The following is a 115343-nucleotide window of genomic DNA, read 5'->3' on the forward strand; positions in this document are numbered from 1 at the left end:
TTCAAGTAATAGAAGGGCACGACCGCCATTCGAAGGATCGTTCGGGATCGCTACGGTTGCGCCATCTTTTAGCTCATTGATATTTTTAATTTTCTTAGAGTACGCTCCGAATGGCTCTACATGAACACCGATTACGGGTACGAGATCCATTTTCTTTTCTCTGTTTTGTGACTCTAGGTATGGAGCATGCTGGAAGAAGTTCGCATCAAGCTGTTTCTCAAATAACTGGGTGTTCGGTAGTATATAGTCGGTAAATTCTTTGACTACTAAATCAACACCTTGCTCTTTGAGTATGGGCTTAATCATATTCAGAATTTCAGCATGAGGCACTGCAGTAGCGCCAATGGTGATTGTACCTTCCTTAGTTCCACCACAAGCGGTTGTAATCAGTAGCAGGGAGGCTACGAGTAGGGCGGATAATAGTTTTTTCATGAAAATCTCTCCTTAGATGTGATTTCTTATTTTTTGGTGAAACGAGTGACAAGCTTATCACCTGTCATTTGGAGCAGTTGTACAAGAATAATCAGGATGATGATGGTCACTACCATAACCGTAGTATCAAAACGCTGATAACCATAGCGTATTGCAAGATCACCTAATCCGCCGCCGCCAACAAATCCTGACATGGCTGTATAGGATACGAGGGTAACTGTCGTAATCGTTATTCCTGCCCATAAGCCTGGTCTAGCTTCGCGAAGCAGTACACGGAAAATGATCTGCATATTCGATGCGCCCATTGCTTGTGCTGCTTCGATAACACCTCGATCAACTTCTCGCAAAGCAGTTTCCACAAGTCTCGCAAAGAATGGTGTAGCTGCAAAGACAAGTGGAGGAATCGCGGCTTGCACCCCAATCGATGTTCCAACGAGTTGCCGAGTAATAGGGATAACCGCAATCATTAGAATAATGAATGGTACAGAGCGCAGAATATTAATAATAAAGGATACGATTCTGTATAAGACTCGTGACAAGCCTTGTTTACTGGATGTCCAGAATAGAAGGACGCCAATCGGTAAACCAATGATAAAAGTAAATAAGGAAGAGAAAATCAGCATGATTAGGGTATCGATAGTTGCTTGTCCAATATCTGTCCAGTTAATGGAGCTTAACAGATCTAAACTCATTTCATCACCTCCACATGCAGACCGCGATTCGTTAATTGTTCTATCGTCTGCTCAACGGCTTGCGTATCGCCCTGAAATGAAACGACTAACTGACCATATGGAACATCCTTCATCTTGGAAATCGTTCCTTGCATAATGGCAAAGGTAACTCCTGTTGCCTGTACAGTTTCAGAAAGAATAGGATAATAAGTATGCTCACCCAAGAATGTGATTTTCACAAGTTGGTGCGGATAATCTGATGAATATAAGAATGAATTCTGTTCTACAGAATCAGATAGCTCAAGAATAAACTGCTTCGTGACTTCATGGGTAGGATGTAGGAAAACTTCTGCTACATTACCTAGTTCAACGATCATCCCCTGATTAATGACTGCGACGCGATCACATATCGATCGTATGACTTGCATTTCATGTGTAATTAAGACAATGGTTATACCTAAATTACGATTAATATCAGAGAGCAATTGTAGAATCGAACTCGTTGTCTGCGGGTCAAGAGCTGATGTAGCTTCGTCGCATAGTAGAATGTCTGGATCTGCTGCTAAAGCTCTTGCAATTCCAACACGTTGCTTCTGTCCACCTGAAAGCTGAGAGGGGTATTTATTCCGATGTTCCTCAAGCCCTACAAGTTTAAGCAGTTCATCTACTTTATGGTTTATTACAGTAGTAGAACGTTTGGCTAACTTAAGTGGAAAAGCAATGTTATGCTCCACCGTAGAAGAGGAGAGCAGATTAAAGTGTTGAAAAATCATTCCGATCTTCCTACGTTTTTCTTGTAACTCTTTATGACTTAGAGAAGTTAATTCAATCTCATTGATACGTACTTTGCCTGAGGTCGGACGTTCGAGGAGATTGATCATTCGGAGGAGAGTACTTTTACCAGCTCCTGAATGTCCAATCATGCCGAAGATTTCACCTTGCTTAATTTGAAGATTAACATCTCGTAATGCATCCGTATGTTTATTGCCTGCTTTCACGTCTACATAGGTTTTATTAATACTTTCTAGCTGAATCATCATTGTTGTCACCTTCTTAGTTGTTATGTTTTCTACATGAAGAAACGATTATACCGTTCTCATAAACAGGTGCGTTTCTAAAATAAAAAAAACCCTATTGCGCAGAGCAAAAGGGTTGATCGTCATCATCCGCATCTCATCTGCCAGAATTCGATTGCTCAAATTCTGAAGGATTTAGCACCATGACATTATGAAAAATTAGCTTTAAGCTATAGCTACATCATAATCGGTTGCCGGGCTTCATCGGGCCTTTTCCCTCCGCCACTCTTGATAAGAAAGTTATTTTTAGTTGTATTTAACAGTATAGGCCGAGGTCAAAACAAATGTCAACCCTATTATTAATGACACCAAATAATTACAACTTATTTGGTAGGAATTATTCTTGATTCAAGCATTTATTCTAAGGTATAGTAAACTTTGTGAAAAAAAGTGAGAGTCACAAGGAGGAGTAATAATTACATCATGAAAGACAACAAACTTGGCTTGTGGCTATTAATTGCACTTGTTGTAGGCAATATGGTGGGTTCAGGCATATTTATGCTTCCAAGCACACTTGCAAAAGCAGCAAATCCAATGGGAGTCATACTAGCTTGGATTCTTACAGGATTTGGCGTTATGTTGATCGCCCTCGTTTTCGGTAATTTGTCAATTCGTAAACCTGAACTCAGCGGCGGACCGCAAATGTATGCCAAAGGCTTATTTAAAGAAAACTCAAAAGGAGCCCATGTTGCTGGCTTCTTATCTACTTGGGGATATTGGGTCGCAAATATAGCAGGTAACGTAGCCATAGTGACGACTTTTGCCAGTTACTTATCTGCTTTCTTTCCAATGATGACAAGTCAAATTGAACTGATTTCGATATTTGGTTTCTCATTTAAACTTGGGAATGCTATTACCTTTATAATCTGCTCCATGTTCTTGTGGGTTAATCATCTCATTATTATACGTGGAATTGAAGGAGCAGGTAAGCTCAATCTGATTGCTACCACTGCAAAAGTGCTTGGTTTTGCAATTTTCATTGTAATTGGCTTATGGGCGTTCGACAAAGCCAATATTACACCGATGATGCAGGATAAATTAGATATCGGTACTGGAGAACCTATTCCTTTTCTTAGACAATTTAGCTTAGCTTCGATGGCCACCTTATGGGCGTTTGTTGGAGTGGAGTCAGCTGTCGTCTTCTCATCACGAGCACGTAAGAAATCTGACATTAAGAAAGCTACCATTATCGGTCTAATCATAGCACTTTTTATTTACTTAAGTATCTCCGTACTTGCGATGGGTATATTAACACAAGACGAGCTAATGGCATCTAATAAACCGTTAGTTGATGCATTATCAGCCGTAATTGGTCCGTCAGGTAGCTATGTGATGGCAGGACTTGGTCTGATCTCCTTAATAGGAAGTGCACTTGGATGGATATTACTGAGTGCTGAAGTACCCTATCAAGCAGCAAAGCATGATATATTTATACCTATATTTAAAGCAACGAATAAGAATGGAGCACCTGTAAACTCGCTGTTGATTACAAACTTGATGACACAAGCACTTCTAATTTCAACATTATCGAGCTCGCTGGCAGGGGCTTTTGAATATGTCACGACTATTGCAGTACTGGCTGTTCTAATTCCGTATATTACTGCATCCATTTATCAGCTGAAAATAACTGCAAGTGGCGATACGTACTTGGGGCAATCTAAGCAGCGTAAGATAGATGGTTTTATCGCTTTGGCTGCTACAGCGTACTCACTTTGGATGATAATTGCAGGAACGGCTAATCTGGCAACATTCATCTCAGGGTTTGTGTTAGTTGCAGTAGGTATTGTATTTTATCCTCTCGCCAATAAAAAGTCTTGATTCCTTGGAATCGAGACTTTTTTGTTTGAGGAAAATATAAATTTATGCGCAGCGGTCATCTATCTATAAGCATCATTTTAATATAGTGATTTGGTGTTGAGTCACAATCATATCGGTAATTATGTTTATATTAATTGTATTTGCTAATGGCTACATTTACCCAAACTAAAACTCTGATATCGCATTTACTATATATATGATTCGGATTGATAGAGGAGGGATTAAATGTGAGATTGCAAGATTTACAAGGAACATATAACTCTGTGTTTAGCCTTGGTAGACGCTGTTTAACTGCGATTCATTTGGAGGAGAATAGACTACGAACATTTCCAGGAATCATAGATTGGATGGCAGCACCTGAGCTTTCTAGTATTAATTATTTGATTAAGCACCGGTTTGCAAGGTTTATGGAAATAGAGAATATGCAAGTAGTCGGAAAGTATAATCAGCAATTCATTGTATATGATGATTACTCGCATATTTACTCTTATCATGATTTTTTCATAGATGACAATACAGAACATCATTTACACACATATATGGAATTTAAACTCAAGTTAAACAAGCGCATAGAGCGGTTTCTAGCCTGTCTGGAGAATGATGAGAAGGTCTTATTCGTTAGAATTCAAGGGTTGTATCGAGATGTCGTTGAACTACAGAAGGTATTGGCGGAAACGGTCACAAATGACTTTCGTGTGCTAGTTGTCAATAATGGTACAAGAAATAAAGTCGTTGAACTAGATTGGAACATCGATAAGGTGTGCGTCATAGAAATCCCTAATACGGATGTTCATTCATTTAAGAATGCTCATCTGTGGAGTCATGCACTACAAGGGATTAAGGTGTAATGGACTTGAATATTTGCAGATTCACGTAACCGCTGTACGTCGAAGGAATATACTAGTAAAGACAAATACCTAAGGTATAAACGACAGACGACAGAGGGTGTTAGGATCATGCAGAAGCAGCCGGTTATTGGCATACTGACCTGGAGACAGGGATCAAGATTCAAAGAATCACGGTATTTACTTCAGCTCGTCAAAGAAGGGCAAGCATTAGGTGCCGTTGTGTATTTATTTTCAGCAAGTGATATTGATCAGAGCAGTCGCACTATCCGTGGCTATGTTCCTCATCAAGTGGGAGGGTTTCAAAGTAAAGTGTATCCTTGGCCGGATATTGTGATTGATCGCTGTCGGAATGGCAATCCACAGTACAAAAAAGTTCGAAATTCGAAGTTATTCACTTATGCTAACAACAAATATACCAATAAGTGGAATGCAACTCGGTTATTCATGGATACGAATGTGCTGCGTAAATGGATGCCGGAAACAGTTCAATATTCGAAAGATCAATTGCAAGAAATGTTAACTAAACATAAGATTCTTTATTTGAAGCCAGGGAACGGTACGGGTGGTAGAAGCATCATTAAATTAACTACATTAAATAACGCTAAGGGATATTCCATAATGGCCAGAACTCGTCAGCTTACGAAGAAATCAGCCATCTTCAATGATGAGAAATCTCTCATACGTTCATTAGATCAGTGGGTAGATCAAGAGAAAATACGGAATGGTATATTCATGATTCAGAAAGGGCTTGATTTAGAACTTGTTCCCGAGCATGTGGCGGATATGCGGCTTCTCATCCAAAAAGATAAACAAGGGGAATGGACAATTACAGGGTATGGTATCCGAATCGGCCCAAGAAACTCTTCAACTTCAAATTTGCATGGAGGCGGCAGAGCTGCTGTGTTTGAGGAAGTCATTTCCAAGAAATTTGGCAATTCCAAAATGGAGAAAATACGAGAGGAATGCTTCGAGCTAGCCTTTGAGGTGGTTCGAACGATTGAGACTCATTTTGGCAGTATGATGGAATTTGGCCTTGATATTGGTGTAGATACAGAAGGGAAGGTCTGGTTGATTGAGGTTAACCCTAAACCAGGAAGGGATATTTTCAAAGGGATCGGAAGAATGGATTTATATCGCAAATCATGCCGCCGGCCGCTTGAGTATGCCATATTTTTAGCCCATAAACGAAAGTCAGCTGCAAATTAAAGAGGCTGTGGGGAGATTTTCCCTTCAGCCTTTTACTTTGTTGTTATAATCAATTTCATAACTCATTGAAACCATTAAATTGAAACTATATATAGACAAATTAAACCGTTTTGATCTATATATAGCCTTGATTGAAGCAGCTAAAGGTATTATGAAATTGATTCGTTATACTAGTTATTACTTCATAAGAAAGAGTGAATATTTGATGATTTGCTTAACAGAAGGCCGAATCTTACCTATTTGCAGTGGAGAATTATCCTCTTTGGAAGGTTTGGAGTTCACCTCAATTAACCACACCATACCGCGTACATCAACAGCTAAATCGATACCTAGTTCAGCAAAATGAAATGGAATTTGCTCCTCGATTCCTTTGGCGATATCTAATGCGCACTTGCGTAACTTGGTTGAAATGGATGCATGATGCTGCTGCTGAAGATTAGACTTCTCAAGGGCTCCGCTAATAGTGCTCAGAGTTCCTCCCCGTGCTAGATTCGAGACGAATGTTTGATTCCCAGCTATTCTAGCTACGATGGAGGTAATACTCCAATTACCAGTTGATCCACGTTGTATAAGTGCACGGAAGTCCACGGGCCGACCGCTTACTGACATAATATGAATTCCTTGCTGGATTTGATAAGACTGTGATTTAACTTTGCCGCTTAGACTGCTCACAAGCTTCGTAAAATTAGAGTGAGTATGTCTTTGAAGTCCATTCAAGCTCGTATAGTCGGAGTGGTATGCGGTTTCATCGGCTCGGCGTATGCGAATGATTCTACGACCAAGCGATCCTTTGACAGGCTTCAAAAAAACGGTTGAATAACGAGTTAGCATCGTCCGAAGTATCTTAGAATTACGTAATAAATGAGATTCGGGTAAATAATGTTGTAATCTCTGATCACGATTAAGAGCGTCGAAAACTTCGTGTTTACTTAAATATTTTTCGTTAAAAATGTGAGTGCCGTGAAATGTTTTAATATCTTTCATGAATTGCTGTACTTTGCTACTGTCCTCAATGACACGAGAAGTAAGCCGATTATATAGAATATTCGGAATTGGAAATGACTTGTTAACCCAATTATTCTCGTTCGTTAAAGTCCAACCCGTTACTGTGTGATGATTACTTTGAATATCGTCCTGTGCGAAGAAGAACACTTTGGCTCCATAGCGCTTGCAGGCTTCTGACATTTCTGTACAAAAGGAAGATTGATTTCCAAATAATTGTTCAGGATTCTTCACATGTATCTTGCGTAGCATGACGCCGATCAATGGACCTATTGTAAGCGTATGTGTCCCTTCCTTGTAGATCATACAGATCGGTTCATCGTTATTTATATTTAAAGTCGACGCTAATTGGCTATTCATACGTAAATTCGATGTATTTGAGTTACGTTTGACAGGGAATGCCTTCACTTCTTTGTGAAGTGAACCATAACGAATTGTAACGGGATGCTCTATAGCTATTTTAAGCTTTTTGATGAGACCTTCATCGATCCAGATGTCCGAAGCACTATGGCTGCCAGATTGTAGCACTGTTATGTTTACTTTCGTTCTTGTCATTCAACAAATCCCTCCAGCAATGCCAAGTCACAATTTCTTTATCTTATGAAAAGAAGGTTTGCTTGGTGATGTAGAGAATCAACGTTTTTCCTGCTAACCTGATTTGACAGATGATATAGTTCATAATACATTAGTGGATGGTACAAACAGGGAAGACAACATGGGGGTGATTTTGTGCAAGCAAATAGACGTAATATTACACTAGCATTATTAGTAGCTACATTTCTCGCTGCAATTGAAGTTACAGTCGTCAGTACGGCGATGCCAACAATTGTAGGCGAACTCGGTGGATTGGAACTTATTTCGTGGGTATTTGCAATTTATTTGCTAACATCGGCTGTGACAACCCCTATTTTTGGGAAATTAGCTGATTTATATGGGCGTAAGAAAATTTTTATTATTGGATCAGTTGTATTTCTAATTGGCTCCATGCTATGTGGGCTAGCTGATTCGATGACATCTTTAATTTGGTATCGTGCCTTACAAGGTATAGGTGCTGGAGCAATGCTTCCGGTCACGTTCACCATTATCGGTGATGTGTATCCGTATGAGCAAAGAGGTAAAGTCCAAGGACTATTCTCCTCTATTTGGGGAATTGCAGGCTTAATTGGACCACTAGTCGGAGGATTCTTCGTTGATTCGTTGTCTTGGCGCTGGATTTTCTACATTAACTTACCATTCGGAATTATATCGATCATAATGATTGCTATATTCTTAAAAGAAAGTGTGGATAAGTCTAGTAAGAAGATTGATTATGCTGGTGCACTTACCTTTACAATCGCGATAACAGCTCTATTGTTTGCGGTTATTACAGGTGGCGGTGAATATGCGTGGACATCACCACTTATTGTTGGGTTATTCGTTACATTCATTGTGTTCTCAGTTGTATTCTATTACATTCAATTAAAAGCGGAAGACCCGATGATTCCTCTCAACCTGATGAAAGTCCGGTCGATTGCTGTCTCCAACATTGTAGGTTTCTTTATTAGTGCGATTAATATTGCACTATGTACCTATTTACCTATGTGGGTTCAAGGAGTTATGAGTAAAGGGGCAACATTCGCAGGTCTTACGTTAACGCCTATGTCAATTGGGTGGTTAATTGGATCCATAATTAGTGGCAAAATGTTAGTAACCAAAGGGACTAAGGTTTTCTCCGTTATCGGTGTTCTCCTTATTACAGTTTCATGTTTCTGGCTTCTAGCCGCAGAGATTGGGACAACCTACTGGCTGTTTATCGCGGTAATGTTTATTGTAGGAATTGGCTTCGGTTTATCTATGACTGTGTTTACCGTTATCGTCCAATCTGCTGTTGGTTGGAATTTACGCGGCGCATCAACTGCACTATCTACATTTACTAGAACCCTTGGTCAGACGATCGGTATTGCCGTATTTGGAACTTGGCTCAATAAAGAAATTGCCAGATTATCGACATCAGTGAATAACAGTTCGCAAGGACTAGACATTAATGAAGTGAATAAATTACTTGATCCGAAGAAAGCTGCTGATCTTCCGGTAGACCAGTTACATCAGATGCAAGATATTCTAGCTTCTGGACTTCATAGTGTATTTATTTTTATTTGTGGATGGGCGGTTGTTGGATTACTTGTTGTGTTGTGGATGCCAAAGTATTCAGGTGAGAAATCAACACAAGGCGATTCGTGATCATGCATATATTTAATAAAGTAGAAGTCTATTCTTACTGAGATCATTTAATGGTCTCAGTTTTTTTGTGATACAGAATGAATATGGTTTGGAATTCTTGTGTTGAACGATTGTTCGAGTGGCTAAAACATTTGTAACACGTATATAAATCGGATATACTTATTACTGAGTTGACCGATTGGTCGAATTATAAATATAGAAAGTTAGAGGAGTGAAGAGAGTGAAGGGAATCATACGATTTTCATTAAACAACAAGTTCGCTTTATGGATTATAACCCTTATTGTTATTGTATCGGGTTTATACGCGGGCTTGAACATGAAACAGGAAACAATGCCTAATCTGGAGATTCCAATTCTACAGATGACAACCATCTACCCAGGTGCAGCACCTGAAGAGGTTGTGGAGAAGGTTTCTAAGCCAATTGAACAAAGGATCAAAAATTTAAAGGGTGTCAAAACGGTTACTTCCAACTCTATGGAGAATGTTTCCGCCATCATTGTGGAATATGATTACAACAAGGATATGGATAAAGCAGCAAGTGAAGTTCGAGAGGCTGTAGCAGGAATGAGTTTTCCCCAAGGTGTGAAAACACCTACTGTTTCACGAATCAGCATGAATGCTTTTCCGGTCATCTCACTAAGTGCAACCGATGACAAGCTTTCACTTGAGGAGCTGACGAAGTTAGTCGAAACAGAAATCAAGCCAGCCATGGAAGGGCTTGAGGGCGTTGAAAGTGCTTCAATAGCAGGACAGTATTACAAAGAAGTCCAATTAACATTTAACCAAGAGAAAATGAAATTACTTGGACTAAGTGAAGATACGGTTAAAGGTATTGTACAAGGTTCATCGTTGAAAGTTCCTCTTGGTTTGTTTGAATTGAATAAATCAGCGAAAACGATCGTTGTCGATGGGAATATTGTGACACTAGATGACTTGAAGAATATCGCTATTCCGATCATACCTTCATCTTCAGCTCAAGGTCAAGGACCTGGTATGTCAGGAGCTGGTTCAATGGGTGGGCCAGGTGGACAAACAGCTGGATCAGCAACTACAGCTCCGCCTGCTGGTGGAATAAACATTCCACCTACGGGCATTCCAACTGTTCCATTGAAGGATATTGCAGACTTACAAATGATCGGAAAAGCAGAATCGATTTCTCGCACGAATGGTGCGGAATCTATCAGTATTTCAATCGTAAAGGGTGCTGATGCTAATACGGTTGAAGTTGTTAATTTAGTTAAGGATCAGATCGAATCGACTCAAAAGAAATATCCAGATATGAAATTAACAACTATGCTTGATCAAGGTAAGCCTATCGAGGATTCAGTTGAAACAATGCTTAGTAAAGCCTTGTTTGGAGCACTGTTTGCCATAATTGTCATTCTATTATTCTTACGAAATATTCGTACTACAATTATTTCCATTGTATCCATTCCATTATCGCTTCTGATCGGTGTGCTTTTACTGAAGCAAATGGATATCACACTCAATATGATGAGTCTTGGAGCGATGACAGTTGCGATTGGGCGTGTTGTCGATGACTCCATTGTAGTTATTGAGAATATTTACCGCCGTATGTCACTATCAACGGAAAAGCTCAAAGGCAAAGAGTTAATTCTAGAAGCAACTAAAGAGATGTTTACGCCAATTATGTCATCAACGATTGTTACACTTGCTGTATTCTTGCCACTCGGCTTAGTAAGTGGAATGGTTGGACAATTATTCTTACCTTTCGCGTTAACGATGGTATTTGCGCTACTTGCTTCCTTAGTCGTGGCCATTACAGTTGTTCCAATGCTTGCGCATATGATGTTCCGTAAAGGCGTTAAGAATCCCAATACACATGAAGATAAACCAGGTGCACTTGCTAATTTTTATAAACGTGTACTCAATTGGACGCTAAATCATAAGCTTGTTACATTTGGTGTTGCTGTATTAATGCTCGTGAGCAGTCTATTCCTAGTCAATGTCATTGGCGTTAGTTTCCTACCTGACCAAGAAGAGAAGTATGCAATGGTTACCTACAATCCTGCACCTGGACAGTTAATAGAAGATGTTAAGCTAACAACTAGTGAAGCTGAGAAATTGATCTTAGCTAGAGAAGGACTTATGAATATGCAATATTCGGTAGGCGGTAGTAGTCCGATGCCGATGATGTCTAGTTCGTCTAAATCAGCGCTTTTCTATGTTCAATATGAGAATAAGATGAAGGGCTTTGAGGAAGAAAAACAAAATTTAGTGAAGAGTCTAAACGAAATGAGCTCCAATCATGGCGAATGGAAGCTCATGGATATGTCTGGTGGTATTGGCGGTAGTAATTTATCCCTAACGGTATTTGGTGATTCGTTGGATCAAATTCAACCTGTTGTTGAACAAATCAAAGGCTTGATGGAGAAGGATAGTACTTTTGATAAAGTCGATACCAGCATCTCCGAGAGCTATGGTCAATACACCCTGGTCGCAGACCAACAGAAATTAAGTGGACTAGGTCTCACTGCTGGGCAAATTGCAATGGAATTAAGTCCAGTTCGTGAACGCCCTGTATTAACCAAAGTTCATGTAGATGGTAAGGAATATGAAGTTTATATTGAGGTAGATAAGAAACAATACAGTTCAATTACAGACATTGAGAATACGAAGCTGCATTCACCACTTGGTATGGAAGTAGCTTTGAAGGATGTTGTTAAAGTAGAAGAGGGTGTTTCTCCGAATACAATTTCCCGTAAGGATGACAGAATGTATGCAGATGTGACTGCTGAAATTACGGTGAGTGATGTAGCTTCTGCTTCCAAAGATTTAGAAAAGCAAATTGAAGAGCTTAATCTGCCATCCACAGTTGAGGTTCAATTCGGTGGTGTTACCGAGCAAATCAATGAAACATTTACACAGCTAGGTTTAGCAATGGCAGCTGCAATTGCGATCGTGTATCTAGTGCTGGTCATTACATTCCATGGTGCACTTGCTCCATTTGCCATTTTATTCTCCTTACCTTTTATGATTATAGGTGCTTTAGTTGGTCTGTTCATTGCCGGAGAAACTATAAGTGTATCCGCTATGATGGGAGCATTAATGCTGATCGGTATCGTAGTGACGAACGCTATTGTATTACTTGATCGAGTTATTCATAAAGAGAACGAAGGCTTATCAACTAGAGAAGCATTGTTAGAAGCTGCTGGTACACGTCTGCGCCCAATTCTAATGACTGCACTTGCAACAATTGGAGCATTGTTACCGCTTGCTCTTGGATTTGAAGGTGCTGGAATTATATCTAGAGGACTTGGTGTTACCGTTATTGGTGGTTTAACAAGCTCAACTTTGTTAACACTTGTTATTGTGCCGATTGTATATGAATTCTTAATGAAATTCCGTAAGAAAAATAGAGATGCGGATATCTAATGAAGACCAGCCATTCAAAGATAGTCAACCACTTAGAAGGATGTGACAGGAATGAACGAAAAGCGATTACAGATCATTGACGCTGCAGTCAAATGCTTTGCACAAAAGGGATTTCACGCCACTTCGATACAGGAGATCGCTGACGTTGCCGGTATCGCTAAAGGTTCACTTTATTTTTACTTCAAATCTAAGGAAGAGCTGTTGATGTCCGGTTTTCAGTATTATTTTGATAGTGGCAAGAGTAAGATAGTTTCAGTTGCTGAAGACGAAAGTCTCTCCCCAAAGGAAAGACTCTCTAAGCAAGTACTGATGCAGTTTATGTTAATATCCGATCATCGAGACTTCATCATGATGCTACTCAATGAACAGATGATCCAAATAAATGATCATATGAAGGAATTCTTCTTTACTATCCGTTCTTATACGCTTTATTGGTTCTATAGCCAAATTGTTGAGGTCTATGGGGAGGAAACGAAGCTCTATGCAATTGATGGTGCAACCTTCCTCAAAGCGATCATTAATGAATATATGACTTATATGATCATGGATCAGAAGCAATTCAATCTCAAGGAGTTGTCTGATTTCATTCTTACGCGTTTGGACGATGTTATGCACGGTATGATTACAAAAAAGCAGAAGCCTATTCTTACCACAGATAATATGCAGCATTTTATGGTCAAAGGAAAGGAAAGCTTTGACCAAACCACACGAACCTTAATTGATGAGTTAAAGAATATTCGAGTCTTAGTAGAAGAGGCGATGATTGATTCAAATATACGAGAAGAAGTCATTGCCTGCTTAGAAGCTTTAAAGGAAGAATTCACTAAAGATAAACCTAGATCCGTCATCCTCAAAAGTATTCTATCGTATATACGAAGCAAATCAATTATTGGCACCGAGGAGAATTTAGATGCAATAGAAGGGATGTTATTAAGTCAATTCTAGGTTTGCATCGTAACATCGTTATTCGGAGTCCTTACGCTTATCAATTGCTTCTGACATCGTTTTATCGGTTAAATGTGCATATATTTGCGTCGTATCAGGGGATGCATGGCCTAGCTGTTCTTGTGTTTTGTATAAGTCATTCTGCAAATAGTAGTCTGTTGCGAAGGAATGACGTAACTTATGAACACTTAAATATGGCTTGCCAAAGCGCTTCGCATACTTAATGACTAGCTCTTGAATGGCTCGTTTAGACATCATTTGGCCTTGTTTCTTACCGTTTGGAACGGTGAGGAACAGGGCTTTTTCCTTTTTAGATGCCATATAGCGTGTTTCCCGAATCGTTAAATACTCCAGTAAGTCCTCCATAGCCTCTTGTCGAAAAAATACACGAGTCTTAAATGTCCCGTCATTGTTCCCCTTACGAAATACGTACACCGTTTGTTTCTTTAGATCGATATCATCCATTGTTAAATTCACTACCTCAGACACACGCAGGCCAGAATGGAGAATTAAAGATATGATACAGGTATCTCGCACTTTATTCATTTCGTGCGCATAAATAGCTTGTTTTACATTAGCAACATCAACTGCGTAGCCTTCTCTAACATACTCAATAAATCCAATGATTTCATGTTCTTGCAGTAGCTTTCCTTCCAGTTTGGAAGCCATATCCTTGGCTTTGCTTGTTCGACGTATTTCTACCTTAGCCATCACATTACGCTTAAGTAAGGGATAAAAATTCTCATCCTCTGCAATTTGACTTAAGTAATGAAATAGGGAACGAAGAGACGACATTTTGCGAGTAACTGTTATGCGGGAATTCGGGCCATCTCGCTTCGTCATAAGAAAATTGCGAAAGCCATCTATACTGTCCATATGTAATTTTTCAAGATCTTCAATTGGAATATCACGTATTGTAGTAGCCCCACTTAGTCCTTCACTAATTAACCAGGACAAGAATGTGTCGTAATCTCGGACATATTCAAGTAAGGAAGAAGGAGAGAGGTCAGGCAATTTATGATGTATAAATTTATCCACATACCATGGCATGAGGACAAGTTGACGATCTAGCTCTGCTCGATCACGTTGTTTTTGGATATTCATGGAATTCCCCTTCTATGAGTTAAATAATAGACATAATTAGGCAGGTCTGTATGTTATTTATCATATCATTATTTAGAAGAAATAATTATAGTTTAATTGATAGACATCTATTTGTAACAAGCGGCAGGAAGATAATACCTATCCATTAATTCAAAATATCCACCATGTTGTTATAGTACAGGCGAAAATTCTGTTATGCTGTCGGGTAATTTTGCATATAACACAAAGGACTTTATGAATATGCTTAGAATATAACATATCAGAGTGTCTACGTTTTCATTTAATAATAGTTCCATCATGAAAGGAGTCGCCCTAATGGTATCCTTACCTAAAGTAAATGAACTAGGTTTTTTCGAAATTAGACTTGAATCCATTGGCGGACTCGGTGCTAATTTAGCAGGCAAAATGCTTGCAGAAGCAGGGGTCGTCGGTGTTGGTCTAAACGGTGTTAGTTTCTCTTCTTACGGTTCTGAGAAAAAAGGTTCTCCAGTCAAGGCTCATATTCGCTTCTGCGATATTGACACGAATATTAGAGATACTTCTCCTGTCGAACGTCCGCATGTTGTAGGTGTATTTCATGAAGCCTTGTCTAAAACTATTAATGTAACGAGCGGAATTAATAAGGATAGTATTGTTCTTGTTAACTCGCAAAAGTCACCAGAGCAATTGAAAGATTTGATGAAAATGGTAGCAGGAACAATTGCAGTTGTTGATGCTACTGGAATCGCACTTGAAGAGAAGAATCGGGCAAACATGGCTATGCTGGGTGGATTATTCCGTTTATGTGAGTTCCTAGATCCAGAAGCAATGAAAGTGGTTATCCGTAAATCTCTTGAGAAGAAGTATCCTGCATCTGTACAACCTGCATTAAATACATTCGAGCGTGGCTATAATGAAGTGAAGTTTCAAACCTTTGAATTACCTGCTGGTCAACAAATGCCTGAGTTTGTAAGAATGGATACACCTGTGCTGGGCTACGAAACACAGCCAATTGGCGGTATGATTATTAATCCGGGTAATAGTATGTTGAAAGATTTAAGTATTTCACGAGCTGGTATGATGCCGCATTTTCATGAAGATAAATGTATTCATTGTGCACAATGCGATAATGTGTGTCCGGATTTCTGCTTTGTGTGGGAAGAACAACCTGACAAAAAGGGTAAGCCACAGATGTTCCTACAAGGAATTGATTATCAATATTGCAAGGGTTGTTTGAAATGTATACAAGCTTGTCCAACGGATGCTCTATCAGGAGAACGCGAAGAAGATGGTTATGGAGTAGAGCATCGTACACCGCATCGTTTTGATCTAACAACTCATTCAATTTAATGACATGTAAAGGATGTGGGTTACTTTGGCAATCGATATTAAGAAAGAAGGGCTAGAGCTCGGTAAAGTTGAGCAACGCATGGTGTATGAGTCAGGCAATGAAATGGCTGCATATGCTGCCCATCAAATAAATTATCATGTAATGGGATATTTCCCAATTTCTCCATCCACGGAGGTTGCGCAATTTCTAGATATGATGAAAGTGAACGGACAACATGATATCGTGCTTATTCCTGCGGACGGCGAACATGGTTCTGCAGGTATTTGTTATGGTGCATCAACAGCTGGGGGCCGCGTATTTAATGCGACAAGTGCGAATGGCTATTTATACATGCTAGAACAAATGCCAGTTCAATCCGGTACTCGCTTCCCAATGGTTATGAACCTAGTATGTCGCTCTGTATCAGGTCCCCTTGATATTCATGGTGATCATTCTGATTTATATTATGCGCTGAATACGGGTTGGCCAATTCTAATGTGTCGTGATCCACAAGCTGTATACGACATGAACATCATGGCGCTTAAGCTTGCAGAAGATAAGGATGTACGTCTTCCAGTTATCGTAGCTTCTGACGGGTATTTTACTTCTCACCAGAAGCGCCGCGTGCAGACGTTCGCGCATCGTAAGGATGTGCATGCTTTTGTTGGCGAACAGCCGCCAGTAGGTTATCCGCATACGCTTGATCGTAATAATCCGATTACTGTGGGACCTTACATGAATGAGCCAGACTATATCAATAACTGTTATCAGCAGTCAGTTGCGATGTACAATGCAGAAGAGGTATACGATCGTATTCGCAAAGAGTATTTCGAATTAACCGGACGCGATTATCCAATTCTTGATTTGTATCGTATGGAGGATGCAGAGGTTGCTGTATTCCTAATGAATTCCTCATCGGAGATTATCAAAGATGTGGTCGATCAATTGCGAGCTAAAGGGATTAAAGCAGGCTCGATTGCACCAAATATCATTCGTCCATTCCCGCAGAAGCAAATTGCAGAAGCGCTTAAGAATGTGAAGGCAGTAACAGTTGGTGATCGTGCTGATTCGTATGGTGCGCATGGCGGTAATATGGTCTTAGAAATCAAAGCGGCGCTTTTCACTCATGGTAATAGTAATACAATGGTAATTAGTCGTATTTATGGCCTTGGCGGCAAAGACTTCTACGCTGAGGACGGTCATAATTTCTTCCAATTTGCGATTGATGCTGTTGAAGCCGGTAAAGTTGAAGTTCCATTCGATTATTACGGACACACACCTGGAGATCCAACTAAAGCGCCTAAGCGTGTGCTAAATCCGATGAAATATGAAGAATTAAATACAGGCTTAATTAAAGCAACGAAGGACGAGGCGACTGGCAAAGTGAATGTCAAAATGCCTCCGTTACGTGCTCTAACAGGTAAACCTAAGCGTCTTGCACCAGGACATGGTGCTTGCCCAGGCTGCGGTATTTTCTCTGGTCTTGAACTATTCTTCAAAGGAATTGAAGGCGATATCGTCGCTCTATTCCATACAGGCTGTGCAATGGTTGTTACAACAGGCTATCCATATTCAGCACATAAAGCGACTTACATTCATAACCTGTTCCAGAATGGTTCAGCTACGTTATCGGGTGTCGTTGAAATGTTCTGGGAGCGTAAGCGCAGAGGTGAGCTTGATGAATTGAATCTGAAGGACGACTTCACATTTGTCATGATCACAGGTGATGGTGGTATGGATATCGGTATGGGTCCATCAATCGGTGCCGCGCTTCGTAACCATAAAATGATCATTCTCGAGTATGATAATGAAGGCTATATGAATACAGGAGCTCAGCAGTCTTATTCAACACCACTTGGTCATCGCACCTCAACTTCGAACGTTGGTAAGACGAAGGGCGGTAAGGTGTTCCAGCACAAAGATACAGCACAGATCATGGCAGCAACCAATATTCCTTATGTATTTACTGGTAGTGAATCATTCCCGCAGGACTTAGTTAAGAAAGCTGCGAAAGCACAATGGTACGCACAGAACGAAGGAATGGTTTATGGTAAAATCTTAATCGCTTGTCCACTGAACTGGTTATCAGAGGATCAAGATGGTTCTAATATTGTCGGCGAAGCGGTTAATTCTTGTTTCTTCCCACTGTATGAAGTCGAACATGGTGTTACGACGATTACGTACAACCCAGAGGATAAGAATAAGAAAGTTCCACTCAGCGATTGGCTCAAAATGATGGGTAAAACTAGACATATGTTGAAGCCAGAATATGAAGAAGCTTTACAAGCGTTCGAACATGAAGTAGAACGCCGCTGGACAGTTCTTAAAGCGAAGAACGATAGCCCTTATTTGTAGATGATATAAGGTTGATTTAATTAGAACACGCCTCGAATTAGTAGAGGCGTGTTTTTATTTTGCAAGATGCACATATATATTACGACAAAAATCGACATTTTTTTATAGAGTGTACTATAATCAAGATATATCGATGAAAGGGGCGATCTTGTGTTATTTGGTAATAAATCACCGCAATTCATTCATTCCATTCAGCAAACAGATATTCAGGCGTCTGAACGATTGCAGCAAAGGCTTCATTTTCTACAAATCACTTCACAAGATGCACATAATGTTAAGAAACTGCAGGATCTCATAACTAAACATTTGGAAACGATTACAGAACGCCATAATGAAATACTTGGTCAAATGCCAGTTCTCGCGGAAATCATAAATAAGAATAGTACGTTAGAGCGATTAACCAAAACCTTCAAGGTGTATTTGTTATCGATACCTAATGTGCAATTTGATGAGGAATACATACAATCTCGTGTTCGGATCGGACAGGTTCACAGTCATATCAATCTATCACCTGAGTGGTTTATCGGTTCTTATGTACGTATTTACGAGTATTTAATGCCGCTTGTATTAGATACTTTCCATAATCGCAGTACAGCGAGTTCGATCTTACTATCGTTAAACCGAATACTCATGCTCGATGCACAGCTTGTACTTGAAGCGTATCAGGAAGTTCACGAGTTCCGATTTGTTCAAACAAATAGTGAGATTGTTGAAGAGTTAATACAGCTCGATAAAGTGAAACCTCTTCTTGTTGCTGTAAACAAAACAGTGAATGAATCGATGAGTGTGAGTGCTGGGACAGAACAATTGACAGCTTCAGTAGAGAAGGTTGCTGAGCATGCCATTCAAGTTGCTGAGAATACAGAGAGCTTAGTGAAACAGACTGAGCTTGGTCAAGAAGTTATACATAAATCATTAAATGGATTCTTATCAGTTGTAGATGAATTTACTGAAACTCGGGCTAAACTAGATGAGCTATTCCATTCCATTGAGAATGTTAGTGAGGTTGTACAGTTTATTCGTGAAGTTGCCAACCAAACGAATCTACTCTCTCTTAATGCAGCTATTGAGGCTGCTCGTGCTGGAGAGGAAGGAAAAGGCTTTGCTGTTGTTGCACAGGAGGTACGCAAATTATCTGATCAAACGAGGCGATCAGCAGAGACGATTACGGAGTTAATCGATAATGTACGTCTAAGTGCGAATCTGGTAGGAACTAAATCAGGTGAAATGTCTAAATCGATCCAGCAACGAGTAGAGGAAACTAAGGAAGCGATAACAAGTCTTGATCAGATCATGTACAAAGTCAGTGAAATTGGTGGCTTAACATCACATATTGCAGCAATTGTAGAAGAACAGTCAGCAGCAATAAATGATATATCTGTTCGTATCATCAATGTACTTGAGCAAACCGATAATATTAGTACGAATGCAACTGACACAGGTAGAAGTATTTATGAGGTAAGTGTCAAAGTAAATGAGCTTCGTAACCAATCATTAAACTACTTATCCCATATAAATGACGCGCAATTACTTCGAGTTGTGAAAACAGATCATTTATTATGGAAATGGAGGGTTTATAATAGCGTGCTTGGATTTGAACAACTGGATGTTAGTAAATTGGATGATCATGATCATTGTCGTTTAGGTGAATGGTACAATGCCAATAAGAAGCATCCTATAATTGGAGCTCTTGCTTCTTTTCAAGCGTTACAAGAGCCTCATGTACATATTCATCAGCTAACTAGGCATGCAACTGACTTATTGAGATTAGGTAAACATCAAAAAGCGATGGATAGCTTATCACAAATTGAAACAACTTCACATAATGTAATTAAGCATATTGATCAGCTTCATGAGGACTTACGTAAAGTAAAGTAAAGTAAAGTAAAGTAGATGCTACTTGTTGAAATCATATGAATCTTATGATATGTTGAATAAGTTATATTAAGCACATAAGAGGCTTAATAATGGAGGAGGTGAGGTAGGATGAATTACGAGAATGTGAACGACCGATTGAGCCAGCTGGAAGATACGATCAGCTGTGTTTGTCATGCAAATCGTGTAACGGGAGAAGTCTGTCCATTATTCCCTATACGATTCACAACTCGTGTAAATATTCCTGCCTTAACCTTAAGCGGATATGAAGGTACAGTATAGTCGTCATTCAGTGATACAGATGTAAGTATCGCATCTAGTGACGAAACTCTATATTGTTCATTCATCAAACAATTAAGTTCAAGAGCTGTGGGAATTTCCCGTGGCTCTTTTTGTTATATAAAAAAATATTTTAAGATCTGCTATCAACTTATTTATACCTATTGGAGGGTTTATTATGATTATCAATATGCAGCATGTACAGAAATACTTTGGAGCTACATTAGTGTTATCAGATTTAACTTTGGAAGTTAAACAAGGTGACCGAATCGGTCTAATTGGGAGGAACGGTACAGGCAAGACGACCGTTCTGCAGCTGATCGCTGGCGTCGAGAAACAAGATCAAGGGGAAATAGCGATTCGTAAGATGAGTAAAATCGGTTATCTTGCGCAAATTCCAGTAACGACAGAACAAACAACCGTCTATGATGTTCTATCTGAAGCATATGGAGAAGTGCGTGATATCCAGCGAAGAATGACTGCACTAGAAGTAGCAATGACGGATGAGCAAGTCTTAGCTGACGAAAGTAAGCTAACTCATATCCTAAATAAATATGCTGAACTACAAGAGCAATTTGAAAAAGCTGGTGGATATGAGATGGAAGCAAGAATAAACCAGGTTGCAGGTGGACTTAGTATTCCATCCTCACAATATAATCGCTTATTCTCATCATTATCAGGTGGAGAGAAGACAAAGGTAGGGCTAGCTTCGATATTGTTAGCCAAACCTACTATTTTGCTGTTAGACGAACCGACTAACCATCTAGATGTCTCGGCTGTCGAATGGCTCGAAGCCTACTTAAAGAATTACAATGGATGTTATATCGTAGTATCGCATGATCGCTACTTTCTAGATCAAGTAGTGAACAAAATCGTTGAGATTGAAGATGGTGAAGCTGCAGTCTTTCATACGAATTACACAGGTTATCAGAAGGAAAAGCAAGTCAGGCTACTCCAGCAATTTGCTGACTACAAGGATCAACAGAAACAGATCAAGCAGATGAGGGAAGCCATCAAACGATATCAGGAATGGGGTAGAATTGGAGGGAACGATAAGTTTTTTAGGCGAGCAGCGGCTATACAGAAAATTATTGATCGGATGGAGAAAATTAAGCGCCCTGTGCTGCAACGTAGAACAGCAGAATTTGATTTGAAAATGAATGATCGATCTGGAGAAGATGTTGTGACATGCCTTGAAGTGAACAAGTCTTACAGGGATCGTTTGCTACTCGAGAATGTATCAGAGCTACTTAGATACGGTGAACGAATAGCATTAATTGGTGATAACGGTGCGGGTAAGAGTACGCTGTTCAAGATGATCCTCGGCACTGAACAACCCGATGAAGGTGAAATTATGGTCGGTTCTCGTGTTCAGGTTGGTTATTTGGCACAAGACTCTAAACCAATCGTGAATAAAACTGTCCTTCAATACTTCCGTGAGGAAGCGTGTCTTGAAGAAGGTGAGGCTAGAGGGCGACTTGCGCAATATTTGTTCTATGGAGCGGATGTATTTAAGGGGATCACCAATTTATCAGGCGGTGAATGGACGAGATTGCGATTAGCACTCATCATGCACGAAAAGCCTAATTTTCTGATGCTAGACGAACCAACCAATCATCTTGATATTGAGTCGAGAGAAGCTCTTGAAGAAATGCTAGAAGATTTCTCCGGAACAGTTCTTGCTATATCACATGATCGTTATTTTATTAACAAAATTGCACAGCGGATCTGGCGTGTCCATGATCGCAAGTTATCAACCTATATCGGTAACTTTGATGATTATAGGGAACGTAGTTCTGCGAAACAATAAGTGATTAAGGAATGTACTTATCTAATAGCTGCTTGAATTCCTCATTCATCGCTTTGACATCAAATTGTTTGACCAACGCATCAGTCAATTGATACTTGTTCTTCAATCTCATAATACGATATACACTGTCATCGATTCTCTCTGAAGAAATTTCACCCGCCTCAGCGGCTTTCTTCAGGGCTTCGATGGCGGCTATTTGTTTATCGTAACTGTGGCATACAAGAACGATATCAGTCCCAGCCTTCACGGATTGAACAACGGCTTCTCCAATACCATAATTGGTTTCAATTGCTCCCATCGTCATGTCATCCGTTATGACTACGCCTTCAAAGCCTAATTTTTGTCTGAGAACATCATGAATGAGTACCTTCGACAATGAGGCAGGGTAAGTAGGATCTAATTCGGGAAGTAGTAGATGTGCAACCATGACGACTTCGGCACCTTGATTAACTGCTTTCGCAAATGGCTTTAATTCAAAATTTACTAATTGCGTTAAATTTCGATTAATAATAGGTAATCCGATATGGGAGTCCATCGATGTATCGCCATGGCCTGGAAAATGTTTCACAACTGGGATTATACCCTCCTTGGATATACCCTTCATCATATTAACCCCAAGGTTCGTTACGATGGATTGTTTGCTGCTAAATGATCTATCACCGATGATCGGATTATTAGGATTACTGTTAATATCGAGAACGGGGGCAAAGTCCATATTAAATCCAAGCATACGAATTTGCTTCGCAATTTGTTCACCGTATTGTGCTGCGAATGTCTCATTATTAATAGAGCCAATAACTTGATTAGTCGGTAGCTTTATAAATTCATTTGGCATTCGGCTAACTCTACCACCTTCTTCATCGACACTGAGAAACAAAGGTTGGTCATTTAAACTATCATTGATTTGTTTTAGATTATTCAGGAGCTCCACGGTTTGACTGGCACTTGAAATGTTGCGTTTAAAAAGAATAAATCCGCCAACCTGATAGCTATTAATTAACTCTTCGACCTTTGGATCTGTAGTTTCACCTTCTAGGCCAACGATAACCATTTGACCAATTTTCTGGTTTATCGTCATTTTCCTAATTTGCTCTTTGATCGGATCTAGCTTGGTATCAGGCGTTCCTTGTTGCTTTATTTGGTCATTAATTGAAGGTTGAATTGTAGCGTGTAAATTGGATGGAGTAGGTTGTATACTTGATGATGTTGGAGATATTGTATTAGCTGTTGATTGACCCAAACTTGTACGATTCTGTTCGATTGGACTAGCACATCCTGATAAGGATGGCGTAATTAACAGTAGGCCTATGAGGAGCGGAAACATTCTGCTTTTCATCTATTTATGCACCTTCAATTCGAGTGATTAAGGGTTGGCTTATATACATATAAGACGTATATTTAGACAAATGGTTCCAGAGAATAAGTTTAATTAATGAGTGTGCTAGACTGCTACCTGTGATAGTACTAGACCTGACTAGAATTGGATAAATTATTGTAGGAGGTGTTCATGCAATGACTGTTACTGAAAAGCGTATCAAACGAAAGCCTAATAAGCAAATTTCTACACTAATAATTATTTTAATTTTCGGCCTATTTATGACCTTAAGCTTGATCCAAGAATCATCACCGAAACCTGTCTTAGAAACAGCGCAATTAACAGAATTCTCAGCCGAAAGGGCAATGAAGCATGTGCGTGAAATTGCCAAAGAGCCACATCCAACTGGATCTGAAGCACACGAACGAGTTATAGCTTATATCATTTCTGAAATGCAGAAACTCGGTGTTGAGCCCGTTAAACAAGAATTAACGAGAGAGTTTATGGATAGGGATTTTCCGGTTGATTTAAGCGGCTCTAAAGCCTATAACATTATTGGTAAATTACCAGGAACGAATAGCTCGAAGGCGATTATGCTGACAGCTCATCATGACTCTGTTAAATTTGGACCCGGAGCAAACGATGATGCAGTAGGAGTTGCTGCTTTGTTAGAAACTCTAAGGGCTCTGAAGGCAAGTCCTCCTTTACAAAATGATGTTGTTTTCTTGATTACAGATGCTGAGGAAATCGATTTACTTGGCGCCCGTGCTTATTGGAATGACGTAAACAGTCCATATCGTAACGAGATTGGTATGCTTGCTAATTTTGAAACGAGAGGAACGAAAGGATCTTCCTTAATGTTCCAAACTAGTCGTGATAACGGCTGGCTTGTCAAAAATTTTGCGAAGACTGCTCAGAATCCTGTCTCAAGCTCACTAATGGGTGATGTGTATGCCATGCTTCCGAACGATACGGATATGACCATATCCAATTCTACTAATATTTCAGGTATTAACTTCGCATTTGGGGATGGATGGACCGGTTATCATACGACAAGGGACAATGTGGATAATGTAAGTCTATCAACCTTACAGCATCACGGTGTTAATGCACTTCAAGTAGCTAATCATTTTGGAAATATCGATATATCGGAGTCCAAAGAACCTGATCGCGTCTATTTTAATTTATTTGGCAAGCTAATTCATTATCCTAAATCATCTGTAATCCTACTATCTAGCCTTATTGCCATCATGTTCTTATATGCGCTTGTAATCGGTTTGCGTAAGAAAGTGATATCTGTGAACCATCTCTTGATCGGAATGGGTGGCGTGATTACAGCTATCATCTTATCGATTGGCATAAATTACGGTCTTTGGTATGTAGTTGATCATTTATGGGCTTATAAGCTCAAAGTTAGGCAAGGCGCGATCTTCTATAACAATTGGTTTGAGCTAAGCTTCTTGTTCATGACCTTTGGTATTTGCTATACCCTAGTGGGGTGGATCAGAAAGAAGATCTCGCTCGTCAACTTCTGGGTTGCTGGTCAATTCATTTGGGTAATACTCTTAATGGTCATAAGCATCTATCTTCCTGGTGGTAGTTATTTATTCATGTTCCCATTGTTCATTCAACTGATTATACTCATCATTGCCTTACGTTCACGGGTAGCTGACCGAGTCATTATGCATCCGGTTGGGTTATTGTTCATCGCATCCGTACCGATATTACTTTGGACATTTATTGTGCGAATGTTATTCGTATTCTTGCCAGTAGCGACGAATGTATATGTTATGGCTATCCCTGTATTACTTTTTGCCATATTGTATCCTCTAATTGATTCTCTTCGAGAGTCTAATAGAAGGTTCTGGTCTGTATTTGGTTTCGCTATGTCGTTCTTGATGCTGGCAGGAACTCTTGTTTTACTAGTTGTGGATCAAGGTTCAAGGTAGACAAAGTTACTTTAAGGTAAACATTCTAATAGTAAATCATCATAAAGAAGCGAACCCTCCTAAGTGCGGGGTTCGCTTCATTCGCTTCTTCTTTTATAATCTAATTACGCTTGAAATAAGTTTACATATTCGCCATATCCTTCTTCAGCTAGTTGTTCCTTCGGTATAAAACGTAGAGCGGCTGAATTGATACAGTACCGAAGACCTGTTGGATCAGGGCCGTCATTGAACACGTGACCAAGATGTGAGTCTCCCGAATGACTGCGTACTTCTGTACGAATCATAAAGTGAGTGAAATCTTGTTTTTCCTCTACATTATGTGATTGAAGTGGCTTAGTAAAGCTTGGCCAGCCGCAGCCTGAGTCGAATTTATCGAGTGAGCTGAACAGTGGTTCACCAGTCACGATGTCTACATATATACCTTCACCCTTGTGATCCCAGAACTCATTCTGAAATGGGGGTTCTGTTGCATTATTTTGCGTAACATCGTATTGGATAGGCGTCAAACGCTCTTTAAGCTGAGTGTGATCAATTGATCTTTTCCAGTTCTGCTCGATGAATGAATCACGGCCAGAGCCTTTGCGGTAATTCTTATAATGGGCTGTGCTTTTGCGATGAAACTGTTGATGATATTCCTCTGCTGCGTAGAATTCGGTCGCAGGAATGATTCGAGTTACGATCGGCTTATCGAATCTACCGCTTTGCTCAAGCTTATGCTTGGACGCTTCAGCCAATTCCTTCTGGCGCTCGTTATAATAGAAAATCGCTGTACGATAGGAAGAACCTCTGTCATGGAATTGTCCTCCAGCATCTGTTGGGTCAATTTGCTGCCAATACAGTTCAAGCAGCTTCTCGTAAGGGAAGATAGCAGAATCAAATGTAATTTGGACTGCTTCGTAATGACCTGTGGTGTCCGAACAAACCTCCTCGTAAGTTGGGTTCACTGTATGTCCACCAATATATCCGGATACTACTTTCATAATGCCAGGCAACTCTTCGAATGGGGACACCATACACCAGAAGCATCCACCTGCAAAAGTTGCTTGTTCAATTGTATTATGATCTGTCATTTAATAACCTCCTACTTTTCACACGTTATTTCATCTATTCTAATCGTTCGTTCATAAATTGGCAAAAATAAGGTGGAAAAAGTTTACTGATATTTTCCGGTTTTTGGGTTATTTGCTTTTGCACGTAATTCATGTAAAGATATAGGTTTAGACATAACAATTGGGGGCAGGATTTTTAGTGGAACAATATCCTTTTGCATACAATCCTTCAGAGTCATTCGTTCAACAAGTGAGTGACTTTGTTGCAGATGTATTCTATGAAGTTTTACCCGAAGTCGGATTTGAAGTTAGAGATGAACAAATCTATATGGCTTTTCAACTCGAAAGAGCTTTTGCTGATAAACAGACGATATTTGCAGAGGCAGGTGTGGGAACGGGTAAAACACTTGTTTATTTATTATATACAATTTGCTATGCGAGATATAAGGGGAAACCAGCGATAATTGCCTGTGCGGATGAATCCTTAATCGAACAGCTTGTTAAGCCAGAAGGGGATATTGCGAAGCTAGCGCAGCATTTGAATCTTAAGATTGATGCGCGGCTTGGTAAATCACCAGACCAGTATCTATGCTTGAATAAGCTTGATGAAGCAAGATTTGACGATACTGAGGAAGACCTCTATCAAGGTATTCATTTGGGGCTTCCTGCTTTCGTGCATGGTAGAGAAGCGATGCAATCGTTTCACCATTATGGCGACCGCAAAGAATACCCTGAGCTAAGTGATGAAGAGTGGCATAAGATAAGCTGGGATGTGTTTCAGGATTGTCTTGTATGTGATAAAAGGCATCGCTGTGGTCAGACATTGTCCAGAGATCACTACCGTAAATCTACAGATTTAATTATATGCTCCCATGATTTCTATATGGAACATGTATGGACGTATGAGGGACGTAAGCGTGAAGGGCAGCTACCACTATTACCAGAGCATAGCGCAGTTGTATTTGATGAAGGACATTTACTTGAGTCAGCTGCGCAGAAGGCGTTGACATACAAGCTTAAGCACTCCGTATTCGAAGAAATTGTCATTCGTTTGTTACAAGGAGAGGTTCGTGAAGATCTTGCTCTTGCAATAGAAGATGCCATAACTCATAGCGAAGTGTTATTTGATCTGTTGCATCAGAATAGCGTAGCTGTGAAGGGTTCAGATCGGAAGGAAATTACTTATACAGATGAGTTAATCTATGCGATTAACCGATTTAGAAGCGCTATTGCACAGATTGAGGAAGAATTGGTACTCGAGAGCGGCGTTTATTCATTGGATGAATATCAGCTTCGGATTGTGGAAGAACATCTGGAGATGATTGGACTTGCATTAAGCTTGTACAGCCGTAAAGATCAATTAATCTCTTGGGTGATGGAGGATACCAATGGGCTTACCCTCGTCATTATGCCCAAAATGGTTAAGGAAGTGTTAGAGGAACGGGTATTCTCTCAGAAAATGCCTGTTGTATTCTCGTCCGCAACACTTTCAATTGAGGATTCATTTCATTATGTAGCTGACAATCTGGGCGTTAAACAATACCTGTCGATGTCAGTACCATCTCCTTATAACTATGCGGAGAAGATGAAAGTATTTGCGCCACAACTCAGCCAAGAAGTGAGCTCTACTGATTTATTCTCAGCAAAAATGAAAGTTGCTATAGCATCTCTTGGGCAATCGGAAGGCAGGGCACTACTCCTCTTCACTTCCAAAGAAGAGTTGAAGCAGTTTAAGCAAGAGATTGGTCGGTATGAAGCATGTCAAGCTATGAAGTTCTGGTTCGAAGGGGATCAGGAAATTAGTCATCTGATATCTGCTTTTCAAAATGATGAGCATAGCGTTTTATGTGCTGTAACCCTGTGGGAAGGTCTCGATATACCAGGCCCGTCTTTGTCTAATGTGATTATTTGGTCATTACCATTTCCTCCGAACGATCCTGTATTCTCTGCCAAGCGTCAAGCTGCCGCTGAGCCATTCACAGAGGTTGATCTGCCATATATGCTGCTTCGCCTTAGACAAGGAATAGGGCGGTTGATCAGATCTAGTGACGATCACGGTGAAGTGACCATTTTGGGACAAGAGCTGCATCATAATGAGCTGGTAAAAGAGAAGATTAAAGAAATCATGCCAACTGGTGTTAGTATGAGTGTGAGTGTGTAACATATAGCCAAAGCTAGCTAAGCCTAGTCTAGATAAAGCCTCCTATGACAGAATATAGTCTGTAGGAGGCTTACTTACGTTATGTAATTGAACTGTATAATACTCCTTTGTCATGACTTTGTAAATCGTATTTTCAAAATAATTAGTGTTTTCATAATTAATTTCCGCCCATTATTGAAGATCCCTTTTAAAACTACGAAATCATGAGTAATAGCGAGCAAATGGTATGCATCTTGTGGATCAATCGTTATTTATGTTCGCAATTATGCTTATTTGGCTCTATCTTGATTGCAGATCGACTTTACAAGTTTTGCTAGCAGGAGTAATATTCAAAACGTGATTTGAATTGATTAAGTTTCGATTCGCTGATCGCTGAATTCCCGCCTATGGGAATCGGGGGAACCAATGGGTGTAGTCATTGTACGATGTGAGAGTCGTGCATGCTGCCTCTGGGGTGAATCTTGTATGTATCCGTGAATTGCGTCACGAAATTATACATACGAGTAGGGCGACTCTCACCGCCCGAATCCGTCAGCTAACCTCGTAAGCGTGGTAACTGGGCATAAGGACGATATTTTGAATTTCTTTGCGTCAATGCTCTATGAGAGAGGATGATGAAGCTTGTGATCGTATAGCCGACCACAGGGCTTAAGTCTCTGTGGTTTTTTAGTACAATTTTTTGAAAATATTGATTCATTTATGAAAATGAATAATGCAATTGTAGTTCTTTATCGCTGAATCTCCGGGTGCAACATTTGGAGAACGGGGGAACCAATCGGTAGCTGATATCCAGCACCATGGGGTGAATCTTCTATATATTAAGAAGCATGACTGAAGTCATGAGATCTTACATATGAAGTAGGGCGACTCTTACGCCCGAATCCGACAGCTAACCTCGTAAGCGTACCAAGAGAGGCAACAATTTCGTGCGAATTAGACACGGCTAATTTAGCTGTGCTCTTCAAAGAGCCACGGGAATCGTTCCTTTCCTGTGGCTCTTTGTCTATTTCACAGTGTTAATTGTTGCTTAAATCATGTCAGGAGGAAAGACAAGTGATTGAGCAGGAAGTAATTCTCGTATCCGCCCCCAATAAAACAGGCGAGAATTTTATGAAACAATTAAAACTTAAAGGGTTACCTTTTATAGCATTATCCAATAACAAAAATGATAGTGACCGAATTAGTAAATTAGGTGCTGAACAAGTTGTAATCGTAGACAGTGGAGGACATGAGACTTGGATAATTCCAGACCTACCGATCGGCAACGTGTATTTGTTTGAAAACAGTTTTAATCTGTGTTGTCGGTATATTCAGATGTGTCGCGGCTGGACTTCTAAACCAATCTACGTCATTACACATAGCTTCAATCCAAGATTAGTGTATCGGGGACTTGGTGCTGAGTATGTGATCTATACACACAACGATGACGTTTCGTTTCTGATTCAGGATGATAGAGGGAGGGAATCCAAATGAATGATCTATATATGGTTCTTCTGCTAGCAGGTACATTTCTCGTGTTTTATGCTTTCTTAGTTTGGTGTGATCGAATTGTTGATGAATCTGGAGGAGAGCGCAAATGATGATCATCGGTATAATTGCTATTTTTGTATTTGTTTATTTAGTTTACGCGCTAGTGAATCCAGAGAAGTTCTAAATATAGGAGGAAGTTAGATGGGCATCATACAAATTATTGCAGTGATTGTGCTGTTAATCCTAATCGTTAAACCTTTAGGTACGTATATCTATCATATTTTTTCAAATCAAGCTAACCGTACCGACAAAATATTTGGTCCAATTGAGAATGTCATATACCGATTGATCGGACTCAAGAATCGTGCTGAAATGTCATGGAAACGATATGCACTCACTTTAATTGCAGTCAATATAGCTTTAGTGGCAGTGAGTTATTTGATTCTACGGATCCAGCAGATTTTACCGCTCAATCCAAGTGGAATCTCCAATATGGAATCAACACTTTCATTCAATACAGTCATTAGCTTCATGACGAATACAAACCTGCAGCATTATAGTGGTGAAACAGGATTAACCTATTTCTCACAAATGGCCGTGATTATCATGATGATGTTCACTTCTGCCGCAACCGGTATTATTGTAGCTATTGCATTTATCCGGGGATTAACTAGTAAAGGCAAAACGCTCGGTAATTTTTTCGTAGACTTTGTCAAAGCACATATTCGCTTACTAATTCCACTCGCGATTATCGTGACTCTAGTTCTAGTAGCATTAAAAGTACCTCAAACCTTCAGTCCTAGCATTCAAGCAACAACAATTGAAGGGCAAACACAGCAAATACCTGTTGGACCTGTCGCTTCACTAGTTTCGATCAAGCATTTAGGTACGAATGGGGGTGGATTCTTCGGAGTCAATTCATCTCATCCATTTGAGAATCCGAGTCCACTAACGAATGTACTAGAAATTTTGTCGATGTGGTGTATACCAGCTGCACTGACCTTCACATTTGGTAAATTCGCTCGCAATAAGAAGCAAGGCTGGATTATTTTTGGCACGATGCTATTCTTGTTCGTCTCGTTCTTATCGCTTGCTTATTATTCGGAGAGTCAGGGAAATCCTGCAATTAACGCACTCGGTATAAATGCAACTCAGGGTAGTATGGAAGGTAAGGAAGTTCGATTCGGTATTCCGCAATCCGCCTTGTTTACAACCGTTACAACAGCAGCTACCACGGGGTCAGTTAACAATATGCACGATACATTGACGCCACTTGGCGGACTCGTCCCGCTAGGATTAATGATGTTAAATAGTGTTTTTGGCGGCGATGGTGTTGGACTTGTGAACATGCTCATGTATGCCATTCTAGCCGTATTCCTTTGTGGATTGATGGTTGGACGTACACCTGAGTTCTTGGGTCGCAAAATTGAAGCACGAGAGATGAAGCTTATAGCAATTGCCATATTAGTGCATCCGCTCATCATTCTAGGACCAACAGCTATTGCTTTGGTATCCGATTTAGGAACCGCAGCAATTACGAACACAGGGTTTCATGGTATATCCCAAGTTCTCTATGAATACACATCCTCTGCTGCAAACAACGGATCAGGATTTGAAGGACTAGGGGATAACACACCATTCTGGAATATTACAACAGGGCTCGTTATGTTGCTTGGACGATATATTTCGATCATCGCACTGCTAGGTGTTGCAGGATCACTAGTTAATAAACAATGGGTTCCAGAAACAATCGGTACTTTCCGTACAGACAATAAAATGTTTATGGGAATTCTGATTGCTACGGTATTGATTATTGGCGCTTTAACGTTCTTACCTGTTCTTGTATTGGGACCAATTGCTGAGTTTTTAACATTACGCTAGTCGATGAGGTGAAATAGAATGAGTTCAAACCGAAAGAATATGATATCAAGCGGCATGATTAATCATGCATTAAAAGATAGTTTTATTAAACTTAATCCAATCACAATGATGAAGAATCCTGTGATGTTCGTAGTTGAAATGGGTACAATTGTCGTTCTATTAATGACGATATGGCCTGGATATTTTGGAACACAGGATAGTGCCCGATTTAATTTCGTTGTGTTCTTAATCTTGCTTTTTACCGTTTTATTCGCGAATTTTGCAGAAGCACTTGCAGAAGGTCGGGGCAAAGCGCAGGCTGATTCGCTCAAAAAATCGAAAAAAGAAATTACAGCTAATAAGGTTATTGGCAGCGGAATTAAAGTAGTTCCTTCCACAGAACTGCGCAAGGGAGATATTGTTATCGTCTCGCAAGGTGAGATGATTCCTGGTGATGGGGATGTCATTGAAGGTCTTGCATCTGTTGATGAATCAGCGATTACAGGCGAATCAGCACCTGTCATGAAAGAAGCTGGCGGCGACTTCAGTTCGGTAACCGGTGGTACTCGTGTACTGAGTGACCAGATTAATGTTAGGATTACAAGCGATCCAGGTGAATCATTTATCGATCGAATGATTTCCTTAGTTGAAGGTGCGAAGCGTCAGAAAACACCTAATGAAATTGCATTGAACACTTTATTAACGACCTTAACACTTATTTTTCTCATTGTTGTCATCACTTTAGCACCAATTTCTAAGTATATCGGAATTAATCTTGAAATACCGATTCTGATCTCCTTGCTCGTATGTCTAATTCCGACGACCATTGGTGGTTTGATATCAGCAATCGGGATTGCAGGTATGGACCGAGTGACACAGTTTAATGTAATTGCGATGTCAGGTAAAGCAGTCGAAGCATCAGGCGATATCAATACGATGATTCTAGATAAAACGGGAACAATCACCTACGGGAACCGAATGGCAAGTGAATTCATACCGGTCGGTAATCATAATTTGTCCACATTAGCAGAATGGGCTGCAATTAGTTCTCTTAAGGATGAAACGCCTGAAGGCAGATCTGTTCTTGAGCTAATGAAGAAAGAGCAGCTTGGCTTTAATGTACAGCAAGCTGAAGGCGGTACTTTTGTAGAATTTAGAGCGGAAACACGCATGAGCGGAATTGATTTAACAGATGGACGTATCGTTCGTAAGGGTGCAGTTGATGCGGTGAAGAAATGGGTTGTAGCCCAAGGTGGAAGCATACCAAATGATCTAGATGTCAAAGGAAATGCAATTGCTACAGCGGGAGGAACACCACTTGCTGTTACTGTCGATAAAGAAATAATGGGTTTAATCTACCTGAAGGATACCGTTAAACCAGGTATGCGCGAACGCTTTGAAACACTTCGCCAAATGGGTATTAAGACGATCATGTGTACAGGTGATAATCCACTTACGGCCGCCACGATTGCTCGTGAAGCTGGTGTGGATGAATTTATCGCAGAAAGTAAACCAGAGGATAAAATTGCGTTAATCAAGCGCGAACAAGCTGAAGGTAAACTCGTTGCTATGACGGGGGATGGAACCAATGATGCACCTGCACTAGCACAAGCTGATGTAGGCCTTGCGATGAATAGTGGGACATCAGCTGCTAAAGAAGCAGCGAATATGGTCGATCTGGACTCAGATCCATCGAAAATTATTGAAGTAGTAGCGATAGGTAAACAGCTGCTTATGACACGTGGAGCACTGACCACGTTCAGTATTGCCAATGATATTGCCAAATACTTTGCTATTATTCCAGCCATGTTCATGCTTGCGATCCCTGAACTTAACGTTCTTAATATTATGGGACTTGGATCACCGCAATCAGCCATTTTGTCAGCACTGATCTTTAACGCCATTATTATTCCAATCCTGATTCCACTTGCTATGAAGGGCGTATCCTATAAGCCAATGAATGCTTCAAAGCTGCTCAGTCGTAACTTATTCATTTATGGTTTTGGCGGAATCGTCGCTCCATTTATCGGAATTAAACTCATTGATTTGATTGTTCACATATGGGTATAGAGTAGGTATAGAGACAATAGACCATACACCATTGACAATAGATTCTATGTAAGAAGAAACAAACGAAATTCAGGAAGGAATGAAGGAGTATGTATCAAACAATACAGACATCGACAACTGTACCATCTACCGAGTCCAAAGGATCCTTTATATTCATAGCCATTCGATTGAGTATCTTATTTATTGTATTATGTGGAATTATTTATCCGCTCGTAACAACAGGAATAGCGCAGCTAATCATGCCAGGAAACGCGAACGGAAGCGTGATTAAATCAAGCAACGGTCAAATTCTTGGTTCTGAGCTCATTGGTCAGAACTTTACCGATCCGAAGCTATTTCATGGAAGGGTATCCAGTATTGAATATAAAGCAGAATCGTCTGGCTCCAATAACTATGCACCATTGAATCCAGCATTATTAGAGCGTGTACAGACATCGATCAATGATTGGAAATTGAACAATCCAAGTGTACCAATTGATCAATTGCCAGTTGCACTCATTACGAACTCTGGTTCAGGCTTAGATCCACATATAACACCTGAATCCGCCCTTGTGCAGATTCCACGAATTAGCTCTTTAACTGGTTTGTCAGAAGCTCAGCTGAAACAGCTTGTATCTGATTATACAGAGGGCAGGGATTTAGGACTGTTTGGCGAAAAGAGAGTTAACGTTCTCAAAATGAATTTAGCTCTTCAAGATTTAGAGAAGAAATAAGCACTAAATCTGTTAGCCCTGCCTGAAGATTCGGGCAGGGTTACTGTGGTTACTGTGTATTGTTGTTACGGTGTTCTATGTGTACAAAGAACAGTCGAGGAGCGAATGTTATGGAGAGTTTCAAGCGCAAAACTCCCGAAGAAATTCTATTATCTATATCCAAGCTTCATCAAGGGAGGCTTAAAATATATATTGGTGCTTTTACTGGAACTGGTAAAACCTATCATATGCTTCGAGAAGGACAGTATTTGCAAGAACAGGGTATTGATGTTGTGATCTGTGCAGTATCTACGATGCGTAGACCTGAGACGGTAGAACAGCTTGGAGATTTGGAGCGGATTCCAAGTATTCAATGGACGAAGGATGATGTGCTCCACAAAGATTTAAATATGGATGTTCTACTCGAACGAAATCCAGAGGTTGTGCTTGTTGACGGACTTGCCCATCATAATCGGAAGGGTGCGAAGTTTCCTACCCGTTTAGAAGATATTAAATGTTTACTTTCGCATGGAATAAGTGTGATTACAACGATCAATGTCTATGAACTTGATGGTATTAAGGATATAGCTCACAAGCTGACAGGTATACATGTGCAGGAGACAGTCCCTTCAGATACCCTTGATTTAGCTGATGAGGTTAGACTAATTGATGTGACACCTGAGAAAATATTAGACCGTTTAGCAGAAGGAGTAATGAACAAGAACTACGAGCAATCTGTCTACAAACGGGGAAATATCGGTAAATTACGTGAGCTTGCACTACGATTAGTTGCTGAAGATGTGAATGATTCGCTTGAAAAATATCGTGAGGAGCAAGGCTTGATTGGTGCATCAAGAGCAACTGAGCGCATTCTCGTGTCTGCACAGTATCACTGGAATGGTTCCATCTACATTCTTCGAGGTCATCAGATTGCGAAGCGACTTGGCGGCGATCTATGTGTTGTAACACTTATTCATTCAAACAAACAGCTAACCAAAGAAGAAGCTTCTTTTAAACGATCCATAAGTAAATTAGTTAAGAAAATTGAAGCAAGCTTTGAAGAGATTCCAATGATAAATAAACGACTCATACCATCCATTTTGCTGCGTTATGCGACTGAACATCATGTATCTCGTATCGTACTTGGACACTCCAAGCAAAGCCTATTACAAGAGATGCTTCAAGGCTCTATCGTTAACAGCATATTGCGCAAAGTGAATAATGTGGATGTGTATGTAGTTGCAGATCGGACGGAGCAAGAGGGGGAACGTATTCTCCCAGCTAAGACAGTTTCAACTAACAAGCTTGCAGATTCCTATCGAAGATTGAGTAATAAACAGGTAGAAGAGAATATTGATAAAATTAAACGTGGTAAATTTAAAGTCTATATTGGTGCAGCCCCAGGCGTTGGTAAGACGTATACCATGCTGAGGGAAGGCAATGATCTGCTTAAAAAAGGAATCGATGTTGTAATTGGCTTACTTGAAACACATGGCCGCAAAGAAACAGCTCAACAAGTCTGTGGATTAGAACTTATACCCCGTGCTCATATTGATTATCGCGGAACGAAACTAGAAGATATGGATGTGCAGGGAATTATTGAGCGGAATCCTGAAGTGGTGCTCGTTGATGAATTAGCGCATACGAATGTGCCAGGGTCAATAAATCGCAAAAGATATGAGGATATTCTTGAGCTGATCAATTCAGGAATCTCAGTTATTTCAACGATGAATGTTCAGCATTTAGAAAGCTTGAATGATTCGGTTGAGCAAATAACGGGTGTTCGTGTGAGAGAAACGGTTCCAGATAGTTTTCTACACTTAGCGGATGAAGTAGAGTTGATTGATGTTGCCCCTAATTCACTACAACAGCGAATGAGAGAAGGCAAAATTTATGGAGTAGATAAAATCGATCAAGCACTAAATCATTTTTTTAAAACAGGTAATTTGATTGCTTTAAGGGAGCTTGCACTAAGGGAAATTGCAGATGATGTAGATGAAAGGCTTGAGGCATTGGAGCGCAAAGGTTCACTTCGCGGCCCGTGGCGCAGAAAAGAAACGATTTTCGTTGGGGTGAAAACTTGTGCCAATTCTGAACGGTTGATTAGACATGGATTCCGTATCGCTTATCGATTGAAAGCAGACTGGTATGTTACTTATGTCCATGAGGAAGTAATAATCTCAGATGAGAAGAGTAAGCGGATCGATGAACTAAAACAATTGACAGAACGTTTAGGTGGAAAGTTTGAGGTTATTCTAACCCATGGGAAAATGCCTGTCGCACGAATGCTGCTGGCTAAAGCTATTGAATATCAAAGTACTCAAATGATCATCGGACAATCAAATCGAACGTTCAAAGATAAATGGTTTCCAAATACCGTTGAACGCACGGTTCTTCGGTATGGACGGCATATGGATATCCTATTGATTTTTTAGGTTGCGATAAAGAACTTTACGAAGCTGTTTATCTTTGTCGTCACCTTGATCATCCTGATCCTCTTTATCTTCTTTCTCTTCATGAAATTCAATTGGCGTTTGACCCATGATATAGTCGAAGGGGGTATAGTTGCTATTTGGGATACGTTTGCCTTTTATCATTTTCGTTATGATAATGCCAAGTAGCAGTAAAATCGGAATGATCAGAGAAAGCATAAGGTACATTGAAAAATCCATCGTATCCATCCTTTATTGTTCATTTTCAAGTAGTGCTTTCTACGATTCAGGGACACAAAAGTTTCAATAGAAATATTGGTTTATCAACCAGTAAATATTCCTCTTGCCAAAACTAATGGTATTAGTTTATCATAAAACTAACGACATTAGTTTTGACGAATAGGAGATGATTTATTCATGCGATTGACTCATATGATGACCGTTTATCAATTAACTTTTATACCCAGGCTATTTCCTGTTAATTGTTATCTGATTGAAGAAGAAGATGATTTAACTTTAATTGACGCGGCTTTGCCATATAGCTCGAAAGGAATTATGCAAGCTGCCTGTAGAATTGGAAAGCCCATTACACGGATTGTACTTACACATGCACATGATGATCACTTAGGAGCACTAGACCTACTTAAACAAGAGCTTCCAGAAGTTCATGTCTATATTTCGAATCGTGATTCACGATTGCTTAGTGGAGATCGAACGTTAGATGAGCATGAACCGAACACACCAATAAAGGGAGGAGTACCTACTAAAGTTAAGACGAGAGCTGACGTTCTACTGCATGATGGTGATCGTATTGGATCGTTGATTGCGATTTCTGTCCCTGGGCATACACCAGGTTCAATGGCATTTATGGATACGCGCAACAATGCGTTGATCGCTGGAGACGCTTTTCAAACAAGAGGAGGTATTGCGGTTACAGGCACGATTAGACCGTTGTTTCCATTCCCTGCAATGGCTACTTGGAATAGGGATGTAGCACTAGAAAGTGCGATCAAATTGCAAAGATACGAGCCGTCATTACTTGCTGTGGGGCATGGACGAATGCTACTGCAACCAAAAGAAGCAATTGCGAGTGTGATTAAGCAAGCACAAATTTCATTAGGAATAAATAAATAACAGAGGAGCTTACGACTATGTCCCCAAGAATGGGTCTTGATTTACAAACCATCCTACAAGCAGCAACTGAAATTGCGGATACACAAGGATTAGGAGAAGTCACTCTAGCCTCTTTGGCCAAAAAACTCCAAGTACGTTCGCCTTCATTATATAACCATATCGATGGGTTACCAGGACTTCGCAAAATGCTTGCCATTCATGGTCTTAAACAGTTGAACGTAGGGCTAGCTCTTGCCGTAACTGGACGGTCAGGAGATGATGCGATATATGCCTTAAGTGATGCTTATATGAGCTTTGCAAGGCAACATCCTGGTTTATATGAAGCAACCGTACCCGCAGGTAGTCCAGAAGATGTAGACATTCATCAAATAGGTAGTGATATCGTAGCTATCTTCCTTCGCGTACTTCATGCATATGGGCTCGAAGATGAATTGGCCCTTCATGCTACTAGAGGCTTACGTAGTTTATTACATGGATTTGCTTCAATTGAGCATCAAGGGGGATTTGGTCTTTCACTTGATCTTGATTACAGCATCCGATTAGCTCTTGGTACATTTTTAGCTGGAATGCAGGCGAAGGGAGAATCAATTGAGTAAAAGATGTTCATTGATGAAGAGCTAACTCTAAGGGGTAGCTCTTTTTTAGTAAATAAGAAAGTATAAGTTTTGCACCTATACTTTCTAGTATTCTCCTTAAGAAACTTATGTATTGACAATTGAAAGCGGGTACAATAAAGTATGTAATCAGAATACTTTGTTAGTTATTTTAACTAACTAAGGATGGTGAGATGTTAGGGGTTTTTGAAAGTAATAATCAAGCTGGGATAGCAGGCGCTGTGCACAGTGTTCTGGAATCGTTTGTGAATAAAAATGCAAGAACTTAATAGCTTGTATAATGGGGAACAAGTATGAAGTTCGGATTAAGTAAAGTGAAAATTTTGTTAAACGCGGTGGTATAGTTTCCGTCGTGTGGTATTTCCAATGGCGCTATGTGGGATTCTTGCAGGAACTCTATTCGCTTTCGTGCAAGGAATTGGCGAGTTTGTCTCATCGTGTTAATTATTAACGTTCTATTCATTTCCAAAAAGTTAACAGGCGATAATGCAAGTTCAGCTGTGTAACCGCATGATCATCGCGTGGGGATCGCCTAGAAACCTTAACCACGTTTTGATATAAGAATGGAATAAGGGAGGAACGCAATGAGTCAAGCGAAACGGTTCACGAAAATGTTATCCATGGTTACATGTATGACGCTGGCGGGTAGTTTATTGTTATCGGTTACAGCGAAACCAGTTCAAGCTGATCGGGGGGTTGTCGATTTATGGAAGTCCATTAAGCCACTTACTACGATTGCAAGTGCAATGAACACGGGTGCTCACCCGGATGATGAGCATAGTGCGACACTGGCATATCTCTCGCTTGGCAAAGGAGTAAATACTTCAAGTGTTATTGCTAACCGTGGAGAAGGCGGACAGAATGAAATCGGTAGTGAGCTCGGTAATGCGTTAGGGATTATCCGTACTAGAGAACTACAGGAAGCTTCCAAAATAACGAATATTACATTAGCAAATTTAAGTGAACAATTGAATGACCCGATCTTTGACTTTGGTTTTTCCAAAAGCCCCGATGAAACACTGCAAAAGTGGGGAGACTCCGTCGTATATGAGAGACTTATTCGTAAAATTCGCGAATTGCGTCCCGATGTGGTCGTACCTGCATTCTTAAATGAAGAGTCCACCCATGGACATCATCGTGCGATTAATGTGATTACCGTTCGTGCGTATAAAGATGCAGCCGATCCGAATATATTCCCTGAGCATTTGAAGACGGGACTACAGCCTTGGCAAATTAAGAAATTATACTTACCTTCTGATAAACAAGCATACAGTGTCTCTGTACCTATTGGTAATTATGATGAAATTTATGGAGCTTCTTATGAACAGCTTGGAGAAGAATCTCGGTTCATGCATAAAAGCCAAGGTATGGGTCGGCATGTGGATGAAGGACCTAAAAACAGTTTTTATAAATTGGAATCATCTATAGTTAAAGGTCAAGATAAGGAAAAAGATCTTTTTGATGGCATCGCTTTTACATTCGAAGATTTAGCAAGTGAGCTCGAAAGCAAGGGAAAGGATAAGCAAATTGCAAAAGCATTGCGTGAGTTGCAGAAGGACGCTAACAATGTGATTGCCTCGTATCCGAAATTTGCTCAAGTCGCTCATGAAGTACAGGAAATGAAAATTGACGTGAAGAATGCTTTGGCCGATGTGGAGAAATCCAATCTGGATGAAGCAACCAAAACTGACCTTACGTATCGTCTTCAAGTGAAGGATGATCAATTGAATAAAGCGAGCATGGAAGCAACATCGTTTGTGGCAAAAGTGAAGCCAGAAACGGGTGAATTAGTTCCAGGTCAGACTACCAAGATGACAATGACCGCTTATAACGGTGGAAATGTTGACCTTAAGAACATCTCCTTGAAGCTGAACGTACCTGCTGGATGGACAGCAAAAGCAACAGGAGCGACAACATTTAAGAAGCTGGACAATAATCAAACTGTTTCGACTACGTTTGAAGTGTCCGTACCTGCAGATGCTGCTGGATTTAAGCCTTATGACAAACCGATCGTTAGCGGGGATGTGGAATTCGAGAGCTTTACTGTAACTAGTAAAATCCATGTAAATCCGGAAGTTGCGGTAGCTGTGCTTCCACCGTTTTCTTTATCATTAAATCCAAGTGCAGCCGTACTCAATACATTAAAGGCGGGTGAGCCGATTCCGGTAAAAGTAACAGCCCGCAACTTCAACCCAGGTGCATCGAAAGCGTCTTTATCGTTGCATGTACCAGATGGTTGGAAAGTGGAACCTGCTGTAGAGGAATTGAGCTTTGCTGCCAAAGGGGAAACCAAATCAGTCGCATTTTCGGTAATACCCGCTTCTGATGTGAACAATGGTAGTTACAGCATCAAGGCAATTGCCCAGAATGGCGGTGTTAAGAGCTCAGAGGGTGCACAAGTAATCCAGTATCCACATATTGGGAAAACCTATTATATTCAACCAGCAGAGTTGAAAATCCAAGCCTTTGATCTCATTGTACCTGACAAAATAAAAGTGGGCTATGTTTCAAGTGGGTTTGATAATATTGACGATTATTTGCGTCAAGTTGGTGTTGATGTAGTGAAACTTGATGAGAAGGATATTCAATTTGGCGATCTTTCTAAGTACGATTCCATCGTACTCGGTATTCGTGCTTACGCATTCCGTCCTGAATTGATTCCAAGTAATCAACGTCTGCTGAGTTATGTGGAAAACGGCGGCAACCTTGTCGTGCAGTATCATAAGCCTGAAGATAAATGGACACCTGATTTAGCTCCTTATCCAATTAAAATCGGTGCACCACTTATTAAATGGCGTGTAACCGATGAAACATCCAAAGTTACGATGTTAGCGCCGAAACATAAAATTTTTAATTATCCGAACAAAATTACAGATAAAGATTGGGACAATTGGATTCAAGATCGTTCCGCTTATAATCCTTCTGAATGGGGCAAAGAGTACGCACAGCTTATTTCTAACGGAGATCCAGGAGAAGCAGAATTTACAGGAACTTATCTGACAGCTTCCTATGGTAAAGGTACGTATTCATATAGTTCCTTGGTTTGGTACCGTGAAATTCCAAATCTAGTTCCAGGCTCCATTCGTATGTTTGTGAATATGATCAGCTTAAAGCAGTAAAATCCTTGAATAGAGAGGGCCTGTAACAAGGCTCTCTCCCAATTATCCAGTACAAAGTCATGAAAAACGGTTTGTAGATGAGAAAACATAAGTGAGATGGAGGATATGAACATCATGGGATATCGCGAAAAAATTATTGAAGCAGAAGGCAGTGTGTTTCCGGGGAAGACATATACAGAGGTTGTATTAGAACCCGCATTTAATGAAGCTAAAAAGCAGTTACTCGGCCCGATGATGGCTATAAATAAAGCGCATTTAATCATGTTGGAAGAACAAGGTATGATTACTTCGGCAGAAGCCGGAACGATTGCAAAAGCAATCCATGAACTGGATCTAGATGCTCTGCATAATTGCACTTATACAGGTGAGTATGAGGATTTATTTTTTCAAGTGGAAAAAGAACTACTGGATAAAGCAGGAGATATTGCCGGAAACCTTCACCTAGGTAGAAGCCGCAATGACATGGGTATTGCGATTTATCGTATGACTTTACGGGAGAAAATGCTGGTGACGATCAGCTCTGCCTTGTATCTAAAGGACAACCTTCTTGCGTTTGCAGAAGAACATGTGGATACGCTGATGATTGGCTATACACATACACAGCAGGCTCAGCCTACAACCATGGCGCATTATATAATGGCTGTAGTCGATTCTTTGAGCCGTGATATTCGTCGTTTAATAGCAGCTTATGTTAATTGCAACCGCAGCAGTATGGGAGCAGCAGCTTTGACTACTTCTGGGTTTCCGATCAGTAGAGAGAAGATGATGGATTTACTTGCTTTTGAGGGACTTGTTGAGAATTCGTATGATGCGATAAGTGGTGCAGATTATGTCGGTGAAATCGCGTCTGCTGTACAGCTTGCGGCAACTACGCTCGGGCGTGTGATACAGGACTTGCTGCTGTGGAGTACGCAAGAATTCGGTGTGTTGAAAGTATCTGCTCCTTATGTACAGATCAGTTCGATTATGCCGCAAAAAAGAAATCCGGTATCTTTAGAGCACATGCGTTCCTTACTTTCCAGCTGTGTAGGTAATGCTGGAACCGTACTTACGATGATACATAATACACCTTTCGGAGATATTGTAGACACCGAAGATGATATGCAGCCTTACGCATGGAAGTCTTTGGAAATAATCGAGAAGATGTATCGTTTATTAGCCTCTGTAATGGGTACGATGGATGTGAATAAAGACGTGCTACGCCAGCGTACAAAAGGAAGTTTCGCTACCGTAACTGAGCTTGCAGATACACTCGTTAGAACAGATTCACTCTCGTTTCGTAAATCGCACCATATTGTAAGCGGAGTCGTCAAAAAAGCACTGGATCTTGGACTTGCAGCAAATGAGATTACCTTAACATTAGTAAATGAAGTCGCGATGCAAGTAATTGGTCGCCAGCTCTTACTAGATGAAGAAATGTTAAAGAAGTCACTAGATCCTGTTTACTTTGTGAACATCCGATCACTACCTGGTGGTCCGAGTCCAATAGAAATGAACCGAATGATAGCAGAACGAAAAGAACAGCAGCATTCCCATCGTCAATGGCTCGATGAATCTCATGCAAAATGCGAGAATGCCCTTCAACATCTCGATCAAGTGATCGGATCATGGAGTCAAGCTTGACTACGACTCAAAGTAAGACCCAACTTCTTGGATTTTCTTGAAGCGGGTCTTTTTTGTTGCACACCAGAGGTACTTGTATCAGCTAATGAGAAAATTATATTGACACTTCAGTTGATTGTCGTTATTATTTTTATAATTGATAATGATTATCAGTATTATCCATCTACACATGAATAGGTAGTAGAAATGGAGTGATATATAAGTGATCAACATGGAACTGGTGAAAGATGAAGAAGAACTAGGTCATGAACAGATGCGTGATGAAGAAATTGAGCAGTTCATCCGTTGTTCGGGGTGCTATTATAGAATATGTAGTGGATCACATGATATGTCTTGGAGACAATTGGCACAGCAATCTATAGATCGAGTTGTAAATGCTTATTATAATCGGCCTAAGGAAGCAAGAACTCAAGCTTTTGTAATGGATCATGTCGAGCAGATTTGGACAGATGATGTAGATAAGTTTAATTCAGTTCATCACTATCGCCAGGTTAAACGAATTTCTACGAAGTATTTGATGCAATATTTAGAGAGCGGATTCGAGGATAATGCACTGGTAATGCGGTCAGAGCCACTCTCCGTATATGTAAAAGAATTAGATCTCGAGCTCTCGATGATGTTTCATTTGATTGAATGGACGGAATCTTCATTCCTCATACGTAAATTCTTTGTGACGGATGAGCCTGAAGTTATCAAAGCGTTCATCCATATGAGCATTGTGTTCTCCCATTTAGCATTTGGAAGACTTCCTGATCGGATTGAAGTGTTCTCATTGCTAAGTGGCAAATCCTATGATGTCATTCCAGATCCGAACCATGTACAGCAATCCTTAGACTACTTACGTCTACTTATTGGAACAATGCGTGAAGGAGCAGAGGCTCGTACGTTGAATCATTGATCTAAAAAAAGTTTGAGGTTAATTCAAGGGCTGTCCCCTAATCCATGACAATGGCATAGAGGGGATAGCCTCTGTTTATTAAAAAGTGGAATTGAAGGTTTTTATTAATCCATTATCATGTATAAAATTGGAGCTAACAACCTCAAAAATGACTTTTTGGGACTGCCCCTTAACGCTCGAACAAGCCTTTACGTTCACACAAATCCCGATAGAATTCTTGTAGACTACCTTGACCATCTGGCTTATATTGTGGCTGACCACGGTCGATCAGATGATCGGTCACGAGGTAGGTTCGCATGCCGATCTTACTAGCTACGATATCCTCTTGGGCATCATTTCCGACCATGAGACATGCTTCTGGCGGCAGATTTAATTTCGCAGCAATTTCCAAGTAATAATCACCATGTGGCTTGGTATAGTGCGACTCTTCATAGACCGTAATCCATTCAAAATCGTCCGGTTTCAACCCAGCCCATTCGATTCGATGGTGAATAGCACTCCTTGGAAAGAGTGGATTAGTTGCTACAGCAAGTCGGAAGCCTTGTTCTTTGGCTTCAGCTAACAAGTTATTTGTGAAATCGTGACTACCTGTAAGTCCTTGAAGTTTGGGGAATTCTGCTTCATAGAATTGGTCGATTAAGGGGATTAACTTCTCTGCACCGTTTAATTTGGGATAGAAGTGAGCATCGAAAACCTGTTGATTCGTCAGGAGACTATTCTTGCTGCGAATCATTTCTTCTGTTGATGCCATTAACTGTTTGGCGAATGCGTGTGGATCAACTAGATGAGCTACGTAAGCTGAGAGCTTTTTTACATAGGCTTTGACGAATTCATCTGTATTCATACGCAGCAGCGTTCCATCTAAATCGAATAAAATTGCTTGAATTGACATTACTTTTATTCTCCCTCTATTATTGAAATGATTATGACTATTAACATTGGCCCAAAAGCAAAACCAGTGCTTGAATATTGTAATGGTGCCGATAGATGACCGCTGCGTGGACGGATTATCCTTACGATCGCTGTTGCCCCCAGATTTCTTGATCGTATACCGCTTAGAGCGGTAGAAATCCGGTGGCAAAGGCGAACGCTTCGCTTCTTCAGGACAATTCCGTCCCCTCCGCTATAATCTGCATAGGGTTCTGTCTTTAGCAAGCACTGTTTATGATTCAGAGCCTTAATATTCTAATAAATTCATTCTAACAAATTATGAGAGGAAGGAAAAATGTAATAACCAATAAAGGGAAAAAGGAATTGTTGTCGTAAATGTCCATAGGGCGAAGTGGAATGTCTTTATATAATTCAGGATAATAAAGCGGGATTTGCGGATGAAAGGAATGGATATATTGAGTAGTGATCGAATTGCTTGCAAAACAGAAGGGTGTAAAGGAAGTATTCTTCCTTACACAGCTGAGAAAACAGGCGGCTATTGTATGCCTTGCGTTCAATTTGCACAAAAAAGTGAACAGGATGAGTTTGTACGAAATAATCGAGTAGATGTAAATCTATACGAGGGTGTCACCGACCCTGTCGAAATTCTTAAAATTATGCATAGCCCGCGTAAATATCACTATTTGGAAAACTATATACCCTATGAAAAAACTTCGGAAGAAATCTATACTTCACTTGCTAAGGAAGATATCCAAAGGCTTAAGACACACGTATGTGATCTGATGAATCAGAATGATATGGAAACAGCAAAGGAAATTTTATTGTCTATCGTATGTTTCACAAACGCTTCGATTGAAGAATGTCTACTAGTTCTTATGGGGAAAGAAAACTATTATCCAGACCTATTATTTAAGAATGCTTCAGTAGAAATAAGAGATAGATTAATCCAGCAAGTGGATGTGGATTCAGACAATCGGAATCATATTCTTCTCGCACTAGCATGGATTGGAGACCATAAGGTAGTTAACTTGTTTAATGAATGGCGTAGCCATCCACCTGAGTGGGCAGGGGAGCTAAATGTTGCTCCAGAACATTATGCTTCCGAAGCGGGTTGGGAGCTGACTGTACAAGGAACGCGCAGAGATCTATTTTATAAGAGTTGCTTTCCCTTTATACAAGATAAGTCCTCAGAACACGAAGCTGTATCGATCTTGCAAGATAGTGAGCAAGTATGTGAGTGGTGTAACAGCAATTTATCGATTTTGTTTGATCTAGATCTTACTCATCCTACACTTGAATTTCTGAAAATAGAGGGACACAGATTAAGAATTGCCACTTGCTATGGGTGCACCTGTTACGGTTATATTTATACGGATATAGATAGACAAGGGAATTTTAAATGGAGCAAGTGGAATAAGACACCTGATTATTTACCTGATACTCACTCAGGAGGTGCGAGTATAGAAATACTACATAAATTACGAATGTCCGAGCTGACTAGAGATTGTTATTCTGCGGCCTCATGGATGTTGGAAGCCAAATCTTCACAAGTAGGTGGACATCCAACATGGATTCAAGATGCGGAATATCCGAGTTGCCCAAGTTGTACGACTACTATGAAGTTTGTTGGTCAATTAGATTGGTCGGATATAGAAGAGTACGGTGAAGGAATCTGTTATGCATTCGTTTGCCAAGACTGCAATGTAGCTGCTACTCATTATCAGCAATCGTAGTAGGAAGTCCGTTCATGTGGAGTGCTCAATATTGATGGTACGAAAAGAATAGATGAGATGTGACAGGTTCGCTTATGATAGATGGATTGATGTACAAGGTATGCGGAGTGCATAATATTGATGGTGCTGAAAGAATAGGTGAGATGTGACTGTAATGCTTGTTGGAGACAATAACGAGATGCGGTTGCTTCGGCAGTCGCATTTTTAGTTGTTCTACTTATGAATCGGATATAAATGGTTTTTGGTTTTGGTACTGAACGTGTCAACCCATATAAAAATCTTACCTAAGCTGAATTGACAGTAGGAGTAGTCAATGTTATTGTAAACACATTAAATATTAGGAGGCACGTTATCTATGCTACACTCCATGTGTATAGTAGGCTGGCAATAAAAAGGCGTTTTTTTTCACACAACTGTGGGCCTTTTTTGAGCTGCTTATTTTTACGGATGTAGACATAGATCGTGATTTGGATAGCTTATTTGCTATGCCATATATCGATGTGTTCTCTATCGTGATAAATGCAGATCTAAGCCCGCATTATGGACTTGGATCTGTATTTTTTTATTGCCAAAAACAATTAGACAATTAAAAGTACAGGGAGAATGAACATGATACAACAAAATTGGAAGCGTAGTTTCTTTACAATATGGGCAGGTCAGGCGGTTTCGCTAATTAGTAGCGCTGTACTGCAAATGGCAATTATTTGGTATCTAACTGATACTACAGGATCTGCAATGGTGCTCTCAATGGCAACAATGGTAGGTTTTTTACCTCAAGCCATTTTGGGGACAATGATCGGCGTATGGGTAGATCGTTGGAATCGAAAATTGGTTATGATCGGTGCAGACCTTATTATTGCGGTCGCAGGTGTTGCCTTGGCAGTGGTTGCACTCACAATCGACCTACCAATATGGGTTGTGATGATCGTTTTATTTATCCGTAGTATCGGAACAGCATTTCATACACCTGCTTTGAGTGCAGTAACACCTTTGTTGGTGCCAGAGGATCAACTGACGAAGTGCGCAGGATACAGCCAATCGGTTCAGTCTGTAAGCTATATTCTTAGTCCTGCAATTGGGGCCTTTCTATATGCAACATGGGATCTAACTGCAATAATTGCCATGGATGTATTGGGTGCAATAATCGCATGTATCACCGTGGCGATGGTTACTATTCCAAAGCAAAAGACGCAAGGAGAAAGTGTTAAAAGCAACTTTTTCGAAGAAGCCAAAGAAGGCTATCGTACAATACAGGAATCGAAGGGATTATTTGCATTGCTCTGGATTGGTGCGTTATATATGTTTGTCTTTATGCCAATCAATGCCTTGTTCCCTTTAATGAGTATGAGCTATTTCGGAGGTACGGTGACACATGCCTCGATTGTTGAAATCGTCTTTGCGGCTGGAATGTTGGTTGGCGGCTTGTTGCTTGGTGTTTGGGGAGGCTTTAAAAACCGTGCACTGAGTATTATTTTTTCCATTGCTTTGATGGGGGTTGCTTTATTCATTTCTGGCTTGTTACCGATAAATGGCTTCCTTATCTTTGTTCTGTGCAGCGCTCTGATGGGTTTTTCAAGTCCATTTTATAGCGGTGTACAGCTAGCTCTCATTCAAGAGAAAATTCAACCTGAGTATTTAGGGCGGGTATTTGGCCTATTGGGCAGTATTACATCCTTCGCCATGCCGATTGGATTAATCGTGTCTGGCATTTTTGCAGATCGAATCGGAATTAATACGTGGTTTATGTTATCAGGGGTTTGCATCATAGGAATTGCACTCCTATGTGTGCTGCTTCCATCTATCCGAAATTTGGATAAATAAAAGGAGAAAGGAGCGAAGACTATGCGATATATGAATGGGTGCTACTTCATATAATCCTCACTTCTTAAATCGCAGGTTATCACACTGCGATTTCTGAAGGAGGATACTCATATGGAGTTATTAATAAAAGCAAAAGATATTCTTGTGGAATATATGGGCCGCGATGTCTTAGATATTGATGATTTGGAGCTTTATGATTATGATCGCATCGGTCTAGTAGGTGCTAACGGAGCAGGAAAGAGCACATTGTTAAAAGTGCTGCTGGGTGAAACTCCTTTGCCACATGGTAAAATTGTCCGCGAAGGTCATTTCACTTATATCCCACAGTTGGATGGGATAGTCGTACAAGAGGTAAAAGATTACGCTTTAATGGGCAAGCTGGGGATTGACGGTTATAAAGCGGAGCATATGAGCGGTGGTGAAGAAACACGGCTTTAAAATTGCACACGCTTTGTCAGGGGAGGTACATGGTATCTTTGCCGATGAACCGACGTGTCACCTGGACCGTGATGGCATAGACTTATTGATCAACCAGCTTAAATACTATTCTGGCGCTTTGCTCATCATAAGTCATGACCGCTATTTCCTTGATCAAGTTGTCGATAAGATTTGGGAGTTGAAAGAGGGGAAGATTACCGAGTATTGGGGAGGATGCTCGGATTACTTGTCCCAAAAAGAAGAAGAACGGCAAAGCCAGGCTGCACAATATAAGCAGTTTACCACTGAACGAGATCGTCTAGAGAAAGCAATCACTGAAACACAGAATCAGGCTCGGAAGATTGACCAAAAAGCGAAGGGAGCTTCGAGAAAAAACAGCTCTGATAGCGGCGGACGTCTTGGTCATCAAAAGACAACGGGCAGCAAACAGAAGAAGCTCCATAATGCCGCTAAAAATATGGAACGTAGAATCGAATCGCTCTGTGATGTGAAACCTCCCGAAGCGATTCGTTCCATCCAATTCCGACAGAGCAAAGCGTTGGAACTTCACAATTCATTTCCAATCACGGGGAAAGAGATCTCCAAAAGGTTTGGGGACAAGGTCATTTTTGAGGAAGCGTCTTTCCAATTTCCACTCAGTGCCAAGATTGCGGTAACTGGTGCAAATGGAACGGGTAAAACAACGCTTTTCAAAATGATACTAAATCGTGAAGAAGGCATTTCCATATCTCCTAAAGCGGAAATTGGCTACTTTGCTCAAAACGGTTACAAGTTTGATCGTAATCAGTGTGTTATGGAGTTCATGCTGGAAGACTGTGATTATCAGGTGCCGGAAATTCGCGCGGTACTGGCATCTATGGGATTTTCTCATAATGATGTACGCAAAGAGTTGTCTGTTTTAAGTGGTGGTGAAATCATTAAATTACAGCTTGCTAAAACGCTGCTGGGGCGATACAATATCTTGCTCATGGATGAACCAAGCAATTTTCTCGATCTTCCTGCAGTGGAGGCACTGGAAAACTTATTGAAAAACTACGCAGGTACAATAATTTTCATATCACACGATGTCCGTTTGTTGGAGAACGTAGCTGATATGGTATATGAAATTGTGGATAAAAAAATCATTCGGAAGGCTTAGCGAAGTTTGACCAGATTATTTGGAGGTAGCGTTTTCTGAACGAATGTAAAAACTAAACTGATATACAGGAGTTGAACAGAGATACTGCACTTTATGTAGTATCTCTGTTTTAGTTTTAGTACCCACAAAGACATGCAATTTTTTGATTAAGAGCATTCTCAGTGGCTGTCAGATCCAGACATTGTTGCTGAGTCATATATAAGTAAGCGTCAAATCGAGCCTCATCCAAAATTCGGGATAATGCACGTTTTGACGCTTACCTTGAAAGGCTCTGTTACAGTTCTTTGTTGATTTCTTACTAAGCAGGATATTTTAAAATCACTACGGTGAGCCGTACCACAAATAACGGCAAATTTTTTTGTTAGCCGATGGGCTCCGTTTCGCTTAGCAGATCCGCGCCAAGCGGATGATCTATGATATACAACCAGCTATCATCCGGCTGCTTTCTCACAATTTCTGAAGTATGGCCTTGGATTTGTATCGGACTTCCATCCGCATCCACTGTATTAAGGATAAAATGTGCACGCAGCAAAGCGATATTTTCAAAAGGGATGCAGTAAATGTTTTTGGATACCATGCTGCCTTGCAGTCGGAATAGGTCCTCAAGAGTCTTGCGAATAAGATCAATTCCTTGATCCTTGCAGCCATCCGGATTAATCAGAACGGCACCCGGTTCGTATAAAGCAAGCAGGTTGCCTATGTCGCAAGAGTTGTAGGCTTCGGCAAATGCAGCATTCATATCTTCCGGATTCAAGACTGGGCTTTTTTGACTGGGGGATTTCATTAAATCGCCTCTTTCTGTATGATGGTTATATGTGTTAGCTTAGCAGAATTCTCGCAATAATTTAATTACGCAGAAAATGATGACATAGTCATAAAAATCTAACCATTGTGGAGGTAATGATGCCTTATCAGGACGGTACTTTTGGTTGCCCTGTAGAAGTGGGACTTCAAATGATTAGCGGGAAGTGGAAACCTAGGATCATTTATGAACTGCTTCAGCAAACCCGGCGTTTTGGTGAAATCCAGCGACTCATCCCCGGCGTGTCCAGGCATGTTCTAACTACACAGCTACGTGAGCTAGAAGTAGGTGGTATCGTTAAACGTACCGCATTTTTAACGATACCGCCGAAGGTTGAGTACACATTAACCGATTTTGGAAAAAGCTTGGAACCTATTCTGGAACAAATGATAAAAGTGGGGGAGCATTACATTTCTTTGCATAAGAATGAAGCCAATGATATGGAAAGCTAAACTTGCCGTAATAGCCTGCGCGGAGATGCGTATCGCACATACTGGTACAGCGGAAAGTTGAGTTAAGAGTAGAAGCAACAATGTTAAAGTTACATATTGGTGTTTAAATTATGGGAGTCGACACATGTGGAGTGCTGTGTGTTGATAGTAAGCAAGAAGAGTTATCTCCTCTGGAGGATTACAATAGAAATAGAAAAAATCAACTCTTAAAAAGAGCATGGGAAAACATGATAACAATCAAAGAGCTTATTAAGAAGAGAATATGAATAACCTTGCGGAAGGAAGAACATTCTTGGGAAACCCTCTAGGTATCGTGGATTGGATAGAAAAAACTGAAATTATGGATAATTTATTAAATCAAGAACACACCTTAACTACTCATCCAATGGATCATGGATTTGAAGCTGAAGTCATGAAGATAAGTTCAGATAAAGAGAGCTTTGTATTGAAAGTATGGAATAAGAGTTCCAAACCTGATGTTAGTTTTCAATTTCATTTATTGAATGCCCTTTCTGAACGAGGATTATCAGTCTCTAAGCCAGTGGGCTGGGGGATAAATCCAAACGCAGATAAGGTGTTGCTAACAACCTTTGACGGAATGACTGTTCTTAAAGTGAATGAAAAGAAAATGACTGATATTGCGAACCTATTATCAAGCATACATCAAATCAACGTTGAAGAGATTGAAAATAATATACTTCTTCCAAAGTACGATTTCATGGATTATTTTTTTCCTGGGGTAAGGGAACACGATGACTTAAATAGTGCATTATTTTCTCTTGTTCAAATGACTCAAATTAAACAAGATCGAATTATTCATGGTGACTTCCACTTAGAAAACATTTTAGAGGAAAATGACCGATATACCGTAATAGATTGGACGAACGGACAATTAGGGGATTCCAGATATGATTTTGCGTGGTCTCTTACTCTACAAAAAATATACATTTCGGAGCGATATGCACATGTGTTTTGTTCCGCTTATCTATTGGAAAATGAAATTCAGCAAAAAGAACTTGAAGTTTTTGAAGCGTTGGCTTGTCTTAGGTGGATATTGCTTAATAGAAACGGTGGTGTACCCAAACGACCTAATACAAAAGAGAGGGTAAAAGGTTTAATAACAAATAATTCATTCTTAAAAGAGTTGGAGTTTAGTGATATTCCAATAAAAAAGAAAATATGGAACGGTGACGGAATGAACATAGAAGCAGTATTTGAGCAGTTTCCTATCTTAAAGTCAGATAATATCGTATTGAAGAAGATTGAAGATAATCATCTTGATGAAGTTTTTGAAATTTATAGCAATGACAAAGTTTTTGATTACTGCGGCATTATACCCAAACACAATAAAGATACGGTAAAAAACATGATAGGGCATTTTGAGAGAGACTATAATAAAAGATCAAGGGTCAAGTGGGGGATATTCGCCAATAATGAATGTGATAGATTGCTTGGTATTATTGAAGTTCTCGATTTCAATCAAAAGGTAAACATGGTGTCGATCGGCTACTTTTTGGCGGAATCGCATTGGGGAAGAGGAATTGCTACTGAAGCGGTAAAAATATTGCTCAATTTTTTGTTTATGGATGTCAACGTCAACAGAATTCAGGCTGAAGTAATGCCTCCCAATGAGACTTCAAAGAAAGTATTATTGAAGAATGGCTTCATCAAAGAAGGAACGCTAAGACAAGCAACACTGTGGTCAGGCAAAGGAATCGTCGATTTAGAAGTGTACAGTATTTTAAAAGAAGACTATGTAAAATGATTTAGAAAGTGAAAAGTGATTAAGTTGCTAAATTTACATTATATTTCTTAACGCCGATAGCGTAATGACTACTAGTGGTAGTCTACACTGTCGGTTTTTTAGTTATAAGAAATGATATCAATGACTTTTTTAATTGATAATGATAATTTTTCTCAATTGTATTGTAATGAACAAGCTCTTTGTGATATAAAGAAGATATTGGAATTGATATTGATAATCAGTCTCAATAGTAACTTTAGAATGGAGAGCAATTAAATGAGAATTAATTCTAGTAAAACGACTATGCTGCTTGGGTTGACTGCACTAGCTGTCACTGTAGGGTGCAGTAGCCAGTCATCATCTGCGCCTGCTGTTAGCGCTACTCCAGCAGTAGTCGCAAGCGCAACACCTGCGCCAACAAATACTCCAGAAGCAAGTAAAGCCCCGGCATTTGCAGTAGACGAAACGAAAGCATCTGAGTTACAAGCTCAGTTCGGCTCAGAGATGCCGGTGAAAGTAGTAAGCGCTTCAGTTGCTATGGCAGAAATACTTGATGCAATAGGTGTACTACCAGTTGGTGTCCCTACATCTACAATTGCGTTACCTGAGAATTTAAAAAACGTACAAAAAATAGGATCAGCTCTTAAGCCTGATGTTGAACAAATCACGAAGCTACAGCCAGATGTGATACTTGGACCTGTATCTATCAAAGATAGTTTAGAAAAGCAGTTTAAACCAGCTTCCCTAAAAACCGCTTACCTACCTTCAGATTCTTTGGAAGATTTGAAATTATCAATGGTTGTTCTCAGTCGTGTATTTAAACAAGAGCAGAAGGCGAATGATTTCTTTGCCAAGTTAGATAAACAAGAAGCGGAAGCATTGGAACTATCTAAAGGCAAGACAGCTCCAAAAGTGATGTTCTTATTCGGAACAGCCGATTCTTTTATGTTGATGAATGAAAATACATTTCCAGGAAGTATGGCTAAAAAGCTAGGTGCATCAAATGTCGTTACTGATGTGTTAAAGTCCAAGGAAACTTACATAGCACTTAATATGGAGAATGTAGTTACAGCGAACCCTGATGTTATTTTACTTGTGGCACATGGTGATCCGGACGCTGCTGTTAAGAAATTCGAAGAAGATGTTAAGAAGAATGGGGCTTGGGACAAGCTGAATGCCTTCAAGAATGGCAAGGTAAAAGCGCTTGATTATAACCTGTTCGGTGTCTCATCCGTTATCAAAGCACCTGAAGCATTCAAAGAAATGGCAGATAAATTATATCAATAACGTGGAGGAAGGCAAGTGCTAATGGTAAAGAAGACGAGAGGCGTAACAATTGTCATCACGTTCGTCCTCCTTGTAATAGCAATCATACTATCAATCGGACTTGGAAGCGTTCGGTTCTCACCAATTGAAATTGTGAATACGTTGTTTGGAAACGGCAAGGAAGTAACAAATACGATTATATGGGATATTCGAATTCCGAGAGTCAGCCTAGCTGTGATCATCGGCGCGAACCTAGCTATTTCTGGCGCATTGCTGCAAGCCGTTATGAATAATCCACTTGCGGATCCTGGATTAACGGGAGTATCGAGTGGTGCGGCCGTGTCTGTACTGTTCATTCTCCTCGTCGTCCCAAGCTACTCATCGTTTATCCCTTTAGCTGCGATTATCGGGGGAAGTATTGCTGCAACTATGGTGTACGCTCTGGCTTGGAAGAAGAGAGGGATTTCACCGATTAGAGTTATCTTATCTGGTGTAGCTATCAACTCCGTATTCGGTGGAATCATTGCTTTATTATCTATCCTATATAGCGATAAACTTCCTACTGCATTGCAGTGGTTGAACGGCAGTATGTCGGGTAAGGGGATAGGCGATGTGATGGTAATGTTGCCTTATTCTGTAGCTGGTTGGATTRCAGCGCTATTTTGTATTAGACAAGCGAACGTATTGCGATTAGGTGAACAAGTTGCTCTTAACTTGGGCGAGAATATAAATCGGATTCGAATTATTCTTTCATTCATCGCTGTATATTTAGCTGCTGTTTCGGTATCAACTGTTGGCATGGTAGGTTTCGTTGGTTTGGTTGTACCGCATATGGCCCGTATGCTTGTAGGTTCTGATTATCGCAAGATGCTTCCAATGAGTATTGGTTTAGGGGCGCTCGTTCTACTGGTCGCAGACACTGCGGGAAGAACGTTCTTTGCACCACTAGATATACCCGCTGGTATTGTCATGGCAGTAACTGGGGGACCATACTTTCTATATTTGATGAGAAAAGGTGATGTGTGACATGCTCGCAGCCGAAGATTTAACGATTAGCTATGATGGCAATAAGATCGTGAACAATTTTACTTTTCAAGTTAATGAGGGTGAAATTGTTTCGATAATCGGGCCTAACGGCTCCGGTAAATCTACGCTATTGAAGGGTATATCGAGAATGATACCTTGCGAAAGTGGGCGTGTATGCATCGCAGGTCAAGAGCTTAAGAAGATGCAGAACAAACAAATCTCACAAATCATGTGTATGTTATGCCAGTCTAATCACACTCCTGCTGACATGACAGTGGATGAGCTTGTTTCTTACGGGAGACTTCCTCACAAAAAATGGTACGAACGACTATCCACTGAGGATTATGAAATTGTGGATTGGGCTATTGAACAAACAGGATTAGGGCATCTGCGAAATAGACTCGTCATCTCTCTTTCTGGTGGCGAGGCTCAACGAGCTTGGATCGCAATGGCGCTGGCTCAGAGACCTAAGGTGCTGTTGCTTGACGAACCTACTACTTACTTGGATATTGCTCATCAGCTGGAAGTACTTGAACTGGTACGGACGTTAAACAAGGAGCTTGGCATCACAGTCGTAATGGTACTGCATGATCTGAATCAGGCAAGTGAGTATAGTGATAAAATTTATGTGATTCAAAAAGGTAACTTAGCCTTATCTGGTAAACCTCGTGATGTATTAACACCTGTCATGATTCGTGATATTTACGGTGTAGAAGCAGATGTTCAATTCACTGAGGACTCTGAATCGCCACGTATTCACCCACTCAAGAGAGCAAAACCAATAGTTTAATCTAACATTTGGAGGAATTTGCAATGAAGCAACTCGATATCGAATCAACGAAGAAGAAATACGCGGAGTTTGTAGAAAGCTGTAAGACAATCATGCTCAGTACAATAGATGAGAATGGCGTTCCTTTTATCAGCTATGCACCCTATGTGAAAGCAGATGGAAAGCTGTACATTTACATCAGCCGCATATCTGACCATTATCTATTTGTAGAAAACAATGACAAGATTCACGTGATGCTGATTGCGGATGAATCTGCATCCAATAATACGTTTGCTCGTGAACGCGCTAGATGGGTATGTACAACTCAGAATATTGGTAATGAAGGTCACGATGACGTGTTTGCACATTTCAATGTTAAGTTTGGCGAGAAGATGATGAATATGCTACGTGGACTTGATTTCTCATTATTTGAGCTTACTCCATTAGAAGGTCGCTATGTGGTTGGCTTTGGTCAAGCGTTTGATGTTGATCTGTCTGGTGATAGATTTGAGCATGTTGTAATCGACAAGAAGGAAAAGTAAGATTCATTTGAAAGGTGTGAATATTAATGTCTTTTGATGCTGTTAATCCGATATGGAGAACGGTTCGCGATCGGTTTCAGAAATCGATGCAAAGCTTGAAGGAAGAGGAATTACTCCTCAAACTCTCACACGATACGTCCTCCATTGGTTACACAATGCGTCATGGCGCTGAAGTTGAATATATGTTCGCTGATTGGTTCTTCAAGAAAAGTACGCCTGAGGTAGTTACATTTACAACAAATGGTCCTTCTAAGGATGATGGGTTGTATGCAAACTTACAGGAATTGCTTACATTCCTAGAAGCGTCTGACAAACACTTAACGGATGCGATGAGGGAACTGCCTGAGGAAGCTTGGGATGAAGTGGTAACTTCACCTATAGGGCCTTCCACGCCACGTGAGGCACTAGGTCGAGTAATATACCATACAGGACTTCATGCGGGTCAGATTGCGTTGATTCGTAAGTGTGCCCAGTCTTCTCAATAATTTAGCTATCATTTATAGGATACATAGGAAGCGCCTTTAAGGCGCTTTTACTATTTGAATCATTTAAGTATAAAGGAAAAAATGGTTTTTCTATAGTTATGCCCGTTTATCGCCTGTGAAATGGCTTAAACGGGCTTTTATTTATTAATATACAGAATTTCTTCAGAAAATCCTCCAATTTATCTGCAGAATTACAAAGTAACATAAGGATTGTGAAGGTTGAAGAGGGAGATGAAGAGATGTTGAGTATCAGTGAGCGGTTACAAGAAAGACTTGTTTTTTTTTCTACATTTTTGCGTTCACCCGGACAAATGGGGAGTGTTACGCCTAGCTCCAAGTTTTTAGCGATGAAAATGACACAAATGGTCCCGTGGCATCAGGTAAGAAGTGTGGCAGAACTCGGTGCTGGTACAGGAGCTATTACCAAATACATTCAAGCAGCTGCAAGTAATGACACAAAAGTATTGCTTTTTGAGAAAGACAACGATTTACGCAAGGAATTAAGTCATCAATATACACAATATCCAAGTTATATAGATGCCACTCAACTTCAATTTGCGATGCAACACGAACAGATTGAACAGCTTGACTGTATTATAAGTGGTTTACCCTTTTTTAATTTTCCTCAAGCGCTCAGAGATCAGCTTATAGGGCAAATTATTAGTTCACTTAAAGATGATGGATTGTTTATTGCTTTTCAATATTCTCAACAAATGAAGAAACAATTATCTAAATATTTTGATATTAAAACCGTTAAATTTGTTCCACTTAACCTTCCACCTGCATTTGTATATGTTTGTACGAAAAGGAGGCATAGCTAATGACCATTGATGTTCAGCACTTATTGCATATACCGTTTGGTGCATTATGAGGAGCGGGATCGCGAAGTATACGCCTCTATTATGGATACTGGCTATCCCAGTTTTAAATGTATTTTACGGCATCTTGAATCATGTAGATTCTAACACCATTAATTTAGTGACAGATCTTGATGGACAAATACCTTTTGTTCCTGGTTTTATTGTTCCTTACTTGCTGTGGTACCCTTTCATTTTTGGACTACTTATTATTTTTTGTATGCATAATCGTAAGGTCTATTATCGAACCTTGAGTGCTATATGTGCTGGATTGATTGTGTCTTATATCATCTATTATTTTTATCAGACTACAGTTACACGTCCACCCATAACAGATGAGGGGTTAATGTATTCATTAGTCCAGCTCGTTTATCAGACGGATCAACCTTATAATTGTTTTCCCAGTATTCATGTATTAACCAGCTACCTAGTGATGAAGGGCATATTAGATTGTACGAATCAGTCTAAGATTGTGCGATTCATGGTCGTTATCACCTCATGGTCGATTATATTTTCAACTTTATTTGTTAAACAGCATGTTGTATTAGATGTAATTGGGGCAATCCTACTCGGAAAACTCCTTTATTATATAATTGGAAAATGCATGCAGAGTCATTATTTACAAATGCTGCTGCGAGTTGATAAAAGACTGTTTTATTGGTGTAATCAGACGTTAAATCGGGCAATTCTGGATCGTTTTTTTGGAATTATCACTCATACCGGTGGGGCGATTTGTACGATATTTCTTTCGTTATCACTCGTTATATTTGCTTCAGGGTTATGGCAGACAGTCGGCTTTGAGAGTTTAGCGGCCTTGTCGATCAGTCATCTGGTTGTAGCTATTATAAAAAAGAAAATTCCAAGAACAAGACCCTTTCTCGCTCTATCACAAGTAAAAGTAGGTTCAAATCCTCTATTCGATTCCTCATTTCCTTCGGGTCATACAACAGCTATTTTCTCAGTTATTACACCAATCTTGTTTGTTACAGGTAGTGTTTCGATTGTACTTCTACTCCTTGCCATAATGGTTGGATTGTCACGTATTTACCTAGGGCTTCACTATCCGTCGGATATTCTCGCAGGGAGCTTACTTGGAATTGTAACTGGTTTTTTCATGGTCATATTAATTTAGTAATGTTGTGTCATCGAACAAGATGTATGGAGGTGCATATAAATGAACTACGATTTGCTAGTTACTTTGATTCATGATTTTGGTTATGTCGCTTTATTCTTCTCCCTGTGGCTTGGTATTGTAGGCATGCCTATTCCGGATGAAGTCATTGTGATGACAGGAGGAGCATTAACTGGAGATGGGACTTTGTTAGCTTTCCCCGCATTCATACTAACATATTTAGGGGTTATTTCAGGAATATCACTAGGTTATGTTCTGGGCCGATTTATGGGTGAGAAGGTGCTCGAACGATTACGAAGAAAGAATAAAATACAGAAATACTTGATCGTTTCAGAAAATTTGATTAATAAATATGGAAGTTTTGCGTTATGCATCAGCTATTTTCTTCCAATAGTAAGGCATGTCATGCCCTATGTAGTAGGTCTCAACCAAATGAGCTTCAAGCGTTATGCGTTGTATGCCTATACGACTGGTTTTGTTTGGACACTAATTTATTTTACAATGGGGAGTTTAATTGGAATTCATATACAAGAAATTGGAACTATGATTTATACTTATGGCATGATGATCTTGTGGTTTCTTATTGTAGGGAGTGCGGTGTTTATCATTATTCGATATGGTTTTCAATATAATAAGTCTCGGGAGGGTGGTCAAAGTTGATGCAAACGAAAATTCTGGTCGTTGACGATGATCGAGAAATTCGGGATATCCTTCACATCTACTTGCGTAATGAAGGGTATCATGTTCTACAAGCAGAGGATGGGGTACAGGCGCTAGCCCTTCTTCATCGTGAGAATATCGACTTAATCATATTAGATATCATGATGCCGAATATGGATGGCATTCATGCTTGTTTAACCATAAGGGAGACATCGGGTATACCGATCATTATGATTTCAGCCAAAGGAGAAGATCTTGATAAGATTACGGGTCTATCGACTGGAGCAGATGATTATATGACCAAACCATTTAACCCCCTCGAATTAATTGCAAGGGTTAAAGCGCAGTTAAGGAGAGTCAATTACAACTCTGTCAATACAACTTCTGATCTTTCCCTCATTTCTATTAATGACCTTGTTATCAACAAGGATCATCACACGATCACCGCTCGAGGTAAGGGAGTAGCTTTAACCCCGATTGAATTTTCGATACTTGAATTGTTAGCCACCCATCGAGGACAAGTATTTAACATTGATAAGATTTATCAGAATGTATGGAAGGACCAAACGGCCTTTTACTCCGAAAATACGGTTATGGTCCATATTCGGAATATTCGCGAAAAAATTGAAATAAACCCTAGAGAACCACAGTATATTAAAACGGTTTGGGGAGTGGGGTATAAGATTGAGAAGTAAAATATGGGAATTCATAAGTGGCAAAAAAAGCATTCGGATTCAAATTCTATGGGCTTTTTTATTCAGCTTCCTGCTTTCGTTTATGGCGGCGGCGGCATTGCAGAATCTCTATTATGATTCAGTTGAATTTGCTTTTATAGGTACATTCATTTTCTGTTTTATATTTTTTACTCGCCACATTATGAGGTACATAAAGGCACTTACAGATGGATTAAAGTCGATCGCAGACGGAAACTTGAGCTACCGACTCCCCATTCTAAGACAAGATGAGCTGGGGATTGTCGCGCAGAACATCAACCATATGGCAGAACAACTGAATGAACGGATGGAACGAGAACGCCAATTGGAGAAGTCCAAGATGGAGTTAATTACAGCTGTCTCGCATGATATTAGAACTCCTTTGACAAGTATTATTGGCTATCTAGATTTACTCAAATCTCGTACATTCCAAGATGAGAAGGAGCAAGAACGTTATATTGATAATGCGTTTAATAAAACACAACAGCTCAAAAAGCTGATTGATGATTTGTTTGAATATACTCGGCTATCCAATCGCGATGTTCGTTTAACGTATCAGGAAGTTGATTTTAATAGTTTGCTAGAGCAGATGATAATTGAACTTGAACCAGTCGCCAAAGAGCAAGGTGTCGAGATAGATAAAGATATGATTCCCGCTCGCTATATGATTCGTATCGATGTTGATAAAATGGTTAGGGCGATAGACAATTTATTCATGAATGCTTTGAAGTTCTCAGTTAAACCAGGTGATATTAAGGTAAGTATCTCACAACGGAATAATCGGATTTTATTGAGTATCGCGAATTATGGTAAGCCAATCACCAAGGAACAAGAAAAGCATATATTCGAACGGTTCTATCAAACGGAGTCATCCACATCTGACCAACGGGTGCCTACAGGGTACGGTCTAGGACTGTCGATTGCGAAGCAGATCGTTGAATTACATGGTGGGAGCATTTGGCTGGAGCATAATGAGGGGTATTATGAGTTTTGTATTACGTTGAAAATTATGTAAATTATGGTGCTGTTAAAAGATAAATGCGGAACAAAAGGAGTAAATATGTGCCATGAGCTTATATCATTATATCGCAGCTAATCATGAACTACCTACAGGTAGCTTTGGTATGAATAAAGAAATGGTCATTCACGAGAATGGTGAAATAGAATATGAATCATTAGAAGATTTAGCAGGGATCGGTGTACATGACTTAGGTGCTGAGTTTGAAGCAGTTAAGAAACATTTTCATAACCAATTCGTCTATCATATATTCGAAAACTGCGGTAATTTCCATATAAGTGAAGACCTTATGGAAAATTTCCCGGAGGATTTCCTATTAAACGGGAAATGTCTGATTGAATTGTTCAATTACATCGAATGCAACCTTACAGAGAATGGAATGATTGAAATCTATTCCTGCTGGATTGGCGAAGAGACAGAAAGCAAGGAACATAAGTTAACGACAGAAATTCATTTAAATCGTTTCTCATTAAGCAACAATTTCTCCTTAAAGGATCGGCAATATTTTAAAGTAACGAAATAATGAGCCTAATTTAATGAGAGGATTCATATGAGAACTTTTTTACGTTTCAGTCTGATTTGCATGGTTTATGCTTTCATATTGTTCATTGTTGCTGAAGGTATGGTAAATCGAGGACGAATTCAGGATATTACGGGATATAGCTTTGAGCAAATTGATAGGTTTATCTTGGTAGGAACACTTATTCTAGTTGGGTTGCTGACATGTTTATGTATATATCTGACCAAACTCTGGTTGACGGGTAGGGGAATAGCTTTATGGTCTGTGATCCTCTGGTTTCCATTTTGGCTTATTTTCATTCTAGGATTTGCTTATCTATTTCCTAATTATAACCAATATGATAATAACCCTGCTTCTGGATTAATCATAATCGGAATGATTCTATTTTATCCTTTATATGTAGGGATAACCGTTGCATTAGGTATTGCGTGGGGTAACAACAAGCAGGGGGATGAACTATGAATATAAATTTGAAGGTCGTGTCAATCATATGATGACTACAGCCGAAAAGCGTAATTTTTTAATCATCTTTATCCACATTTACTGAAATAGTGACTTTTTTTCTATAGCTGATCTAAATCATAATCAGTGCTTGTTAAAGACAGAACCATATGCAGAACGTAGCGGAGGGGACGGAATTGTTCTGGAGAAGCGAAGCGTTCGCCTTTGCCACCGGATTTCTACCGCTCTAAGCGGTATAGGATCAAGAAATCTGGGGGCAACAGCGATCGTAGGGACAATCCGTCCACGCAGCAGCGGTCATCTATCGGCACTATTAGAATTTTTCGAGCAGTCTTGAATGTTTATAAGATTAAGTTAAATAATATACAACACGATAATAATGATAGAAACAATCAGTCGCATTATATGATGTCGAAAATTAATTTTTCCGTACATATGATAACCATTCACTAATGCCAGCACTTGCATCAAGATAAGACTTGTTACTAATAAAATAAGCAATTTAGGATAACTAAAGATGAATAGCGAAGAAACGGTGATAATTGCACCTATAATTGTTATTGCTACTGCTGACCACACGGGAATTGATTTCTTGATGTATCCGATTAAACCAGCCATTAATGACATAGCTCCGTACATAAACGTAAGTATTATTGCTGCCAACGATACAATGATCAAATTAAGCCCTCCATTTGTTAGGATGAATATGTATCTATTACAATCTGTGGGGTTAACCCCATGTCAATAGAAATTATTGAGGATGTGAGAACATGCGAATTGGAGAATTTGTTGCCCTACTAAATACCACCAAGGATACAGTCAGACATTACGAGGAATTAAATTTAATAACACCAATCAGGAAAGGAAATAATAAGCATTATGGGGAGAAAGATATTCAGGATTTTGAAGTCATCATGGAATTAAAAGACTATGGAATTAGTTTGAAAGAAATTCAAATCATTTTCAATTTAAAACATGCATTCGGGTGTGGTGATAAACAACTAGTAGCTAAGCTTTATAATCAGTTAACAAACCATCTAGACGTACTTAGACAGGAAGAAGAGGAAATACATAGAAGAAGAATTAATTTGCATAATCAAATCGAAAGCATTAAGGGATTACTGTGAACTTCCTTATTAATAACTATAGAGCATCATCTTGAGCCGTCTGCTATTGCTTTGTTTACATGGAAACACGTAGAATAGACGAGAAGCAAAGAAAATCAATATATGGAGGCATCTATGCTCAGTTTTGAAGACAAATTAGCCATTCTGGATTCTTTTCCACAATTACAGCGTAAAGCTGTATCACTTGGACGTATGAACTATCACTATGAAGACAGCGCTTATGATAAAAAAATTGTTGCTTATCACATACATCCTAATGGGAACGGATTTGTATACGCGGGTCAATTGCAAGGTTATCAATTAGACGATAAAGGTTTTGTAAATATTCGCGAATTCACCGAGGAAGAGCTTCGTAACATCATACAGGCTTCCATCCAATCACTTACTGGTGAAAGTGTGGAGAAGAAAACGTTAAGTAAAGCAACAGAGGAACGCTGGATCGATCAGATTGATCAGATTCTAATTCTTACTTATCAAGATGACATGTGGTATGTGTATGACGGCAGTAATATAGAGTCCGTGTTTGAGACTTATTCTGAGGCTCAGCAGTATTTGAAAGAAGAAGGCTTTTTACCTTATAATTAAAAGGACAGCCGAATTGGTCAATAAACCTATGGAGGTATGATACTTATGGTGAACATACAAATTGCAACAAATTTACAAGATACAACGACACTACATAATGGTGTGCAAATGCCTTGGTTTGGTCTCGGAGTGTTCAAGGTTCAGAATGGTGATGAGGCCGTTACTTCTGTGAAGAATGCGATTAAGCATAACTACCGGAGTATCGATACAGCGGCTATTTATCAGAACGAAGAAGGTGTGGGTCAGGGTATTCGTGAAGGTTTAGAAGAAACCGGTCTTTCAAGAGAAGATTTATTCATCACTTCCAAAGTGTGGATTTCTGATTTTGGCTATGAAGAGACTTTGGCTGCCTTTGATACAAGCTTAACTAAATTAGGCTTAGAGTATCTGGATTTATATCTCATCCACTGGGCAATGGGTAATTATAAAGACACTTGGAGAGCAATGGAGACTCTGTATAAAGAGGGTAAAATCAAAGCAATCGGAGTAAGTAATTTTCATATTAGTCATTTAGAAGATTTACTGAAGGATGCAGAGATTGTTCCAATGGTAAACCAAGTCGAGTATCACCCACATCTGACTCAAAAAGAACTACAAGCATACTGTCAGGAACATAGAATTCAGCTTGAAGCATGGTCTCCGCTCAAACAAGGTAAACTACTGAACGACCCTACTCTAATGGAGGTTGCTCAGAAATACAACAAAACTGTTGCACAAATCATTCTGCGTTGGGATCTTCAAAATGGAGTTGTAACAATTCCAAAATCAATTAAAGAACAACGTATTATTGAAAATGCAGATCTATTTGACTTTGCACTATCACTTGAGGATATGGAACGTATCGATGCAATGAATAAGAATGAGCGGACTGGACCGAATCCAGACAATCCTAAATTTGATTAATAGGTAAGAAAATCAGGGAGTCAGTTGAGAGTGTATCAGCTGGCTCTTTGTGTTTTATTGTGAAAAAGAGGAGATTAAGAGGAAATAACAGTTCAATATGGAATTAAAAAAGATACTGAATTTAGAAAATGAGGTAATTTTCAAATGAAGAGCATTGCTTTTGATAAACAAATTACGACAGAACAAGAGCTTAGATCTCTATTAGGTTACCCTGGTGAATTAGTTAAACATAAATCAATCGATCATTTAGATGAACATTGTCGTAATTTTATAGCGCAATCGCCAATTGTATTCATTTCTACTTCAGATCGTACTGGAGCATGTGACGTTTCTCCCCGAGGAGATCGTGCTGGATTCATATTGGTTGTCGATGAGCAGCATTTGGTTATTCCTGAGCGGCCAGGCAATCGAAGATTCGATTCACTTCTAAATATACTAGCTAATCCTCACATTGGGATGATTTTTATGATTCCTGGACTCGAAGAGACACTGCGGATAAATGGAAAAGCATGTATTGTTCAAGACGATGATATATTAGAACAGATGAAGGCAAAAGATAAAAAACCTCTTCTTGGTATTGGTGTAGAAGTTGAAGAGTGTTATATGCACTGTGCTAAAGCGTTCAAGAGGTCTAAACTATGGGAGCCAAATGAATGGCCGGATCAAGCAGCCTTACCTGTAGTATCAAGGATTATTGCAGATCATGCCAATATTGAGGGTGTATCAGCTGAAGATGTTGCTAAATCTCTACAAGAAACCTATGAGAAGCGTCTGTACTAATCTTAAGTTTGTATGAGTTGGGGGTATCTAATTGGTAAAGCAAATCTTGAGTAAGATTCCGCTTATTTATAAGCTTCGAATAATTCAACTTCGTATAACAAGATCATTACATAATCTGTTTATAAAGTTCGCTACTGAGAGAAAAGGAAGTTCGTTGCCCTATATAATCAAGCGACATCAATCCTTACTCCGAAGAAGACTGGGTTCCTCAGATCCTCAGTTACAGGAAAACAAAATAACGAATCTGCGGCTTGCTATACAAGAACTAGACGGTATTACAATCCATCCAGGTGAAACCTTATCGTTCTGGAAACTCATAGGTAAGCCCACAGTAAGTAAGGGTTATATTGAAGGGTTGCTGTTATCTCAAGGGGAAGTGAAGACAGGTATTGGAGGAGGCTTATGTCAATTAGCTAATTTACTCTTTTGGCTAGCCATGCATAGTCCTTTAGAAATTAAAGAAAGACATCACCACAGCTTTGATCCCTTTCCTGATGAGCAAAGAGTCCTGCCGTTTGGGAGCGGGGCTAGTGTCTTTTATAATTATGTGGATCTACGATTATATAACGCAACCGATCATAAATTACAAATTCAGGTCTGGCTAACCGACTCGCATATAAAAGGATCTATTCATTGCGATGCGGAGTGGCCCTATTCCTATCATGTTGAAGAAAGAAACCATCAATTTCATCAGTCAGCAGGAAGAAATTATCGAGAGAATGAAATATGGCGCAAAGTGATTGATAAACGCACGGGTCTGATTATTTCTGAGGAACGATTGATTCATAATTATTCTGAGGTGAAATATGAGATACCATGCGAGCGTGATGAGATTACTTGCTAGTTTATAGGAAAATCTAGTGTAAAATTACAATTCGATAGAAAGGTGTTCGTGATTAAATTGCAATACGAAATATGTACCGAAAGATTAGTGCTTAGAGTTGTAAATGAATCAGCAACTGAGCAGGTGCTTGATTATGTGCTGCGCAATAAACAATTTTTAGAACAATGGGAAGTTGAGAGAACGGAAGATTATTACACGCTACAAGCTCAAAGGAAGTTGCTAATCGATGAGACGAGGAAGATTGAGAGTGGCGATGCGTTTAAGGTATGGATTTATAAAAAAGAACAACCTGATCGGATCATTGGCTCGATTGGTTTAAGTAATCTTGTAAGAGGCGCCTTTTTATCATGCCATCTTGGTTACCGTGTGGATAAAGATGAGTGTAATAAAGGCTATATGGCTGAAGCATTGAAAGAAGTCATTGCTTATGGATTTAATGTACTTGGCTTGCATCGAATTGAAGCGAACATTATGCCGAGAAACAAAGCTTCTATGAAGGTTATTGAGAATCTAGGGTTCTATCATGAAGGCTTAGCGCTAAAATACTTGAAAATTAACGGAATATGGGAAGATCATGTCCATATGGTTATCCGAAATATAGACCTAGAATCTGTTGAATGAATTGAGCAAATATTAATTCGTATTCTTCAATAAAAATGGACCCCACAGAAGAAAGGGGACAAGGATCTGATGTTCCGTTATTCATTCTACAATAATCGATGGATCAATATTGTCATTGTGGTCATGATGTTCATTTATGCTCTGATCATGATTAAGCTACTCTTTTGGAGAGGACATGATAATGACTACCATTATAATGTGATCCCATTCCAAACAATTAAACTGTATATCGTTAATCGTGCGTATTTTGATTTAGAGACGTGGATTAAGAATCTCTTTGGTAATATTGTTCTCTTTATTCCTCTGGGTGTGTTGATCCCACTATTGAATCGTAAGTTTATGAAATCGATGCTATTTATTGTGATGATCCTTGCTGTATTATTAAGTGTAGAGCTCCTGCAAATGGTAACTAAGGTGGGTAGCTTCGATGTAGATGATATTCTCCTAAATACGATTGGTGCCGTGATGGGGTTAGCTATTACTAAGCGATATATCAAAAGGTTGTAAAGCATCATACATATACAATTACTAGGAGGACAATGAAATGATGAATATGGACAAGATCTATTTAATAACGGATATTCCGGGCTACACACCTCATATTAGCCGATTTATATCAATGATGAATTATGCAAGACATACAACACTAGAAGCGGTCAAAGGATTAACTGCCCAGGAATTAGATTATTTGATGGATGAGAATAGTAATTCAATTGGTTCCTTGCTGCTACACTTTGCAGCTGTGGAAACTGCTTATCAAATCGCAACTTTCAAGGGTAGAGATTTAACAGATGAAGAGATAGCTAGCTTGGAACCTGCACTAAGCTTAGGTGATCGAGCTCGTGAGGAAATCAGAGGACACGAATTAGACTACTATTTGGACAAGCTTAATGAAGTTCGTAATCAGACGTATCAGTTGTTCCAAACCGTGAATGATGAGTGGTTACATACGGAAGAAGAATTCTGGTATGGTAAGCAAGGCAACTATTATTTCATGTGGTTCCACGTAATTGAAGATGAGATTAATCATCGTGGTCAAATTCGATTAATCAGAAAAAGAATACACGTTTAAACAATTAGATACAGGTGGTTAAGTGATGTGGTGCAGCTAGAATGTTTACAAATTTAGGTAAATACCAAGATTCAAAGCATTTCCATTGGCATGTAGTAAGTGGTAAGCAGATTAGATAAGACGAGCTATGAAGTTATGAGTAGTTAAATCCATTCTGGTGCTGTGAGGTGATTGTAATTGGGAGATTTACATCTGTCTAGGAAATTCTTCGCAGCACTGCTTGCTAATATACTAACCTGCATCTGGATTGCATATACGATTTATGCTCCAATTGCTAATCAACCAGATAAAGGCTTACATTGGTCATTTGGCACCATTTATTTCTTGTATTTAATTGCTTTGTTACCTTTCTTTCTAATTGGTGGGATGCCATTCTCAATTCTAGTTGATAACATTTGGGATAGAATGGATCGATTTCAGATCAAGTCGATTCTTCGTTTGGCAATAAACCTATTCGTCTATGGATTAGGTGGTATTCTTCTATTTCGTATCTGTATTCTTGTTATCCCTTCCCGAGATGATTTTAATGAATTACATGAATACCTTCCTTTCTATCAGTACTGTCTAATAGGTGGCATTCTATTCAATATAATGGATGAGCTATTGTCCAAAATACGTTTTATTCCACTTGGAAATTCGCATATTGATTCAGATAACACAGATCTTTTGCAATGATTAATTTGTAGAAAATGGATAATCCGTCCTCGAAGCCCAATCTAGCGTATAACCTTCTTCATCATTACTATTTTGCAAGGAGATTAATAAATGCAGATCCTATTTAAACTTCTAGATTCAGTTACTCAAGAAATTCCGTATGACTTATTATTACTAGCAGATCCATCTAAACAATTAATCGATGATTATATTCAAAGAGGAAAGTGTTACTTGGCCTATCATAACGATGTTCTAGTTGGAGAGTACGTTCTGATCCATACACATCCACAAACATTAGAACTCGTGAATGTTGCTGTTAAAGAAGAATATCAAGGTCAAGCAATTGGTAGAAGATTGATATCACATGCTATTGAAGAAGCTAAACGATTAGCAGCTAAATCACTTGAAATCGGAACGGGAAATTCAAGTATTCATCAATTAAAATTGTATCAGCAATGTGGATTTAGAATAACAGGCATAGATCATGATTTCTTTATTCGAAATTATAGTGAACCTATATTTGAAAATGGTATTCAGTGTCAGGATATGGTTAGACTTCGGATTGATTTGTAGATTAGTGAACACAGATAAACACCTTATTTTGTGAAATACTTGACTAGGCAAAGAGTTAACAAGACTGTAATGTTGCTTTATTATCATAAGTGACTGTGTTAACCTGTAACAAAGAATTGTCAGGGAGTGTTGTACAATTGAAACGGATTCTAATTACAGGATATAAAGCGACAGAGCTTGGAATCTTCTCACTTAAACACCCTGGAATCGCAATTATTAAGAAGGCTTTAAATAAACAAATCGTATCATTGATCGATGAAGGATTGGAATGGGTTATTGTCAGTGGACAGTGGGGGATCGAATTGTGGGCTGCGGAAGTTGTACTTGAACTCAAATCAACATACCCTGATCTTCAACTGGCAGTCATAACTCCATTCTTAGATCAAGAAGAAAAGTGGAGCGAAGAGAAGAAGGTCATTTATCAGAGCGTGACGCAGCAAGCAGACTATGTTAATAGTGTAAGTAAGAAGCAATATGATGGTGGATGGCAGTTTAGAGAGAAGAATAAGTTCCTTCTTCGTAATACGGATGGAATTTTACTTGTCTATGATGAAGAGAATGCGGGTTCTCCTAAATACATCAAAGAGCTGGCTGCTCAGCAAGGTGTACATCAAGACTATCCAATCATCTGTATCACCGCATACGATCTTCAGAGTATTGCGGATGAAGAACAATTTGAATATTAAGCAGCTTAAACATGGTTCTTTCATGCATAGGCTGTTTTTTTGATTTATGGTCATTATTACGAGAACAGAGAAATGTCGAAAAATGAGATCTGATCCCAATAACTGTAGTGATTTGCTGTTGGTCATCTTCTATGTTTACCGATCCATAGGATTGCATTTATCATATCTATATGGTTTAATTTAACCATTAACTTTACATACTAATTAGTATATAAAGTAATTAATAATTTGTTTTATAATGAAGTTATTTTAGTGAGAAAAGGTGAAACTGATGACGATGATCAACAGGGAAGAGCATAATGAAAATCAGTTAAATCCTTATTATAAGGTATTGCAAAAGCTGAGTATTCAGGATGTCATGTTATGTGAGCCCATTAAGAACCATACATATACAAAAATCGGGGGAAATGCGGATGTTATTATCATTCCGTCCAACTATGATGAACTTAGTAGAATCCTTCAAATAGCAAAAGAAGTTGATATTCCAGTTACCTTATTGGGGCATGGTTCCAATCTAATTGTTAAAGACGGAGGAGTTCGTGGAATTACCATTAGCTTAAAGAAAACGAATGAAATCCGATCGGAGAATCGGACGATATATGCTGGGGCTGGAGCATCTATCATTGATGTATCTCGATATGCCTTAGAACAGGAGTTAACGGGGCTTGAATTCGCTTGCGGTATCCCCGGAACGGTTGGCGGTGCATTGTTTATGAATGCAGGAGCCTATGGCGGACAAATATCAGATGTATTGGTGAAAGCTGTAGTTATGAACGAAGAGGGAGAGCTTCTTACCTTATCCAAGGAAGACCTGTTATTAGGGTATCGGAAGAGTATTTTTTCTACTAAAAAATACATCGTTCTGGAAGCTGAATTTAATCTACAACAATCTAGCTATGCAAGCATTAAAGAGACAATGGATGAGTTAACATGGGCGAGAGAAAGCAAACAGCCTTTAGAATATCCATCATGCGGCAGTGTGTTTAAACGTCCACCTGGCAATTTTGCCGGTAAGCTGATACAAGACAGCGGACTTCAAGGGATGAGAATTGGAGGAGCTGAAGTATCAACAAAACACGCTGGATTTATTGTGAATGTTAACAATGCTACAGCTAAGAATTACATCGACTTGATAGAATTTATTAAAGTTACAGTAAAAGAAAAGTTTGATGTTGATTTAGAGACTGAAGTCATTATTATTGGTGAAGATTAGCTCACCTAAGATTGTAGCGAAGAGGGATAACAATGGAAATAATTGAAGTTGCGTCAAAACCACCTCATGATTCTAAGCCACTTGTACTGGTTATCGGGAAATTTGATGGTATTCATAAAGGTCATCATGCGATTCTTCAAACCGCAAGAGAATCTATGGGGGATCAGGATAGTCTAGCCGTGTATAGTTTCTCTGATCATCCTCTGTGGATCTTGAAGCAAGATCCACAATACGAAAAAAAACTTACACCAGATACGGAAAAACTTGAGATTCTAAAGCGATACGGTGTTGAACGATATTATCGTGTTAATTTTACGAAAGCATACGCGGGAATAACGGCTAAAGAATTCATCTTGGAGCATATCTCTAGATTAAATGCGAAACGTATTGTCGTTGGAGAAGGATTCCATTTTGGGAAGGGTGGAGACTCCAGTACATCAGAGCTCAAAGAGTTATGTGCCCAAATTAATGTATCTGTTACCGTTGTACCTCTTATAAAAGAAGACGACAGAGAAATTAGCAGTAGTACGATTCGTTCACTAGTTCAAGACGGTAACATGGAAGCTGCACAAGCACGATTAGGTCGTCCTTATACAGTTACAGGGAATGTGATACATGGTGAGGCACTCGGGAGGGAACTTGGTTTTCCTACGATTAATTTAGGAGAAACTGATTCTTATGTCACTCCTAAGCCTGGGATATATTTAGGGACGGTAGAGATACACGATGCAGATGTTGACTCCAAATACTGGGACGTCCTCATTAGTGCAGGATATCGACCTACTGTGAATGGGAAAGGCTATTTGATCGAAGCACATATACTCGACTTCTCAGGGGATTTGTATGACAAAACCGTCTCTGTCTCATTCTTGCACTATATGCGTGATGAAATTAAATTCTCCGGCCTGGATCCGCTCATCAAGCAGATGGAAGCAGATAAGGCGGAAGCAAGACTGATGATAGAACGACGTACACAAGACGCAGAAGGTATAATCAGATCTATGAAGGAAATTAAACATTAGCTCAACCATTTTACACAAGCTAAGACACAAGAAGAACGCCATACAATGGCTTACGAATGCGCTGATTAATACTGATCTGCGCATTTTCTATGACTTGTTGCGGTTGTACATTCCCCTCACGTAGGCTGATAATTAGTAACCCATAAAGTTTGTGAATTGATCCATTTTATGGAATAATAAATGAGATTACATTGAACATATGGAGGTAAACAACTGTGAAAGCATTGGTATTTGACCGTTTTGGTGGTCCAGAGGTGTTAGGAATCCGAGAGATTCCGGATCCACTGCCAGCACCGGGTGTCGTTATCGTCAGGATGAAGGCAATTGGTCTTAACTTCGCGGACGTATATCGGCGTAAGGGCAACTATCATTTGGCAGGGCAGCCTCCTTACATACTCGGCTATGAAGGTGCGGGCGTTGTGGAACAAATTGGTCCTGGTGTGACGGTGCTGCAGGTTGGTGATCGTGTCGCATTCGCCGACGTCCCATTCGCTAACGCAGAGCTAGTTTCCGTGCCGCAGGATCGTATTATACCACTGCCTTCAGACATTTCGTTCGAGTTAGCTGCTTCGATACTACTACAAGGATTAACTGCGCATTATCTTGTTAACGATAGTTACCGTGTTCAAGCTGGTGACGAGGTGCTCGTTCATGCCGCTGCTGGCGGTGTTGGTCAGTTACTCGTGCAACTATGCAAGGCGAAGGGAGCTTATGTACTTGGTCTTACCTCATCGGCTGTCAAAAGGGAAAAAGCAATGCAAGCGGGCTGTGACGAGGTACTACTATACGATTCGATGTGGCAAGATGCGGTACATCGCTGGTCGAAGGATGGAGTAGGAGTACACGTCGCCTATGACTCTATTGGCTCTACACTGATGGATAGCTTCGCTTCTGTCCGGATCAAGGGTGCCGTTGTCTTCTACGGTATGGCAGGTGGTGATCCGCCTTTAGTGGATCCGCGGATGCTGATGGATACATCAAAGACGATTACGGGTGGTGATCTCTGGAATCACATCACTACACAGCAGGATAGAATCCGGCGCTCCTCAGCCCTGTTTGCTGAACTTCGTGCAGGGCGGCTACGTGTGGAACCTCCAACCACATTCTCACTTAGCGATGGTGCAAGTGCACACAGGCTCCTCGAAAGCCGAGCAAGTACAGGTAAAATTCTGCTGTTGCCCTAGTACATACAAGTACGGGTGAGAATGAGTGGTTTGATTTAAACATATATGCGTGTTATATTTAGCCTACTAACTATATTGTTCTGAGAATGGAGCAAGCCTGTGATTGATGATGAAATTCGGGAGCTTCTGGATAGAGTATCCTCTCAAATGCGCCGAAATTACTCGGAAATGCTGCGGGAACTAAATCTTCATGTAGGGCAAGATCAGTTGTTATGCCGATTGTGGAAAGAGGATGGGATTACTCAGATTCAGTTATGTGAACGATTGAACTGTGAGCCACCTACGATAACCAATATGGTCAAAACACTTGAAAGCTATGGATTAGTTTATCGTAAGCGAGATAATCCTGATGGCAGGGTCAGCAGAGTCTATCTAACGGATAAAGGACGAGAATTGCACGAACCAGTTGTGCAAATTTGGAAAAAGCAGCAAGAGAAATTACTTGAAGGAATTTTACCAGAAGAGCGTTTAATGTTAAGAAGACTTATGAAACAAATAGCTGAGAATATAATTTAAGCTCAGCTTTTTACTTAAATAGTTAGCAGGCTAATTAAATGACGAATGAGGGGAAGATAATGATGATTGAAAGCTTAACTCGAATTAATGAATTAGCAAGAAAACAACGTGAAGAAGGATTAACTACTGGTGAGAAGTTTGAACAACATATATTACGACAAGACTACCTAAGAGAAATTCGGGGACAGGTACTGAATACAATTACAGGTCTAACTGTAATTGACGAGCTTGGAAACGATGTTACACCTGATAAAGTTCGGATGATCAAAGATAATGGAATTGCTTTTAACAGAATGCAGTAAGGATTAGATGGCAATCAATTATGTAAAGAAAGAAGTTGGGATCTATGGCTACAGAAGAGCAAGGTAGGAAACAATTGAATCAAATTGCGTATTCCGTATTGGATTTAGCATCCATTGTAGAGGGTGGATCTCCGACTGAATCGTTTCAAAATACACTGCGTTTAGCACAACATGCTGAAGAATGGGGCTATAATCGGTATTGGCTCGCAGAGCATCACAGTATGCCAGGGATCGCTAGTTCAGCGACTTCAGTCGTGATCGGTTATGTGGCTGGTGGTACCCACAAAATCCGAGTTGGTTCCGGTGGAATTATGCTACCCAATCATGCACCACTCGTTATTGCCGAACAATTCGGCACACTAGAAGCTATGTATCCAGGTCGGATCGATCTAGGATTAGGACGAGCTCCTGGAAGTGATCAATATACAGCGGCGGCTCTTCGTCGTGATTCTGGCAGTAATGGAGAAGACTTTCCAGAACAAGTTGCTGAACTAATGAATTATCTGGATGCGGAATCTAAGCATAATCGAGTAAGAGCAATTCCAGGTGAGGGACAAGAAATTCCAATCTGGTTGCTTGGTTCTAGTGGTTTTAGTGCTGCTTTAGCTGGTAAATTAGGATTGCCGTTCTCTTTTGCGAGCCATTTCTCAGCAGATCATACATTGCCAGCTCTTGCTCTATACCGTAATAACTTCCAGCCTTCACAAGCATTAGAGAAGCCTTATGCAATGGTAGGCGTTAATGTCTATGCGGCAGAAACAACAGAGCAGGCGCAATATCATGCAACTTCACATCAACAGCAATTTTTGGGTTTAATTCGTAATACACCTGGACGACTAGCTCCACCTGTGGATTCTATGGATGGCATTTGGACGCCATACGAGAAATCACTTCTTATGGGCCAGATGAAATCTTCTATTATTGGTAATCCAGACGAAGTGAAAGCACAGCTTCAGGCATTCCTTGATTCGACTCAGGCAGATGAAATGATTATTAATTCTATGATATATGATCAAGCCGCACGTCTGCGTTCTTATGAGATTGTTGCTGAAGTAACAGGTATGAAAGTGAATATGTCATAATAGAAGAGCATTTCTCTGATCGACTATACATTCTTAGCACATAATAGATGAAATAAAAACAGATCACACTTTGGAATTTGAGGTCCTATGTGTGATCTGTTTTATGTTTTATGGCAGCTGTAATTGAACAGTCAGCCTGTAATCTATTCCTAATATTGTCTAGAGAATACACGCCTTGTTCCTTGGGCTAGTTCCTAGTAAGCTCTTTACGTACAATCGGTGCGACCTTAGTTCCTAAAAGTTCAATTGAACGCATGACTTCAAGATGTGGCATCGTGCCGACATTGACATGCAGGAAGAAACGATTAACACCTAAATTTTTGCGTAGTAGAATAATCTTCTCAGCGACAAACTCGGGATCTCCGACATAGAGGGCACCCCGAAGGCTGCGTGCAGCATCAAAAGCTGAACGATTATATTGTCCCCAACCACGTTCACGTCCAAGTACATTCATTTGGGCCTGTGTTGGAGGGAAGAATAAATCGGCAGCCTGCTCCGTCGTTTCTCCTACAAATCCGTGAGAATGAGTTGCGATCTGCAGTTTCGCAGGATCGTGTCCAGCCTGCGTCGCAGCCCTCTTATAGAGGTCGACTAACGGTGCAAAGCTCTCAGGCATTCCTCCAATAATAGCGAATGCAATCGGAAGTCCTAACATTCCAGCACGAATTGCTGATTCTGGGTTCCCGCCGCTGGCGATCCATACTGGTAGTGGGTCTTGAACAGATCGAGGATATACACTCAGGTTATTGATCGCAGGACGATGACCGCCACGCCAATTCACCTTTTCTGAGGATCTAATAGCAAGTAGCAGCTCTAACTTTTCTTCGAATAATTCATCATAATCTTCTAAGCTATATCCAAAGAGAGGAAAGGATTCAATGAACGAACCCCGGCCAGCCATAATTTCAGCCCGTCCGTTAGAAATACCATCAAGGGTAGAGAAAGCTTGATACACGCGAACCGGATCGTCTGATGACAACACAGTTACGGCACTCGTGAGCCTGATCCGCTTAGTCATGGCAGCTGCTGCTGCTAATACAACAGCGGGCGTGCTTCCCGCATAGTCAGCCCGATGATGTTCTCCTATTCCATAGACATCTAAGCCGACCTGATCGGCTAGTACGATCTCCTCAACCGCATTGCGAAGCCTCTCAGCATGACTCATCATTTTACCTGTTACCGGGTCCGGCGTTGTTTCCAAGAAAGTACTAATTCCAATTTCCATGTCGTTTGCCAGATTGGCCATGTTAATTCGCCTCCTTCATTATCTACACTTTACTCTATTTTATATAGTTTCTCAAATTTAGTAAGTGTTATGGAAATGGAATGGACTGGATTGATTATCGTATTAGCGCTAATATGCCGTTAACTAAACATTAACGGACCAATCGATATGGCTTGGCTTAGTAAATTTAAGGATTCGGATACAGACATAACAACTGGTGCAATGTCATAAATTACTTGCATATGTAACAAACCGCGTGAGAGGAGCATGTCAGATGGAGAATAGGCCATGGACACAAGCTATGAAAGTACCGCAGCCCATAAGGAATGATGGTGCAGGAGCGACGGATTTAGGTCCACGGGATGTTATGCGGGATATAGAGAATCCCAACATGCTGGTTCCTCCAGTTACAGATGCTGGGCTTGTTCCTAACTTGAAATTCTCTTTCTCCGATACTCATATGCAATTAAATCATGGGGGATGGTCCCGGGAGATCACTCAAAGGGAACTACCGATAGCGACGACACTTGCGGGAGTTAATATGAGCTTAACGCCTGGTGGTGTGCGAGAGCTTCACTGGCATCAGCAAGCAGAATGGTCCTATATGTTGTTAGGGCGAGCACGAATAACCTCTGTAGATCAAGAGGGGCGGAATTTCATTGCTGATGTAGGACCAGGTGATCTTTGGTACTTCCCACCAGGGATTCCACATTCCATTCAAGGGCTGGAAGAGGGTTGTGAATTTCTACTCGTCTTCGATGATGGTAAATTCTCAGATCTGAATACCTTATCTATTTCCGATTGGTTTGCACATACGCCCAAAGATGTGCTGGCAGCTAATTTCGGCGTACCTGTGAGTGCCTTTAGCGGCATTCCTACAGACCAAGTCTATATTTTTCAAGACAATGTACCAGGGTCACTGGAAAGTCAAAAGGTTACTTCCCCATATGGAACAATTCCGCTAAGCTTCAAGCATCAGTTACTAGCTCAACCTCCCATTAAAACGCCTGGTGGAAGTGTGCGAATCGTGGATTCTTCAAACTTTCCAATTTCCAAAACGATCGCTGCCGCACTTGTAGAGATTGAACCTGGTGGCATGAGAGAGCTGCATTGGCATCCGAACAACGATGAGTGGCAGTATTACCTTACTGGGCAGGGTCGCATGACGGTATTTGCAGGAAATGGTACAGCGCGTACGTTTGACTACAGAGCCGGTGATGTCGGTTATGTACCATTTGCTTTTGGACACTATATTCAAAATACCGGTAACCAAAGCTTGTGGTTTCTGGAGATGTTCAAGAGTGACCGATTTGTCGATATCTCTTTGAATCAATGGATGGCACTAACCCCTCGCGAACTAGTTCGCGACAATCTGCATGTCGGACCGGAATTGCTTGATGCGCTTCGCAAAGAGAAATGGCCAGTCGTTAAATATACTGGCGAAACAGAGTGATCATGGAAGCTGGATTCGCATATCCGCCTTTTGCATACAAGTAGACCAAAGAGGCTTTTAGCTTCTATTCGTTACATTGCTTGTACAGGGTTAGGTTGGGAACCAAGGATAGATGGGGAATTCGATGGCCTGAGCAGTCCTAAACTCTGCATCTCAATCAATAACTGGAAAAAATCATGTTAATTTCAGTATATTAGGGTGATTTAGAATTTTAACAGGATTTACTCCTGTTATTTAAAGGATTGTATCGGCTATTCAGCTAAAAGTACTGAAATACAGGGAGAATTTCCAGCTAATCTAATCTGCTGTAATGAGTGTATGTGATTAACGGGATAAATTCCTGTTAACACATATCCCATGAGCATCAAATTCCTGTTAACACATATTCCCATGAGTATCAAATCTCCTCAGTACAGGACAAACCTGTCATTTCACGCGTTGATTAACCAAAGTTACGCTAAACCAATAAATTGAACGAGTAGTTGGTTAAACCTGTCCCGTTCCTCCCAAAAGGCACCATGTCCGCTATATTGAAATGGAACTAGCTGTGAATTTTTGATGAGTTTATTAGTTTCATGTCCTCTCTTTAATGGAACCACTTTATCATGGATGCCGTGAATAATTAAGGTAGGCGCTACAATCTTAGGAAGATCATCGTATACGTTCTCATCCCTCAGTAATTTTATGATTGCAGCAGTTGAATAGCCAGTTGCTTCTAGTCCCATCTGAAAGAACCATTCTGAGAATGGCCCGGTTATATATTGGAAGAAAAATATATCTGTTACGCCTTGTAACATTTTAGGGCGATCATTAGCGGTTTGAGCAAGGAATTGAGCTACAGTTTCTGTTGTCACACCTATTGGAGATGCAGCATCTATTAGGACAAGTTTAGATACGCCATATCCTTGATGTCGCCCCATATAGCGAATTGATATTGCTCCCCCAGTGGAATGACCTGCTAGCGTGAAATTTTCCAAGCGAAGCGCATCAACTACAACACGAACATCATCTGAAAGTCTATCAAGCGTATAGCCATGAAATGGTTTATCCGAATTACCATAACCCCTCCAGTCAATCGCTATACAACGAAATCCCTGTGCTGGAAGCACATTAAACTGATACTCAAACTGCTTATGGTTCAAAGGCCAACCATGGATAAATAGGATCGTTTTCTTTCCCCTTGGGTTTATATCCTCTACATATATATTGACACCCGGCTCTACAGTAACATAATATCCCACGCTGATTCCTCTGATTAATTAAAATGTTCTTAACAATAGGATACTCACTTAGAACAACATGGGTGAGTATCCTATTGTTTTCCTGTTCGAAGTGGTGGAATAGAAGAAATATTATCGTATTGATTGCTGATTCTCAGTAGAGAACAAACCAATTTTAGTTAGATGTCATGTGAAAATTGTAATATTATTTCAAAACTGTATATACAATATGAAATAAAACTTATTTACCCTATAGCAAAAAGTTAAGACCAACAAATGAACTTACAAAGGATGATTTCCGTGATAAAAGGTGTCCTAGTAAGCATAGAGGCGGCCATGGGAAGCTTAAAGCCGATGGAGCGCAGGGTGGCGCAATTTATAATGGAGCATCCAGCAGAAGTAGTCACGTTTTCGGTACAGAAGCTAGCCAAGCAAGCTGGCGTAAGTGAGGCTACGATTATAAGACTTTCACGTTCCCTTCATTGTAAGGGGTTTCAGGAATTGAAGTTGCGAATCGCTGGTGATTTATCACAATCGTCGTTGCCTACAGAATCCTATCAGGAAATTCGTGCTGATGGATCCACTAGTCAACTCATTGAGTCGGTTTCACATAACAATATTGTCTCTATTCAAGATACCTTAACCGTACTCTCTCCAGAGAAAGTGGAGAAGGCGATAACGATGTTAAGCAGCGCAAGAAAAATTGGTATCTTCGGCATTGGAGCTTCAGCGGTTATTGCGGAAGATTTCAAACAAAAGCTGACGCGTATCAATCGTTGGTGCGAAATTGGTGCAGGGTTTCATGATCAAGCAACAATTGCAGCTAATCTGCTTCCGGGTGATGTTGTCTTTGGGATATCTTACACGGGGCAAACGGAAGATATGATCCGCTCACTAGTCATTGCAAAGGACAATGGTGCTTCTGTTATCTCACTTACTCGATTTGGCTCGAATCCGGTATCAGAATTAGCAGATACGCAGCTGTTTATCAGCACTCTGGAGAAAAGTATCCGAAGTGGAGCGATGGCTTCTCGTATTGCACAACTGAACGTGATTGATATTCTATACGTTGGTATCGCTAGCAGTCGTTACGAAGAAAGCTTCCAATCGCTAGAGAAAACGCGACAAGCGGTCAAGCAGGGTAAACGCTATAGTTAAGCAGATCTAACAGATCCGTGGCCACAGTTATCGCAATAACCATAATCAGTAAATTCGTACCTGCTTAGTTTGCCTGTAAATGGTTTAGTTCTCATGAAGACCATGAGGTTTAAACATAGAAAAAAATTAATAGGGAGGTTTTATCAATGAAACGTATATTTAGTGGAGCATTGTTAACTATTGTTGCTGCATCTTCCATGCTGGCTGCTTGCAGTAGTAATACCGCAAGTCCTAGTGCAACGCCAACGCCGGCAGGATCAGGTACAGCGCCGACGACAGCGCCAACAACTGTACCAACAGTTGCAACGACAGCAGCACCACAGGAGAAAGTAAAGCTGACAATAGGTAGTTGGCGCACGGAAGATACAGAAGCCTACTCCAAGATCATTGCTGCGTTCGTCAAAGATAATCCGAATGTTCAAATCGAATTCAAGCCAACCAAGAATACAGAATACAACACAGCTCTAAACACCTCGCTGCAAAGTGGCAATGGCCCTGATATTATTCATCTACGTCCTTATGCTGCAGGTGCTGCATTGGCTGATGCTGGTTACTTGGAGCCCCTCGGCGGCGTGAAAGGAATGGAAGTGTTCACTAAGGACACATTGCGTGCTGCTACAGGAACTGACGGCAAAGTATATGGTGTACCAACTGTATTCAGCTCTACTCAGGTGTTTTATAACAAGAAAATTTTCGAGCAAAACAAGCTTCAGGAGCCTAAAACATGGGATGAACTAGTGAAATCGGCTGAAACACTGAAGAAAAATAAAGTGATTCCGTTTGCTTTTGGTTCCAAAGAAGGCTGGCTCCTATCCTTGACGCATGGTACGCTAGCGCCTTCCGTATATGGGCCTGATTTTATTAATACCATTCTTACGGGGACTGCGAATTTCAAAAGTCCAGAATTTGTGAGTTCCCTTAAACTACTGAAGGATTTGACACCTTATTTCCCAGATAATTATGTTGGGATCGGCATGGACGACATGCGTAATATGTTTGTTACTGAGCAGGCAGCCATGATCATCATGGGGGATTGGGAGTATGCGGTTATGAAGAAGGCTAATCCAGACCTGCAGATGGATGTTTTCCCAGTTCCACCAATGAAAGCGGATGGTAAGTCTACGGTTACGACTTGGGTAGATGGTTCTTTTGCAGTAAATGCGAAATCCGCTCATAAAGCAGAAGCTCTTAAATTTATGGAGTTCTTGACCACCAAAGCATTCGGCGAGCTCGCAGTTAATGAACTACAGAAACCAAGCACCATTCCGGGTGTTGCAGCGAAAGATCCGCTTGTAGCCAAAATTGCCAAGAATGCAGATACAATCTCTACACCTTACGCAGCAGTCGTTTATTTCAATGCGGGTAACCCAACAACCAAAGCTACTTTGGAAAACTCGATTCAAGGGATGTATCTAGATAAATTGACGCCGGAGCAGGTTGCTGAAGAAGTACAGAAGAACGTGGATACATGGTTTAAGCCAAAAAAGTAAACAGGTAATAATGTTCAAGTAACAGTGAATAACAAGTAAGAATGTTGAGCAAGTAACGATGATAAATAAGTAATGATGAAAAATAAGTAACAATGTTGTCTTATTAAAATAATGAGAGGTGTGGGGGCATGAATAACTTGGCCAAATCGTCCGGGTGGAAAAAGGGTGCGATTCATCTGTTCCCAATTCCTGCCCTCGCAGTTTACATTCTGTTCGTGATTTATCCGATCGTAGCGGCGTTTGGATACAGCTTCTACGATTGGAAAGGTCTTGTACGAGGAGACTTTATAGGACTTGGCAATTTTGAAAGCTTGTTTACGAAGGAACCATTCAACTATTTATTCTGGAATGCATTCGGACATAATGTGTATTATTTCGTAATTGAGATGGCAGTGCAGAACGTGTTCGCATTTGTGCTTGCCTACCTAATTTATAGTAAGCTTAAGGGTTCGAGTTTTTTGAAAACGGCCTATTTTCTCCCCCGACTGCTTTCGGTTATCGTTGTAGGGTTTTTGTGGAAACTCATGCTCAATCCTAACAATGGTGTGGTCAATGTACTACTCAAAGAGATCGGTCTTGATACGTGGGCGAAGCCTTGGCTAGGGGACCCAGCTACGGCACTAACCTCGATTACAGTCGTGAACAGCTGGTTTGGCGTTGGTTTCTCCATGCTGATTTTTCTCGCTGGTCTACAGTCGATTTCTACGGAAATCATTGAAGCGGCGCGGCTAGACGGAGTTAAAGGATTTCGTTTGATCCGCTCCATCATTTTGCCGATGATGACCCAGTCATTGATTATAGTAACGGTATTTACATTTATTCATGCTTTCGAAGCGTTTGAACTTATCTATGCGATGGAAGGCTCGCAGGGTGAACCTTACAACTCAACCGACACGTTAGCCGTATTCTTCTATCGTATTGCGTTTGGCGGATCGTCAGGCGGCGATTCAGTTGCACTGGGTCTTGGCTCAGCACTAGCAGTTGTCCTGTTCTTCATCATTGCAACGATATCTGCCTTGTTCTTGTATTTCACTAGAAATCAAAACGCACAGAATTAAGAGAGGGGAGGCAGGCTATGAAATCAAATAAATTCGTTCGGGGGTTCCAATACTTATTCGCGTATTTAGGGGCTCTTGTAAGCTTATATCCGATCTTTCTCATGCTGACCTCTTCCTTAAAAACGAATATACAGATTATCAAAAGCCCGATGTCATTGCCAACATCCATGTCGTTCACCGCTTATAACAAACTACTTCAACAAATTCCGTTCGGTACATTTTTCTGGAATAGTTTAGTTGTCAGTATTGTTTCTGTTGTCGTGATTCTGCTGTTTGGTATTTTGGTTTCGTTCTATATCGCGAGGTATCCATTTCGGTGGAATGGCGCGTTATTCTTCTTTTTCCTAATCGGAATGATGATTCCAATTAAGCTTGGGATTGTTCCGTTATTTCTTTTGATGAAGCAGTTAGCTCTACTCAACAGCATTTGGTCACTGGTAAGTGTGTATACGGCGATCGGATTGCCGCTTGCGGTGCTGATCTTAACTGGTTTTTTTCGGACGCTACCGAAAGAATTGGAGGAGGCTGCGCGAATTGATGGATCTTCGGATTTTGGCGTTATGTGGCATGTTCTATTACCACTTATCCGCCCAGCAATTGGTACGGTGATGATCATGAACTTCATTATGGCATGGAATGATTTCTTCTTCCCGCTCATTTTTATTCAAGACGATGTTTACAAAACGATTCCAGTCGGCATGCTCTCGTTATTCGGGCAATATTCAACTGATTTAAGTATGCTATTCGCTGGGCTGACGCTGGCTTCAGTTCCGATGATTATCATATTCTTCCTTGCATCCAAACAGTTTATGGAAGGTATGACTGCTGGGGCAATTAAATAGGGTGGATGAAGTATCATTCACCTTCTTCTGAAGATGACTTGACTAGTTCTGACCTAATGCTCTTACTGATAAGAAATTGGGCCGTGTAGTAGGTGATCATAATGAGCTGACCCGAATAAATGATGTCCGAAACAAACATATTCCATGATAAAATAGAGTCTGATGTAATGAACAGCAGCCCACCAAGTATCGCCCATTTATTGCCTGTCATGATCGAGAACCATCCCATTAAGGAAATTACGACGATATAAAAAAGAACTGGTATCACAAGTCCATGCTGACCGTTATCTATGAGAGCTTGAACTAACTGGTATCCCATAATGCTAGCATACATAAGAATTGGAACAATCGTCATAAATCTTAACTTCGAGAACTTCCATCGTGTGATGAATGCCCCCGCATAGAATAGATGACCAACTAGAAAGGCAGACAGTCCGATTATAAACCATTGTAGAAGCCCATCACCAAGCATACAGAAGAACAATCCAATAAGAGTAAGTAAAGTGTATCGATCCTTAACACCTGGCTTCTGTAAATAAGCATAGATCAGAATTAACCACATCGGAATCAGTTTAAAAATAAGTGCAGAACTCCCCCAAATATAGAAACTCCCCATCACCAAAATAGCCATAGGTAACAATTGCAACAATCGTTTTATCATTTATAATCCTCCATAAAATTTAAAATTTCATTTTTTTTCTATAATCGCTCGGAGTTATACCCGTACTATTCTTAAATAAGCGATAAAAATACGAACTACTCGTAAATCCTGTTTTTTCAGAGATTTCAACAACGGTGTATTCAGATGTTTTCAGTAGTTCTTTGGCTTTATTCATCCGCATCTCGCTAATGATATCAGATAGTGCATTTGTGGTTAATTGCTTATATAACCGACTCAAATAAATTGGAGACATCGAGAACTCGTCTGCAATTGAATTCAAGCACAGGCCCGAATTGCTATAGTCTCGCTCAATAATTTCATGTACTTTTTTAATGAGATCTTCTTGTTTTGTGCTTCGTTTCTCTTCAAGTTTTTGACCTATTTCTTCAAATATTTTGAAATACGGCGTGTTGATTTCTTCCATGGTTTCTACATGATTTGGTAGTAAGAACGTTGTATCGAATTCGGGAATTGTTAAAATCGCATTGTTCTTTTTTAATGCCCGCAAGACGTTATTAACGGTAAGTGCTAAATGCGATATGACAAGTTGAATAACGGTAAAAGAATGTTCCGATATTTCTCCTACGATATCGATATAGATGCTCCGTGCTTTATCCACATTTCCTGACATCAAGGATTCAATGAACTGTTTTTCTTTGTGAACGGGAAACATATATTCTTTGGATTTTAAGTCCATAATGTCAAGGGAAAAGAGAATGCTGCCGTGTCCTTTGAATAATCGGTGGTAAGAAGCCTCTAGTACTTGATTGAAAACTGAAATGCATTGCTCGATTGATTCCTTCACAGGACTAAAGGTAATCGAGATGGATAATTTTAAATGTTTGGTGATTGACAATTGCATAAGCTCCGCCATTTCGATCAGCGAATCCCGTTCCATGTTATAAAGCGGATCATGGAAGTTGAGGATAAGTAAAAGACTATCATCCCCCATATCAATGGCTTCGATTTGAAAGATCGGAGAGGCAATTTCCGTACTAACGTTCATTATGGCGTATTTGATCAATTTAATATCATCTTTGTATTTCTCGAGGACTGCGGTGAACTGATCAATCCTAATCAACACAATCAGTGATTTACTATTCACCATAAGCCCTGAATTGAAGTAATGCAATTTTTGTTGCAAGATCTCAGTATTATTGGTTTCTCTACCTAAAATCGTACTTCTAAGAAAATCTTGCTTGAGAATATGTTGATGATTACGTCTTTCGGTTTCAAGGGTTTTGAACTTGCGTATGACTTTGTCAATCGGGCGATATACACCATGGGATAAAGTTAACGAAATCAACACTCCTAAGAGAAGAATGCCAATACAGATAATGAGTGTTCGATATCTCATTACACTAATTTCTTGAATAATATTGCTATAAGGGGTAATGCGAACATATCTCCAGCCTAATGAATCGGGTGAAGTATACGTTATTAAAGATTTAACTTCATCTACAGTGTCTACAAAATATGTAGATTCTGAAGTATCCTGAATAATTTTCTGTATATAGGTTTTATCAGAAATATCAGTTAGCATCGGATGCATGTCATTACTAGAGTACAATATTCCGTCCTGATTGATGATAAACGTATTTTCTTCATTTAGCTTTTTCTCCGATTGATCTATTCGTAGACCTAACCATGATGCCGAGATATTGACAACGACCGCTGTATTTAAATCGGTATTGTCATCAATGATGCTATAACACAAATAAGTGTAACTTGACACAACTGAATGTTCGATCGTCCCGATATTATATGTCCTGGGAATAGGGTGAAAAGGGCGATATTGTTTGAAATTTTTAAAAATCTCAAATATCCCTTTGTCATCCAGCTCGGATTTTGCTTGAAGGCCGTTTCGCATGTTGTTGGAACTTATATAAAATTGATTTGATTTCGCATTGTAGACATAAATTGATTCGATGAACGGCAGCGATGCTCGATAGTTATCAAGCTGCTGCTGTGCAAAAATAGCGTCATATATGCTGGGGTTTGCATAATGTAGCAATTTGGACACTGCAGAGTCATGATAGATTTGGGAAGAAAGAGAGGTTACGGTGTCCGTCATATTGGATAACTCGCTTTTGATTTGGTTCAGACTGTTAGAATCAGAATGATAAACTTGATTTAAAGCGATGTTCTCGAAGTTCATATACAGAATGGTTGAAGTAATCAAAAGTGTAATAATAACACATCCGATAGAGCCAAAGAGTATTCGGATATAAACTTTTTTATGCTCTCTAGACCACTGTTTTATCATTGTTGAAACCCCTTTCATCGCTAGTCTGAGTATAATTCATAAGTTTTGTGCTTTCAATTAAATTCGTAATTTAACAGCCAAAATTAGGTAAGATGTAGGAAATATTCACAAAAGTACATAAAGTTCACACTTCACAAGTACCGAGATTACAGGAATGTGTGTCATTGTACAGTATATTATCGATTTAGTTTCCTCTATGATTTGGATGTAATGATTTACGAGTGATTTTATTTAGGAGGAGGTCAGTCATGTATAAGAAGAAAGGCTTTTTTTACGAGCTCAATAAAAATAAAATATTGTTTTTAATGATAGCGCCGACATTAATTTTTTTCTTAATTAATTCGTATGCTCCAATGATTGGCATCTATTATGCCTTTACAAGCTATGATTTTGCTGGTGGGCTATTCGGCAGTCCTTTTGTCGGGTTGGACAATTTTAAGTTTTTAACGCAATCAGGAATTTTATGGAAGCTGACATTTAACACAATTAGTTACAACATCGTATTTATTGTATTAGGCAATGCGGTCTCGATCTTTGCAGCGATCCTGCTTAGCGAGATTAGCGGCAAGCTATTCAAAAAGCTTACTCAATCCATCATGTTTCTGCCGTATTTTGTATCCTTCGTACTGATCAGTGTACTGGCGTTCAATATGTTTAATTATGAATCAGGCTTCGTGAATCAAGTCCTGAAATCGTTCGGACTCGATTCCGTAGACATTTACAATACACCATGGCTCTGGCCAATTCTGATCACTTTGTTTTATATTTGGAAAAATTTAGGTTATTCCATGGTTATTTATCTGGCTACCATTACAGGAATCAGCGATGAGTATTACGAAGCCGCCAAAATTGACGGTGCGAATATTTTTCAACGGACCTGGCATATTACCATACCAATGCTGAAGCCAACGTTTATCATTCTGCTCTTATTTGCGCTCGGAAGCATTATGAAAGGACAATTCGATCTGTTCTATCAGCTTGTCGGGAACAACGGAACGCTCTTCAACGTGACGGATATTGTCGATACTTATGTTTATCGTTCTTTGAAAATTAATTTTGATATTGGCATGGCAACCGCAGCAGGATTGTATCAGTCTTTCTTGGGATTTGCATTGATTATGACTGTGAATTATATCATCAAAAAAATTAATGAGGATTATGCATTGTTTTAAGTTTAGGGAGGAGGGATTACATTGGTTGACAACATTCTGAGTACTAAAGTTTTCCGTACGATGGGTTATCTTGTTATTACATTTTTCGCACTGATCTGTCTATTTCCTTTCCTTCTGATTATTTCTGGCTCATTGACAGCTAACGAATCGATTATTCGCGACGGGTTTCACTTGATTCCGAAAGCATTCTCGCTGGAAGGTTACCAAATGGTATTTATGTTTCCAACTCAACTAATCAAGGCTTATGGCGTTACGATAATTGTGACCGTCGTTGGAACTCTGCTTGGTCTGTTTCTCATTACGATGGCAGGTTATGTGCTGCAGAGGAAAGATTTCAAGTACCGCAATAAATTATCCTTCTTCATTTATTTCACAACGCTGTTTGGAGGGGGACTCGTGCCCTGGTACATCATGCTGACCAAATACTTTCAGCTGACAGACACCTATGCTGTACTGATATTACCTGGTCTGATGACACCTTTTCTCATTATTTTAATGAAAAACTTTATCAAATCTGCGATTCCCGAAGAGTTGATCGAATCAGCCAAAATCGATGGCGCAAACGACTTTAGGATCTACTACAGTGTCGTGCTGAAGCTTGCTATGCCTGGAATAGCGACTGTCGGTCTGTTCCTTGCTCTGACGTACTGGAACGACTGGTTCATGTCTTCTTTGTTCATTAATGACGCTAGCATGTATCAGCTTCAATACTACTTGTACAACACGATCAATACGATGATGTTCGTTTCTCAAATGGCCACTGGAACTGGGGTAACCCTAGGGCGCGATATTCCGACAGAATCAACCAAGATGGCGATGGCGATCGTCGTTACAGGACCAATTGTTTTCTTATATCCGTTCGTGCAGCGATATTTTGTGAAGGGATTAACGATTGGTGCGGTGAAAGGTTAGTACCGAAAGCAAACGTAAGAAACTCGTGTGCGATCGGCTGACATATATAGCAATTAAAAAGGAGGATTTACATGAAAAAAGGGAAAAAGATCATCTCATCAGTCTTAGCCTTGTTATTTTTACTCACAATGGCCATGACTGGATGCAGTACTACTACGAAGGAAACGGGGGCAACACCACAAGCAAAAGAGACAAACAAGCCTGAAAGCACGTCAACTCCTGCACCGAAGGAGCCAGTTGGAATCGACACTTCCAAGAGAGTGGAGCTTCAGTTCTATATGCTGGGCGATGCCCCAAAGGATTTAAAGAAGATTGAGGAGGAAATTAACAAGCTGGCTATAGCAGATTTAAATGCCACCGTTAAATTCAACTTCACAACCTGGACAGACTACGATCAGAAGTACAAGCTCCTGTTGTCCTCAGGGCAGCCGGTTGACCTGATCTTTACGGCAGAATGGGTGAATTACCAGTCATATGCGAAGAAAGGGGCTTTCCTTCCGATAGATGATCTCTTACCGAAGGCTGCGCCTAAGCTGCAAGCATTTGTACCGAAGGATTTTTGGGAAGCAGTCAAGGTTGACAAGAAAATTTACACTGTTCCAGCTATCTGGAAGGAGTATGTAAATGATGGTATTGCCTATCGGGAAGATTTGCGCAAAAAGTATAATTTGCCAAAGCCGGAATCACTCGAAACCCTAGAGCAGTATTTGGAAGGCATACGCAAGAATGAACCGGATATGTTGCCTCTGGCGGATACTGAGGTCAGTCATAGAGATCCCGTCCGTCAAATGACATCCAAAACAGTGAATTCCAACGATATAGTTCCATATGGACTTAACATCATGTATGACAATCCAAGAGACGTAACCTCCTATTGGGGCTCTCCGCAGCATTTGGAAGATTTAAAAATGTTCAGAAGATGGCAAGAAAAAGGGTTCTTTATGAAGAATATGCTGAACATTAAAGATAGTGGTCATGATATATTTGCCGTTGGTAAAGCCGCAGCAATTTTAGGAAGTGAGAATCCAAACCGTTTTGGTGATTCTATTGTCAAAGTGAAATCACTGCACCCGGATTGGGAGCTAGGTTATGCCCCATATCCAAATATAAAAGGGTTCTCATCACCCGTTCACCCGATTCATAATGGCTTTGCAATCCCACGTAGCAGCAAGAATCCAGAAAGAGCGCTTGCTTTCTATGAGAAAATGGTCACGGATAAACGCTACAATTGGCTGACGCAATACGGTATCGAAGGCAAGAATTTTGAAGTTGAAGATGGGAAATATTACAAAATGCTTGGTGATGCCCAAACAAACGGCTTCCAAAGAGAAGGCATGAATGGATGGGCCTGGAGAAATCCGGACTTCATGTTGTTTGACAAGAGCTTTGATATTGTGCTTGACATGTTCGCTGAATTAGATAAGATAGCCAAGCCAAATATTTTCCAAGGCTTCGGAGAGGATTGGACGCCTTATCAAGCGGAGAAGGCAGCCGTTCTGCAAGTTGAAAAGCAATACTTATATCCTTTGACTGATGGTATTGTAGCTGATGTTGAGGGCGGCCTGAAACTATTTATGGAAAAAGCCAAGCAAGCAGGATTAGATAAGATTCAAGCCGAATACAAGAAGCAGTGGGTGCAGTATTTAGATGATTCAAACATTAAGTAAGCTAGTCTAGAGTTACTTTGAGAGAACAACAGAACTAACGTTCTGTTGTTCTCCTATTACAAGGGGGGGGACAATATTTATGAAGATTCTTTTTCATGGAACAGCTGCATTTGAAGGTATTCCATCGTTGTTCTGTCATTGCGAGACATGTAAACAAGCCAAAGTACGAGGTGGGAAAAATATCCGTACTCGCACTTCGGTCTTGATTGATGAAGTACTTAAGATCGATTTTCCGGCGGACACATTACATCATTCAATTCGTGATTCTGTAGATATGGATAAGGTTCGTGATTTATTGTTTACACATTCACATTCCGATCATTTGTATCCTGAAGATTTACTTATTCGTGCTTTTGGTTATGCCCAATTTATGGAGGAGGAAGAACTCCATCTGTATGGTCACGACTTGCCAATTAAGAACTGCAGTCAATTGCTTGCCACAGAATTCCATCGATTTCAATTCCACAACTTGAAGCCATTTGAAACGATACAAACGCAAACAGCTACAATTACCCCATTGCTTGCTAACCATGATCCTAAAGAAACTTGCTTATTGTATTATATAGAAAAGGATGGCAAAACCATTTTCTATGGTCACGACAGTGGCTGGTTTCCCGAACAGACTTGGGACTGGTTAAAAGGAAAGAAACTGGATCTTGCTATTCTAGAATGTACGACTGGGAATGCCCCACAATGCGACGTTCATATGAATGTCGAGGATACACTAAAAACACGGGAATGGTTAATCGAGAATCATGTTATGAAAGCAGAAGGACGAATCGTAGTCACTCATTTCTCTCATAATGCTCATCTGCTGCATGAAGATTTGGTTCAAATTTTTGAGCCGAATGGTATCACGGTAGCCTATGATGGGATGCAACTGGAAATATGAGTTAGCGCATAAGTGAAATGAGGATCTTTCGATGATTTCAATGGCAGTCTTATTAGTTCTATTTTCAGGTATCACACATGCGGTATGGAACCTATTTACCAAGAGAAGTCTGAATAAATACGTATTTCTCTGGTCGATTCATATTGTTGGTACACTTGCTCTATTACCATATTTTATAATCGAACTGCTCCAAGTTGAGCTGACAGCAGAGACAATTGGCTATATGGTGATATCTGCTTTTTTTCAAGGGATGTACTTTATATTCCTCTCCAAATCGTATTCCTATGGTGATTTATCACAGACCTATCCGATCATGCGAGGTACTGGCGTCATGTTAGTGACCTTGTTAAGTGTTGTGTTATTCGGGGATTCATTATCTCTAGTAGGCTGGATAGGCTTTTGTTGTATCATAGCAGGGCTCTTTATTATTAGTGGAATAGTTAATCGTCATGCAAATCAAGGGAAATCGGCTCATTCCATATCCATTCTGTATGCAATTGTAGTAGGGATATGTGTTGCGGGCTATACATTAATGGATAAACTGATTGTCCAGCAATTATCGCCACTATCTACACTTGAATTATCCAATATTAATTATGTTATCGTTGCTTTCTTCATGGTTATAAGAGCCGGACGCAACCAAATCATAAGGGAATGGCAACAAAACTGGAAAATGATCTTGATTGGTTCTATTTGCTCACCAGCATCTTATTTTATGTTTCTGATGGCGATGAAGCTTGCTCCACTAGCCTCAATTGCGCCAATACGTGAAATTGGAACTGTCGTAGGTACGATTCTTGGCATCCTTGTACTGAAAGAAAAGCAAGGGCTTCGAAGAATTATCATGTCGGCTGTGATTACCACTGGAATCATTTCCATTGCCTTATGGGGATAATACGGATCTATGAACATTACATACGATGAGGAACAGGAATTTTAATAAGATACTTTATGGATCGAAAAAAGCGTGACCGTTTATTTATCAATCATAAGATTGGTAATTAGACAGTCACGCTTATTCTCGTTAATCAGAAAGGGTAAGTTTTTGTTCATCCTACATGGTGATTGAAAGTTGTATCAATTTTTAGTTCACCATGAACATATTCGCTTGATAGTTCTTCCATTACAATGAAACTGTAGAATCAATATGTTAACTAAGCGGTAATAATTCGGTTGGTGTGTGTAGATAATATACAGATTATTCAAATAATATTCTTGAGAAGGAGATTGAGACATGACACAAACAGTCATAGGTGTTGTTGGAGCAGGCACAATGGGGAGCGGAATTGCTCAGCTTGCTGCACAAAAGGGTTATTGCGTTACTTTATTCGATATCAATGAGTCATTAGTTCAAAATGGTTATAAGAGAATTGAGTCGGCTTTAACTAAACTTATAGACAAAGGCAAGCTAACTGAATCGGACAAGGATGCTACGCTTTCGCGTATCCAAACTACCTGTGCTTTAAAAGATCTATCGAGTGTAAACGTTGTAATAGAAGCTGTTGTTGAGGATCTGAAGGTAAAGCAAGATATATTCCGTCAACTCGATGAGCTACTGAGTCCTGAAGTCATTCTGGCAACGAACACATCTTCACTCTCAATCACTTCCCTTGCTGAAGTTACCAAGCAGCCAGAGCGTATAGCAGGTATGCATTTTTTTAATCCGGCTCCGGTAATGAAGCTGATCGAGGTTGTTAGAGGATATAAATCGAGTGATGAAACAATAGCTACACTGATGCAATTGTCCCGTGATTTAGGTAAAGAACCCATTGAGGTAAAGAAGGACTCACCAGGTTTTATTGTTAATCGGCTTATGATTCCGCATTTAATTGAAGCTATTCGTTTACTTGAAGAGGGAGTTGCTTCTGCTGAAGATATTGATAAAGCAATAACACTAGGACTCAATTATCCAATGGGGCCATTTGCATTACAGGACTTTGCAGGTGTCGATATAGGCTTACATGTTATGGACTATTTCTACGAAGAGTTTAAGGATGATCGTTTCGCAGCACCAATTTCATTAAGACGATTAGTCCGTGCAGGACGTCTTGGCAAAAAGACGGGTGCCGGTTGGTATGACTACAATAAGTAATGAACGAATTTGATCAATAAGGAGAATAAAACTATGACCTATGAGACATTGGAATATTCCTTAAACGGAAAAGTAGCCTTGATCAGCTTGAATCGTCCATCAATGAATCCCTTAAATAAACAGTTATTTATCGAACTAATTCAAATAATGAATGAAATTGATCATAACGATGAGATTCGTGCTGTGATCATTACTGGAAAAGGAGTGCGCGCGTTTGCTGCAGGAGCTGATATGTCCGAAATGAAGGGCTTGGATGCGAATGAAATGAGTAAGTGGAATCAGATATCAAGTCGTGCATTTAATCGAGTGGCAAATATGGGAAAACCCGTTATTGCTGCAATTAATGGACTTGCGCTCGGCGGAGGATGTGAGTTAGCGCTTTGCTGTGATTTTCGTATTTGCTCTGACAACGCCAAAATCGCGCTACCTGAAATTAATTTAGGCATCATTCCTGGTGGTGGTGGTACTCAGCGATTACAACGACTCGTTGGTCAAGCTAAGGCGAAGGAGTTGCTCTATTTTGGAGATATGATTAACGCAGAAGACGCACTCTCGTGTGGATTAGTTAATAAAGTCGTTCCACTAGAAGAGTTGGTGGATGCAGCACAAGAATGGGCTAACAGATTGGCAGAAAAACCGGCTGTCGCACTTCGAATGATGAAGAAAGCGGTAGACACAGGAGCTGAATTGGACTTAAATCAGGCACTTGAGCTGGAGTCACTATGTTTTAGTAACACGTATACGACACAGGATCGGATAGAAGGAATGACAGCTTTCTTTGAAAAACGTAAACCTAATTATGTTGGCTATTAGGAGCTGATATTATGAAGGCAACAGATATTGTTTTGATTGAGGGAGCAAGAACACCTTTTACCCGCTTTAGTGGATCTTTTCGAGATATATCAGCAATTGATTTGGCTACTATTGCCTCTAAAGAGGCGATAACGAGAAGTAAGGTGGAACTGGAAGAGATCGATCATGTCGTATTTGGCAATGTTATTCAGTCAAGCCCGGATGCTGTGTTTTTTGCCCGTCACGTAGGGTTAAAGACAGGAATTCCCACTCATGTACCCGCTCTGACAGTTAATCGGCTATGTGGTTCCGGTTTAGAGTCAATTACATCGGCAGCAAGATTGATCATGTCGGGTGATAGCGAGGTCGTACTTGCTGGTGGTGCAGAGAATATGAGCCAGATTCCTTATGTCGTGCGAGGCGCTCGTACTGGGTTAAAGCTGGGTGCTGCTCCTATGCAAGACTATTTATCGGAAGCACTCTATGATTCCTACGGGGATTGCACAATGTCAGGTACAGGAGAAAACGTTGCAGCACGCTATAGTATTACGAGAGAGGAAGCAGATGAACATGCTTTCTATAGTCATCAGAAAGTGCTTCGTGCGATGGAATCAGGTAATCTTCAAGAAGAAATTGTTCCTGTGTCCGTTGTAGACAAGAAAACAACGCGATTGGTTGTTCGTGATGAGCATCCTAGAACAGATACGACTAGGGAAACTTTAGCTAAGTTACCAACTGCTTTTAAACAAGGTGGCGTGATTACGGCTGGAAATGCAAGTGGTATCAATGATGGAGGAGCGGCTGTCGTGATGACATCAGCTGAGTATGCTGCAAAGCGAAATTTGAAGCCAATAGCGCGATTAGTTTCTTGGAGCGCAGTTGGTGTAGAGCCGAAGTATATGGGAATCGGCCCCGTTGAGGCGATACGTCAAGCTTTGAAAAAAGCTGATATGACGTTAAATGAACTGGACTTGATTGAAATCAATGAGGCATTCTCAACGCAGTACTTGGCATGTCAGAAAGAACTAGGTTTCAACCCTGAAATAGGGAATGTGAACGGAGGGGCAGTCGCGCTTGGACATCCGTTAGGTGCTTCAGGAACTCGAATTGTTCTCGCTTTGCTGTATGAATTAAAACGTAGAAATAAGAAATTTGGTGCTACCTCTGTATGTATCGGCGGAGGTCAAGGTATTGCAGCAATATGGGAAAGACTCTAAGGAGGGGAAGGAAATGGGTGAAGGCAGATTTTCCTTGACCATCCCGCAGCTTCTGCAAAGAGCATACAAGGAAAGCCCAGATCATGAGGTCATATTCGATGGTAAACGAAGGATGTCTTATAGAGAACTTCAACAGGAGTCGGAACAACTTGCAAGTGCATTGTATGAACAAGGCTTGCGCAAAGGGGAACGGGTAGGAGTCAGTTTACCGAATTGGTACGAGAGTATTGTTATTTACTTCGCAGTAGCGTCCATTGGGGCTATTCTTGTTCCATTCAACCCGAGATATCGGCTTCATGAAGTGGAGTTTATCCTGGGTAATGCTGATCCTAAGTTTCTTTTTGTTAGTTCCGATTTTACGCATTGTCTCGATAGCAGTATGGTAACAGCCAGGACAATCATAGCGGTTCGCTTTGCTCATGAGGAGTATCAAGATTATGAAACGATGCTTGATAAAGGTAAAGTGGGCACTCTTCCAGAAGCCTTATTCCCGGATTTAAACGATCCGTTTGCAATTCTGTATACATCGGGGAGCACGGGAATACCCAAAGGCGTTATACTTAGTCATCAAAATATTAGCTATACGAGCATAATTACAGCAGAGGGCTTATCTTGTACTTCGAAGGATGTTTTCTTGGTACCTGTTCCATTATTTCATGTGTTTGGCATTGTGTCTTGTCTGGTTTGTACAATCGCGTGCCAAGGACGTATGGTTCTCATGCAAAGGTTTCAAGCGAAAGAAGCGTTATCCATAATCGAACATGAACGGGTTACGATTCATCATGCAGTACCCACTATGTTTATTATGGAATTAAACGAACCTGACTTCGATTCCTTTGATCTAAGTTCATTAAGGACAGGAATTATAGCAGCAGCACCTTGCCCAGTTGAGACCATACGACAAATACGTACTCGAATGGCTTGTGATATATGTGTCTCTTATGGTGCTACAGAAACATCAGCTGCCTTGACGATGACTGGCTTTACAGATGACGAGAATTTAAAATCGGAGACAGTAGGCAGAGTAGTCGAAGGGGCAGAGATCAAAATTGTCAATTCGTGTGGAGAACTTGCAGCTACCTGGGAGGTTGGCGAAATCCTATGTAAAAGTCCAGGGCTAATGATCGGATATTTCAATGGTACCAATGAGAACGAAACAATAGATTCGGAAGGTTGGTATCATTCGGGGGATCTTGGCACATTAGATGAAAGCGGCTTCTTGCGAATCGTTGGTCGACAGAAGGAAATGATTATACGTGGTGGATACAATATTTATCCAAGAGAGATCGAAGAGCTACTCTATGAACATCCTTACATACTGGAGGTAGCCGTAATAGGTATACCAGATCCTGTAATGGGTGAGAAATCCTGTGCGGTTATCAAACTGAAGGATACAAATGTGAATGAGGATGGAATTAAGGACTTTTTAAAGGGAAAACTAGCGAACTATAAAATTCCGGACAAGATTATGTTTACTGAGGAACTGCCAGTGACACCGAGTGGTAAAATCCAGAAGGTTGAGCTGAAGAAACGAATATTAATGGAGCTGCAATCGGATTAATAGATATATCGAGGAGGTAACCTTGTGAACTCACAGAAACAATTTCAGCGTACAGTAATGGTGATTGGTGCAGGTCCTGTCGGTATGACAGCGGCACTCGCACTACAAAGCTTTGGGATTCAGGCTACCATTGTGGAAGCAGATCCGCAAGAGAGAAGTCGTCCTGGCAGCCGTGCAATCTATATTCATAAAGAAACCCTAAAATTACTAGAGCAAATCAAATCAGGGCTAGGTTTCACACTTGCTAAACATGGAATCGTATGGCCAGTTAAACGCACAATGTTCAAAGGCAAAGATGTATATGTCAAAAAATATCCGGCACCTCATCCAAGTGAACTCCCAGCATTCACAAGCCTTGCTCAAGTTGAAATTGAAAAGTACTTATATCAAGCCTGCCTTGATATGGGTGTTGAATTCGTCTGGAACACGCCTATAAAGCATGTGAAGACGGATTCGAATGTCGTTACATTAATAACGGATTCAGGTGAGGAATGGACATCCAAATATGTGATTGCTGCGGACGGTTCACGTTCTGTTATTCGTAGTGAGCTTGGTATCAAGTTGGTCGGTCCACGTTCTAACGATTCATTCCTTGTTGTGGATGTGAAGGAGGATACAGATAATCCACTGCCAGTCGAGCGGACGTTCCATTATCAGCATCCTGAGATGGGCGGTCGAAATGTACTTTATGTACCATTCGCAGGTGGCTGGAGAATCGATTTACAACTTCTAGAAGGTGATAATCCGGAAGACTTTGGTGGCATTGATGGCGTAAAAAAATGGTTGCCTAAGGTAATGGATCCGAAGTATGCAGAACGTATTACTTGGGTTTCTACGTATCAATTTTACCAAGTAGTAGCGGATTCATTTACAGACGCAAATCGCAAAGTTCTGCTCGTAGGTGAGGCAGCCCATTTGTTCGCTCCGTTCGGTGCGCGAGGTTTGAATTCAGGAGTTCCAGATTCCTTATTGTCTGCTAGAGGAATTGCCGAGGCTCTGAAGGCAAATAGCAGAGATGAAGCCGATCAAGCCATACTATCAGTGGCGGAGGAACGTCAATTTGCAGCTGAGTATAACCGGGATTGTGCGGGTATTGCACTAGAGCACATTCAAGGGAGTTCTACCTACATGAATAACAAGCGGGAGCTTGCAGCATCCTTATCCTCCATCGTACCTAATCTTGGTAAATGGTTGGACGAAGGTCCGTACGGGCCGAGAACAAATCATGTGAAAATGACAACAAAATACTAATAAATTTACAAATCTATCTTGGGAGATGGTAGTATGACAGAATTTATGGCGGCCGCTAATAGATATGCCCCATATCCGCAAGATCAGCATGTTTCGACTTTGGCTCTGAGAATCCAAAATATCCGGTGGTATGTGGCATATGAACAACAATCCAAAATGCTTGTGGAAGGTTTTGTTGGAGGATTCAGACAGGCGATTGAAATACCTGAATTTTCAGTTAGATGGCTATCGTTAAATGAACTACAGCCTGTTTGTGACTACATTAATTTGTCAGAAAGTCCTCTATGGGATCAATTATCGCCGATTCCAGAGCGTTTACGACAAACTGCGGAATCTGCAGGGCTAACAGACCAGCTTCTTTTCATTTGCAATGAATTGCTAGAAAAAGTGTTTCATTCTGCTTTTGACGGAGCATTTATTGCTTTTGAAGCTAATGGAGATTTAACGGTGAAATACGCTGTTGGAACAGCTCTTTATATAAGTGGCCTTGCTCTGGGATGGGAGCTGCTTGCTGCTGCGGGACTATTGGGTCCCAATCCATTTATTCCTTTGATCGCAATCTTTGAATCTGGGCATTGGCCGATTGGTTTGTACGATAACGAATTTTATGTGCGATAAAAAGTAGATCCAAGACTACCAAGCAATAGTCTTCCAAAAGGAGAGAACTGAGTATGCGTTTGACCACTTTTAGCTATGAAGGTAATCAAAGAATAGGTGCTTTAATGGATGAATTGGTTATTGATTTGAACTATGCATGTGAAGAAATGCTGAGCGCGCAAGGACAGTTGCGGGCTAAACCGATTGCTGATGCTTATGTTCCAGCGAATATGGTGGATTTTTTACGAGGTGGGGAACAAAGCTTGGTCATGGCTAAGGCAGGAGTTGATTTCGTAATTCAGAGCGAAAAAACGTTTGAGCGCAAAGTCGTACATCCAATTATCAATGTGCGATTAGAAGCTCCTGTTCAAAATCCTGCCAAAATGATCTGTGTCGGTCATAATTACCGAGAGCATATCCTAGAAATGGGAAGAGAAATACCGAAATATCCTGTTATTTTCGCAAAGTTCGCGAATACCATCATTGGCCCTCAGGATGATATTCCGTTATATCCGATATCGGATCAACTGGATTACGAAGCAGAATTTGCTTTTGTAATTGGCAAACAGGCTCGTAACGTAAACCAACAAACTGCACTAGATTATGTTGCGGGGTACACCATTGTAAATGACGTTACTTATCGTGATCTACAGCGCAGAACGATTGAATGGCTTCAAGGGAAAACAGTGGAAGGAAGCGCGCCGATGGGCCCCTCGCTTATAACCAAAGACGAAATTATCAATCCAGAAGAGCTGGAAGTCGTATTGACTGTTAATGGAGAGGAACGCCAGCGATCGAATACCAAGAATCTAGTATTTACGGTTCCATATCTGGTGGAATTCCTTTCATCTATTATGACACTCGAACCCGGTGATGTTGTTCTAACAGGAACGCCAGGGGGTGTCGGTGTCGCACGTGACCCTCAAGTTTTTCTACGTGAAGGGGATGTTGTGCGTATCGAAATTGATCAATTAGGTGTACTTACGAATCAGGTTAAAAGAGCGGGACAGGAGGAAACAAGATGAGTAAGGCACAAGGAGCAATCGAGGATATTAATCGCCTGTCAGACTTAATAATGAATCAAGTGACTGGTTTAACAGAATCGCAGTTACACTGGAAACCTTCTGAAGAGATCTGGTCGATCATGGAATTATTATGTCATGTGGATGAGATTGTTCCTTACTGGTTGCATGAATTACAACGTGTCATCGAATCTCCAGGAATTGAATGGGGGCGTAACCACCTAGATGAAGGTAGATTGGCTGCTGTAGCTTGTTCCAAACAACGCAATTTAGATGACGTCCTGACTTGTATTCAACACAATAAGCAGGTTTCCAAAGATGTTCTTGCTTCTATTCGTGATGAGGAGCTGTTGTTAGAAGCTCCTAGTCGTAATCCGCGTTTTGGGACTAAACCAATGATGTTTATTGTTTCGCATTTATTGGTAGATCATTTGCAAACGCACTTGAATCAGATACAAAGGAATCTTGAGCGGTATGAAGCTGCAAATCACCATATTTAATAGGGGGCAGTCAAATGGAAAAGAATAATTTTTTTCAAAGTCAGCAGGTTCAGGATTTCAATAAGAGTATCGAACAATTTCATTTAGGTCCGCTGTGGCATGCAATTCCTGATCTCATGCATCATGAGCCTGAACCTCAAACTATTGCTTATCTGTGGAAGTGGGAAACTCTTTATGCCAAGCTCATGGAGGCTAAAGCCATTTTTACTCCCGAACGAGGCGGAGAAAGACGTGCGATATATCTTCAGAATCCTGGACTTAAGAACCGTGAGCCCTGGGGATGGGCGTCGACTACCCAAACTCTATATGCAGCTGTACAACTTATTCTTCCTGGTGAAACAGCTCCTTCTCATCGTCATACACAATCCGCACTCCGATTTATTACAGAAGGAGAAGGTGCATATTCGATTGTTCAAGGCGAACGGATATTCATGGAGGAGGGTGACTTCCTTACAACACCGCAAGGATTATGGCATGGTCATTCTCACACAGGAGAAGTACCAATGATTTGGATGGATTGCCTCGACATCCCATTTATTTATGGTATTGGCGGTACTTTCTTTGAACACTATCCAGAGAAAATAGAACCCCCATCTGTCCCAGATAACTATACGGCTAAACGCTATGCAGGTGGTATGGTGAGACCTATTTCCGACCGTAAACCGAAAGTAGCACCACTTGGCAGTTATAAATGGTCATTGACTCAGCAAGCATTAGATGGTTTAAGTGAATTCGAACCTGATGAATACGATGGTTATGCTGTTGAATATATGAATCCATCCACAGCTGAGACGTCACACCCGAATATCGCCTCTTGGATGCAGAAGCTTCCAGCTGGATTTATAGGTAAAGCGCATAGACACACAAGCGCTACCATTTATCATGTATTTAAAGGATCAGGATATTCCGTGATTAATGGTGTTAAATTTGATTGGTCGCAAGGGGATTATTTTGTAGTTCCGAATTGGGCTTGGCATGAACATGTCAATACATCAAATACTGATGCATATCTGTTCTCTTGCAGTGATCTTCCTATTATGGAAAAGTTTAATCTGCAACGGGAAGAGGCTTATGTAGATAATAACGGAAGTCAATCTATTGATGATACTTTCGTCCCTTTATTACCATGAATAAAGCAAAACACTTATTCCAAGTCCATGAAGACGAAGTCGATCTTAAATCATATCAATTGCATAAATTGAATCAGCTTATGGTTTTTGTTTTGCAGAATAATGAGTTCTATCAGACTAAACTAAGTGATGTCACTTTACCACTTAGGTCTTTGGCACAAATGCAAGCTATTCCCTTTACTACTAAAAAAGAGCTAGCTGAAGACCAAATAGAATACGCTCCGTTTGGCCGCAATCATACTTATCCGGAATCAAGTTATATTCGTTACCACCAAACATCAGGAACTTCAGGCCGGCCTCTTAAAATATTGGATACGCAGGAAAGCTGGAAATGGTGGGAAGACTGCTGGTATGAGGTATTCCAATCAGCGAGAGTAACAAGTCAAGATCGATTGTTTCTTGCCTTCTCCTTTGGTCCATTTATTGGCTTCTGGGCTGCTTATGAGGCAGCTAAGAAAGCGGGTGCTTTGGTCTTTACGGGTGGTGGACAATCGTCTAAAGAAAGACTGCACAGTATCATTGATAATAAAGTAAATGTATTGTTATGTACGCCAAGCTATGCACTTCATTTAGCAGAAATTGCAGAGCATGATGKGATTGATTTAACAAAATCTACTGTGCATACCATCATTACAGCAGGAGAGCCAGGGGGTTCCATTCCTACAGTTCGTCAGCGAATTGAGAGCCTATGGAATGCCAAACTGTTCGATCATGTAGGTATGACAGAAATCGGAGCGTACGGATATTCTTGCTCTGAACAAAATGGAATCCATGTGAATGAGTCTCAATTTCTAGCAGAAGTTATCAATCCCGACACCTTAGAGCCTGTTCAAGCTGGCGATAGTGGAGAGCTAGTTTTGACTAATCTTGGGCGCTATGGCTATCCCTTAATTCGATACCGAACAGGGGATATGGTATTGAAGGGTAGCGAATCATGCGCTTGCGGCAGTCCGTATCAATTATTTGTTGGAGGTATAACTGGACGCGCGGATGACATGGTGATCATTAGAGGGGTTAATATTTTCCCGCAATCGATTGAAGCGATTGTCCGTGAATTTGTAGAGATTACTGAATTTCGTGTTATCTTTTACACTGTGAAAGAAATGAATCAAGTAAGGGTTCAGATCGAAGCGAGGGAAGATCTAGTCAACGATTTGAAGGTTTGTCTTCGTGAAAGAATCGGTCTACGTATCGAAGTAGAACAGGTAAAAATTGGAACACTGCCTCGTTTTGAATTGAAATCAAGACGTGTTGTAGATGAGCGGAGAACAAAATGATTGTAGACAAAGGTGCAGATCGAACAGTCAGGTTCGTACTGCACCTTTTATTGGTCAAGTCTGTTCAAATGAATAAAGCGACCTTCTAAGCTCAATCGAATCCAATATATTGCTGATAGGCATCAAACATTTTACGTGCAATTGGGGCTGCACCGTAAGCACCAAATCCACCTTCAGGGACAACAACAGCTAATGCGAGTGTTGGATTCTCAATCGGTGCGTAAGCAATAAATACGGCGTTATCTACTTGTTTTCTATTAATCTCTTGTGTGGAAGTTCCTGTTTTAGTGGCAACCGTGTAGTTTACGCCATCAAAGCCTTGTTTTCGTACATCTTTCATACCTTTCTCTAAGATATCCCAATATTGTTTGGGAAACTCTGTATCTTCTAATAAGATTGGCACAAACGTTTGGACGGTATCTCCATCATAAGTTGTTATCTTGTCAACAAACTGTGGCTTCATTCGTTTCCCTTTGGATCCAAGAGTTGCAGCATACTGAGCTAACTGCATGGTTGTGTACTTCTCATTTTGTCCCCATGATGCACGCACTAACGCTGATAATGAACCTTCGGATTCAGCCAATGTCTGATACTCACTCAAACCTTTATACTCGCCAGGTAACCCTGTACCTGTAAGAACACCTAAACCGAATTTATTAAAGTATTTATCTAATACTTGGATACCTTTTTTCTGATCTCTTTTGTATAGTTTAAAGCCTATTTCTTCTGCCATAAAAGTATTTGAGGAAACGCGTATGGCATCTGTCGGCCCAATAGATCCATGTGCAACATTACCCGAGTTCTGTATTCTAGCCTCTTTACCTACGGCACCATATGTAAAGGAGCCGGAATCGTAGTATTTCGTAGCTGGCGTTATCAAACCTTCGCTTAGACCCATAATAACGGTTAATGGTTTAATAACGGAGCCCATATAAACAATCGAACTCAGATGCTTTACACGCTGTTCTTCAGGAAGTTTAGGAAATGCTGGTCGAATGGTTCCATTATTAATAATCGGTTTAATATCATCATAATCACTTTGGGAAATCCTCGGAAACCATTTATTCGTATCATAATCTGGCATAGATGCCATTGCGATGATTTTACCCGTCTTGACTTCCATTGCAACTGCATAGCCCGTATAAGCATTGGGATTGTTATAATACTTGGGCGCTGTTGAGGTTCGCATATAGGCTAGATGATCCATGATCGCTTTTTCCGTAACGGTTTGGATATCCTTCTGAATGGTTAAATATAGATTATGGCCTTTCTCAGGCTTTGTAATCTCAGGCTTGCCTATAATCCGATCTCCTGTATTAACGGGATATGTTTTAGTGCCAGATTTGCCTCTTAGTTCATCTTGGTACATGAGCTCTAACCCATCAAAACCAACGAATTCTTCTGGAACATATTCATTGGTAAGTGATGGATCCTTGTATTTATCTAAGCCTGATTTATCTTCCTTACCTACACTATAAGGCCTCATAAACCCAACTAACTGTGCAGCTAATGTGGTGCCATCATCTTCAGTTGAATACGCTCGAATACTCTCCTCCGAAACTTCCAACCACTTCAGATCATCCCGATGCTCCATGATGTAAGCTACTTCTTCCTTGGATAAATCAGCTTTAATTCGGCGAGGTATCCAGATTGAACCAGGTGCTTTCGTATCTGTTTGATTCAAATCATAACCAACATCCATCGTTGTAATGATTTCAGCTGCAGTTGGCTTGGATGAAGCGGGATTTCCTTTGTCTCTGAAGATTCTTTCAAGTTCATACGCAAGAGCGACAACCTCATCTCTCATCCTACTTTGGCCAACCTCTACACGGAAAAATACAGATTGTACGGAAACCGTATAGGCTAGGGGGAAAGAGTCCTTGTCATAGATATTTCCACGGATTGGAATAATTTGTACAGGTCGATATAATAGCTTATTCTTGGCTTCGATTAGTGCTTTACCTTCGACAAACTGTAATACAGCTAATCGGACTAATAAAGTGGAGAATAAGATAAAGGTTATAAAGAAAAATAAATTAATTCGAAAGGAAAAATGCCGTTTTCTCGTCAATTCTTGCTTCTGTGGATTATTATCTATATGAAATAAACTAGGTTTCATATCTATTAATCTCCTTTGTACATATAAAATTTGGGAAGTAATAATTTACCAATTAAGTATAACAGAAAATTCTATTATTTTATAATTCTATAATGTAAATAATCGCTTGCATATATAATCATTTACTTATATAATGTTGTTAAAAAAAGGAGGTTGATAATAGATGAATACAATTGAAACCATCGCAGATCACTTGAAATTATTAGGTGATAAAACACGTCTGAATATTGTTTCCATTCTGCTTCAGAAAGATGCTTGTGTGTGTCATCTGGTCGAAATCCTTCAAACTACGCAACCGAACATAAGTCAACACATGCGGAAACTTAAAGATGCAGGGTTTGTCAAAGAGAATAAAAAAGGGCAATGGAACTACTATTCGCTTCAGATAGAGGATAAGCCATATGTTAAGGCTGTTTTAGCTTACTTACCGGAACTTGATGAGCAAGCGATGAGCATTTTGAACGGACTTCCATGTGAGAATTAAATGAAGGGAGTTGTACCAAGTGGGTCAACAATCCAAGAGATTATCATTTCTTGATCGATATCTAACCTTATGGATATTTAGTGCAATGATTATGGGGGTAATATTAGGCTCCTTTATACCATCCATATCTAATTCATTAACGAAAATGCAGGTAGGTACAACATCAATACCAATTACTATCGGTCTCATAATCATGATGTATCCACCGCTTGCTAAAGTACGATATGAGAATCTCGGGCGTGTATTTAAAGATTGGAGAGTACTATTGCTATCTTTAATTCAGAACTGGATTATCGGGCCAATTCTTATGTTTATACTTGCTATAACCTTCTTAAGTGATATGCCCGAGTATATGATTGGTCTGATCATGATCGGTCTCGCTCGATGTATTGCAATGGTTATTGTCTGGAGTGATCTGGCGAAGGGCGATCCAGAATATACAGCAGGTCTTGTTGCTTTCAACTCGATTTTTCAAATCATTTTTTATTCCGTATTTGCCTACATTTTCATCACTGTATTGCCTGGTTGGTTTGGTATTCAAGGTGTTGAAGTGAATATTACAATGGGTCAAATCGCGGAAAGTGTCTTCATCTATCTAGGGATACCGTTTATCGCAGGGTTCTTAACACGGTTTATTTTAAGAAGAATTAAAGGGGATGACTGGTACAACAATACGTTTATTCCCCGAATTAGTCCTCTGACATTGATTGCTTTGCTGTTCACGATCGTTCTCATGTTCTCACTAAAAGCCGAAATGATGGTATCTTTGCCGCTAGATGTAGTGCGCATTGCAATTCCATTGTTACTTTACTTTGTGATTATCTTTTTGGCCTCATTCTATATTTCTCGTAAAATAGGAGCTAGCTATCCTGTATGTTCATCGCTTTCCTTTACAGCGGCAAGTAATAATTTCGAATTAGCCATTGCTGTAGCGATTGGTGTATTCGGTATAAACTCAGGTGCTGCCTTTGCTGCTGTTATTGGTCCATTGGTAGAGGTTCCCGTCTTGATTGGACTTGTCCATGTAGCCCGATGGTTTGAAAGAAAGTACTTCATAAATAGACCTTCCAATTACTCATAAACAGAGGAGATTTAAATTCATGAATAAACCACTTGTATATTTTCTATGCACAGGCAATTCCTGCCGAAGTCAAATCGCGGATGGTCTACTAACAGAACTTGGTGGTGACCGTTATGAAGTGTTAAGTGCAGGCCTTGAAGCACACGGATTAAATCCGAGAGCAATTCAGGTTATGAAAGAAATAGGAATTGATATTTCAACCAATTCTTCGAATGTTATTGATTCAGAGACATTAAATAGTGCAACTTATGTCATCACGTTATGTGGTCATGCGGATGAACATTGCCCGGTAATAGCCAATAAGAATGTTATCAAATGGCACTGGGGATTTGAAGATCCAGCCAAAGCGATTGGTACTGAAGAAGAAATTATGAATCAGTTCCGAAATGTACGTGATGCTATCAAATCTAGAATTGAAGTTTTTCTAAATGAAGCAAGTAAATGAAAGGGACAACTAATTTAACGTCAGGACCCATTATGCCGACATTGATGAAATTAACGTTGCCGATCATTGCAACCAATTTCATTTCAACAACTTATGGGCTTGTCGATATGATTTGGGTCGGCATGTTAGGTAGCGGTCAGGTTGCAGCGATTGGAACAGCTAGCTTCTATGTGAATTTAGCCCTTGCTTTATCGACCATGATCACAATTGGTACAGGAATCAAAGTCTCTCATAGCATGGGGGCAGGCAAGGATAGCCAAGCTAAAGCGTATATCCAGAATGGATTATGGCTGGCAATCATTCTAAGTATTCTGTATATGTTCTTTATCTTGATCATGAAGAAGCCGCTTATTGGATTCTTTGAATTAGGAAATCATGAAGTTGAGAAGATGGCGACACAGTTTCTTGTTATTTCGATGATCGGTACTGTGTTTACCATCGTAAATACACTTTATAGTACAGTCTTGAACTCTATGGGGAATAGTAAAAAGCCTTTTCGTATATTTACAATTGGTTTCCTCATCAACATGCTACTCGATCCATTACTGATCTTTGGAGTAGGAAGCTGGGAAGGCTTAGGTGTAGCAGGGGCTGCCCTTGCGACATTAACAGCAAATATCATGGTCACGTGCATATTCTTCGTTCACATTCGAAAGATACAACTATTTCCCAAACGAATTTCACTCGATAAAGTACTGACGTCAGAAGTCATTCGTATAGGGATCCCGATCACTGTTCAGCGTGTTTCATTTACGATCATCTCAATCCTTATGGCGAAGATCATTGTTCAGTGGGGGGCAGATGCCATCGCTGTTCAAAAAGTTGGTATTCAGATCGAGTCGATAGCCTATATGACGATAGGCGGACTTCAAGGAGCCATTGCTGCCTTTTTTGGTCAAAACTATGGTGCAGGCAGACTTGATCGAATTTCGAAAGGTTATCGCTACGCCTTATTATTAACCTCTGGATTCGGTGTTATCGTGTCTTTATTGTTTATTCTGTTCCCAGAGCAGATTTTTTCGTTGTTCTTACAAGATCCGTCTAGTTTAGAACTAGGCGTCAATTATATGAGGATTATTGGTTTCTCACAATTATTCATGTGTATGGAATTAATGACTGTTGGTGCATTTAATGGTATCGGCAAAACCCATATACCTCCCATATTTAGTGTCACGTTAACATTACTAAGGATACCGATGGCTTTAGCCTTGTCAGGACCTTACGGATTAAACGGCGTATGGATGTCGATTGCGCTAAGCAGTATACTGAAGGGAATCATACTTATCTTATGGTTTATGGCAACCCTTCGCAGAATGAAGCAACCTCTATTAAATCGTCAGTAATGAATGGAAGAAGGTATTTGAGATGATAACGTTAGATCGTGAATTACTTCAGCTTATGATCAGCAACTCCCTGAAAGACGATCTATTTAAAGGCGAATTTGGATTAGAAAAAGAGAATGTTAGGGTAGATACAGAAGGCAAGCTTGCTATGACTCCTCATCCTAGTGCTTTTGGTTCAAAATCTGAGAATCCTTATATCAAAACGGATTTTTCAGAAAGTCAGATCGAAATGATAACACCCGTATTGCCTTCAATAGATGAAGCATACAAATTCTTAGAAGCTTTACATGACATCGTGACAATTGAATTAAAGGATGAATATCTGTGGACGAGCAGCAATCCTCCTGCATTGCCGAGAGAAGAAGACATTCCAATTGCGAAGATGAATGATCCGATGGAAGATCAGTACCGGAATCAATTAGCTGAAAAATATGGTCGCAAAAGACAATTACTCAGTGGAATTCATTATAACTTTTCATTTGATGAAAGCTTCTTATTTAAACTATATGAAGTATCCCATAGCAAACAAAGCTTCAAAGAGTTCAAGAACGGAGTTTATTTAAAAGTCACACGTAATCTTATGAAGCACCGTTGGCTGCTAATCCATTTAACTGGTGCTTCACCAGTCTTTAGTAATTCCTATATTAAGAAATGCGTGGATTCAAGTGATTATCTAGATGAAGAAAGCCATTATTTCCCGAATATGAGTTCTTTACGAAATAGCGTCTGCGGCTACCGAAATGAAAAACCGTTATATGTATCTTTAGATTCCGTTGAAGAATATGTGCGAGATATTCAAGCACTAGTCCAATCTAATGAGTTACTTAGTGCAAGAGAGTATTATAGTCCTATACGATTAAAAGCCATCAATGGAGAGAACCCGTTACAGGATCTTTTAGATAATGGAATCGCCTACTTAGAGCTTCGTATGTTAGATTTAAACCCACTTTATCGGGTTGGAATCAGTAAAGAAACGATGCAATGGATTCATTTATTTATTGTATTTGCGCTCCTTATCAAGGATGAACCGTTTGATGTTGAAGCACAAAGAAAGGCAAATCTGAATCAGGATATCCTTATGAAAGATGGTATATCAGCAGTTTTATCGGATGATATAGGATCCGTCTTGATGAGTGAACAAGCTTTATCATGTATGGAAGAAATGAAAGAAATGGTCCGAGTTCTACAGCCGAATATTGATGGACTGATCCAATTGCTCGATAATGAAAAGCTGAAAATTGTTGATCCACAATTAAGCTTTGCTGAGATCGTGAAATCTGAAATAGAAGAATCCTCTTTTCTCACGTATCATATGGATCAAGCTAAACAGTATGCAGCCGAAAGTCTTGCGAACGGATACCGATTCCCAGGCTATGAGGACTTGGAATTATCAACTCAGCTCTTATTGAAAGCTGCTATGAAGCGAGGCATCAAGTTCGATTTGCTTGATCGTGATGAGAATTTCATCGTTCTTACCAAAGGTGATCATAAAGAATATGTCAAACAGGCGACCAAAACATCGCTTGATTCTTATAGCACCGTATTAATTATGGAGAACAAGATTGTAACCAAAATAGTTCTCAAACAACATGGTATCCGAGTTCCCGAAGGGGAGTCTTTTGGTAATATGGAGGATGCCATGGTCAAATATGAGAATTACCGTGGGAAGCCAATAGTCATCAAACCGAAATCGACTAATTTTGGATTAGGTATCTCCATTTTTACGGGTGAATTTTCTAAAGAAGATTATCACAAAGCCTTTGAAATCGCATTTCATCATGACCAAACCGTACTTCTAGAACACTTCATGACGGGAAAAGAATATCGTTTTCTTGTGATGGGAGAAGAAGTCGTTGGCATCTTACACCGAGTTCCAGCGAATGTTGTTGGTGATGGCATTCACACGATTGAGCAGCTTGTACATGATAAGAATAAAGATTCACTTCGGGGGAAGGGCTATAAAACTCCACTTGAATACATCCAAATAGGTGAAGTGGAGGAGATGTTCTTAAAGAATCAAACTAAAAGTAAGACCGTTATTCCTAAATTGAATGAAGTTGTCTATTTACGTGAAAACTCCAATATTAGTACAGGTGGAGATAGTATTGACTATACGGATGACATCCCAGATAGCTACAAACAAATAGCTATTGCATCAGCTAAAGCTGCCGGTGCGACATTCTGTGGTGTTGACATGATGATTGATGACATTACGAAAGAAGCAACAACATCAAACTATAGCATCATTGAAATCAACTTTAACCCAGCCATCCATATTCATAGTTATCCATATCGAGGAAAGAATCGTAAGGCTGAAGATAAGATTCTAGATTTATTGTTTGGGCGTATGAATTGACAGGTGTAATTTAGCGCGAAATACAAAGGAATGTCAAATTACGAACAAAACACCTCAACCTAATTGTATATAGGTTGAGGTGTTTTGCTGTGATTGCTCCCATCATTAATAAATTAAATTTTCAGAAAATTATTGACTTTCGCAATAAAGTTTCATAATCTTACTGATAACGCTTCCATTTTTACCGCTTTATTCAGATTTTTAATTTCTATTATCCATTTGAAGGGGGTCAAAACATTGAAGAAGACTAAATTATTTACAATGGTTATGACAGCATCCGCACTTATACTTGCTTCAGCGTGCAGCAGTACAACTACTTCTACAGCAAGTCCAGACACTAAAGGAACTCCGGCACCAGCTGAAAGCACCAAGCCAGCTGACTCAGCACAAGGCAAACCAGTTAAGCTCGTAATGTATAGCTGGAAAGCTGAAGATAAAGCGGCATATGAGAAAATTATCGCTGAATACACAAAAGAGAATCCCAACATAACCATTGAGTTTAAGCCAATTAAATCAACGGAGTATAACACGCTTCTTAAAACCGCACTTACCGCAGGCTCTGGAGTCGATATTTTGCAGCTTCGCCCATATGATGGGGCAAGATCATTAGCTGATGCCGGTCTTTTAACACCTCTAGATGATTTGCAAGGTATTAGTAACATTACGCCTGAGCATTTAGATGCTGCAAAAGGCAGTGATGGCAAGGCATATGGCGTTCCATTAATGCTGAACAATGCCATTATTTTCTACAACAAAAAGCTTCTAGCTGATAATAGTTTAGAGGTTCCTCAAACATGGGATGACCTGGTTAAAGTTTCGGAAGCACTTAAAGCCAAGGGTATTACGCCAATTGCTCAATCAGGTAAGGCAGCCTATCTATTATCGATGACACACGCCGTAACCGCACCATCTGATTATGGCGGTAACGCATTCGTTAACGCAGTATTAAAGGGTGAGACTAATTTTAAAGATGCTAAATTCGTAGAATCAATCAAAAAGATAAAAGATCTTGCTGCGTATTTCCCGAAAGATTATATCGCTATTGAAGATAAGGATGCACAAGCGATGTTCATTACTCAGAAGGCAGCGATGTATATCAACGGCAGCCATCGTATTGAAACTTTTGAAAAAGCTGGTATAGAGTTCGAAATGGACTTCATTCCAGGTTTGACCAAGAACAAGGGGGAAGAGCCATCAATCGTATCATGGGTGGATGGATCTTATGCAATCGCCAAAAGCAGCAAGCACCAAGAAGAAGCTAAGAAATTCATGGAGTTTCTAGCATCTCCTAAATTTGGCCAAATGTATAGCGATGAGTTAAACCGAGTAAGCCCAATCAAAGGTGTTGCACCTAAGCATGAACTCTTAAAGAAAATGTCTGCGTTAACGGCTAGTAATACAACTCCTTACTTCATGCTAACAAATTTCGGTTCTGGCAGTCCGACAACCAAAACAACTTTTGAGGATTCATTGCAGGGTATGCTGTTAGATCAATTGACTATTGAGCAAGTTGCTGAGAAAACGCAAGCTTCTGCTGACAAATGGTTTAAACCCTAAAAATAATAGAATTCTTAATGAATGAGAAAGAAAGCGATATACATTCAAGTCTTAGTACCTGATTGTATATCGTTTTCATTAAATATGGATTGTGTATTAGAAAGTAAGGGGATGAACACATGCCAGATATCAATAAAAGTGTAGCACTCGAAATGACAACAGTAGCAGTTGTGGAGAAGAAGAGGGGAATCAAGAGGCATTTGGTGCATCTCTTCATTGTACCAGCATTGATATTATATGTCGGATTTCAAATATATCCGATCTTATCCGCTTTCCTCAATAGCTTCTTTAGCTGGAATGGGCTGGTCCGTGGCGAGTTTTCTGGCTTGAATAATTTCACTAGACTATTTACTGAAGACCCCTATCATGAATTTTTTACGAATGCGATTAAACACAATGTAATTTATTTTGTAGTAACTGTCTTCAGCAAGCTAGTAATCGCATTCTTATTAGCCATGATCATTAACAGTAAGATTAGAGGAAAGCAATTTTTTAAAACAGTCATTTTTGTTCCCAAGCTGCTCTCCATAGTAGTCGTAGGTTATTTATTTAGTTTAATCCTTAATCCTACTTATGGTTCACTCAATACCTTTCTAGATATGATTGGACTTGATAGCCTAACGAGACCTTGGCTTGGTGATATGGATCTCGCTTTATATGCCGTGATTCTTGTAGGCAGTTGGCACGGAATCGGTTTTGCAATGCTTATTTTTTTGGTAGGGCTGCAAGCTATACCAAGTGAGTTATATGAAGCAGCCAAAATAGATGGTGCATCAGGACTTAGAATGCTATTCAAAATTACGATTCCTCTCGCAATGCCATCCATCATGATCATGACCATTTTAACGTTTATTGGGTCTTTTGAAACCTTTGATCTGATTTTTGCCATGCAAGGTTCTCAGGCTGGACCCTACTTTTCAACTGATGTGCTTGTTACATACTTCTATCGTCTTGCTTTCGGTAGTGTAGAAGGCGGAGATTCAATCGGGCTTGGCTCGGCGCTGGCTGTCGTTATTTTCTTGATTATTGCCGCTGCATCGGCCATACAGCTGATTTTCTTCCAACGTAAGCAGATTGATCATTAGTTAAGGAGGGCATATCAATATGAAACTATTCCAAAAAATTATTCGCTATACGATTTTAATATTTGCTACTTTCATCTCGTTATATCCACTATTCTTAATGATTACATCATCGTTCAAGACAAAAATGGAAATAATGACGCATCCTTTGGCTATGCCAGGTTCGTTTTCATTCATAAACTATATAGAAGTATGGGGGAAAGTAAAATTCTCCTCTTATTTTCTAAATAGCATCCTGGTAAGTGCTCTGTCAGTTTCTTGTATACTACTAGTATCATCACTCGGTGCATTTTATCTGACTCGTTACAAATTTAGATGGAATGGTTTTCTCCTTATTTTCTTCATGTTCGGACTCATGATTCCTACGAAGCTTGCTATTACACCGTTATACATGCTCATGCTGAATCTCAATCTGCTTGATACCCATTTATCATTGATCCTCATCTATACGGCTGGAAATATTCCACTTGCGCTATTTATCTTTTATGGCTTCTTCCGTACTTTGCCCTCAGAATTTGATCAAAGTGCACGAATTGACGGCTGTAATGGATTTCAGGTCTATTATAAAATTATCTTGCCACTCATGCGTCCATCTATTGCAACTGTTGGAATAGTGACGCTTATTGGTGTATGGAATGACTTCTTTTATCCTCTAATATTCTTAAAAACCACAGAGCTAAATACGATCCCACTAGGGTTAATGTCCTTATTTGGCGAATATGATACGGAGTGGAATTTACTCTTTAGTGGTTTAACTCTTTCTTCCTTGCCAATGCTGCTTGCATTCGTATTTGCTTCCAAGCAATTTATTGAAGGTCTTACATCAGGAGGGATTAAAGCATGAATCGATGGATTAGCTTTGATTTAGATGGTACTTTAATGCAGAATCCGTTCATGAAAGCAGTTCTGCCAGAAGTCCAGTCGCTTATTCAGGAACAATCCGAGAGTGATTATAATGTCATAGAAGCACTTATTCACGAGCATGAAAGCAGACTTCAATCGGGCCTAACAGTTGATGCATACGATTGGGATGATATTGTTCAGCACGAAATCAA

104 protein-coding genes, 2 pseudogenes and 3 riboswitches (2 of these 109 cut by a window edge) are annotated in these 115343 nt (G+C 40.1%); of the genes and pseudogenes, 89 read left to right on the top strand and 17 right to left on the bottom strand.

Annotation, left to right across the window (positions count from 1 at the left end):
- The 3 genes in view from AC1DOK_RS15390 to AC1DOK_RS15400 are tightly spaced (at most 26 nt apart) and all read right to left on the bottom strand, a layout consistent with a single transcriptional unit that may run on beyond the window.
- Nucleotides 1-432 carry the 5' portion of a MetQ/NlpA family ABC transporter substrate-binding protein gene (locus AC1DOK_RS15390; RefSeq protein WP_477555183.1) on the bottom strand. It extends 360 nt beyond the left edge of the window, so the window shows 432 of its 792 coding nt (coding positions 1-432); the start codon lies at nt 430-432; the stop codon falls past the left edge of the window.
- A 26-nt stretch (nt 433-458) separates the two neighbouring features.
- Entirely contained in the window at nt 459-1124 is a 666-nt protein-coding gene (locus AC1DOK_RS15395) for a methionine ABC transporter permease (RefSeq protein ID WP_477555184.1), read from the bottom strand.
- Complete coding sequence (locus tag AC1DOK_RS15400) at nt 1121-2140, bottom strand: methionine ABC transporter ATP-binding protein (protein ID WP_477555289.1); 1020 nt, start codon at nt 2138-2140, stop codon at nt 1121-1123. Before AC1DOK_RS15400 ends, AC1DOK_RS15395 begins: the two co-directional genes overlap by 4 nt.
- Before the next feature lie 133 nt (nt 2141-2273).
- Nucleotides 2274-2417, bottom strand: a riboswitch (SAM riboswitch).
- A gap of 185 nt (nt 2418-2602) precedes the next feature.
- Between AC1DOK_RS15400 and AC1DOK_RS15405 the strand changes: the two genes are divergently transcribed.
- The 3 genes from AC1DOK_RS15405 to AC1DOK_RS15415 all read left to right on the top strand — a co-directional run bounded on the left by AC1DOK_RS15405 (nt 2603) and on the right by AC1DOK_RS15415 (nt 6051).
- Nucleotides 2603-3997: an amino acid permease gene (locus tag AC1DOK_RS15405; RefSeq protein WP_477555185.1), complete on the top strand. Its 1395-nt coding sequence runs from the start codon at nt 2603-2605 to the stop codon at nt 3995-3997.
- 227 nt (nt 3998-4224) lie between these two features.
- Nucleotides 4225-4845, top strand: coding sequence for a DUF1796 family putative cysteine peptidase (locus tag AC1DOK_RS15410; RefSeq protein ID WP_477555186.1), 621 nt, complete (start codon nt 4225-4227; stop codon nt 4843-4845).
- A 108-nt stretch (nt 4846-4953) separates the two neighbouring features.
- On the top strand, nt 4954-6051 hold the full coding sequence (locus AC1DOK_RS15415) for a YheC/YheD family endospore coat-associated protein (protein ID WP_477555187.1): 1098 nt from the start codon (nt 4954-4956) through the stop codon (nt 6049-6051).
- 177 nt (nt 6052-6228) lie between these two features.
- Here AC1DOK_RS15415 and AC1DOK_RS15420 read toward each other — a convergent pair whose 3' ends face one another.
- A complete protein-coding gene (locus AC1DOK_RS15420) occupies nt 6229-7608 on the bottom strand; it encodes a YheC/YheD family endospore coat-associated protein (RefSeq protein WP_477555188.1) in 1380 nt (459 codons plus the stop codon).
- Nucleotides 7609-7782: 174 nt separating this feature from the next.
- On the opposite strand from AC1DOK_RS15420, the gene AC1DOK_RS15425 reads away from it, so the two are divergent.
- From AC1DOK_RS15425 to AC1DOK_RS15435, 3 genes are all read left to right on the top strand, one after another.
- A complete protein-coding gene (locus AC1DOK_RS15425) occupies nt 7783-9273 on the top strand; it encodes an MDR family MFS transporter (protein ID WP_477555189.1) in 1491 nt (496 codons plus the stop codon).
- Nucleotides 9274-9493: 220 nt separating this feature from the next.
- Nucleotides 9494-12670 (top strand): efflux RND transporter permease subunit, encoded by a 3177-nt coding sequence (locus AC1DOK_RS15430; protein WP_477555190.1) that lies wholly within the window; start codon nt 9494-9496, stop codon nt 12668-12670.
- A 51-nt stretch (nt 12671-12721) separates the two neighbouring features.
- The gene (locus tag AC1DOK_RS15435; RefSeq protein WP_477555191.1) at nt 12722-13615 is read left to right on the top strand and encodes a TetR/AcrR family transcriptional regulator; all 894 of its coding nucleotides are present in this window, start codon (nt 12722-12724) and stop codon (nt 13613-13615) included.
- Nucleotides 13616-13633: 18 nt separating this feature from the next.
- Here the strand turns inward: AC1DOK_RS15435 and xerS are convergent, their stop codons facing one another.
- Entirely contained in the window at nt 13634-14719 is a 1086-nt protein-coding gene (gene xerS / locus AC1DOK_RS15440; RefSeq protein WP_477555192.1) for a tyrosine recombinase XerS, read from the bottom strand.
- A gap of 315 nt (nt 14720-15034) precedes the next feature.
- Between xerS and AC1DOK_RS15445 the strand changes: the two genes are divergently transcribed.
- The 5 genes from AC1DOK_RS15445 (at nt 15035) to abc-f (ending at nt 22347) form a co-directional block, all read left to right on the top strand.
- On the top strand, nt 15035-16048 hold the full coding sequence (locus tag AC1DOK_RS15445) for a 2-oxoacid:acceptor oxidoreductase family protein (protein WP_477555193.1): 1014 nt from the start codon (nt 15035-15037) through the stop codon (nt 16046-16048).
- A 25-nt stretch (nt 16049-16073) separates the two neighbouring features.
- Nucleotides 16074-18383, top strand: a complete 2310-nt coding sequence (locus AC1DOK_RS15450) for a thiamine pyrophosphate-dependent enzyme (protein ID WP_477555194.1) — start codon at nt 16074-16076, stop codon at nt 18381-18383.
- A gap of 150 nt (nt 18384-18533) precedes the next feature.
- Nucleotides 18534-20261 (top strand): protoglobin domain-containing protein, encoded by a 1728-nt coding sequence (locus tag AC1DOK_RS15455; RefSeq protein ID WP_477555195.1) that lies wholly within the window; start codon nt 18534-18536, stop codon nt 20259-20261.
- A gap of 108 nt (nt 20262-20369) precedes the next feature.
- On the top strand, nt 20370-20540 hold the full coding sequence (locus tag AC1DOK_RS15460) for a hypothetical protein (RefSeq protein WP_477555196.1): 171 nt from the start codon (nt 20370-20372) through the stop codon (nt 20538-20540).
- Nucleotides 20541-20715: 175 nt separating this feature from the next.
- Nucleotides 20716-22347 (top strand): ribosomal protection-like ABC-F family protein, encoded by a 1632-nt coding sequence (gene abc-f / locus AC1DOK_RS15465; RefSeq protein ID WP_477555197.1) that lies wholly within the window; start codon nt 20716-20718, stop codon nt 22345-22347.
- 4 nt (nt 22348-22351) lie between these two features.
- On the opposite strand, the gene nagZ is transcribed toward abc-f, so the two are convergent.
- Nucleotides 22352-23683 carry a beta-N-acetylhexosaminidase gene (gene nagZ / locus AC1DOK_RS15470; protein WP_477555198.1) on the bottom strand — a complete coding sequence of 444 codons (1332 nt, stop codon included), beginning with the start codon at nt 23681-23683 and terminating at the stop codon, nt 22352-22354.
- A 176-nt stretch (nt 23684-23859) separates the two neighbouring features.
- Here nagZ and AC1DOK_RS15475 point away from each other — a divergent pair, with 176 nt between their 5' ends.
- Nucleotides 23860-25611: a M20/M25/M40 family metallo-hydrolase gene (locus AC1DOK_RS15475; protein ID WP_477555199.1), complete on the top strand. Its 1752-nt coding sequence runs from the start codon at nt 23860-23862 to the stop codon at nt 25609-25611.
- A 104-nt stretch (nt 25612-25715) separates the two neighbouring features.
- On the opposite strand, the gene msrB is transcribed toward AC1DOK_RS15475, so the two are convergent.
- Entirely contained in the window at nt 25716-26681 is a 966-nt protein-coding gene (msrB, locus tag AC1DOK_RS15480; protein WP_477555200.1) for a peptide-methionine (R)-S-oxide reductase MsrB, read from the bottom strand.
- A 178-nt stretch (nt 26682-26859) separates the two neighbouring features.
- On the opposite strand from msrB, the gene AC1DOK_RS15485 reads away from it, so the two are divergent.
- The 7 genes from AC1DOK_RS15485 (at nt 26860) to AC1DOK_RS15515 (ending at nt 37348) form a co-directional block, all read left to right on the top strand.
- A complete protein-coding gene (locus AC1DOK_RS15485; RefSeq protein ID WP_477555201.1) occupies nt 26860-28821 on the top strand; it encodes an ATP-dependent DNA helicase in 1962 nt (653 codons plus the stop codon).
- Between the two features lie 360 nt (nt 28822-29181).
- Nucleotides 29182-29387, top strand: a riboswitch (cyclic di-AMP (ydaO/yuaA leader).
- Between the two features lie 156 nt (nt 29388-29543).
- Nucleotides 29544-29741: riboswitch (cyclic di-AMP (ydaO/yuaA leader) on the top strand.
- Between the two features lie 133 nt (nt 29742-29874).
- A complete protein-coding gene (locus AC1DOK_RS15490) occupies nt 29875-30294 on the top strand; it encodes a hypothetical protein (protein WP_477555202.1) in 420 nt (139 codons plus the stop codon).
- A gap of 106 nt (nt 30295-30400) precedes the next feature.
- On the top strand, nt 30401-30475 hold the full coding sequence (gene kdpF / locus AC1DOK_RS15495; RefSeq protein WP_477555290.1) for a K(+)-transporting ATPase subunit F: 75 nt from the start codon (nt 30401-30403) through the stop codon (nt 30473-30475).
- Between the two features lie 17 nt (nt 30476-30492).
- Nucleotides 30493-32172: a potassium-transporting ATPase subunit KdpA gene (gene kdpA, locus AC1DOK_RS15500; protein WP_477555203.1), complete on the top strand. Its 1680-nt coding sequence runs from the start codon at nt 30493-30495 to the stop codon at nt 32170-32172.
- A gap of 18 nt (nt 32173-32190) precedes the next feature.
- Nucleotides 32191-34221 (top strand): potassium-transporting ATPase subunit KdpB, encoded by a 2031-nt coding sequence (kdpB, locus tag AC1DOK_RS15505; RefSeq protein ID WP_477555204.1) that lies wholly within the window; start codon nt 32191-32193, stop codon nt 34219-34221.
- Nucleotides 34222-34310: 89 nt separating this feature from the next.
- Complete coding sequence (gene kdpC / locus AC1DOK_RS15510; protein WP_477555205.1) at nt 34311-34934, top strand: potassium-transporting ATPase subunit KdpC; 624 nt, start codon at nt 34311-34313, stop codon at nt 34932-34934.
- 110 nt (nt 34935-35044) lie between these two features.
- A complete protein-coding gene (locus tag AC1DOK_RS15515) occupies nt 35045-37348 on the top strand; it encodes a histidine kinase (RefSeq protein WP_477555206.1) in 2304 nt (767 codons plus the stop codon).
- Here the strand turns inward: AC1DOK_RS15515 and AC1DOK_RS15520 are convergent.
- The gene (locus tag AC1DOK_RS15520; RefSeq protein WP_477555207.1) at nt 37334-37585 is read right to left on the bottom strand and encodes a DUF3951 domain-containing protein; all 252 of its coding nucleotides are present in this window, start codon (nt 37583-37585) and stop codon (nt 37334-37336) included. The genes AC1DOK_RS15515 and AC1DOK_RS15520 overlap by 15 nt on opposite strands.
- 177 nt (nt 37586-37762) lie before the next feature.
- Between AC1DOK_RS15520 and AC1DOK_RS15525 the strand changes: the two genes are divergently transcribed.
- The 5 genes from AC1DOK_RS15525 to AC1DOK_RS15545 all read left to right on the top strand — a co-directional run bounded on the left by AC1DOK_RS15525 (nt 37763) and on the right by AC1DOK_RS15545 (nt 44733).
- Nucleotides 37763-38479, top strand: coding sequence for an MBL fold metallo-hydrolase (locus AC1DOK_RS15525; RefSeq protein WP_477555208.1), 717 nt, complete (start codon nt 37763-37765; stop codon nt 38477-38479).
- Between the two features lie 17 nt (nt 38480-38496).
- Nucleotides 38497-39075: a TetR/AcrR family transcriptional regulator gene (locus tag AC1DOK_RS15530; protein ID WP_477555209.1), complete on the top strand. Its 579-nt coding sequence runs from the start codon at nt 38497-38499 to the stop codon at nt 39073-39075.
- 602 nt (nt 39076-39677) lie between these two features.
- A complete protein-coding gene (locus AC1DOK_RS15535; protein ID WP_477555210.1) occupies nt 39678-42212 on the top strand; it encodes an NEW3 domain-containing protein in 2535 nt (844 codons plus the stop codon).
- A 114-nt stretch (nt 42213-42326) separates the two neighbouring features.
- Nucleotides 42327-43835 (top strand): argininosuccinate lyase, encoded by a 1509-nt coding sequence (argH, locus tag AC1DOK_RS15540; RefSeq protein ID WP_477555211.1) that lies wholly within the window; start codon nt 42327-42329, stop codon nt 43833-43835.
- A gap of 202 nt (nt 43836-44037) precedes the next feature.
- A complete protein-coding gene (locus AC1DOK_RS15545; RefSeq protein WP_477555212.1) occupies nt 44038-44733 on the top strand; it encodes a cobyrinic acid a,c-diamide synthase in 696 nt (231 codons plus the stop codon).
- A 169-nt stretch (nt 44734-44902) separates the two neighbouring features.
- Here the strand turns inward: AC1DOK_RS15545 and AC1DOK_RS15550 are convergent, their stop codons facing one another.
- Nucleotides 44903-45625 carry an HAD family hydrolase gene (locus AC1DOK_RS15550; RefSeq protein ID WP_477555213.1) on the bottom strand — a complete coding sequence of 241 codons (723 nt, stop codon included), beginning with the start codon at nt 45623-45625 and terminating at the stop codon, nt 44903-44905.
- Between the two features lie 5 nt (nt 45626-45630).
- Complete coding sequence (locus tag AC1DOK_RS15555) at nt 45631-45888, bottom strand: hypothetical protein (RefSeq protein ID WP_477555214.1); 258 nt, start codon at nt 45886-45888, stop codon at nt 45631-45633.
- A gap of 182 nt (nt 45889-46070) precedes the next feature.
- Between AC1DOK_RS15555 and AC1DOK_RS15560 the strand changes: the two genes are divergently transcribed.
- From AC1DOK_RS15560 to AC1DOK_RS15570, 3 genes and pseudogenes are all read left to right on the top strand, one after another.
- A complete protein-coding gene (locus AC1DOK_RS15560) occupies nt 46071-47357 on the top strand; it encodes a DUF1963 domain-containing protein (protein WP_477555215.1) in 1287 nt (428 codons plus the stop codon).
- A 609-nt stretch (nt 47358-47966) separates the two neighbouring features.
- Nucleotides 47967-49178 (top strand): MFS transporter, encoded by a 1212-nt coding sequence (locus tag AC1DOK_RS15565; RefSeq protein ID WP_477555216.1) that lies wholly within the window; start codon nt 47967-47969, stop codon nt 49176-49178.
- A gap of 111 nt (nt 49179-49289) precedes the next feature.
- Nucleotides 49290-50754, top strand: a pseudogene (locus AC1DOK_RS15570) (Msr family ABC-F type ribosomal protection protein).
- 361 nt (nt 50755-51115) lie between these two features.
- On the opposite strand, the gene AC1DOK_RS15575 reads toward AC1DOK_RS15570, so the two are convergent.
- Nucleotides 51116-51538 (bottom strand): YybH family protein, encoded by a 423-nt coding sequence (locus AC1DOK_RS15575; protein WP_477555217.1) that lies wholly within the window; start codon nt 51536-51538, stop codon nt 51116-51118.
- A gap of 119 nt (nt 51539-51657) precedes the next feature.
- Here AC1DOK_RS15575 and AC1DOK_RS15580 point away from each other — a divergent pair, with 119 nt between their 5' ends.
- The 16 genes and pseudogenes from AC1DOK_RS15580 (at nt 51658) to AC1DOK_RS15655 (ending at nt 63539) form a co-directional block, all read left to right on the top strand.
- Nucleotides 51658-52008, top strand: coding sequence for a winged helix-turn-helix transcriptional regulator (locus tag AC1DOK_RS15580; RefSeq protein ID WP_477555218.1), 351 nt, complete (start codon nt 51658-51660; stop codon nt 52006-52008).
- Nucleotides 52009-52393: 385 nt separating this feature from the next.
- Nucleotides 52394-52984: pseudogene (locus AC1DOK_RS15585) on the top strand (aminoglycoside phosphotransferase family protein); the annotation flags it as partial.
- A 219-nt stretch (nt 52985-53203) separates the two neighbouring features.
- Nucleotides 53204-53773, top strand: coding sequence for a GNAT family N-acetyltransferase (locus AC1DOK_RS15590; RefSeq protein ID WP_477555291.1), 570 nt, complete (start codon nt 53204-53206; stop codon nt 53771-53773).
- A 255-nt stretch (nt 53774-54028) separates the two neighbouring features.
- Nucleotides 54029-55039 carry an ABC transporter substrate-binding protein gene (locus tag AC1DOK_RS15595; RefSeq protein ID WP_477555219.1) on the top strand — a complete coding sequence of 337 codons (1011 nt, stop codon included), beginning with the start codon at nt 54029-54031 and terminating at the stop codon, nt 55037-55039.
- Between the two features lie 21 nt (nt 55040-55060).
- A complete protein-coding gene (locus AC1DOK_RS15600) occupies nt 55061-56044 on the top strand; it encodes a FecCD family ABC transporter permease (RefSeq protein ID WP_477555292.1) in 984 nt (327 codons plus the stop codon).
- A gap of 1 nt (nt 56045) precedes the next feature.
- The gene (locus tag AC1DOK_RS15605; protein WP_477555220.1) at nt 56046-56834 is read left to right on the top strand and encodes an ABC transporter ATP-binding protein; all 789 of its coding nucleotides are present in this window, start codon (nt 56046-56048) and stop codon (nt 56832-56834) included.
- 23 nt (nt 56835-56857) lie between these two features.
- Entirely contained in the window at nt 56858-57355 is a 498-nt protein-coding gene (locus tag AC1DOK_RS15610; protein WP_477555221.1) for a HugZ family pyridoxamine 5'-phosphate oxidase, read from the top strand.
- A 26-nt stretch (nt 57356-57381) separates the two neighbouring features.
- The gene (locus AC1DOK_RS15615; protein WP_477555222.1) at nt 57382-57840 is read left to right on the top strand and encodes a DinB family protein; all 459 of its coding nucleotides are present in this window, start codon (nt 57382-57384) and stop codon (nt 57838-57840) included.
- Nucleotides 57841-58079: 239 nt separating this feature from the next.
- Nucleotides 58080-58661, top strand: a complete 582-nt coding sequence (locus tag AC1DOK_RS15620; RefSeq protein WP_477555293.1) for a class I SAM-dependent methyltransferase — start codon at nt 58080-58082, stop codon at nt 58659-58661.
- Nucleotides 58662-58707: 46 nt separating this feature from the next.
- Complete coding sequence (locus AC1DOK_RS15625) at nt 58708-59829, top strand: phosphatase PAP2 family protein (protein ID WP_477555223.1); 1122 nt, start codon at nt 58708-58710, stop codon at nt 59827-59829.
- A gap of 42 nt (nt 59830-59871) precedes the next feature.
- Nucleotides 59872-60489 (top strand): DedA family protein, encoded by a 618-nt coding sequence (locus tag AC1DOK_RS15630; protein ID WP_477555224.1) that lies wholly within the window; start codon nt 59872-59874, stop codon nt 60487-60489.
- The gene (locus AC1DOK_RS15635; RefSeq protein WP_477555225.1) at nt 60489-61184 is read left to right on the top strand and encodes a response regulator; all 696 of its coding nucleotides are present in this window, start codon (nt 60489-60491) and stop codon (nt 61182-61184) included. The genes AC1DOK_RS15630 and AC1DOK_RS15635 overlap by 1 nt, the downstream gene beginning before the upstream one ends.
- Complete coding sequence (locus AC1DOK_RS15640) at nt 61174-62217, top strand: HAMP domain-containing sensor histidine kinase (protein WP_477555226.1); 1044 nt, start codon at nt 61174-61176, stop codon at nt 62215-62217. Before AC1DOK_RS15635 ends, AC1DOK_RS15640 begins: the two co-directional genes overlap by 11 nt.
- A gap of 52 nt (nt 62218-62269) precedes the next feature.
- Complete coding sequence (locus tag AC1DOK_RS15645; protein WP_477555227.1) at nt 62270-62743, top strand: hypothetical protein; 474 nt, start codon at nt 62270-62272, stop codon at nt 62741-62743.
- 27 nt (nt 62744-62770) lie between these two features.
- Entirely contained in the window at nt 62771-63202 is a 432-nt protein-coding gene (locus tag AC1DOK_RS15650; protein WP_477555228.1) for a hypothetical protein, read from the top strand.
- A 130-nt stretch (nt 63203-63332) separates the two neighbouring features.
- Nucleotides 63333-63539, top strand: coding sequence for a hypothetical protein (locus tag AC1DOK_RS15655; protein ID WP_477555229.1), 207 nt, complete (start codon nt 63333-63335; stop codon nt 63537-63539).
- A gap of 17 nt (nt 63540-63556) precedes the next feature.
- On the opposite strand, the gene AC1DOK_RS15660 is transcribed toward AC1DOK_RS15655, so the two are convergent.
- A complete protein-coding gene (locus tag AC1DOK_RS15660) occupies nt 63557-63880 on the bottom strand; it encodes a hypothetical protein (RefSeq protein ID WP_477555230.1) in 324 nt (107 codons plus the stop codon).
- Between the two features lie 92 nt (nt 63881-63972).
- On the opposite strand from AC1DOK_RS15660, the gene AC1DOK_RS15665 reads away from it, so the two are divergent.
- From AC1DOK_RS15665 to AC1DOK_RS15745, 17 genes are all read left to right on the top strand, one after another.
- Complete coding sequence (locus AC1DOK_RS15665) at nt 63973-64329, top strand: MerR family transcriptional regulator (RefSeq protein WP_477555231.1); 357 nt, start codon at nt 63973-63975, stop codon at nt 64327-64329.
- A gap of 114 nt (nt 64330-64443) precedes the next feature.
- Nucleotides 64444-64914, top strand: a complete 471-nt coding sequence (locus tag AC1DOK_RS15670) for a hypothetical protein (protein ID WP_477555232.1) — start codon at nt 64444-64446, stop codon at nt 64912-64914.
- A gap of 60 nt (nt 64915-64974) precedes the next feature.
- Complete coding sequence (locus AC1DOK_RS15675) at nt 64975-65817, top strand: aldo/keto reductase (RefSeq protein WP_477555294.1); 843 nt, start codon at nt 64975-64977, stop codon at nt 65815-65817.
- A gap of 144 nt (nt 65818-65961) precedes the next feature.
- On the top strand, nt 65962-66597 hold the full coding sequence (locus AC1DOK_RS15680; protein WP_477555233.1) for a pyridoxamine 5'-phosphate oxidase family protein: 636 nt from the start codon (nt 65962-65964) through the stop codon (nt 66595-66597).
- Between the two features lie 31 nt (nt 66598-66628).
- Complete coding sequence (locus tag AC1DOK_RS15685) at nt 66629-67441, top strand: VanW family protein (protein ID WP_477555234.1); 813 nt, start codon at nt 66629-66631, stop codon at nt 67439-67441.
- A gap of 48 nt (nt 67442-67489) precedes the next feature.
- Nucleotides 67490-68062: a GNAT family N-acetyltransferase gene (locus AC1DOK_RS15690; protein ID WP_477555235.1), complete on the top strand. Its 573-nt coding sequence runs from the start codon at nt 67490-67492 to the stop codon at nt 68060-68062.
- A 69-nt stretch (nt 68063-68131) separates the two neighbouring features.
- Nucleotides 68132-68569 carry a VanZ family protein gene (locus tag AC1DOK_RS15695; RefSeq protein ID WP_477555236.1) on the top strand — a complete coding sequence of 146 codons (438 nt, stop codon included), beginning with the start codon at nt 68132-68134 and terminating at the stop codon, nt 68567-68569.
- 37 nt (nt 68570-68606) lie between these two features.
- Nucleotides 68607-69134, top strand: coding sequence for a DinB family protein (locus tag AC1DOK_RS15700; protein ID WP_477555237.1), 528 nt, complete (start codon nt 68607-68609; stop codon nt 69132-69134).
- A 177-nt stretch (nt 69135-69311) separates the two neighbouring features.
- On the top strand, nt 69312-69809 hold the full coding sequence (locus AC1DOK_RS15705) for a hypothetical protein (RefSeq protein ID WP_477555238.1): 498 nt from the start codon (nt 69312-69314) through the stop codon (nt 69807-69809).
- Nucleotides 69810-69899: 90 nt separating this feature from the next.
- Nucleotides 69900-70361 carry a GNAT family N-acetyltransferase gene (locus AC1DOK_RS15710; RefSeq protein ID WP_477555239.1) on the top strand — a complete coding sequence of 154 codons (462 nt, stop codon included), beginning with the start codon at nt 69900-69902 and terminating at the stop codon, nt 70359-70361.
- A 137-nt stretch (nt 70362-70498) separates the two neighbouring features.
- Nucleotides 70499-71047 (top strand): SLOG family protein, encoded by a 549-nt coding sequence (locus tag AC1DOK_RS15715; RefSeq protein ID WP_477555240.1) that lies wholly within the window; start codon nt 70499-70501, stop codon nt 71045-71047.
- Nucleotides 71048-71405: 358 nt separating this feature from the next.
- Nucleotides 71406-72260, top strand: a complete 855-nt coding sequence (gene murB, locus AC1DOK_RS15720) for a UDP-N-acetylmuramate dehydrogenase (RefSeq protein WP_477555295.1) — start codon at nt 71406-71408, stop codon at nt 72258-72260.
- Between the two features lie 32 nt (nt 72261-72292).
- Nucleotides 72293-73282 carry a bifunctional riboflavin kinase/FAD synthetase gene (locus AC1DOK_RS15725; RefSeq protein ID WP_477555241.1) on the top strand — a complete coding sequence of 330 codons (990 nt, stop codon included), beginning with the start codon at nt 72293-72295 and terminating at the stop codon, nt 73280-73282.
- A gap of 215 nt (nt 73283-73497) precedes the next feature.
- Nucleotides 73498-74466 (top strand): quinone oxidoreductase family protein, encoded by a 969-nt coding sequence (locus tag AC1DOK_RS15730; RefSeq protein ID WP_477555242.1) that lies wholly within the window; start codon nt 73498-73500, stop codon nt 74464-74466.
- A gap of 99 nt (nt 74467-74565) precedes the next feature.
- The gene (locus tag AC1DOK_RS15735) at nt 74566-74982 is read left to right on the top strand and encodes a MarR family winged helix-turn-helix transcriptional regulator (protein ID WP_477555243.1); all 417 of its coding nucleotides are present in this window, start codon (nt 74566-74568) and stop codon (nt 74980-74982) included.
- Between the two features lie 62 nt (nt 74983-75044).
- Nucleotides 75045-75284, top strand: a complete 240-nt coding sequence (locus tag AC1DOK_RS15740; RefSeq protein WP_477555244.1) for a DUF896 domain-containing protein — start codon at nt 75045-75047, stop codon at nt 75282-75284.
- 44 nt (nt 75285-75328) lie between these two features.
- Nucleotides 75329-76366, top strand: a complete 1038-nt coding sequence (locus tag AC1DOK_RS15745; RefSeq protein WP_477555245.1) for an LLM class flavin-dependent oxidoreductase — start codon at nt 75329-75331, stop codon at nt 76364-76366.
- A gap of 187 nt (nt 76367-76553) precedes the next feature.
- On the opposite strand, the gene AC1DOK_RS15750 is transcribed toward AC1DOK_RS15745, so the two are convergent.
- Nucleotides 76554-77612: an LLM class flavin-dependent oxidoreductase gene (locus AC1DOK_RS15750; protein WP_477555246.1), complete on the bottom strand. Its 1059-nt coding sequence runs from the start codon at nt 77610-77612 to the stop codon at nt 76554-76556.
- Between the two features lie 253 nt (nt 77613-77865).
- On the opposite strand from AC1DOK_RS15750, the gene AC1DOK_RS15755 reads away from it, so the two are divergent.
- On the top strand, nt 77866-79044 hold the full coding sequence (locus AC1DOK_RS15755) for an oxalate decarboxylase family bicupin (RefSeq protein ID WP_477555247.1): 1179 nt from the start codon (nt 77866-77868) through the stop codon (nt 79042-79044).
- A gap of 452 nt (nt 79045-79496) precedes the next feature.
- On the opposite strand, the gene AC1DOK_RS15760 is transcribed toward AC1DOK_RS15755, so the two are convergent.
- Nucleotides 79497-80285, bottom strand: a complete 789-nt coding sequence (locus AC1DOK_RS15760; protein ID WP_477555248.1) for an alpha/beta fold hydrolase — start codon at nt 80283-80285, stop codon at nt 79497-79499.
- A 279-nt stretch (nt 80286-80564) separates the two neighbouring features.
- Here AC1DOK_RS15760 and AC1DOK_RS15765 point away from each other — a divergent pair, with 279 nt between their 5' ends.
- From AC1DOK_RS15765 to AC1DOK_RS15780, 4 genes are all read left to right on the top strand, one after another.
- Nucleotides 80565-81422: a MurR/RpiR family transcriptional regulator gene (locus AC1DOK_RS15765; protein ID WP_477555249.1), complete on the top strand. Its 858-nt coding sequence runs from the start codon at nt 80565-80567 to the stop codon at nt 81420-81422.
- 146 nt (nt 81423-81568) lie between these two features.
- On the top strand, nt 81569-82912 hold the full coding sequence (locus tag AC1DOK_RS15770; RefSeq protein WP_477555250.1) for an ABC transporter substrate-binding protein: 1344 nt from the start codon (nt 81569-81571) through the stop codon (nt 82910-82912).
- Between the two features lie 128 nt (nt 82913-83040).
- Nucleotides 83041-83970 (top strand): carbohydrate ABC transporter permease, encoded by a 930-nt coding sequence (locus tag AC1DOK_RS15775; RefSeq protein ID WP_477555251.1) that lies wholly within the window; start codon nt 83041-83043, stop codon nt 83968-83970.
- A 17-nt stretch (nt 83971-83987) separates the two neighbouring features.
- Complete coding sequence (locus AC1DOK_RS15780; protein WP_477555252.1) at nt 83988-84812, top strand: carbohydrate ABC transporter permease; 825 nt, start codon at nt 83988-83990, stop codon at nt 84810-84812.
- 13 nt (nt 84813-84825) lie between these two features.
- Here the strand turns inward: AC1DOK_RS15780 and AC1DOK_RS15785 are convergent, their stop codons facing one another.
- On the bottom strand, nt 84826-85473 hold the full coding sequence (locus AC1DOK_RS15785; protein WP_477555253.1) for a lysoplasmalogenase: 648 nt from the start codon (nt 85471-85473) through the stop codon (nt 84826-84828).
- A gap of 19 nt (nt 85474-85492) precedes the next feature.
- On the bottom strand, nt 85493-87739 hold the full coding sequence (locus AC1DOK_RS15790; protein ID WP_477555254.1) for an AraC family transcriptional regulator: 2247 nt from the start codon (nt 87737-87739) through the stop codon (nt 85493-85495).
- A gap of 248 nt (nt 87740-87987) precedes the next feature.
- On the opposite strand from AC1DOK_RS15790, the gene AC1DOK_RS15795 reads away from it, so the two are divergent.
- The 15 genes from AC1DOK_RS15795 (at nt 87988) to AC1DOK_RS15865 (ending at nt 103821) form a co-directional block, all read left to right on the top strand.
- Complete coding sequence (locus AC1DOK_RS15795; protein WP_477555255.1) at nt 87988-88911, top strand: ABC transporter permease; 924 nt, start codon at nt 87988-87990, stop codon at nt 88909-88911.
- A gap of 60 nt (nt 88912-88971) precedes the next feature.
- Nucleotides 88972-89823, top strand: coding sequence for a carbohydrate ABC transporter permease (locus tag AC1DOK_RS15800; RefSeq protein WP_477555296.1), 852 nt, complete (start codon nt 88972-88974; stop codon nt 89821-89823).
- 71 nt (nt 89824-89894) lie between these two features.
- The gene (locus AC1DOK_RS15805) at nt 89895-91490 is read left to right on the top strand and encodes an extracellular solute-binding protein (RefSeq protein WP_477555256.1); all 1596 of its coding nucleotides are present in this window, start codon (nt 89895-89897) and stop codon (nt 91488-91490) included.
- A 79-nt stretch (nt 91491-91569) separates the two neighbouring features.
- Nucleotides 91570-92382 (top strand): MBL fold metallo-hydrolase, encoded by an 813-nt coding sequence (locus AC1DOK_RS15810; RefSeq protein WP_477555257.1) that lies wholly within the window; start codon nt 91570-91572, stop codon nt 92380-92382.
- A 40-nt stretch (nt 92383-92422) separates the two neighbouring features.
- Entirely contained in the window at nt 92423-93277 is an 855-nt protein-coding gene (locus AC1DOK_RS15815; RefSeq protein ID WP_477555258.1) for a DMT family transporter, read from the top strand.
- A gap of 339 nt (nt 93278-93616) precedes the next feature.
- Nucleotides 93617-94474 carry a 3-hydroxyacyl-CoA dehydrogenase family protein gene (locus AC1DOK_RS15820; RefSeq protein ID WP_477555259.1) on the top strand — a complete coding sequence of 286 codons (858 nt, stop codon included), beginning with the start codon at nt 93617-93619 and terminating at the stop codon, nt 94472-94474.
- A 33-nt stretch (nt 94475-94507) separates the two neighbouring features.
- Nucleotides 94508-95287, top strand: coding sequence for an enoyl-CoA hydratase/isomerase family protein (locus tag AC1DOK_RS15825; protein WP_477555260.1), 780 nt, complete (start codon nt 94508-94510; stop codon nt 95285-95287).
- An 11-nt stretch (nt 95288-95298) separates the two neighbouring features.
- Nucleotides 95299-96483 (top strand): acetyl-CoA C-acetyltransferase, encoded by a 1185-nt coding sequence (locus AC1DOK_RS15830; protein ID WP_477555261.1) that lies wholly within the window; start codon nt 95299-95301, stop codon nt 96481-96483.
- Nucleotides 96484-96496: 13 nt separating this feature from the next.
- On the top strand, nt 96497-98044 hold the full coding sequence (locus AC1DOK_RS15835; RefSeq protein WP_477555262.1) for a class I adenylate-forming enzyme family protein: 1548 nt from the start codon (nt 96497-96499) through the stop codon (nt 98042-98044).
- A gap of 24 nt (nt 98045-98068) precedes the next feature.
- Nucleotides 98069-99295 (top strand): FAD-dependent monooxygenase, encoded by a 1227-nt coding sequence (locus AC1DOK_RS15840; RefSeq protein WP_477555263.1) that lies wholly within the window; start codon nt 98069-98071, stop codon nt 99293-99295.
- A gap of 33 nt (nt 99296-99328) precedes the next feature.
- Nucleotides 99329-99913 (top strand): hypothetical protein, encoded by a 585-nt coding sequence (locus AC1DOK_RS15845; protein WP_477555264.1) that lies wholly within the window; start codon nt 99329-99331, stop codon nt 99911-99913.
- Between the two features lie 53 nt (nt 99914-99966).
- Nucleotides 99967-100917: a fumarylacetoacetate hydrolase family protein gene (locus tag AC1DOK_RS15850; RefSeq protein ID WP_477555265.1), complete on the top strand. Its 951-nt coding sequence runs from the start codon at nt 99967-99969 to the stop codon at nt 100915-100917.
- Nucleotides 100914-101414, top strand: a complete 501-nt coding sequence (locus AC1DOK_RS15855; protein ID WP_477555266.1) for a DinB family protein — start codon at nt 100914-100916, stop codon at nt 101412-101414. The genes AC1DOK_RS15850 and AC1DOK_RS15855 overlap by 4 nt, the downstream gene beginning before the upstream one ends.
- A gap of 14 nt (nt 101415-101428) precedes the next feature.
- Nucleotides 101429-102544 carry a cupin domain-containing protein gene (locus AC1DOK_RS15860; RefSeq protein WP_477555267.1) on the top strand — a complete coding sequence of 372 codons (1116 nt, stop codon included), beginning with the start codon at nt 101429-101431 and terminating at the stop codon, nt 102542-102544.
- Entirely contained in the window at nt 102541-103821 is a 1281-nt protein-coding gene (locus AC1DOK_RS15865) for a phenylacetate--CoA ligase family protein (RefSeq protein ID WP_477555268.1), read from the top strand. Before AC1DOK_RS15860 ends, AC1DOK_RS15865 begins: the two co-directional genes overlap by 4 nt.
- A 91-nt stretch (nt 103822-103912) precedes the next feature.
- Here the strand turns inward: AC1DOK_RS15865 and AC1DOK_RS15870 are convergent, their stop codons facing one another.
- Nucleotides 103913-105940 (bottom strand): peptidoglycan D,D-transpeptidase FtsI family protein, encoded by a 2028-nt coding sequence (locus tag AC1DOK_RS15870; protein WP_477555269.1) that lies wholly within the window; start codon nt 105938-105940, stop codon nt 103913-103915.
- 163 nt (nt 105941-106103) lie between these two features.
- On the opposite strand from AC1DOK_RS15870, the gene AC1DOK_RS15875 reads away from it, so the two are divergent.
- The 9 genes from AC1DOK_RS15875 to AC1DOK_RS15915 form a co-directional block, all read left to right on the top strand.
- The gene (locus AC1DOK_RS15875; protein WP_477555270.1) at nt 106104-106424 is read left to right on the top strand and encodes an ArsR/SmtB family transcription factor; all 321 of its coding nucleotides are present in this window, start codon (nt 106104-106106) and stop codon (nt 106422-106424) included.
- A gap of 19 nt (nt 106425-106443) precedes the next feature.
- Nucleotides 106444-107505: an ACR3 family arsenite efflux transporter gene (arsB, locus tag AC1DOK_RS15880; RefSeq protein ID WP_477555271.1), complete on the top strand. Its 1062-nt coding sequence runs from the start codon at nt 106444-106446 to the stop codon at nt 107503-107505.
- A 19-nt stretch (nt 107506-107524) separates the two neighbouring features.
- Nucleotides 107525-107950, top strand: a complete 426-nt coding sequence (gene arsC, locus AC1DOK_RS15885; protein WP_477555272.1) for an arsenate reductase (thioredoxin) — start codon at nt 107525-107527, stop codon at nt 107948-107950.
- Nucleotides 107947-109293 carry an MATE family efflux transporter gene (locus tag AC1DOK_RS15890; RefSeq protein WP_477555273.1) on the top strand — a complete coding sequence of 449 codons (1347 nt, stop codon included), beginning with the start codon at nt 107947-107949 and terminating at the stop codon, nt 109291-109293. Before arsC ends, AC1DOK_RS15890 begins: the two co-directional genes overlap by 4 nt.
- 22 nt (nt 109294-109315) lie before the next feature.
- Nucleotides 109316-111649, top strand: coding sequence for a bifunctional glutamate--cysteine ligase GshA/glutathione synthetase GshB (gene gshAB / locus AC1DOK_RS15895; RefSeq protein ID WP_477555274.1), 2334 nt, complete (start codon nt 109316-109318; stop codon nt 111647-111649).
- A gap of 237 nt (nt 111650-111886) precedes the next feature.
- Nucleotides 111887-113206, top strand: a complete 1320-nt coding sequence (locus AC1DOK_RS15900; RefSeq protein ID WP_477555275.1) for an ABC transporter substrate-binding protein — start codon at nt 111887-111889, stop codon at nt 113204-113206.
- 119 nt (nt 113207-113325) lie between these two features.
- Nucleotides 113326-114291: a carbohydrate ABC transporter permease gene (locus tag AC1DOK_RS15905; RefSeq protein ID WP_477555276.1), complete on the top strand. Its 966-nt coding sequence runs from the start codon at nt 113326-113328 to the stop codon at nt 114289-114291.
- 19 nt (nt 114292-114310) lie between these two features.
- Nucleotides 114311-115132, top strand: a complete 822-nt coding sequence (locus tag AC1DOK_RS15910; protein ID WP_477555277.1) for a carbohydrate ABC transporter permease — start codon at nt 114311-114313, stop codon at nt 115130-115132.
- On the top strand, nt 115129-115343 hold the 5' end (the start) of the coding sequence (locus AC1DOK_RS15915; RefSeq protein ID WP_477555278.1) for an HAD family hydrolase. It continues 559 nt past the right edge of the window; 215 of the gene's 774 nt are visible here — the first part of the coding sequence; the start codon lies at nt 115129-115131; its stop codon lies beyond the right edge, outside the window. Before AC1DOK_RS15910 ends, AC1DOK_RS15915 begins: the two co-directional genes overlap by 4 nt.

The sequence above is a fragment of the Paenibacillus sp. P5_B5 genome, from assembly GCF_056400365.1.

Bases quoted from the DNA above. Each gene is read 5' to 3' on its own strand.
- AC1DOK_RS15580 (WP_477555218.1), top strand. From the start codon at position 51,658: ATGCCTTATCAGGACGGTACTTTTGGTTGCCCTGTAGAAGTGGGACTT.
- AC1DOK_RS15615 (WP_477555222.1), top strand. From the start codon at position 57,382: ATGTCTTTTGATGCTGTTAATCCGATATGGAGAACGGTTCGCGATCGG.
- AC1DOK_RS15870 (WP_477555269.1), bottom strand. From the start codon at position 105,940: ATGAAACCTAGTTTATTTCATATAGATAATAATCCACAGAAGCAAGAA.
- AC1DOK_RS15875 (WP_477555270.1), top strand. From the start codon at position 106,104: ATGAATACAATTGAAACCATCGCAGATCACTTGAAATTATTAGGTGAT.
- AC1DOK_RS15565 (WP_477555216.1), top strand. From the start codon at position 47,967: ATGATACAACAAAATTGGAAGCGTAGTTTCTTTACAATATGGGCAGGT.
- argH (WP_477555211.1), top strand. From the start codon at position 42,327: ATGGGATATCGCGAAAAAATTATTGAAGCAGAAGGCAGTGTGTTTCCG.
- AC1DOK_RS15520 (WP_477555207.1), bottom strand. From the start codon at position 37,585: ATGGATTTTTCAATGTACCTTATGCTTTCTCTGATCATTCCGATTTTA.
- AC1DOK_RS15800 (WP_477555296.1), top strand. From the start codon at position 88,972: ATGGGTTATCTTGTTATTACATTTTTCGCACTGATCTGTCTATTTCCT.
- AC1DOK_RS15395 (WP_477555184.1), bottom strand. From the start codon at position 1,124: ATGAGTTTAGATCTGTTAAGCTCCATTAACTGGACAGATATTGGACAA.
- AC1DOK_RS15790 (WP_477555254.1), bottom strand. From the start codon at position 87,739: ATGATAAAACAGTGGTCTAGAGAGCATAAAAAAGTTTATATCCGAATA.
- murB (WP_477555295.1), top strand. From the start codon at position 71,406: ATGTTATGTGAGCCCATTAAGAACCATACATATACAAAAATCGGGGGA.
- AC1DOK_RS15700 (WP_477555237.1), top strand. From the start codon at position 68,607: ATGATGAATATGGACAAGATCTATTTAATAACGGATATTCCGGGCTAC.
- AC1DOK_RS15525 (WP_477555208.1), top strand. From the start codon at position 37,763: ATGCGATTGACTCATATGATGACCGTTTATCAATTAACTTTTATACCC.
- AC1DOK_RS15670 (WP_477555232.1), top strand. From the start codon at position 64,444: ATGCTCAGTTTTGAAGACAAATTAGCCATTCTGGATTCTTTTCCACAA.
- AC1DOK_RS15445 (WP_477555193.1), top strand. From the start codon at position 15,035: ATGGTATCCTTACCTAAAGTAAATGAACTAGGTTTTTTCGAAATTAGA.
- AC1DOK_RS15620 (WP_477555293.1), top strand. From the start codon at position 58,080: ATGTTGAGTATCAGTGAGCGGTTACAAGAAAGACTTGTTTTTTTTTCT.
- AC1DOK_RS15420 (WP_477555188.1), bottom strand. From the start codon at position 7,608: ATGACAAGAACGAAAGTAAACATAACAGTGCTACAATCTGGCAGCCAT.
- kdpC (WP_477555205.1), top strand. From the start codon at position 34,311: ATGTATCAAACAATACAGACATCGACAACTGTACCATCTACCGAGTCC.
- msrB (WP_477555200.1), bottom strand. From the start codon at position 26,681: ATGACAGATCATAATACAATTGAACAAGCAACTTTTGCAGGTGGATGC.
- AC1DOK_RS15770 (WP_477555250.1), top strand. From the start codon at position 81,569: ATGAAACGTATATTTAGTGGAGCATTGTTAACTATTGTTGCTGCATCT.
- AC1DOK_RS15645 (WP_477555227.1), top strand. From the start codon at position 62,270: ATGAGCTTATATCATTATATCGCAGCTAATCATGAACTACCTACAGGT.
- AC1DOK_RS15575 (WP_477555217.1), bottom strand. From the start codon at position 51,538: ATGAAATCCCCCAGTCAAAAAAGCCCAGTCTTGAATCCGGAAGATATG.
- AC1DOK_RS15745 (WP_477555245.1), top strand. From the start codon at position 75,329: ATGGCTACAGAAGAGCAAGGTAGGAAACAATTGAATCAAATTGCGTAT.
- AC1DOK_RS15845 (WP_477555264.1), top strand. From the start codon at position 99,329: ATGACAGAATTTATGGCGGCCGCTAATAGATATGCCCCATATCCGCAA.
- AC1DOK_RS15820 (WP_477555259.1), top strand. From the start codon at position 93,617: ATGACACAAACAGTCATAGGTGTTGTTGGAGCAGGCACAATGGGGAGC.
- AC1DOK_RS15530 (WP_477555209.1), top strand. From the start codon at position 38,497: ATGTCCCCAAGAATGGGTCTTGATTTACAAACCATCCTACAAGCAGCA.
- AC1DOK_RS15435 (WP_477555191.1), top strand. From the start codon at position 12,722: ATGAACGAAAAGCGATTACAGATCATTGACGCTGCAGTCAAATGCTTT.
- AC1DOK_RS15630 (WP_477555224.1), top strand. From the start codon at position 59,872: ATGAACTACGATTTGCTAGTTACTTTGATTCATGATTTTGGTTATGTC.
- AC1DOK_RS15635 (WP_477555225.1), top strand. From the start codon at position 60,489: ATGCAAACGAAAATTCTGGTCGTTGACGATGATCGAGAAATTCGGGAT.
- AC1DOK_RS15605 (WP_477555220.1), top strand. From the start codon at position 56,046: ATGCTCGCAGCCGAAGATTTAACGATTAGCTATGATGGCAATAAGATC.
- AC1DOK_RS15550 (WP_477555213.1), bottom strand. From the start codon at position 45,625: ATGTCAATTCAAGCAATTTTATTCGATTTAGATGGAACGCTGCTGCGT.
- AC1DOK_RS15750 (WP_477555246.1), bottom strand. From the start codon at position 77,612: ATGGCCAATCTGGCAAACGACATGGAAATTGGAATTAGTACTTTCTTG.
- AC1DOK_RS15850 (WP_477555265.1), top strand. From the start codon at position 99,967: ATGCGTTTGACCACTTTTAGCTATGAAGGTAATCAAAGAATAGGTGCT.
- AC1DOK_RS15535 (WP_477555210.1), top strand. From the start codon at position 39,678: ATGAGTCAAGCGAAACGGTTCACGAAAATGTTATCCATGGTTACATGT.
- AC1DOK_RS15825 (WP_477555260.1), top strand. From the start codon at position 94,508: ATGACCTATGAGACATTGGAATATTCCTTAAACGGAAAAGTAGCCTTG.
- AC1DOK_RS15740 (WP_477555244.1), top strand. From the start codon at position 75,045: ATGATTGAAAGCTTAACTCGAATTAATGAATTAGCAAGAAAACAACGT.
- AC1DOK_RS15725 (WP_477555241.1), top strand. From the start codon at position 72,293: ATGGAAATAATTGAAGTTGCGTCAAAACCACCTCATGATTCTAAGCCA.
- AC1DOK_RS15650 (WP_477555228.1), top strand. From the start codon at position 62,771: ATGAGAACTTTTTTACGTTTCAGTCTGATTTGCATGGTTTATGCTTTC.
- AC1DOK_RS15475 (WP_477555199.1), top strand. From the start codon at position 23,860: ATGACTGTTACTGAAAAGCGTATCAAACGAAAGCCTAATAAGCAAATT.
- AC1DOK_RS15835 (WP_477555262.1), top strand. From the start codon at position 96,497: ATGGGTGAAGGCAGATTTTCCTTGACCATCCCGCAGCTTCTGCAAAGA.
- AC1DOK_RS15405 (WP_477555185.1), top strand. From the start codon at position 2,603: ATGAAAGACAACAAACTTGGCTTGTGGCTATTAATTGCACTTGTTGTA.
- AC1DOK_RS15910 (WP_477555277.1), top strand. From the start codon at position 114,311: ATGAAACTATTCCAAAAAATTATTCGCTATACGATTTTAATATTTGCT.
- AC1DOK_RS15830 (WP_477555261.1), top strand. From the start codon at position 95,299: ATGAAGGCAACAGATATTGTTTTGATTGAGGGAGCAAGAACACCTTTT.
- nagZ (WP_477555198.1), bottom strand. From the start codon at position 23,683: ATGAAAAGCAGAATGTTTCCGCTCCTCATAGGCCTACTGTTAATTACG.
- AC1DOK_RS15560 (WP_477555215.1), top strand. From the start codon at position 46,071: ATGGATATATTGAGTAGTGATCGAATTGCTTGCAAAACAGAAGGGTGT.
- AC1DOK_RS15755 (WP_477555247.1), top strand. From the start codon at position 77,866: ATGGAGAATAGGCCATGGACACAAGCTATGAAAGTACCGCAGCCCATA.
- xerS (WP_477555192.1), bottom strand. From the start codon at position 14,719: ATGAATATCCAAAAACAACGTGATCGAGCAGAGCTAGATCGTCAACTT.
- AC1DOK_RS15780 (WP_477555252.1), top strand. From the start codon at position 83,988: ATGAAATCAAATAAATTCGTTCGGGGGTTCCAATACTTATTCGCGTAT.
- AC1DOK_RS15785 (WP_477555253.1), bottom strand. From the start codon at position 85,473: ATGATAAAACGATTGTTGCAATTGTTACCTATGGCTATTTTGGTGATG.
- arsC (WP_477555272.1), top strand. From the start codon at position 107,525: ATGAATAAACCACTTGTATATTTTCTATGCACAGGCAATTCCTGCCGA.
- AC1DOK_RS15795 (WP_477555255.1), top strand. From the start codon at position 87,988: ATGTATAAGAAGAAAGGCTTTTTTTACGAGCTCAATAAAAATAAAATA.
- kdpA (WP_477555203.1), top strand. From the start codon at position 30,493: ATGGGCATCATACAAATTATTGCAGTGATTGTGCTGTTAATCCTAATC.
- gshAB (WP_477555274.1), top strand. From the start codon at position 109,316: ATGATAACGTTAGATCGTGAATTACTTCAGCTTATGATCAGCAACTCC.
- AC1DOK_RS15775 (WP_477555251.1), top strand. From the start codon at position 83,041: ATGAATAACTTGGCCAAATCGTCCGGGTGGAAAAAGGGTGCGATTCAT.
- AC1DOK_RS15860 (WP_477555267.1), top strand. From the start codon at position 101,429: ATGGAAAAGAATAATTTTTTTCAAAGTCAGCAGGTTCAGGATTTCAAT.
- AC1DOK_RS15815 (WP_477555258.1), top strand. From the start codon at position 92,423: ATGGCAGTCTTATTAGTTCTATTTTCAGGTATCACACATGCGGTATGG.
- AC1DOK_RS15515 (WP_477555206.1), top strand. From the start codon at position 35,045: ATGGAGAGTTTCAAGCGCAAAACTCCCGAAGAAATTCTATTATCTATA.
- AC1DOK_RS15415 (WP_477555187.1), top strand. From the start codon at position 4,954: ATGCAGAAGCAGCCGGTTATTGGCATACTGACCTGGAGACAGGGATCA.
- kdpB (WP_477555204.1), top strand. From the start codon at position 32,191: ATGAGTTCAAACCGAAAGAATATGATATCAAGCGGCATGATTAATCAT.
- AC1DOK_RS15595 (WP_477555219.1), top strand. From the start codon at position 54,029: ATGAGAATTAATTCTAGTAAAACGACTATGCTGCTTGGGTTGACTGCA.
- AC1DOK_RS15680 (WP_477555233.1), top strand. From the start codon at position 65,962: ATGAAGAGCATTGCTTTTGATAAACAAATTACGACAGAACAAGAGCTT.
- AC1DOK_RS15855 (WP_477555266.1), top strand. From the start codon at position 100,914: ATGAGTAAGGCACAAGGAGCAATCGAGGATATTAATCGCCTGTCAGAC.
- AC1DOK_RS15665 (WP_477555231.1), top strand. From the start codon at position 63,973: ATGCGAATTGGAGAATTTGTTGCCCTACTAAATACCACCAAGGATACA.
- AC1DOK_RS15810 (WP_477555257.1), top strand. From the start codon at position 91,570: ATGAAGATTCTTTTTCATGGAACAGCTGCATTTGAAGGTATTCCATCG.
- AC1DOK_RS15590 (WP_477555291.1), top strand. From the start codon at position 53,204: ATGAACATAGAAGCAGTATTTGAGCAGTTTCCTATCTTAAAGTCAGAT.
- AC1DOK_RS15610 (WP_477555221.1), top strand. From the start codon at position 56,858: ATGAAGCAACTCGATATCGAATCAACGAAGAAGAAATACGCGGAGTTT.
- AC1DOK_RS15460 (WP_477555196.1), top strand. From the start codon at position 20,370: ATGAATTACGAGAATGTGAACGACCGATTGAGCCAGCTGGAAGATACG.
- AC1DOK_RS15625 (WP_477555223.1), top strand. From the start codon at position 58,708: ATGAGGAGCGGGATCGCGAAGTATACGCCTCTATTATGGATACTGGCT.
- AC1DOK_RS15695 (WP_477555236.1), top strand. From the start codon at position 68,132: ATGTTCCGTTATTCATTCTACAATAATCGATGGATCAATATTGTCATT.
- abc-f (WP_477555197.1), top strand. From the start codon at position 20,716: ATGATTATCAATATGCAGCATGTACAGAAATACTTTGGAGCTACATTA.
- AC1DOK_RS15905 (WP_477555276.1), top strand. From the start codon at position 113,326: ATGCCAGATATCAATAAAAGTGTAGCACTCGAAATGACAACAGTAGCA.
- AC1DOK_RS15710 (WP_477555239.1), top strand. From the start codon at position 69,900: ATGCAGATCCTATTTAAACTTCTAGATTCAGTTACTCAAGAAATTCCG.
- AC1DOK_RS15400 (WP_477555289.1), bottom strand. From the start codon at position 2,140: ATGATTCAGCTAGAAAGTATTAATAAAACCTATGTAGACGTGAAAGCA.
- AC1DOK_RS15890 (WP_477555273.1), top strand. From the start codon at position 107,947: ATGAAAGGGACAACTAATTTAACGTCAGGACCCATTATGCCGACATTG.
- AC1DOK_RS15805 (WP_477555256.1), top strand. From the start codon at position 89,895: ATGAAAAAAGGGAAAAAGATCATCTCATCAGTCTTAGCCTTGTTATTT.